The following is a 115,343-nucleotide window of genomic DNA, read 5'->3' as shown; positions in this document are numbered from 1 at the left end:
GGCTGAAAACCGCACCCGACCCAGCTGGTGGTTGTGTGCTGACGTTTGATGACACAACTCGCCTTGTAAACGCGCAGCGGCAGTTGGCTTGGCGCGACGTGGCTCGAAGAATCGCTCACGAAATCCGTAATCCGTTGACACCCATTATGCTATCGACTGAGCGACTTCGGCGCCGGTATGCGAGTTCCATTGATGACACCGATGGTGTGTTCGACAGATGCATCGAGACAATCCTGCGCCAAGTAGGTGATATTGGCCGGATGGTAGAGGAGTTTTCGTCGTTTGCGCGAATGCCAAAACCCAACGCCAACAAGTTCGATATGAAGTCGGTTCTTGAGGCGACGAGTTTCTCACAAGGCATGGTGTCTCCCGATATCAAGGTCGTGTTTGAATCAGAAGCAGAGTCAGTCACGTATCTGGGAGACGAACGACTGATCGGCCAGGCCTTTGGAAACCTTCTCAAGAATGCGGCAGAAGCAATTGAGGGCATGCCGGAAGAAGCTGACGTGCAAGGGCACATTCGGGTGAGCCTGACAGAGTCCGAGAAAGGGCTAGACATCACGATCGAGGACAACGGGCCCGGATTTCCGGAGGATGTCAGGGATCGGCTGCTTGAACCCTATGTGACAACTCGTGAAAAAGGGACTGGTCTAGGCCTGGCGATTGTGAACCGAATTATCGTTGACCATGGCGGGTCGATATCCTTGCAGAACCGTCTGGATGGAATGCGCGGCGCCCGGGTTCGGGTCTGGTTACCGCATGATTCCCTGAAAGTTAGTGAAACGTTTGATGCCCAACACGACGACGAGTTGGACGAATTACCGGCCCCGGCCGGTTTGGTGTAGAGGAGCCCGACAGATGGCATTTGACATTCTAGTGGTAGACGACGAACCTGATATCCGAGAGCTGATTGCTGGCGTTCTCGGAGATGAGGGATATTCCGCCAGAACAGCTGACACGGCTGAACGCGCATTGGAAGAAGTTCGTGCACGAACACCTCGTCTGGTTATCCTCGACGTTTGGCTTCAGGGAAGTGGGATGGACGGTCTGTCGCTGTTGAAGTACCTGAAATCTATCGACCCCATTTTGCCGGTGATCGTTATTAGCGGACACGGCAATATTGAGACAGCGGTCGCAGCTATCCGGCGCGGCGCTTATGATTTCATTGAGAAGCCTTTCAAGACCGATCGGTTGCTTCATATGATCGAGCGGGCGATCGAATCTGCAGCTCTGAAATATGAAAATGCTGCCCTGAAGAACAGGGCGGGGGACAATGAGCAGTGGATAGGTGAAAGCCAGGCAGCCGGGACTTTGCGCGCTTCGATCGACAAGGTGGCACCGACAAACTCACGGGTCATGATAACGGGCCCAGCCGGTTCCGGCAAAGAACTCGCCGCCCGACTGATACACCGAAATTCTCAGAGGTCTGACGGCCCATTCGTAGTTGTGAACGCCGCCACGATTGCGCCGGAGCAAATGGAAGGCGCATTGTTTGGGGAGGAAGATTCTCAAGGCCGCACGACCCGTATTGGTTTGTTCGAGAAAGCTCATAACGGCACACTTCTTCTGGACGAAGTGGCTGACATGCCACTCGGCACACAGAACAAAATTCTGCGCGTTCTGACTGAACAACGTTTTCAGCGAGTAGGGGGCAAATCGGACGTCAGTGTCGATGTGCGCGTCATGTCGGCTTCAACAAAGGATATCCGTCAGGAAATTGCAGAAGGCCGCTTTCGTGAAGACCTGTTCTACAGGTTGAGCGTGGTTCCCTTGCGCGTTCCGTCTCTCGCCGAACGCCGCGATGATATTCGCGACCTGGTGGACTATTTCACCAACCGAATTGCCGATTCATCTGGACTAACACCGAGAGCATTTTCGGATGAAGCCATGGCCGTGCTTCAATCAATGGATTGGCCGGGCAACATCCGGCAGCTTCGAAATGTCGTTGAGCGCATCCTCATCCTTTCTCCGTCAGACGCAAGTCGCCCGGTCAGCGTCGATGAATTGCCGCGTGAGACATCGGTCGTGCCGGGAAATACGGGTAAAAGTGGCTCTGCTGAATTGGTTGGATTGTCGCTAAGAGATGCTCGCGAGCAGTTTGAGCGAGAGTATCTCGCGCTTCAGATCACGCGATTTAACGGAAACATTTCGCGGACGGCTGAATTTATCGGAATGGAACGCTCCGCCTTGCATAGAAAATTAAAGGCTTTAGGCGTTAACTCCAATCTTACTCGTCAGGACGGTTAGGGCCGTCAAAGGGCTGTAGACATGCATGTTCTGATATGCGGCGCGGGGCGCGTGGGGCACGGAATCGCGCGCCGCCTCGCACGCGAAAAGCACGATATTACCATCATTGATGAAAATCCCGACCTCGTCGATCAGGTTTCGACGGATCTGGATGTTCGTGGTGTCACAGGTCATGCGGCTCACCCGGATGTCCTCAAGAAAGCCGGCGCGGCGGACTGCGAAATGATCATCGCAGTGACCCATTTTGACGAGATCAACATGGTCATCTGCCAGATTGCCCACACCCTGTTCTCGGTACCTTACAAGATTGCTCGGGTGCGGGAGCAATCCTACATAGACCCGGCGTGGAAGAACGTATTCTCGCGCGAAGGCCTGCCCATAGACATGGTGATCTCGCCTGAAATGGAAGTTGGTGAGGCCATTCTTCAGCGCTTCAGAACGCCTGGCGCCGTTATGAGCGCGACGTTCGGGAAGGGACGCGTTCGGCTTATCGGTCTTGAGGTTGAGGACAGTAATCCACTTCTGGATACACCGGTCGATCAGCTCCGGGGATTGTTTCCAGACTTGTCCGCCCGAATTGTCGGCATCGGTCGGAAAGATTCTGTCAGGGCCCCCAGATCAAATGACGTGTTGAAGCCAGGAGACCGCGCTTACATTGCGGTGCTGGATGAACATGCCGAGCGGCTTACATCCATCTTCAACCGGGATTCCGAACAGTCTGGGCATGTTGTTATCGTTGGCGGGGGCAATGTCGGTCTCTACGTCGCTACAACGCTGGAACAGGAAGCGAAGAACCGCGTACGCTTGATCGAACACAATGCGAAGCGCGCCAACGACGTTGTCGCGGCAGTGAGGCGGACGATCGTCATTCAGGGGGACGGCCTGAACCCGGACATTCTGGCCGAAGCCGGGGCTCCAAAGGCAGACTTCGTTGTGGCGATCACAAACGACGACAAAGCGAATTTGTTGATATCAAATTTGGCCAAGCGAGCAGGTGCGAAGAGAACTTTGGCGCTTGTAAACGCTACAGAACTCGCCGGTTTGGCAAGAGACCTTCGTGTTGATGCTGTTCTGGACCCAAGGGCGCTGACCGTATCTCAAATCCTTTTGCGGATGCGACGCGGCCGTATCTTGGGGCTTCAGTCGATTGAAGACGGGAAGGCAGAAGTCGCTGAAGGCATTACACTTGAGTCGTCCTCATTGATCGGCAAGCCACTGGGCTATGATGATCTGCCCGAAGGCATGACGGCAGCCGCAATTATTCGTGGCAAGGAGGTTTTGATCGCCGGGCCCGATGTTATTGTTCAGGCAGAGGATCAATTGATAATCTTCTATGAAGAAGAGATGGTCAGGAAGGTTGAGAAGTATTTCCGGGTCAGCCCGGACTTCTTCTAGGTCATGAACTACGCATCGGTCGTTCGGGTTCTGGCGTTACTATTGATTGTCGTTGTGGTTGCAGCGATTCCCGCCATGTTCATGGCAATCGCCGCAAGGGAAACGAGTCAGATCTTTGCCTTTGGTACAATGGCATTGGCAATCATTGTCTTGGCGAGCAGCGTACTGCTTCTAACGCCGAAGCCTGAACGCAAGGCGAGGCCCTCAGATGCACTGGCAACAGTTATCTTGTGGTGGTTCATCACACCCGTTGCTACGTGCTTGCCCTTTATTCTGGGGGTTCAAAACGACAGCGTCATCAGCGCCATTCACGAGGCAACGGCCTGCTTGACCACCACCGGACAATCCGTGATTTCGGTGCAGGATAATCAGTGGCCAATCAGTCTGGTTGTTTGGCGGGGCATGCTGCATTTGTTAGGCGGTTTGGCGACGGTCGTTGCGGCGGCCAGTGTGCTGGCTGCACTTAATCTTGGTGGGCCAGGAATTCACCGAACCGTCTTGTTTACGGTTCCTGAAACAAGCTTTTTTGATGCAGTTCCACGCGTCGTTCGCATGGTTGCCATGCTCATGATTGTTTCGATCCTGCTATTGTTTTCAGGACTCGTTTTCATGGGTGTTCCAGCAGAGCGGGCCTTGGGCGACGCGATTAGCGCTCTGACCACGGGTCTTGTGCATCCTCAGGGAGTTATGCGCGCACCTCTTGATACCGGGCCATCCATTATCTTGGGCGTGGGATTGTTTGCGGGGGCCATGGGCCTCGCCCTGTGGTTACCTTTGCGCGATGGAAAACCCTTCAAAGCCATTTCCGATCCCGAAGTTTCCTTGTTCGTGGGATTGCTCATCGTTTTCATTTGTTTTGCACTGGCCTCAGACCTGAACGTCACGGAAGGGCTCTCCTGGGCGCTGTCCGCGCTATCGACGTCCGGTTTGTCCTTGTCTGACCCGGCCGACTACAATCGCATTCCACTACCAGTCCTGGTCTTGCCAGCGCTGATTGGAGGCTCTGCGCTGTCGGCTGCGGGCGGCGTCAAGCTTGCACGTTTTATCGTGCTGGCAAGGCGAGCAGGACAGGAGTTCAGACAGCTTGGCTACCGTCGATCCATTTTGCGCTTCACATTTCGAGACAGGGAACTCAACGAAAGAAGCGTCATCGGTGTTTGGGTGTACTTGATTGGATACATCTTGGCGATTTTCCTCACCATGGCGGCCTATTCGTTCATGGGCGAGGAATTTGTGCCATCAATTCGCCTCGCCATAGGAAGCCTGACGAACTCTGCGGCTGTCCTTGGGAGCTACCCCATGGATCTGTCTGGACCTGCGCAGGCTTTAACCATTTTTACCATGATTTTAGGGCGTTTGGAGGTTCTGGCCCTGATTCCAGCGCTTTCCCTCAGCTTTTGGCGGGGTTAACAGTTGTTCGCACTTGCACTTGCGCAGTAATCCCGTTAGCGCGACACATAACAAGAACAGGCCAGATTGGATTTCCGTCATGTCCGCCGACAAAAAACAGAACTTGCAAGATACTTTTCTCAACGCCGTCCGCAAATCACGTACGCCTCTGACCGTGTTTCTCGTCAATGGTGTCAAACTGCAGGGTGTTGTGACGTGGTTCGACAATTTCTGTGTGCTTCTGCGCGGTGACGGGCGGCCACCACAACTTGTGTACAAACACGCCATTTCCACAATTGCTCCGAGCGCTCCGGTACAATTGTTCGATGAGGAAATGGATGCGGACTAAACCGCTTTGACTGATAAGATGATCGACCGAACGCCGGCGCCTGAAGTGGCCGGTGCGATCATCCCGTGGTTCACACCTGCCAATAGGCCAACCGAAGACAGGCTGGAGGAGACATCGGGTCTCGTCGAGGCGCTGGGCTGTGATTTGGCATTCCTGCGGGCAGAGCATGTTAGGAAAGTTAACTCGTCTGTACTGCTTTCGGGCGGCATTCTTGAGCGTCTGGCTGACGACCTGAAACAGAATGATTGCACCATTGCGGTGATCGACGGCGACCTCACGCCCGTTCAGCAGCGCAATCTGGAGCGCAAGCTGGAAGTTAAAGTCATCGACCGGACGGGTCTGATCCTTGAAATTTTTGGATTGCGGGCGCGCACCAAAGAAGGGCGCTTGCAGGTCGAATTGGCTCGTCTGCTATACGAGCGGTCAAGACTTGTAAGAACCTGGACGCACCTTGAACGCCAGCGCGGTGGTGGAGGGTTCTTGTCGGGTCCCGGTGAAAGTCAGCTGGAAGCAGACCGCCGAATGCTGGACGACAAGATCTTGCGGCTAAGGCGCGATCTGGATGATGTGAAGCGAACCCGCGCCGTGCAGAGATCTGGACGCAAGAGAAGTGGCAAGCCGGTCATCGCATTGGTGGGGTACACGAATGCCGGCAAGTCGACGCTTTTTAACCGAATTTCGGGTGCCAACGTCTTCGCGCGGGACATGCCTTTCGCGACGCTCGATCCGACTATTCGCAGGTTTGATCTGCCGACTTTGGGGGAGGCGGCGCTGATTGACACGGTCGGATTCATTACTGATCTTCCCACCCATTTGATCGACAGCTTTCAGGCGACACTTGAAGAAGCCATGCAGGCAGATCTTCTGGTTCATGTTCGTGATCGGTCGAGCCCGTCTGATGTCGATCAGGCTGAAGATGTCATGATTGTGCTTGATCAGTTGGAAAAGGAAACAGGGCTGCCTTTGCCTCCCATGATTGAGGTCTGGAACAAGGCAGATCTTTTGACAGACGATAAAGCCGACGCGCTTTCATTCGCTGCGCGGGGGACGGTCGAAACTCCGGCGGTTCTGGTGTCAGCATTGACTGGCCGAGGTGTCGAAGAATTGCTGGATCTGATCGAGGCGGTTCTTCTCAAGGGCGCCTCCGAGATTCAGCTCGTTCTTGGCGCACAGGATGGACGCGCTCGGGCATGGTTGCACCAAAATGGCGAAGTAATATCTGAAAGCGCTCTTGAGACGGGTAATGTCGCCATGTCTGTTCGTCTTGCAAATGACCGACTGGGACAGTTCTACGCGCATTTTCCAGGCCTCAAGCCGGATTAGCGTTCGGCCTTTTTGACACGCTGCCAAAGCGCTTCCTGTTCATCGATCTCGAGGTCGGCGAAGCGCGTGCCTTCTGATTCCGCCAATGCCTCCATCGCCCGGAAACGTCGTTCAAACTTGGCATTTGCGCGCCTCAAGGCCTGCTCTGGATCAACATCGAGGCGTCGGCTCAGATTTGCTGTTACGAACAACAAATCACCAACCTCATCCTCAATCTTGTCCGCATCTCCGATATCGATGGCTTCACGAACCTCGTCTGCCTCTTCATCAAGCTTGTCGAAGATCTGCTGTGCGTCAGTCCAGTCAAAACCTACCCGTGCTGCTCGCTTCTGTAGCTTTTCTGCTCGCAACAGAGAGGGTAGTGCCAGAGCTACTCCGTCGAGCGCGCTGGGCGTGCCCTCCGGCTGAGACTTGCCGGCTCGTTCTTGGGCTTTGATAACCTCCCAGGCAACGACTTGCTGTTCTGCTGAGCGGCCCCCCTCTGGGCCAAACACGTGAGGGTGTCGACGGATCATTTTCGAGTTTATAGCTGCGACGACATCTTCAAATTCGAATTCACCCGTTTCCTGAGCCATCTGGCTATGGAAGACGACTTGAAACAACAAGTCGCCCAATTCTTCTTTGAGATCGCGCATGTCATTTCGATCAATTGCATCAGCTACCTCGTAAGCTTCCTCAATTGTGTAGGGCGCGATGGTGGAAAAGTTCTGTTCGATATCCCAAGGGCATCCGGATTCCGGGTTTCTCAGTTGCGCCATAATTTCCAGTAATCGAAGCATCGCGTCCGCTGGAGATGATTGTGAATTTCCATGATCAGTCATGGTTTCCCAGTAAACGGGTTCACCGCTCAAATCGACCGTTCGATTGACAACACCTCTAAGTCACGCGACGTGAGTTCATGCATGAGAATCTGACGCCCCATTTCGGCCAATGAGCACAGTATGAGTTCTCCCTCGCTCATTGGCGTCTTTGTGGACGGGAATCGCGCACATGCTTGGTCCTACGATGATGTGGGTGAAGTGCAGGCGTACATCGCCGTAGAGGCGCACCTCACGAACGACGCTTTGGACAATGTGTGCCATCTGAAACGGGCCTTGGGCGATTGGCTTATTGCCCAATCTCAAGAGAGCAAGATGGTCGTTTGTGGCGCAATGGGGGGGCGTGTCTCGACGAGCACTCCGCGTGTTCCTTTTGTACTTGACGACATTCGGCGACACCTCGTCAGCAATATGGATGTGTTGCTTGTGCCAAGCCTGATACAGAGTAACCCACCCGGATATGCCGAAGGTCTCGAAAGTCTGCTTTTTGGTATTGAGCAGTCAAATGGTTTGATTTGTGCGCCGCTAGCAATCACGGCTCATTTCACCTTGGAAGCAGGGCGTGTCACCGACGTGTCCTCTGAGCCTACTGCTGACTATTTGTCGGCGCTGTTGCGGAAAGAGCGGGAACAAACGGAGAGGCTACCGCCCCAACTCTTTTCAGAACGTGTTTTTGTTGATTGGGTCGAACGGTCTCTAAATACTGACAACACAGTTTCCACCCTTGCGGCGAGTGCGGCAATCCGAACAGGACAACTTGCCCCGGAACACTTCGAATGCGCGCTGAATGCACTGCTGATAGGCGCAGACATTGCCGCACATTACGACCCAGGCGATGATGTCATCCTCATAGCCGACGAGACGCGCCTGGAAATGTACGGTTTGGCTCTGGACGCATTCGGAGCTGACGTCTTGGAGTATTCAGCGAAAGACTGCATGAGCGACGCGCTGTGGGAAATTGCCGAGATTGCTGATTTGTTGTCAAACGAATCGATTCATCCCTGAATGAACTGATCTATTGTATCGAGGTTGTTCTAGCATGTTCATGACGCCGGAATGTGTTGCGCCAACGGGCTGTACGCTCGGCGAAGGACCGTTGTGGAGCCCCTCTGAAGGATTTCTTTGGTGGGTGGACATCAAAAGGGCAAAACTGCATCGCTACAATCCGCGGACGGGAAACACCCGTCGTTACGATTTGCCCATTCGGGCGAGTACGCTTGCACTCTTCGACGGCAACATTCTGATGGCGGGTGAGCGGGAAATTGGCATCTATGACCCGGCTACCGAAGCCTATGAGCGCCTGCGAACACTTGATGCCGAGCCCATCTCCAATCGAACGAATGATGGCGGTATCGCGCCAGATGGATCTTTCTGGTTCGGAACAATGGACGATGCTCAAAAGGTGGCTCAGGGCAATTACTACAGATACACATCTGATGGGAAACTTGAGCCCCTGAGACTACCCTCAGTGATGATCACCAATACCTTCCAGTTTTCACCTGATGGATCCGTTTTCTACACGTGTGATTCGGTGGAGCAGGAAGTTCTTTCATTCCAGCATGAAATAGGGACCGGGAAGGTCACCGATCGGAAGGTGCTGGCAAACACGTTTGAGTTATCAGGCTATCCTGACGGGTCAGCTGTCGATTCAGAAGGGTGTCTTTGGACGTGTCTATGGGATGCCTCTCGGATTGTTCGCCTAACCCCAGATGGGGAGATTGACCGAACGATCACCTTGGCAGCGCCGCGTCCTACAAGCCTGACGTTTGGTGATGAGGATTTGAAAACGCTTTTCATCACGACAGCACGTGCGGGCATGTCGTTTCCGCAACTTGATTCGCGGCCATTGTCGGGCAGTCTATTCGCCGTTCGAGTGGATGTCCCGGGACTGCCACCCAGAGAATTCGGCAAGGCAAGGGAGTGAGAAGTGCCCACTTGCGGGATTCATAACAGTTCCCACCTACGCTTGACGAAACCTAGAGTGCACTTAACCGTGGACGTGGCGGCCCAAAACCGCTAACTCCCCGCTTTTCAAGAGAGAGTCGGAATGGCCGATAAAGCGAAAAAGAAACGCGTAGGACCCATTACCTTCTTTCGGCAGGTTCGTGCCGAAGGGAACAAGGTGACGTGGACGTCCCGTCAAGAAACCATCCAAGCGACAATTTTCGTCGTGATTATGTCTATTCTGATTGCGCTTTTCCTATTCTTTGCGGATTTCGTCATTAATCTCGTCGTAAAGGCGATCACGGGCCTCTGAGTCAGGCGGTTCGTCAAACAATTACTAAGGAGCGCGCAGGCCTCATGGCTGAAGCCAAATGGTACATCGTCCACGCTTATTCCAACTTCGAGAAGAAGGTCGCATCGACAATTCTCGAGCAGGCTGAGCGGAAGGGACTGGCAGACCTCATTGAAGATATGCAGGTGCCGACCGAAGAAGTCGTTGAAGTCGCTCGCGGCAAAAAGAAAACCGTCGAACGTCGGTACTTCCCTGGATATGTGTTGATGAAGGCTGTGATGACGGATGATGTCTACCACCTCGTCAAAGATACGCCGAAAGTTTCTGGGTTCCTGGGCGCAGAGGGTGGCAAGAAACCGCTTCCAGTGCGCCAAAAGGAAGTTGATCGGATTCTCGGCACGTCCACCGATTCGGCTGCAGAACGTCCTCGCCCACAGATTTCCTTCGAAATTGGTGAGCAGGTTCAGGTCAATGATGGCCCATTCCAAGGCTTTGAAGGCTCGGTCGAAGAGATCGATGAAGAGAATGGTCGTCTGAAAGTTACCGTTTCCATTTTTGGTCGCGGAACACCAGTCGATCTGGAATTCGAACAGGTCGCCAAACTCTGATTTCGAGTTCGAATCATGGGAAGCGCAGTTGGTCTTCCGGGTTTCGCTTGAAACCTAGCAAATTGAGCGGTATTTCCCGCTCATCGTGCCGCCTTAGCTCAGTCGGTTAGAGCGCTAGATTGTGGATCTAGAGGTCCCCCGTTCGAACCGGGGAGGCGGTACCATTTTCCTCCATCCACTGCAGGGCGCGTTGTTATCCCGAGGAAAATTCTCTCAAATATTTGTGACATCCGCGCAATAATATGTTGCAAATGAGCAGCGGTGAATAAAAATGGCGTGATTGAAATGCACGTCGTCCTTAATAGGGCTCGCCGTACAGGCTAAATATGTTTATTCAGGAACCATTCGGGTTTTGACCCGTATGAACCTGCGGCCGAGGACAATCCCGTCATTCGGCACACAAAAGGGGATTGAGTATGAAGAAAACTCTTATGTGCGCGACAGCCGCGGCCGCATTTGCGTCTGCTGGCTTTGTTGCCCACGCTGAGGACGGGTGGTACGCCCGCGCCGACGCGACTTACGGTTTCGATGGTAAGCTTGACCACGATCCTGCTGAACAGGACGTGATCGGCACCATGGGTGGCGAATCCGATCCAGATGACATGATCGGTTTCGACCTGGGTTTGGGTTATGGCTTTGACAACGGCTTCCGCCTCGAAGGCGTGGGCGGTTACGGCGATGCCGAGCTCAGCGTTCCGGCTGCATCTTACAATGGTGCGCCAGCTGGTGCTTTCCCAGCTGCTGCAGGCAACCTGCAGACCATGGAACTGATGTTCAATGGTATTTACGATTTCAACCGTGAGGGTGCGCTCCAGCCATACGTTGGTTTGGGTGTTGGTGTCCTTCGCGCAAACGCCAAGGCGAACAACCTCGTTTTCACAAACGGTACGGATGTTTCCGCTGCGAACGGCTTTGGTGATAGCGACACTGGCTTTGCTTACCAGGGCCTGCTGGGGCTCGGTTACAAAGTTTCCGAAAAGCTGACGCTTGACCTTGGCTACCGCTACAAAGTTGCCGAAGACCTCGAATTCGGTGGCTACAACGGTGGCACGAACTATGACGCTGACTACACAGCTCATCTGGCGACAGTCGGTCTGCGGCTGAACTTCGGTGCGACGCCTCCGCCGCCACCGCCTCCGCCGCCGCCGCCTCCTCCGCCACCTCCGCCACCGCCGCCGCCACCACCACCACCTCCGCCGCCACCTCCAACGACGACGACGGATGCTCCGGAAGTTGTGTGCTCAAGCCTCAACCAGGAATTCGTGGTGTACTTCGAGTGGGATCGCGCGGACCTCACCAGCCAGGCTGCTGCTGTGATTGATCAGGCTGTTGCCAACATCAATGGCGAAGCAGGTTGTGCTCCGAACACGGTATCTATTGCTGGCCACACCGATACTTCCGGTGCGAGTGCCTACAACCAGCGTCTGTCTCAGCGTCGCGCAAACGTCGTTGCCAGCGCTCTTGCATCCCGTGGCATTGATTCCTCAATCATCACCGAGGAAGCAAAAGGTGAAACGGATCTGGCCAAAGCGACACGCGACGGTGTTCGTGAGCCTCTGAACCGCCGTTCGGAAGTTGTGATCACTGTTCAGTAATTGCTGACCATATGCTTGAAGACGGCCCGGCGATATCTGCCGGGCCGTTTTTGTTTGCGAGCGTGTTCAGAGCTCTTGCCCACTCTAGTTTCCTGTGAAACCAAGGGAACTATGGATACAATGAACACTCTTAGCCGAGACGATGAGGCGGCGCGTGAGCGTCTCGCCAGTGTCAGTCAGGACATGATCAATCGCACTTGCGAGTGGTCGGATATCAATACAGGCAGCTGGAACACTGAGGGACTGAAGCAATTTGCTCCGGTTCTCGCAGATGCATTTTCTGAGCTGCAAGCTGACGTCGAATTGATCCAGACGAATGGCTTCGAGGCTGTTACAGATTCCGGCAAAACCGAGATTCAACAGACGGGGCCGGTGATTCTGGTCACTGGACGACCTCGGGCAGCGGTTCAGATTATCCTCTCGGGTCATTATGACACCGTCTTCCCGAAGGGAACTTTTGAGGGTGTGACGGATATCGGCGACGGACGCCTCAACGGTCCTGGGCTTGCTGACATGAAGGGTGGCCTTTGTGTCATGCTCGAGGCGCTGAAGACTTTTGAAGCCGGACCACTTCGGGATCGTCTAGGTTATCAGATTGTCCTTACGCCAGACGAAGAGATAGGGAACTTTGCCAGCGCAGAATATCTGACTCGTGCAGCCCAGTCCGGCGCGATGATCGGAATGACATACGAGCCGGCCATGGAGACAGGTGCAATGTCAGGTGGCCGGAAAGGCTCCGCTGTATTCGACATCGTGCTGCACGGGAAAGCTGCTCATGCCGGGCGAGCCAAGGATGAGGGGCGGAGCGCGATCGAAGCTGCCGCCGAGCTTGTTCTAGGCCTTGAGGCGTTAAACGGTAAGCGGGATGGCGTCACCGTAAATGTTGGCTCAATAGACGGCGGGTCAGCAGTAAACATAGTACCCGATCTGGCAATTGTGAGGTTTGGCGCGCGCGCACCCGACGCTGAAAGCGCTGCTTGGGCCACGGAAGAGATCCGCAAGCTTTACGACCGGGCGGCTTCTCGCGACGGCATCCACGGCCATATGCATGGCGGGTTTTACCGTCCACCCAAGCCACGAAACGCTGCACAGCAGGCATTGTTTGATGCGGTGCACGCAACCGGGCAGGCGATTGGTTTGGATCTGGAATTTGTGGACACGGGCGGCGTATGTGAAGGAAACAATATCTTCGCCGCAGGTGTTCCGAATGTCGACACACTCGGAGTGCGCGGTGGACGGATTCATTCCAATGAAGAATTCGTCATTACAGAAAGCTTTTCGGAGCGTGCCACCCTGTCAGCGTTGCTCCTAAATAGATTGGCGGATGGCCGAATGGACGCCCGCAATATCAAGTCCTTGATGGGGCAATAGAATATGTCCGGCCCTTACATCATGCGACCGTCTCGACTGGATGATTTTCCCGCGTTGATGGAGCTCGCTGAATTATCTGGCGCCGGTTTCACTAGCTTGCCGGTTGATGAAGAAATATTGAGAGAGCGCCTGGAGAAATCGGAAAAGGCGTTTCGCGGTCAACTTGAACGGATCGAGTATGGCAAATACCTGCTTATGATGGAGGACACGTCGACGGGGGAAGTCGTTGGCTGTTCTGCGGTCAAAGCGGGTACGGGGATAGATCACCCATTCTTCAATTATCGTATTATTACATTATCTCAGGCGAGCCACGCTGCTGGCAACATGCGGTTCGACATGGACGCGTTGGTTCTTACCAACGAGTACGTTGGGTACACAGAAGTTGGAACGCTTTTTCTTAAAGCCAACCATCGCGGAGGGGGAGCGGGACGACTTGCCGCCCAATCACGCTATCTTCTTATGGCGACTGATCCGGACCGGTTTGGCGAAAAGGTTTTGGCTGAACTTCGCGGAGTGATTGATCAGAAGGGTGTGTCACCATTTTGGGAGTGCCTTGGTCGCCACTTTTTCCGGATGGACTTTGACGAAGCCGACAAGCTGTCGGCAACAACCGACAATCAGTTTATCTGCGACTTGATGCCGAAGTATCCGATTTACGTTGATCTTCTGCCACCTGAGGCTCGAGAAGTGATCGGACGATGCCATTCTGATGGTGTAGGTGCGTACAAGCTCCTGCAATGGGAAGGGTTCGAGTTCGATAGAACGGTCGACATTTTTGATGGCGGACCACTTGTCGCGGTGCAGAGACGCCACCTTCGCACCATCCGCGAGAGCAAACGCGTAAAACTCCAACTCGTTGATGACGCGTCAAACACCGAGTTTTCGCAAGGACTGATTTCAACCGACGTATTGTCAGATTTCCGGGTGAGCCAGGCGCAAATTCTGTTGAGAGATCAAGATACTGCGATGACAAGCCAGGACGTGTTTGATCGCCTGCAGTTGAAGCCAGGAGCTACCGTCCGCGTATGGGTAAGGAGCTAATTATGAGAGATTCTGTTCTTGTTGACGGACAATGGCGCACCGGCAATGGTTTGCCCTTTCAAAACTATTGCCCAGCGACGGGGGATGTCGTTTGGGACAGTGCGTCTGCTGACAAACAAGACGTAGAGGATGCCGTCGAAAGTGCTCAGGTAGCTTTTGCCGGCTGGTCTCGAGTGCCGCAGAATGAGCGCACCAGAATACTGCAGGCCTACGCCAGCGAACTCGAGACGCGCTCTGACCAGATAGCAGAAGCAATCAGCCGGGATATGGGCAAGGCGCTTTGGGAATCGCGCGCCGAGGCTGCTACAATGGTCGGCAAAGTTGCGGTATCCATAAAGGCTCAGAACGAACGGGCTGGAACCAAAGATCTGGATGCAGCTTTCGGATCAATGCATCTAACACATAGACCTCACGGAGTGATGGCGGTCTACGGTCCATTCAATTTTCCGGGTCATCTTCCGAATGGTCACATTGTTCCTGCGCTGCTGGCAGGAAATGTGTGTGTGTTCAAACCTTCCGAACTGGCTCCCGGCGTAGCCTCTATTATGGCAGATGCCTTCGACGCAGCAGGCTTGCCGCCCGGAGTGATGAACATTGTTCATGGGGGCAGAGATACGGGTGCGGCTCTTCTTCAGTCCAACATAAACGGAGTGTTATTTACCGGTTCTGCCAATACCGGCGTGTTCTTCCACAAGCATTTTGCTGGGCGCCCGGAAGTGATACTTGCGCTGGAAATGGGGGGGAATAATCCCTTGATCATCTGGGAGCCAGCAGATGTGGAGGCGGCTGCTGATATAGCCGCGCAGTCTGCTTTTCTCACGACAGGACAGCGCTGTTCATGCGCGCGCAGGGTAATCTTGCCGGAGGGCAGCTTTGGGGATGCTGTCATTGAGGCTATTGTCGCAAGAGCCAAAGCGCTGAGAATTGGTGCGTGGAATGAAGAAAATATCTTCATGGGGCCGCTTGTTTCGGAGCAAGCGGCAACCAACGCGATCGAGTTTCAAACCATGATTTCAAAACTAGGCGGTAAAAGTTTGCGCCGTCTCAAACGAATGGACCGCGGAGGTGGCTTTGTCACCGCAGGGGTCATGGACGTGACAAATGCATCCGATATACCGGATGAAGAGTTGTTTGGCCCACTGATGCAAATCATCCGCGTTCCTGACTTCAACACCGCCATTCAGAGAGCCAATGCGACACGCTATGGATTGTCGGGGGGGGTGGTGAGTGACGATGACGCGCTTTGGGACAAGGCGCACAATGAAATGCGCGCAGGCATATTGAATCGAAATCGCCCCACCGCTGGTGCCAGTGGCGCCATGCCATTCGGCGGGCCCGGCTTGTCTGGAAACTTTCGGCCTGGAGCATACTATGCTGCCGATTACAGCGCATGGCCGCAGGCCAGCCAGGTAGCTCCGAAAGCAGAGCGAATGACAGCTCAGGGTTTTCCAAAGTAGAACTCAAACTTGGAGTGATGATTGTGGCGCATGAGGTGAACTTTGACGGCCTGATTGGTCCCTCCCATAACTATGGGGGGCTGTCCGATGGGAATTTGGCCAGCGCCGCCAATGCGGGGGATATTGCGAACCCAAGGGAAGCAGCACTGCAGGGACTTGAGAAGATGAGAATGCTGGTCAACAGCGGGCTCATTCAAGGCGTCTTGCCTCCGTTACCAAGACCAAATTTCGACTTGCTTGTTTCCGCGGGGTTTTCAGGTTCTGATTCGAACATCATCGAGCGTGCGGCGAAGACTGCTCCACGCCTTCTGAAGGCAGCTTACTCGGCCTCCAGTATGTGGACCGCGAATGCTGCCACAGTCTCACCATCGCCTGATACGACTGACGGTCGACTTCACTTCACCACTGCAAATTTGTCGACGATGTTACATCGTTCACAGGAGCATCCCGACACGACAGCGACCCTCATTTCCATATTTTCTGATGATGCATATTTTTCCGTGCACGGCGCATTGCCCATGCATGCAGACTTTTCAGATGAAGGCGCAGCAAATCATGTTCGGCTTTGTGCAGATCATGGCGGCGCTGGTGTTGAGCTGTTTGTCTATGGAAGAGAGGCCGGAGAGAGCACTGTGGGCTACCCCGCAAGGCAGACGAGGCTCGCGAGCGAAAGTGTCGCCCGTGCACATACCCTTGATCTCGATCGAACGGTGTTCGCGCGTCAGTCGCGTGCAGCAATTGATGCAGGCGCTTTTCATAATGATGTCGTCTGTGTTGGCGCGCTAGACACACTGTTCTTTCATGAACTCGCTTTTGAAGACACCAACCGAACACTCGAGCAAGTGCGCAAAGCGTCCAATGGACTGTTTGAACTCAAACCAGTCATGGTTCCTTCAGCAGACGTTCCCATAGAGGACGCCATACGCGCCTATCTGTTTAACTCTCAGCTTCTGCAGCTGCCCGGGGAGGATAGGCTTGTTCTGATCGCGCCGACGGAGACCGAGGAAATTGATTCTACTCGCCGGTACTGCGAATCCCTTATCCAAGGAAATGGCCCCATCGGAAAGGTGATGTTCGCGGACGTCAGGCAATCCATGCGTAATGGGGGAGGGCCAGCGTGCCTGAGGCTGCGCGTTGTTATGACGGAAGACGAAATTGATGCGTGTCATCAAGGGGTTCTTCTCGACAACGACACCATTGATGCATTGCAAGCAGTTGTGCGGAAAACCTATCGAGACAGTTTAGCGCCAGGCGATTTGGCGGATCCAAAGTTTGCCGACGAATGCCGTGTGGCAAGAGAGGCATTGCTCGAAGTGTTGGACTTGGAGGCCTTGGCCTGATGATCCGTCTATATGACTACTGGCGTTCCTCGGCCTCTTATCGTGTCCGAATTGCGCTTCACTTGAAAGGTATGGATTTTGAATCGGTGCAAGTTGATATTGCGCCGGGTTCTGATGAACAAATGGGTGAGGTGTACCGCACCAAGAATCCTCAGATGCGCGTTCCGTCGATAGAAATAGACGGTCGCGTTTTCGGGCAATCAATGGCTATAATTGAATGGATCGAAGAAACCTTCTCTGGCCCGTCTTTATTGCCGTCAGATGCGACTGACAGGCTTGAGGCCAGAGCATTCGCCGATACCATCGCATGCGATATACATCCGTTGAACAACCTATCCGTATTGAAAGAGCTCCGTACTCGATTTGGTGCAGATGGGGATGCGATTAAGGCCTGGTATCATGAATGGATTGAAAGAGGCTTTGATGCGTTGGAAAAGTATGCCGCGCAGGAGACTTCCGGCGCCTTTTTGTTCGGGGATGGTCCCACTATAGCGGAAATCGCTCTCGTGCCACAAATTTACAATGCGCGAAGGTATGACATGGATTTGACGGCTTACCCCGCACTGCTGGCAGTCGAAAAGCAGTGTCTGGAATTGGAAGCTTTTCAGAAGGCCAGGCCAAGCAAACCTTCGGCCTAGTTTTCGTCCGCAGCGCTATTCTCCTCAGTTTCGCCCGGGCGCCGGATATCTACGATTTCGACTTCCTCAAAGTCTCCAAGAGGTTCGGCCATCTTTCCTACATTGGCCTCCAGCCATTCAGGAAAGCTGGCAACGATCTCACCACCCGGCACACCTTCGCTTGTGAGAACCCATAATCCTTTTTCCCGGTGCGCTGGCACAACGATCTGGCAGCTTGTCACGTCGTTTAGCCGCTCATTGCAGTAGGGGGTTGGGTCGGAATTCCCTGATTCTGACGCTGATGTACTCAGCGATGGAATTCCATCCTTTGTGTCGGAAATCGACAAAAAGCCTCCAAATCTTCCTCGCAGAGAACTGTCCTGCTCAAGACGGGCGAGAATGGCGTCTGGCACAGGTCGATCATGCGCAATGATTAGGGCTCTTCCGCGATTGTCTCGGCGCAAATAGGTTTCGAAAGCGCGCGTCACGTCGTCGTGAACTGCGGCGTCCCGATAAAGGGGAGCATAAACTTCGCCGATCTTTTCAAAAGACGATTTCAAAGATTGTGCTTGGCGCCGACCTCGCTGCTCCTTCTTTTGAAGCGCCACTTGCGTTGTACCACTCAACGCGGAGTCTTCACTGATTAGGAAAACATCCACGCCCCAGCCGCCTGACCACACAGCCTCTGGCTCCTGAACGGGTAGGGCAGACCAACTTGAATCCTCGGTATATTTCATCGGATCGAGTTCAAGTTGAGGGCGAGGCGAAATGAATGTGTTCCATACCCACGGCCCCGCACCAATCGCGAGCACTGCCGCAAGAGCGATCAATACAGTGAGACGTTTCATCTATGGTTCCTGGCAGGATTTGGAGCGGCATCGCCGCAAGTCAGTCGGACGGCAAACCAGAATAGTTTGGTTGGTCTATAGACAACTGCGCAATTGTGGTCGTTTTGAGGTGCTCGAGCAATCCGGGTGTATCGAGTCCCAATTCGCCTTGCCTCAACAGCTCGCACAACTTCAAATTCAATTCTGATATCGTCATGTTTTGGTCGGCGTTCAAAAGCGATGACAGTCTTTCGCGCTCATCGTTTTCTGCCAGCGGCCGAATTTCAAGTTCCCGCAATACGGTTGCCAGAACATTTGAAGCAACTCGCGCATGAAAAGCTGCGTGGCCTTTGAGGTTGGGCATGGCTGTGTCGTCGATAAAGGCCTTCACGGCAGCGATCATTTCCTTCTGGGATGGCGCGTCATGCATAAGTTCAGGCTCTCGTTTCCAGCAAATTCAGGAGGTCGATTTCAGTTTCCGATACTCGCCGTCCAATAGCGGCGCGTTCCACGCTTGGATCGGAACCTGACCGGAATGCTTCGTACATGATCATGCACATGATGCCCCATTTGAGGCTGCCCAGAATTTCCCACCAATCGATCTGATCTGCTGCGAAATTCTGCCCCCCCGATGCCTCATAGGCATCTAGCAACTCGTTCAGATGACCAAAACCTCCCACGCGATTTTGCGACTGCCCAAACCTCCAGGAATTCACACATAGCCAAGCAATATCCTCTCTAGGGTCGCCGAGATGTGCGAGTTCCCAATCGAGTACTGCAGCCAAGCCATGTTCGTTCACGATAAGATTGCCAAGTCTGAAATCACCATGAACCAGAACTGGATCAACAGGTTGAGGTTGGTTCTTCTTTAGCCAAGCCATTGTCAGCTCGAAAACTGGACGAGGGATGTCAAAGCCGCGATAGATGGTTTCGTACTTGGCCAACTGATCCAGACCCCCACTTTTCGGAAGTGTTGGTAGCCGCTCGATTGGAATTGCGTGAATACCAGAGAGTGCTTTCCCGCACTGGGCGGTTAAACACTGCCGAGCATTCTCATAGACGTCGTCTCGTAGAATTTTTCTGGCGATGGTTTGGCCAGCAATTCTATTCATCAGAAATGCTTCTCCGATCTCGCTGCTCGGATCGAATACCTTAAGCACTTTGGGGGTGGGCACCGTATGTTCAGCACATCCCAGAAGCTTTGCTTCAGTGCCGAGATCTATCGCTTCGGAATTGCGCGCGACGCTCACTCCGCCCGGAACGCGCCTGAGAATCAGTTCGTCCACAATGCCGGAATGCTCGACGTCGAGGCTCCACGTCTCTTGACTGGCACCTCCTGACAGGCGAACCAGCCGCTCAACAGTCGCGCCACTGCCGTAAAATTGCCCGGCCCAGTCCTGTAGGCCCTTTAGAATGTCATCTTGTCTACCCATCTTGTCACAATCGCGCGGAACCCCCATCACGCCAAGGCGTAACGCCAAGTCACCTTGTGGTGTCACACCAGGATTAATTTGATGTCGAAATCGAAGAAGAAAGACTACGGTCTGCTCCCACAAGACAAGCCGCCGCGGCTAAGCTTTTTCGGCTGGCTGCGTGGGCGCTTCTTCGCCGGCATGTTCATCGCCTTGCCGGTCGTTGTTACATTCCTGATCCTTCAATTCCTGATCAGCGAAATCGACAAGCGCGTGGTTCCGCTTTTACCAGCGGCCTTGAAGCCGGAAACCTATCTCAATTACGCGGTTCCAGGCTTTGGCCTGATCGTGCTGATCGTGTTCCTGACAGTACTGGGCGGAATTGCTACCAATCTGATCGGACGGTCGGTGATCGGGCTGGCCGATCGAATTTTGAGCCGAGTTCCGTTTGTCAGGTCGGTTTATTCTGCTTTCAAGCAATTGGTTGAAGTGTTCGCTAGCAACAACACCGAGCAATTCAGCGAATGCGTCCTAATCGAGTATCCCAAAAAAGGAACTTGGTGCCTCGGATTCGTGTCCAGCCCGGCAAAGGGAGAATTGAGAAGCGTCCTTGGACCAGCTTTTATTGGCGTCTTCGTTCCGACGACACCAAATCCAACTTCAGGCTTCCTGATGTATGTGGAGGCATCTGAGGTCGTGCGCCTCGATATGACAGTGGAGGAGGGGGCCAAGATGATCTTGTCCGCAGGATTGGTTGTGCCAGAGCATTTGCCTGTGAAGGATGTCGATACAGCAGACTCGAGCGAGAGCGATTCTGCTAATCAGAAGTTGGAGCCTGAAGCCTAGGAGTGAGCAGCTCCCGAACCAGTCTGAGTGCCCCGCCTCGTGGCCCCGCGAGTTCAGGATCTTTTGATACAATGGATTCAGCGTCCTTCTTTGCGATCTCCAACAAAGTCGAATGGCGGGCCAGATCCAGAATACGATAGTCGGTTGCTCCAGCTTGTTTCAGGCCCAGCATATCACCCGGCCCGCGAAGCTTGAAATCAGCTTCCGCTATCTCGAACCCGTCCTCCGTGCGACGGAGCGTGTCCAGGCGCTCATGCGCCGTTTCTCCCAATGGTGGTCGGTATAGGAGAATGCAGAATGATGGGCGATCTCCACGCCCTACGCGTCCTCTTAGTTGGTGAAGCTGAGCCAGTCCAAACCCCTCAGCGCGCTCGATAACCATGATAGTCGCTTCCGGCACATCAACGCCAACTTCAATCACGGTGGTGGCAACCAGAAGCTTGGTGTGTCCCAAGCGAAAATCTTCAAGAGCAGCGTCTTTCTCTGCGGGCTTCATGCGCCCGTGCACCAAGCCGACTGGAACGTTCAATTGGTCGCATAACGCGGCATGACGGCCAACCGCGGTTGAATCATCGTCATCGATATCAACTTTAGGGCAAACCCAGAATGCACGCTCACCACGCCTGATAGCGCGCCCGATTGCGCCCACCACTTCGTCAAGACGTGTGTCTGGCACGGCGCGCGTTTCCACTGGCACGCGCCCTGCTGGTTTTTCGTCGAGAATGGAAACGTCCAGATCGCCATGTACAGCTTGGGCGAGGGTTCTCGGGATAGGCGTCGCGCTCATGACGAGCATGTGTGGGCTTAGCGCCTTGCCGGCGAGTTTCATCCGGTCTGCGACGCCAAATCTGTGCTGTTCATCTACAATGACGAGACCGAGATTACGGAAACTGACCGACTGCTGGAACAAGGATTGGGTGCCGGACACAACATCAATGCTTCCATCTGCGAGTCCCATGAGTATGCCTTCGCGCGTCCTTGCCTTGTCGCGGCCCGTTAGCGCCGCTACCGAATATCCAAGCGGCGACAATAGACGATCCATCGTCTCGAACTGTTGACGAGCGAGTACTTCGGTAGGTGACATGAAGGCGGTTTGAAATCCAGCACTCGCAGCCTGCACGGCCGCCATAGCACTGACAAGCGTTTTGCCCGCGCCCACATCGCCTTGTAACATTCGCCTCATGGGTGACGTGGAGGCCATGTCTTTGGATATCTGGTCGAACGCTCGGAATTGGGCGCCTGTTGGCTTGTATGGCAATGCCTGAAGCAACTTGGCGTGGGTCTCGCTGTTCACCGGAACCGACGGCGATGCGCGTTTCGCTCTGCTCGCGCGGGCAAGCGCAAATGCCGACTCACGAGCCAATGCCTCGTCATATGCGAGTCGTTGCCGACATAGTTCAAACAACTCCAGATCGTATTCGAGAGGCGCGTGAAGACGAGTGAGCGCTGTCTTGAAGTCCGGCCAGCTCCTCGCCTTTACGAGTTCAGTGTCGGCCCATTCAGGTAAATCATCTGCAATGTAGTCTAAGGCCTGAACCGCGAATCCATGGACCCGCTTGTTCGTCAGGCCAGCTGTGAGTCCATAGATGGGTTCGACAGGAGGTGGCATCTGTCCCTTGGCAGGATCCACTATGTGATCAGGGTGCGTCATCTGGCGTTCGCCCTGAAACTCTTCCACCATGCCTGAGACGACCCGCTCTTTTCCGATTGGAAACTGCCCTTGCAACCAGCGCCCGTCAGCCCGGAAGAATGCCAGGGTAAGAAAGCCGGTGCCATCAAACAGCACGATCTTGTGAGGGGATCGCTCAGAATAGGGGGCGTTGTAGGCATGAACTTCACCGCGCAAAGTCGCCACCTCGCCGATTACCGCGTCATCAATGCTGTCTTTCACCCGGCGGTCCACCCAGCGTTCGGGGAGATGCAGCAACAGATCCCAAACAGTGTCTCCGCCGACGAGTCGCTCAAGCACGGGCTTCAGCTTCGGGCCGACGCCATTGAGGCTATCGAGGCCTTCAAACAGGGAAAAGAGTCGTTCGTCGCGCATCGTCGCCAGATTAGGCGGGCGCAGACGGGTGCACAATCGTCGCTGTTTATTCTGACTGCGTGTTCTATATGGGGATCAACGCATAAGGAGACCGGCATGGACACTCGTCGCCGAAAACTCAAATTCAGGGCTTGGCGGCGCGGATTCCGCGAAATGGACCTGCTCATGGGCTCATTTGCTGATGCTCACATCGGTGAACTTGACGAGGCCGGTCTGGACGAGTTTGAGAAGCTGCTCGGAGTTCCTGACTGGGAAGTCTATGCATGGCTGATCGGACAGACACCTGTGCCTGAATCCCAGCGGGGGCCCGTGCTGGACCAACTGATCGCATTCCGGTACGTCGCGCAGGGCGGTTAACTCCGCGAACACCAAGATCCAGCCGAATACAAGCGTGCCAATGACCCCTGTACAGCTATTGAAATCCCTCAGCGGTCCCGCCGCGCTGTCGGGAGCGCCATTCGGCGCGGATTTGATATCCTTTTGTGCCGCCTTGGAAGCCCGTGGCGGCGTGGGTGTATACATAGCGCGAGACGACAAGACCGCTGCCACAGCTCGCCGCGTTGCACAATTCGCTTCGCCAAGGCTCGAACAGGTCGACTTGCCAAGCTGGGATACGCTTCCATACGACCGTGTCAGCCCAACGGCAGGTGTCGCGGCACGTCGATGCGCTGCACTGGCCCGCCTCTCTAGATACGAGCCAAGTCAAGGGGCGATTCTGATCGTCACCACAGCCTCATCGCTTGTTCAGCGAGTGCCACCGGTCAGCGTGCTGCGTAGATCGTCATTCGCGGTTAGGCTTGGCGAATCTGTGAACCAGAAAGACCTGACAGATTACCTTGCCGTGAATGGCTACCTCCGTTCGAGCACAGTGCGGGAGCAAGGTGAGTTCGCAATTCGGGGTGGTATCATCGACATTTTCCCGCCGACATCCCCTGAGCCTTACAGATTGGACTTCTTTGGCGATACCCTGGAGACGCTGCGCACTTTCGATACCGAGACGCAGCGATCTACCGGTGATGCGAAAAGCGTTGCGTTTGCACCTGTCAGTGAAATCCTCTTTGATGATGACGTGCTCGCACGGTTTCGTGAGAAGTATCTCGCCGTATTTGGTCCGCCATCGGGTGATCCAGCTTACGAAGCGGCCCGGGCGTCGATCCGTCGGCAAGGCGTCGAAGGTTGGTTGCCTCTGTTCCACGACCACATGGAGACGCTCTTTGACTACATTGGAGAAGATCCTCTCATAGGCATGGGCCACCTTGCTGGAGAAGCTGCAGCAGAGCGCTTGTCGCAAGCAGAAGACTATCATGCGGCGCGGCTCGAAGCCGGTGAAGGCGACGTTCGGAAGGCAAAAGTGCTTCCGCCTGAAGAACTTTATCTGACACCGAGAGAATTGGAGGCAGGCTTAGCCTCACGCGCGACCGCACGTTTTTACCCGTCTGAGCCAAGCGCCGAAGCCTTCGATTTGCAAGCCCGTCCCGGGCGGGACTTTGCGCCTGAGCGGCTTCATGCAGATATCAATATCTTTGAAGCCGCTATTGCGCATGCCAAGCGGCTCCAGTCCTCAAACAGACCCGTCGTATTTGCTGCCTGGTCCACTGGGTCAGCAGACCGATTGATCAACGTGATGGCGGATCATGGTTTGACTGACCTAGCGTTGGTTCATTCCTTGGAGGCGGCTCGAAAGACCGATTTTACGGTTGTTGAGATTCCCCTCGAAGCTGGCTTTGAGACACCGGATGTTGCCGTTATTTCTGAGGCAGACATTCTGGGTGACAGGCTTGCTGCGCCTCGGCGGAAACGGAAGACCGCGAATTTCATCTCGGATGCTGCTGCACTCAATCCCGGTGATCTGATTGTTCATATCGATCATGGTGTTGGCCGTTATGTAGGGCTGAAGACACTCGACCTGACCGGCGCCCCGCATGACTGCCTGCATCTTGAGTATGCAGGCGGCGACACGATTTTCCTGCCCGTGGAAAATATCGACCTGATCAGTCGTTACGGGTCGGAGGATGCAGAGAACCAGCTGGATCGGCTCGGCGGAGCTGGCTGGCAGACACGCAAAGCCAAAGCCAAGAAGCGCATTCTTGAGATGGCCGCAGAGCTTATGAACATCGCGGCGGCGCGTGAGCTGAAACGTGCCGAAGCTGTGAACGCCGGGCAGGGACTGTATGAAGAATTCGCTGCGCGTTTCCCGTATGAGGAAACCGACGATCAGCTGAACGCGATCGAAGATGTTATAGGTGATCTGGCGTCAGGCCGCCCTATGGACCGGTTGGTGTGTGGAGATGTTGGTTTTGGGAAGACCGAGGTAGCTCTACGCGGAGCGTTTGTCGCAGCGATGAGCGGCAAGCAGGTAGCTGTTATCGCGCCCACAACACTTCTCGCAAGACAGCACTACAAAACATTTGCCGAGCGCTTTGCAGGATGGCCACTCAAGGTTCGACAACTGTCTCGCCTGGTTGGCGCGAAAGAGGCTGCGGAAACCCGAGACGGTTTAGCTGATGGCAGCGTCGATGTCGTTGTAGGAACACACGCGCTCCTTACCAAGAGCATTGAGTTCAAGCGGCTTGGCTTGTTGATCGTTGACGAAGAGCAGCGCTTTGGCGTTAAGCACAAAGAGCGCCTGAAAGAACTGAAGGCTGACGTACACGTCCTGACCTTGTCAGCGACCCCAATTCCGCGAACCTTGCAAATGGCATTGACGGGGATTCGAGATCTTTCAATCATTGCGACGCCACCAGTAGATCGCTTGTCTGTGCGCACTTACATAACAGAAGAAGATACTGTTACGTTGCGCGAAGCCTTGCTTCGGGAAAAGTATCGCGGTGGCCAGGCATTCTTTGTGGCTCCGCGAATTCAGGATCTTGATAAACTCGAGCGGTTCTTGCGCGATAATGTTCCAGAGGTTTCATTCATCGTTGCACACGGACAAATGGCCGCCGGAGAGCTGGAAGACATCATGACAGCTTTCTACGAAGGCAAGTATGATGTTCTGTTATCGACGACCATCGTGGAGAGTGGGTTGGACATTCCGCGCGCAAATACGCTGATCATCCACCGCGCAGACATGTTTGGTCTGGCCCAGCTGTATCAGTTACGCGGCCGTGTCGGGCGCTCAAAACTTCGTGCCTATGCATATTTCACCACACCGCGCGACAAGGTTATTACCGAAACGGCAGATCGTCGTCTGAAAATCCTCCAATCACTGGACTCCCTAGGAGCCGGGTTCCAACTCGCGAGTCATGATCTCGACATGCGAGGCTCCGGTAATTTGCTTGGCGATCAACAGTCGGGCCACGTGAAGGAAGTTGGGGTAGAGCTTTATCAATCGATGCTTGAAGACGCGGTGAATGCGCTGAAGTCTGGAGCAAAGGACGATGAGGAATTCGCCGATGACTGGTCGCCGCAGATCAATACTGGCGCTGCCGTCCTGATTCCGGAAACATATGTCGAAGACCTGAATATCCGGCTTTCCCTTTATAGACGGCTGTCAGAGATCGCGACTGCGTCTGAGAGAGAATCTTTCGCCGCTGAGCTTATTGATCGGTTCGGCCCAATGCCGGAAGAGACCAAGCAGTTGTTGGAAGTGACTGCAATCAAGGTGCAATGTAAATCCTTGGGCATCTCCAAACTCGATGCGGGCCAGAAGGGCGCGGTGTTTGCTTTCCGTGAAGATACCATTCTTGATCCGGCCCGATTGCTTGATGTTGTGCGCAGTCGCCCGTCACAGATTCGCATCAGACCGGATTCCAAACTGGTTCATTCTGGTCTCGGCGGCACACCGGAAGAACGGCTCGCCGGCATTCGCAAGTTTCTCAAGGAGCTTGAAGCCGCTGCTGGCCTTGTACCTGCTTAGCCCACACGGTTCTGTTGAAAGACACCCGATGTAACTTCAGACAGAAGTACGGGGGCATCATGATAAGCGCGTGCCTCCGCAATCCTCCATCCCAATTGCTGCGCTAGTTTTGGCGACGAACTTGCGAGCGACTGCATAATACGTTCACTGATGAGTACAGCGCCTTTATAGCCGGTTGCCGGCAAGCTTATCACGAAGGCATCCGAACCAAGAAGGCTAGGAAGATCGGATTCTCTCAACGCGCTCAACAAAAGTTGAGCCACTTGCTTGCGCTCATCACTCGTAAGTCCTGCGCCGTTTGGATCAGCAAGTGCAAGCAGACTCAACGTGGTTCCATACTCCTTCGAAAAGGCAATTTGTTTGGAGAGGTGCGTGCGCAGGAATTGTTCCGAGAATAGCTTTGTGTCGCCGTCCAGAAACTCCGGAACATTCGCTGCGTTTTCAGCAGTTGCTCCACATCCCGCATCCCGTCGTCCATACAATTCCACATGCTTGGCCAGCTCCCTGGCGTCTACAGTGTGGTCAAATACGTGGGAGAGACAGCTAATCAAGTCGTGGAAAGTGGGAGATGGAAACAATCCTTCGCCCACGAGACCAAGCAGCGGAACGTCCGAGAAAGTTGAGGCAAGTTTTGAAAGCCAGCCCGCTATCTGGTCGAGATGTTGTGACTCTTGCGTCACATCGATCAGGATTGCTGAGAACTGTTTCTGCTCGGCGTAATCAGCGGCGGTACGAACACTGAATGCCGCCGTTAGTGACATGCCATGCTCCGCGAGATTGGCTTGAAGAGCCAAAAAACGAGCTGATCCGTCTCCAAGGTAGAGAATGTCCGGTACAACTTCGAATGTCGGCAGCGGCAATGCAATTCCAAACGCTGAGGCGGATTCCGTACGAAGCTTGAGTTCAGAAAGACGGTTTGTGCGGCGAGAGATCGCCTCAAGGCGTCCCCGCAGTACAGGCAGATCGCGATCTCGTGGAATGACCACCGCGTTCTCGAAACAACTCGCAACAGAGGCGTCTCCAAGCACCATGACTGGACGCAGAGAAGCGCCTATTTGTGCGATAGCCTCATCGAGGATGTCATTGTCAATGCTTGCCGTGTCGATGAGTAGAGCGTCTGTCGACTGGCAAGATAGAGGCGCATCCGCCTTGAAGGGCCTGACACGCCCTACCTTCAACCGCGACATGATCATCTCCAGTCGGGGGCTGGATGCCAAGACTTCGATTGGTGGGTCTAGATATGCGAGATGATTCATAAAGCTCAAAAGATTGCGGGAGTCGACGTTGCGATACCCCTTCCTTTTGCGACTCGTCGGCTTAATGATCCGCTAAATTGACCTCGAGAGATTAGACAAAGGGTAGGAATATCATGGCTCAAGGACCGCTTAACGGCGTGAAGATTGTGGAATTCGCAGGTATCGGCCCCGGACCATTTTGCGGCATGCTCCTGTCTGATCTTGGCGCTGACGTTATACGTATCGATCGCAAAGGTGATGGCCGGCCAGGGCGAGCTGCCGATGTCATGGGCCGTGGTCGACGCTCAATTGGGTTGAACCTGAAGGATCCGGCTGACGTCGAGACGGCGTTGAAACTGCTAGAGAAAGCTGACGGTCTCATCGAAGGGTTTCGACCTGGCGTGATGGAGCGCAACGGCCTCGGACCAGATGTAGTTCTCGCGCGCAATCCCAAGCTGGTCTACGGGCGGATGACCGGCTGGGGCCAAACCGGGGCCCTGTCGCATTCTGCTGGCCATGACTTGAACTACATTGCCATTACAGGTGCGCTTCACGCGATGGGTGACGGCGATGGTCGACCTCGACCGCCGCTCAATCTGGTTGGCGACTATGGGGGAGGCGCTCTGTATCTCGCCATGGGTCTTCTCGCAGGTTTGATGAACGTAAAGAATGGCGGCGAGGGGCAAGTCGTGGATGTGGCGATGTCGGACGGCGCGGCGTCGCTGGCGACAATGTTCTACGGCATGAAGGCGATGGGCCTCTGGACTGATGACCGTGAGGCGAACCTGTTGGATGGCGGCGCGCATTTCTATGACACGTACGAGTGCGCAGACGGTAAGTGGGTCTCCATCGGCTCTATTGAGCCGCAATTCTACGCTCTGCTTGTCGAGAAGGCCGGCCTTACAGATCCCGAATTCCAGGCACAGATGGATCGATCGAAGTGGCCAAGCCTGAAAGAAAAAATCAAGACTGTCTTCAAGACCAAGACTCGCGACGAGTGGTGCGAGATCATGGAAGGGACGGATATTTGTTTCGCACCGGTGTTGTCCATGTCCGAAGCACCTCATCACCAGCACAATGTCGATCGACAAACTTTCGTTGAGGTTGAGGGCGTGGTCCAGCCAGCGCCAGCGCCACGCTTCTCGGCGACACCGGGCGCCATTCAAGGACGACCAGCCGGCCTGGGCGAACATTCCGACGAAATCCTGCGTGACTGGGGAATTACCTGACTTCAGCTCGCCTGAAAGATGAACACAACACAACCGAAAGCATTCCGATTCATTCAGTTTCGTTCTGCTAACAATCATGGCGTTGAGCACATGTGCCGGCAGTTAGCCGGGATTGCTGCTCAACGTCCTTCTTGCTGACCTTGATCGCCCTGCGGGGCGATCCTTTTTCTTGCGCCGAGGCCCTCGCTCCTTAGTCTGCAAGAAGCAAGTCAGAAACCAGCGAGTTCTTATGAAGAAATTGATCCCATTAATGAGTGCGCTTCTCTTGGCTGCGTGCGGCAGCCCCTCAGCTCCTGAGCGTGATGAGGGGTACGACGTTGCGGAGCAAAATTATCGGGAACTGCACCATGCCTTGCTGGTTATAGATTCTCACCTCGACACCCCTGCAAACCTGTCCAACCCGGACTTTGATGTTCTGGCTGATAACCCCTCCAAGTTGGGGCGCGTGCAGGTAGATCTTCCCAAGATGGAGCGAGGCGGTCTCGATGGCGGCTTTTGGGTGATTTACACTCCACAGGGGCCCCTCAACGTGACCTCATATGAAGCAGCAAAGCTCGCCGCTTTGAAGCGCTCGGATGAAATTCTGCAACTGATCGAAATGCATCCGAACGAATTTGAGCTAGCCACTACCGCGGATGATGCTGAGAGAATCGCAGCCTCCGGCAAGAAAATCGTCTATAAATCCATCGAGAACAGCTACCCACTCGGCACCGACCTGGGAATGATCGAAGAGTTCTACAATCGCGGCGTTCGCCTGATTGGTCCTGTCCACTTTATGGACAACCAATTTGCAGACAGCGCGACCGATCTCAGCGCATCTGATCTCGGAGGACTCACCCCTTTGGGGGAGGAGCTGATTCGGGAAGCGAACCGGCTGGGTATGATGATCGACGCGTCTCACGCAGCTGATTCAGCGCTCGAGGCCATTATGGAAGTCTCCTCAACGCCTGTCGTGCTGTCTCATACGGGAGTGAGCAGTCTGTATGACCATCCGCGAAACATATCAGACGACCTTTTGAGAAAGGTCGCGGCGGATGGTGGCGTTATCCAGATCAATGCTCTTGGTGCATATATAGAAGATCTCGAACCACCAGCGGAGCGGGTTGAGGCAATGGAGGCACTATCAGAGGAGTTTAACGGAATATCCCCGTTCGATCTCAGCTCCAACGAGCGTGAACGCTATTTGGCGCGTCGTCAGGAGATCAATGAGACGTATCCCATGCCTCTGTCATCGTTCGAAGTGTTCATGGATCAGATGCTACACGCACTTGCGATCGTGGGGCCGGACCATGTCGGTATGGGAGCAGATTGGGATGGGGGAGGCGGCGTTGCCGGCATGGAGGACGTTTCCGATCTTCCAAAGGTAACGGAACGACTTCTTGAAGAAGGCTACTCCAAAGAGGATTTGGAGAAAATTTGGGGCGGAAATCTATTGCGCATCATGCGACAAGCCGAAGCTGCCAAACAAAATTGAGCGAATAATGGCGACTGAAGAAAATCATACTGCGATGATGATGTAGTCTTGCATTGGACCGAGGGGATATGTATGAGGCCCCTTTCCAATTCACGCGCAATTTTGCGCCAAACTACCGGATACCTGTTATGGCAGTCCCTAAGAGTAAAGTTTCGAAGTCTCGTCGCGGCATGCGCCGTTCGCACGACCGCCTCGACATGAACACATACATCGAAGACGCAGACTCCGGTGAGCTGCGCCGCCCGCACCACATCGACCTGAAGACCGGTGTATATCGCGGTCGTCAGGTTCTTGAACCACGCGACGACATCTAAACAATCGTCCTGCTGTTGCGCTTTGCGGCGCACAAGCTTAAGGGTTCGAGCGCTTCCTGCCAGAGCAGGGAGCGCTTTTTAGTTTCAGGCGCAAAGGTAAAGCCACACATGAGCGAGATCATCGACATCCATGCCCGCGAAATTCTGGATAGTCGGGGGAATCCGACAGTCGAAGTTGATGTAACTCTTGAAGATGGCTCTGTTGGCCGCGCCGCAGTGCCTTCAGGCGCATCGACCGGCGCCTACGAGGCGCATGAGCAACGCGATGGCGATTCTGAGCGCTATCTCGGTAAAGGCGTCCTGAAAGCAGTAAACGCCGTGAATGGCGAGATTTTCAATGAATTGGCAGGTTTGGACGCCACTGAGCAACGCATGATCGACATGTTGATGATCGATCTCGATGGCACAGAGAACAAATCGCGTCTCGGCGCCAATGCGATTCTGGGGGTCTCCATGGCGCTTGCCAAAGCTGCAGCGGAAAGCTCTGCCATGCCGCTCTATCGCTATGTCGGCGGACCCAATGCCCGCGTATTGCCAACACCTATGATGAACATCATAAATGGCGGTGCGCACGCGGACAATCCGATCGATATTCAGGAATTCATGGTGATGCCCGTCAGCGCGGAGAGCCTCGCTGATTCTGTCCGCATGGGTGCCGAAGTGTTCCACGCTTTGAAGAAGACGCTGAGCGAAGCCAGTCACAACACCAACGTTGGGGATGAGGGCGGATTCGCTCCGAACCTGGCGTCTACCGACGAAGCGATTGGCTTCATCATGAAAGCGGTCGAGAAGGCCGGTTACAAGCCGGGCGAAGACATCGCGCTGGCATTGGACGCCGCTTCGACCGAATTCTATAAGAACGGCAAATATGAGCTGGCAGGCGAAAACAAGTCGCTGGGTTCTGACGAGTTCGCAGCCTATCTGGCCGATCTTTGTGCCCGTTACCCGATCATTTCAATTGAAGACGGCATGGCCGAAGACGATTGGGACGGCTGGGTTTCGCTGACAGAAGCAATTGGCGACAAAGTGCAACTGGTCGGTGACGATCTGTTCGTAACCAATCCCGACCGACTTTCCATTGGTCTCCAAAAAGGCGCGGCCAACTCTATTCTGGTGAAGGTCAACCAAATCGGTACATTGTCCGAGACTTTGGATGCTGTGGAACTAGCCCATTTGCACGGCTACACTGCGGTCATGTCTCACCGTTCCGGAGAAACAGAAGACGCAACAATTGCGGATCTCGCTGTCGCGACAAACTGCGGTCAGATCAAAACGGGTTCCCTGTCCCGCTCTGATCGGATTGCAAAGTACAACCAACTGATTCGAATCGAAGAAGAGTTGGGGCCTGTTGGAATCTTTGCTGGACGATCCCGCATCAACGCAGCCTGATTTGCATCACCTGACACGGCCGATGGCGCTCACTTTCTCTTAACCAAACCGCCTTTAGGTGAGGTCATGAGATCGCGATTCGAGGCTGTCGGCCTGTCACTTCTTGTCCTGTATTTTGCCTACCACGCCTTTGCGGGGGAGAAGGGGCTCGGCCGATGGTCGGATGCCCAGATGGAGCTTGAGGATCGCAAGGCTGTTCTGGCCGATCTTGAGCAGGATCTCGCTCGTCTTGAAACCGATATTCGCCGCCTGACACCGGGATCTGTAGACCCAGATTTCGTAGAAGCCATGGCGCGTGACAAGCTCGCTTTCGTCTATCCGAACGAGATTGTTTTACTTTCTCCGGAACCAAGCTCTGCAAATTGACATAGTTGTTCTGACTTGTCGTTGCGTTATCGCGCATACATAAGTCCACAAAAGGGTTGGAGCGATTTATGGCGACGAAATCTAGAAGTACCAAAAAGGCACCCTCCAAGGGCAATAAAGCGGAGATGCTGAAATACTATCGGGACATGCTCCTGATCCGCCGGTTTGAAGAGAAGGCCGGCCAGCTTTACGGCATGGGAAAGATTGCCGGGTTTTGCCACCTCTATATCGGCCAGGAAGCCGTTGTGACGGGTATGCAGGCCTGCTTGAAGGAAGGTGACCAGATCATCACGGGGTATCGCGATCATGGGCACATGCTGGCCTGTGACATGGATCCGAAAGGCGTGATGGCAGAACTGACAGGACGCATCGGCGGCTACTCCCGAGGGAAGGGCGGCTCAATGCATATGTTCTCCAAAGAAAAGAACTTCTACGGTGGTCATGGAATCGTTGGAGCCCAGGTGCCAATCGGCACGGGCCTCGGATTTGCCAACAAGTATCGCGGCACGGACAACGTTGCCGTAGCCTATTTCGGTGATGGCGCCGCAAACCAGGGCCAAGTTTACGAAGCGTTCAACATGGCTTCGCTATGGGACCTTCCGGTTGTTTATGTCATTGAAAACAACATGTACGCGATGGGTACGAGTGTTGCCCGTCACGCCTCAGAAACTGAGCTCTACAAGCGCGGCATTTCCTTTGAAATTGAAGGAGAAGAGGTAGATGGCATGGACGTCATGGCCGTGCGGGCGGCGGGCGAAAAAGCCGTCAAGTATGTGCGTTCCGGAAAGGGGCCGTACATTCTGGAAATGAAGACCTACCGCTACCGCGGTCACTCAATGTCAGACCCTGCCAAGTACCGCAAACGCGAAGAGGTCGATGACATTCGCTCCCACCATGATCCGATTGAGGGCCTGAAGACACAGCTCCTTGAGCAGGGCCATGCGAGCGAAGATGAGCTCAAAGATATAGACAAGGAAATCAAGGGTATCGTGAAAGAGGCCGCAGACTTTTCCCTTGAAAGCCCTGAACCTGATCCATCGGAACTGTGGACGGACGTTCTCAAAGACGTCGAGGTGGCCTGATGTCTGGCGCCTGTGAAACCCGACAGTCCTTGATCCAGTTTTTCGGAGCACAATAATGTCCGTAGATATTCTCATGCCTGCCCTGTCTCCGACAATGGAGGAAGGCACTCTTTCGAAATGGCTCAAAAAGGAAGGAGATACGGTCTCTTCCGGTGACGTCATTGCGGAAATCGAGACCGACAAGGCCACGATGGAAGTAGAAGCCGTCGATGAAGGCACACTGGCCAAGATCCTGGTGCCTGAAGGGACCGAAGGCGTAAAAGTGAACGCGGTAATCGCGGTGCTTGCGGAAGACGGTGAAGATGCCTCCTCCGTAGAGGCGAAAAACGCTTCAAGCTCTTCGACCGAGTCCAAAGAGGCGGCAGAGCACAATACTTCAAAAGAATCTGACGATGAGAGTGAAGCTGCCGCTGAACCTCAGGCTGCGATTCTTTCTGACCCAACCATTCCAGAAGGCACATCCTTCACGGAAACCACAGTGCGCGATGCCTTGCGTGATGCGATGGCCGAAGAAATGCGCCGTGACGAGTCAGTCTTCGTCATGGGTGAAGAAGTCGCAGAGTACCAGGGCGCATACAAAGTGACGCGTGAACTGCTTCAGGAGTTTGGTGCGAAGCGTGTTGTAGACACGCCGATTACGGAACACGGGTTTGCAGGTCTGGGCGTTGGAGCAGCATTTGCTGGCTTGAAGCCGATCGTCGAATTCATGACGTTCAATTTTGCCATGCAGGCGATTGACCAGATCATCAATTCTGCAGCCAAGACGCTGTACATGTCTGGTGGTCAGATGGGATGTCCAATCGTGTTCCGCGGGCCAAACGGCGCAGCTTCACGTGTCGGCGCTCAGCACAGCCAGGACTATTCTGCTTGGTACGGACAGGTGCCGGGCCTCAAGGTAGTCGCGCCATATGATGCGGCTGATGCCAAAGGTCTTCTCAAGGCAGCTATCCGTGATCCGAACCCGGTCGTTTTCCTGGAGCATGAACTCCTCTACGGCAACAGTTTCCCGGTCCCGGATATTGATGATCACATTTTGCCGCTTGGCAAAGCCAAGGTGAAGCGCGTCGGTAACGACGTAACTCTGGTTGCGCACTCGCGAATGGTGGGATTTGCGCTGCAAGCTGCTGAGACCTTGGCAGAGCAGGGGATAGATGCCGAGGTTATTGACCTGCGCACCATTCGCCCGCTCGATACCGACACGATCATTGAGAGCGTAAAGAAGACCAACCGTATCGTTTGCTGTGAAGAGGGATGGCGGTTCTTCGGTATCGGCGCGGAAATTGCCGCAACCGTGACTGCAGAAGCGTTTGACTATCTTGATGCGCCGCCGGCTCGGGTGCACCAGAAAGATGTACCTCTGCCGTATGCGGCAAATCTGGAGGCCATGAGCCTTCCGAACGCCGATGACATTGTCGAAGCCGCGCGAGGAGTTTGCTATGTCGACTGAGATACGAGAACTCAAATCCCCTCCCTCTATTGAAGGGGCTGATGCCGCGCAGGAAATGATCCGGTTCTGGATTGCCGACAATACCGATCATGTAAGCCTTCGCGTTGGAGACGCAGCTGATCCCGCGACAGAACCAACCATGTGGGGGTTTATCTTGGGTGACATCGCAAAGCATGTCACGGATGCCTTCAAGGATCTTCACCCGGACGGCCCGGAGAAAGAGGATATCATCAAGGAAATCGTGACTGGTTTCCTGAACCGCATACAATTCGGCCCGAAGTCTCCGGGCGACGTTCAGAAGATGGGTGACTGATATGGCTATCGACATCACAATGCCCGCCTTGTCGCCAACCATGGAGGAAGGCACGCTCGCGAAATGGCTCGTGAAAGAAGGCGATACAATTTCGTCCGGTGATGTGATCGCAGAGATCGAAACGGACAAAGCCACGATGGAGGTCGAAGCTGTCGACGAGGGGGTTGTCGCCAAGATTCTCGTTGAGGCGGGCACTGAAGGCGTGAAAGTGAACGCAGTTATTGCGGTCCTCGCGGAAGAGGGCGAGGACGCATCTTCAGTTCAGCCATCGTCCAAGCAAGAGACGCCTAAAGCTGATACGCCTGCAGCATCCGGTGAATCTGACGCTTCGGAAAAATCGGATGTGACGCCGAAATCAGACAAGTCGGTAGAACCAGCACGTCAAGTATCAAAGCCGCCCTTACCACCTGCAAACTCACAGGATGGCCGTATCAAGGCCAGCCCTCTTGCGCGGCGTATCGCAGATATGAAAGGCCTCACTCTCTCAGACCTGAAAGGTACGGGACCTCGCGGACGCATAATCAAGCGCGACGTTGAAAACGCCCAGCCCACACCCGCCAACGCATCTTCGGGGGCAATGGCGCGTCCAGATGGGTTGATCCTGCCTCAAATTCTTGATGATCGAGTATATTCTCCGGATAGCTACGAACTTGTGCCTCTGGACGGTATGCGCAAAACAGTGGCTAAGCGCTTGACGACTAGCTTCATGCAGGTGCCGCATTTCCCGCTGAATATAGATCTGGAGCTTGACCATCTTCTAGCTAGCCGCGCCGCGATCAACGCGGCCGCTCCTGAAGGTGTGAAGGTGTCCGTGAATGACATGCTCATCAAAGCGGCGGCAATGGCGCTTATGGACGAGCCGGATTGCAACGCGTCTTACACAGATAATGGCATCGCCTATCATAAGCACGCGCACGTATCTGTCGCCGTTGCGATTGATGGTGGATTGATTACACCCGTTGTATTCAAGGCTGAGACCAAAGGACTGGCGGAAATATCGGAAGAGATGAAAGATCTTGCCAGTCGCGCACGAGACCGCAAACTGAAGCCGCAAGAATATAGCGGCGGTACCTTCAGCATTTCGAATCTCGGCATGTTTGGCATCAAAAGCTTCGCCTCCATCATCAACCCGCCCGAAGGCATGATCCTCTCGGTGGGAGCTGGTGAAAAGCGTGCCGTGGTAGATAATCAAGGCAATCTCGTTGCGCGCACGGTTATGACCGTCACCCTGACTTGTGATCACCGCGTTATTGGCGGCGCGGAAGGAGCTAAATGGCTGCAAGCCTTCAAGCGATACGTTGAAACGCCTGAAGCGATGTTGCTCTGATGCTTCGCCCCGGGCTGATCGCGATTAGCCTTGTGCTTGCGGCTGCCTGCAGTGACGAGCGCATATCGCCGCCTTTAGAGCAACGTCTGAACGAAGAGGCGATGCGCGACATTGCGAGTGAATTCGCAATACAAAAAGGAATGAACCTTCTCTGCGAGCGTGAAGGCCCGGATCTGTTAGGCAGCTTCATGGAAGACCTTCGATATGAGGGTGTCGACCGGCAGATGCGAGAGAGCATCATGGCCGAAAGCGTAGAGATGATGAACAAGATTTCGGCCGAAGAGCCCGAATATATCTGCACACCTGAAATGTTCGAAAGCGCAAATCTGCGCGTGTCTCAGGCCATGCTGTCTTGGGACGAAATGAGAGGAATAACGCAATGAGCACCCAGTACGACCTCATCGTGATCGGCTCCGGGCCAGGCGGATACGTGTCGGCCATCCGAGCCTCTCAACTTGGTATGAAGACCGCAATTGTTGAGCGTGAGAGCCTCGGCGGAATCTGCCTGAACTGGGGCTGTATACCGACCAAAGCGCTGTTGCGTTCTGCAGAAGTGTTGCACCTTGCCAAACACGCAAAGGATTTCGGCCTCAAAATCGACAAGGCCGATTTTGACCTGGATGCGGTCGTGAAACGTTCCCGCGGCGTGGCCAATCAATTGTCGTCTGGCGTGAAGTTCTTGATGAAGAAAAACAAGATCGACGTCATCGAAGGCACTGCGCGCCTCGAAAAAGGCGAGCCTGCGCCAAAGGTGATCGTGAAAGACAAGGATGGGAAAGTCACTTCCTACCAGGCCAAACACGTCATGCTCGCGACTGGCGCGCGGGCGCGAGATATTCCTCAGGCAGGTCTCGTTGCTGACAAGAAACTGATCTGGACCTATCGCGAAGCCATGACGCCAGACGTCATGCCAAAACGCCTTCTCGTAATTGGTTCTGGCGCAATCGGAATTGAATTTGCGAGCTTCTATCATGAGCTGGGCGCTGACGTGACGGTTGCAGAAGTCATGGACCGCATCTTGCCTGTGGAAGACGAAGAGATATCCAAACTCGCTGAGAAGGACTTCAAGAAACAGGGCCTCAATATCGTAACCGGCGCGAAGGTGGAAAACCTGACCGCAGGCAAGACTACAGTGACAGCCGAGATCACAGACAAATCAGGCCAGAAGCAGAAGCAAGAGTTCGATCGCGCCATTCTCGCTGTCGGTATTGTCGGGAATGTTGAAAACCTCGGTCTCGAGGCGCTCGGTGTGAAAGTCGAGAAGACCCATGTAAAGGTAGATAATTTCGGCCGAACCGGCGTGAAAGGACTGTATGCGATCGGGGACCTTACAGGTCCTCCGTGGCTCGCGCATAAGGCATCGCATGAGGGTGTTGTATGCGTGGAAGGCATCGCGGGCGCCAATCATGCAGAACCGTTCGACCCGTGGAATGTGCCGGGATGTACGTACGCACACCCTCAAGTGGCCAGTGTCGGTCTGACAGAGAAAGCCGCCAAGGAAAAAGGCTACGAAATCAAGGTTGGGCGTTTTCCATTCATCGGTAACGGCAAGGCCATTGCAATGGGTGCTTCTGAAGGACTGGTCAAAACAATCTTTGACAAGAAAACCGGCGAGCTGCTGGGAGCCCACATGATCGGCGCTGAAGTCACCGAACTGATCCAAGGATACGTGATTGCTCGTCAGGGCGAGTTGACGGAACAGGATCTCGCGCACACCATCTTCCCGCATCCGACCATCTCAGAAAGCATGCACGAATCCGTTCTCGATGCTGAAGGTCGCGTGATTCACATATAATTGTCGCCCCGGTGCGGCGACGCCTACACCGGGGAGCATATCATGAAGTTGAGCGTCGGACCTGGAGCGCTGGTAGTAGCCGGCTTCATTGGTCCCGGAACGGTTACCGCCTGTACCGTCGCAGGCGCCAATTTTGGCTTTGCATTGATATGGGCGCTGGCATTCGCGACAGTTTCCACAATTATCCTGCAAGAGATGGCGGCCCGCTTGGGCATAGTGTCGGGCAAAGGGCTAGCCGCCGCTATGACGTCGCCAGAGAACGGCCCAATTGCGCGATGGGCAATCATTAGTCTGGGCGTTGCGGCCTTGGCTGTTGGTAACTCAGCTTATGAGGCAGGAAATCTCACCGGCGGTGCATTGGGCATTGAGGCGCTACTCAATGGTGGGGCCGGGACACATAAGCTTGTCGTCATTTGTCTCAGCGTGATTGCAGCTGTGTTCCTGGCCTTTGGCCATTACAAACACATCGAAAAGTTATTGATTGCACTTGTCGTGATGATGAGCGCGGCCTTCATCGGCAGCGTCGTCATTACCCGCCCGGATCTCAGCGCCTTGGCCCGCGGGTTCATTCCCTCCATTCCGAGTGGTGGATTGCTGACGGCTGTTGCGCTGATCGGTACAACCATTGTGCCGTACAATTTGTTTCTCCACGCTTCCACAGTTCGCGATAAGTGGCCTCATGGAACAACTCAAGCCACGAAAGCGGCAAGAACAGACACTATCACCTCTGTAGGTTTGGGCGGAATTATATCGATCCTGATCTTGTCGACTGCCGCGTCTGCACTTTTCGGATCGGGCATCAGCGTCTCGTCAGCAGCAGACATGGCTATTTCCGTTGAGCCCGCGTTTGGTGTCGCAGCCAAATACCTTGTCGGAATTGGCTTGTTTGGCGCGGGTCTTTCATCTTCGATCACCGCGCCCCTGGCGACGGCATATGCTCTGACCGAGTTTGGGGGGCTTCGCCGGGATGGTTGGCAGTTTCGGATCATAGCACTAACGGTATTGCTGATTGGGACCATTGTTGCGCTGATCGGTGTCAGGCCGGTGGAAGTGATCCTGATTGCGCAGATCGCGAACGGGCTGATCCTACCCATCGTGGCGACTTTCCTGCTGGTCGCCATGAACAGAGCCAAACTGCTTGGGACGTATGTGAACTCGACATTGTCGAACGTTCTGGGCAGTCTTGTCGTTATAATTACTTTTGGTCTCGGCTTGCGTCTGATCCTGAGAGCCTTAAATGTCTGGCCATGAGCCGCACGATTTGCCTGAATTCTGATATTGGCGAATTACCAGGTGAAACTGGTCGTGCGCTTGACCGCGCCATTCTGGACGTCGTTAGCCGCTGCAGCATCGCATGTGGAGGGCACGCAGGCGACGAAGATAGCATGCGCGCCACGCTTAAGGCAGCGAAGGCCCGAGGCGTAGTTGCAGGTGCGCATCCATCCTATCCAGATAAAAAGAACTTTGGACGCATTTCTGTCAGCCTGTCTCCTGAAGATCTTGAGGCGTCACTACGCCAACAAGTCCGCACGCTCTCGAGTCTCGCCAGGCTGCAAGGCGTCGTACTCGACCACCTGAAGCCACATGGTGCTCTTTACAATGACTCTGCGAAGGATGCGGATCTGGCACAAATCGTAGTTCGCATTGCTCATCAAAACCGTATTCGCGCAGTTATCGGACCGCCGAACTCTGTTCTGCGCAAAGTGGCACTCGAAGCAGGTCTCGATTTCGTGGCAGAAGGTTTCGCGGACAGACAGTATAGTTCGGATGGCTCATTGGTCCCACGTGCAGAGCCCGGCTCTGTATTGACATCAGTGCAAGAACAAGTCGCTCAAGTCTTGCACATCTCGGAAGAAGGATGTGTCACGACTCGAGATGGAAGCATGATTTCACTTCCTGTAGAGACCATTTGCTTGCATGGCGACACGGCCGGAGCAATCCAGTCCGCCCTCGGCATAAGGGAGGCGCTGCAGACAAGAAAAATCGAAATCAAAGCGCATCTTCCGCAATGACTGCGCGTGATCTGCAGTTCATTGGTGATGATGCGATACGAATAACAGTGTCACAGCCGGAAGAGCGATTTCAGCTTGCCGACTTTCTGCGCAGATCCGGAAATTGGGCGGAAATTGTCGTTGGCAAACGGAGCGTCACAGTCCAATTTGATCCTCTCATTATCAGTCCAACCGAAGTAGCTCGTAGGCTGAGGGATGTTGAGGTATCAGATCTCGGTTCCGCAAGTGTTGCACACGGAATGAGAACTCTAAAGATCCAGACAAACGACGGCAATGCTCCGGACCTTGCTGAGTGCGCAGAAAGAAATGACTGCTCGATAATCGAGTTTCTGGAACGCATTCAAAGGTCAAATCTGCGTGTGGATATGCTGGGTTTTGCGCCCGGCTTTGCTTATGTAGATGGTGTCGATCCGCAACTCGAGGGCACGCGCCTGGAACATCCTCGCCAACTGGTAAAAGCAGGATCAGTCGGGTTTATAAGCGGACACCTCGGAATATACGCGTTGGATGGTCCAGGCGGTTGGCCAATTATTGGCAGGACGGCCGCGCTTCTTTTCGATGAATCGAAGTCAGACCCATTTCTGATCAAGCCTGGCTTAGGTCTTCAGATAGAATGGGTTTAGAATGGTAATGCGCATTCTTGATCCGGGCCCTCAAGCGTCGCTGCAAGGAGCCCCCAGAGGGGGATTTCGTCAGTTTGGGATGCCGGCTGCCGGAGCGGCAGATCCTTTATCAATGTCTCTTGCAAATCGCCTTGTAGGCAATCGTCCAGATGGAACTTGCATTGAGGTGACTTATGGTCCGTTTGCCGCTGTTTTCGAACGGAACGCCTCAATCGCAATAACCGGCGCCGTGGCTCCGGTCTCGGTAAATGGCTCCCTTCGTCGTTTCCACACCACATTGCCAATCAATGCAGGAGATGTTGTCGAAATCGGTAGGCCGTCCGCAGGCCTCCGATTCTATGTTGCGGTAGCGGGCGAATTTCGTGCGGAAGAGTTTCTCGGAAGTACGTCGACATATATGCCGGCAAAACTAGGAGGACTGTCTGGGCGTGCCTTGCAGAAGGGGGATGTCCTGGAGGTCAAAATTGATGTGCCGGCACCACCGATTTTCGAAACACCGACCAATCTCATTCTCACGCTCGGAAACAGTTACGCGCTGCGGTCAACGGAAGGTCCGGACTATTCCGAAGACTTAAATTCGCTGTGGACCACCCAGTACACCGTTACACGCCGTGCAAGCCGCATAGGCATAGAGCTTGACGGTTACTTTCCAAAACCTGACACACAAGAGAACTTACCAAGTGCCGCTATATTTCCGGGCGCTCTGCAACTACCGCCAAAGGGTAGGGGCTTCCTTCTTCTTCCAGACTGCCAGACGACAGGCGGATATCCGCATGTTCTCCAAGTGAACAAGTCCGACCGTCACCTACTTGGTCAAGTTCGACCAGATGACTCGATAATATTTCTTCGAAGGTCAGCAGAACAGGCGCGCGCAGACCTGGCTCAGAAAAATGCACTGCTTAAAGATTGGGTCGGCGAAGTGAATTGGTAGCTGAGCAGGGGGCGCGAATTCGTAAACAGAGTTCTAATCCAGGATATCAGGACAGATGTACTTATGTACCGCTCGTCCAATGCCGGTGCGGAGACAATCTGAAGTCTCAGGTTCACCGTCGGCAAGAATGCAAACTCGAGTGTTGAGGCGACCGCAGGTTTCGAACTGAAGATCGCATAATCATCATTATGGGAAATTATGTTCATCGATTATCCAATGAATTCAAGGCGCATTCCATCGTAGCCTGGTACCACGCCTTCAGGTAGTTCTTTCAATAGCGTGTGGTAGTCCATTTCCACATGCATATTCGTCAAAACGGTCAATTGCGGCTTAATTTGGTCTACCCATTCGAGCGCCTGATCAAGATTTGCGTGAGATGGGTGTGGCGTGTAGCGCAGAGCGTCCACGACGAACGTATCGACCCCCTGCAGCGCCTCCAGAGTGCTTTCGGGCAAGGCGTTTACATCATTGCAATAGGCGAGATTGCCGAACCGAAATCCCAGGCACCGGATACGACCATGCTCCATATCAACCGGAATGACTTCCACAGAATTGCCGGCACCTGCGATGGTCACTTTCGTTAAAGGCTCAAGGTTCGGTTGCGCCGCTAGAATAGATGGATAGCCTCCCTTCCCCTCGAAACAATACGAAAATCGGTTCATCAAAGTGCGCTTGGACTCTGCACTCATATGTGTCGGAATAGGCTTTCGCTGGCGAATAAAGTACGGGCGCACGTCATCGATACCATGACTTTGGTCCGCATGGTCATGCGTATAAAGAATTGCATCCAGATGCTTCACATTCTGCCGAAGCATCTGTTCACGAAGATCAGGCGACGTATCAATCAGAACGTTGGTGGACAGTCCTGTATCATTGAACGACTGCACGAGTGCCGAACACCTCAGGCGCCGGTTTTTTGGCTCCTTTGGGTCACATGCGCCCCAGTCGCCACCAACACGCGGAACGCCACCAGACGATCCGGTTCCAAGCAGCGTGAACGCGCCATAACCCATCAGTTAGGGACCCTGGAAAAAAGCTTGAGGGCGTTCTGCGTTGTTTCCTCCAGCACACGCTCAAGAGGCAGGCCTTTCAGAGCAGCGAGAGCCTCCGCGACATGAACGAGATAGGAAGGCTCATTTCGGCGGCCGCGCATCGGCACTGGCGCAAGATACGGACAATCGGTCTCAAGGATCAGCCTGTCCATTGGGACATCAGAAATGACCTCCCGAACTTCGCTCGCGCTCTTGAACGACAAGATACCTGACACCGAAACAAATCCGCCTAGGTCCAACCCTCTTCTGGCCAATCGTGCACCGCCCGTGTAGCAATGGAGTAACGGCACGAAGCCGCCTTGAGCGTGCTCTTCCTCCAGAATATCGCCCATCATGTCATCAGCTTCCCGCGTATGCAGGATGAGTGGTAAACCTGTTTCGCGCGCTGCCTGTATATGTGAGCGCAGGCTTTTCACCTGATCGCCCTCGGCGCTGTAACCATAGTGAAAATCCAGGCCGGTCTCACCGATCGCCACAACGCGCTCGTCCTCGGCCCGAGTCACGAGGTCGGAGACGCTGAGGTCGGTAAAATCCTTGCTGTGATGCGGATGAACACCGACAGAGCACCAAATATTCTCATGCGTGTGCGCAATCGAACGCACCGCTTCGAAATTGTCGAGCCTGTCGCAAATGGCAAGCATACGCCCGACACCCGCTGTGCTAGCGCGCTCCAGCACTTCACCCAGGTCATCTTTATATGTTTCGCCGTGGAGATTTACATGAGTGTCAAACATGCCAACGACTTAGTGCGAACGCGCCGCACTATAAAGCCCTGCAATCAGCTTCGAAGCTGTTTGTGCCGGATCCATTTTCAAGGCGCGCGCTTCACCGGCAAGCCTTGAGATGTTGAGCCACGCAGTCGCTGCCGCTGGTTCCTGTTCGGCCTTACTTGCAAGCCACGCCAGGATTTCTTCCTGAAAGGCCTCCATGGCCGTCTCGTCAGCGCTAGCAGATTGCAACGCGTCAGTAACCAGCCCGTCATTGGGTCTCGGCAGACTTCGAACCAGCACTTTGGCTGCATGAGCCGCAGCAAGTCCGGACGGCGTGGAGAGCCGCAGCCCAAGTCCGGGCCGGCCTTTGGACAATGCTAGCGCGTCTGCCGACGCACCCGCAGAGTCCAATGTGCGTTTCGTATCATCCTCACTCAGTGTTGTCAGACGCAGCACTCTGCATCGCGATCTGATCGTTGGCAGGATGGGCGTAGTTCCGTGATTCACCAAAAACAGAATGCTGTTGGCCGGTGGCTCTTCGAGCGTTTTCAGTAGAGCGTTCGCGCCATTTCGATTCAGTTCATCCAGAGAATCAATAATGCCGACGCGCCAGCCACCTTGAGCCGGCTTGAGAGAAAAGAATTGCGACAAATCGCGAATTTGATCGACTGCGATATCCTGACGAAGCTTGCCCTTGTCGTTCAGTTCTCTATGGACCGTCCGTAGATCCGGATGTCCACCCGCAAGGCAAATTCGAGCAACAGGGTCAGTCGTCGCAGCGTGCAACGGCGCATTATCCGGACCGCGCGCGCCCAGCATATAAGCTGCCAATCGGTTGGCCAGAGTGGCTTTTCCGATTCCAGACGGCCCTTCTATCAACCATCCATGGTGAAGCTTTGCTGAGGTTGCAGACGCCAGAAATGACGCTTGCGCAGCCTCGTGCCCGTAGAGTGGCCACGCAATATTCATCGGACCAATTCTCCGAGTTTATACTTGGCGACAATTTGCGACCACGCTGCAACAAATACTTCTGTCTCGCTACACGCGGCGTCAATCAAATGGCATCGCTCCGGCTCTGCTCGCGCAATTGCGACAAATCCTTGCCTGACGGCATTGTGGAATGCGTGGTCTCGCTGCTCGAACGCATCGCTGGGTCCGTTTCGGGCGGAACGCCGGCCGGCCGTAGTCTCCAGAGGTGCATCAAGCACCAAAGTCAGGCCCGGCCGGGTTTCGCCAAGCACTGTTGCTTCCATTGATGAAAGGATGTCGGTTGATACACCGCCCTTCACGCTCTGATACACGCGGGTCGAATCTGCAAACCGGTCACAAATCACCCATTTACCCACCCGTAGCGCTGGGCGAATGAGCTTTTCAAGATGATCGCTTCGCGCCGCATTCATCAGCAACGCCTCACTCATCGCCGACCAACTGTCATTTTCGGGAGGATGCAAGGCTAGCTCGCGCACAGCTTCCGCCAAGGGGGTTCCCCCAGGCTCACGCGTCGTGATGACGTCAAACCCATGACTGTTCAGGCGCTCGGCCAGGGCGCGTTGCAGCGTGGATTTGCCAACGCCTTCGCCGCCCTCAAGCGTAATGAACCTGAGCGGTTCTAGCTCAGCCATCGGAGCCTGCAATTAATTGGCTCAAACCTTCAACCGCCCTGCCAAAGAAACCGAGCTTCTTCACGTTTGCTTCAGCGACAATCGGCGCTTCAATCGGACTCTGTCCTTCAATAGTAACAACGAGCGTTCCGATTGTGTCGCCAGATTTGACCGGAGCTTGCAGTGCGCTGTCCAGCACGATCTCCGTTTTCGCTTTTTCCAGTGCAGCCTTGTGACCAGCTATTGTCATCTTGTCAGCCAGTGAAACCGGGACAGTCTGTTGCTGTCCCAACCAGACTTTGACTGCAGGCAATTCGACGCTTTCTGGCGTGATGACTTTCAAATCATAGCTTTGAAAGGCCATGCGCATCATACGTTCGCCTTCGCGGCCTCGTTCCGCCATGCTGTCCAGACCATTGATAACAATGGTCCTGCGTACACCGTCTCTGACGGCAGACGCTGTCAGGCCATAACCTGATACTTCAAGGTGGCCGGTCTTGAGGCCATCTACGCCCTCAATACTGAGAATCGGGTTGCGATTTGCCTGAGTGTACTCCCGCCATGTGTAGTCGGGCATGTCGTACCAGTCGTAGTATTGCGGGTACTTGTCGATTGTCAGTTTCGCCATCTTGGCAAGGTCTTCAGCGGACACGACGTGGCCGACACCTTCGAGACCAGTCGTATTTACAAAGTTTGCCGAGTTCATTCCAAGTTCGTGGGCAAGGGCAGTCATACGACGCGCGAAAGCTTCTTCAGAACCTGAGATGCCTTGAGCCAGTACGATACACGCATCATTGCCAGACATGATGATAACACCATGCAGCAATTCTTCGACGGTCGGCGTATCACCCGGTGCCAGCCCCATGGTCGACGTTCCTGATGGAAACCCACCACGGCGCCAAGCATCTTCGCTGACGGTGAATTTGTCGGTGAGTGATATCTCGCCACGCTCAATGAGCTCAAACACGAGAAACGCAGTCATCATCTTTGTCATCGAAGCAGGGATCATCGGCTCTGATCCGTTTTTCGAATAAAGAATGGTGCCAGTCTCGTGATCCATGATCACGGCATGGCTCGCAGGCGTATCCATGATCTGGGCCTGAGCAGCACCCGTCGCAAAGACTGCCAATGCGCAGGCTGTCAGAATCTTTGGCGTTCGCAGCATATAAAGCCTCCGGAAGGATTTGATCGGAAGGCCGAAACAAAATCCGGCCCTTTCCCAGCGTATACAGGAAAAAGGGCCGGTTTGTGATGTGCGTCAATGGTGCCTGTGTTGCAGGACTATCAGTTGCGAGCAACCACGCGGCTATTTGCAAGTCCTTGCCGGGCTAAATCATCACGCGTCCGGTCAGCCGCATCACGATTTGAGAATGGACCAACACGTACTCTGAAAAAGTCCGCTCCGTTTACGCGGGCTGGATCAATTTGTGCGCTTACATTCGCCGGCATTTTATCAATCAGGCTTTCTGCATTCCCAATTTGAGAGAACGCACCCACTTGCACGAAGTAATTTCCAACAGAAACCGGCTGATAAGCCTGCGTGTTTCGATTGTCGGAAACATTCGTCGGCTGCACCTGAAATGTTTCTGCGCGAGCGGCATGCGTATTTGTATTATGTGCGAGTTGCGCCGACTGTGGCTTCGGCGTGGCTATCGGAGCAGGGCCAAGATAGCGGACTCGAACATTCAAACGCCCTGCCCCGGCCATTCCGAGTTCGGTCGCAGCACGCTCTGATACCTGAAGCATTGCTCCATCCTCGAACGGTCCGCGGTCGTTTACCCGAACCACAACTTCCGCATTCGTGTCCAAATTCACGACCTGAACCAGGCTCGGCAAAGGCAGGCTCGGATGAGCCGCCATGAGCTCGGATTGGTCGAACAACTCTCCATTAGCAGTAGGCAGGCCCTGGAACTCGTCACCGAAGACAGTCGCTGCACCCGTCTGGTCAAAGACCGGCACGGCATCAGGCGTAATGGTCCGAGGTTCGGCAAGAGGCGGCTGATTCTGAATCCCCTGCTCTTTCGGCTCCGGCGTGCGAGTTTTAGCAAGCGTTGCGAGAGGTGAAACCTCAACTGAGGATGGTTCGCGCTGCGCAGCGACTTCTCGTGCCGCTGCACGCGGATCAAAAGCCTTTAGAGCAGCCACCTCCGCAACTACGGGAGCAGCAGACGATGGAATAGGCATGCTGATACTGGCGTATTCGCGAACTGGATGTGGACTATCGCCCGATGTGGGCTCAACCGCTTGATTGGCCTGTGGTGGAGCGTTCGATCCGGGATAGCTAAATTGAACTCTCGCCCGCGCCTTGTCGGCATTGGGGCGGGCCTGATCCGGCGTGATAAACACGGTCTGACGTTCGGCGGCGACACGACCACTGTCAGATACGGATTTGTAGACGATCGGAGCAGCGTCCGCCAATGCGGGCGACGCGCTCGCGGCAGCGGCAATCATACTTGCAAAAAGGGCGGGAAGGCGGTCTTGAACCTTGGTCTTTGGCACGCGCATTCGCGATGTCACCTCATTCTGAGTTTCGTGTCGGCGCTTTGCGCCTGAACGTCCGGCTTTTCTGCCGTACCTGATCCGTTTACCACGCTAAGGTGGACACAGCATGAACTCGCTCAGCGATTTCTCATCATGATATTAGGTGGTCGTTTACAATTTGCCCAGAGTAGCCATTCGCAGATCGGGGCTTGCAAAATCGAAGCGCGTAGTGGAAACACCGGGACGCTGGAGGAATGGCAGAGTGGTTGAATGCGGCGGTCTTGAAAACCGTTGAGCCTTCGCGGGCTCCGGGGGTTCGAATCCCTCTTCCTCCGCCACTCCAATCTGTCAAAACCCGACGAACCGCCATCAGGTGACCTTTCGTAAGGCTGGTCATTCGTCACAGCATCCTGCAAGAGTCTCGAAAATTAGAAGCTCTGGAGGAAACATGCTCGAAGGAATCAAAGTCGTTGAATATGCCACCTATATGGCGGCACCGGGCGCAGGCTCGATCCTCAGCGACTGGGGCGCGGATGTTGTCAAAATCGAGCCCCCCGGCGGCGACCCTATCCGCTTGTTCTTTAAAACTATCGGCACAGACATTGCGGACAATCCAGTTTTTGATTTCGACAATCGCGGCAAAAAATCCATCGTTGTCGACACGTCGAAGCCTAAAGGTCAGGAACTCGTCCGAAAGCTCGTTGCAGACGCAGACGTTTTTCTGACCAACGTACGGCCTGGCGGTCTGGAACGGTCTGGCCTCGACTATGACAGTTTGAAAGAGATCAATCCGAAACTCGTTTACTGCTCCCTGACTGGGTATGGCCTGCAGGGGCCAGATGCCAATCGCCCTGGCTTTGACATTGCCAGCTTCTGGAGCCGCACAGGCGTAGCGCGGCTGACCGTCCCCAAGGGCGAGGATCTTTTTGCGCTTCGCACCGCTTTCGGAGATCACACAACGTCCATGTCCGCCGCCGCAGGTATTTGCGCCGCGCTCGTTGAAGCTGGCAGAACCGGCAAGGGAAGATTGGTCGAAGCTTCTCTCTTTCGCGCTGGTTTGTATGCTCTGGGATCTGATTTCGCGATCCAGCTATTCTTTGATCGTGTTGCATCGACCAAGACTCGTCATGAGCAAAACGTGCCGATCACCAACTTCTTCGAGACAAAAGATGGAAGTTGGATCTGCCTTGTGTCTCGTCAGGGAGAAGTCGATTGGGGGCCCATATGTCGCGCCATTGGCCGGGAAGAATTGATAGAAGATGAGCGCTTCACATCTGCCAAAGCACGCCGAAAGAACAAAGCCGAAGTCGTAGATATTCTGGACGAAGGATTCGGGAAGTTCGACAAAGCAGAAATGGCGAAACGCCTAGACGCGGAGTCGCTTGCTTGGGCACCGGTACAAACACTCGCGGAAGTCGCAAAAGATCCACAAGCCATCGCGGCAGGCGCTATTGTTCAGACTCCCAGTGCGAAGGGCGACGGCTCAACATATGCGTCGCCTGCGTCTCCAGTTCGCTTCCCTGGCGCTGACGACGGCCCCAAGGGCCCCTCACCTGCGCTTGGCCAGCACACAGCGGATGTGCTTGGCGGCCTCGGCCTGTCGGCCGAGACCATCAAGTCTCTCTACTCCGATGGAATTGTTTACTAGCGACCTTTGAATTCCGGGCTGCGTTTTTCGAGAATCGCGTCGACACCCTCCATATGGTCCTCTGTCTTGTGCATGAGGGCCTGAGAGGCAGCCGACATCTCCATAATCGTCTCGTAGGAAGAATTCGTGCCATGGCGCATCAGTGTCTTGGCAAGGCGCAGGGCTTGCGGCGGCTGAGCGGCAATCTGTTCGGCCAGCGCGATCGCCTCATCCATCAGGCTGTCGCCAGGCACAACCTTCGACACGAGCCCCCACTCCTCTGCTGTAGCGGCGTCAATGACCTTCCCAGTAAACAGAAGCTCAGCGGCACGTGATGAACCGATCAAGCGTGGCAGCAACCAAGCACCACCATCGCCGGGAATGAGACCTAATTTGAGGAACGTTACGCCCATTTTCGCGCGATCAGATGCGATCCGAATGTCCGCCATGCAAGCGACGTCGCACCCAAGCCCAATAGCTGGTCCGTTGACTGCGGCAATCATCGGGACTTCAAGATTATAAAGAGACTTCACAATCAGGTGGATATTTCGGCGATACCCTTCACGGATGTCATGCGGCGCGCCACCGAACGCCCCTGTTCCTTCTTTCATAGCCTTAACATCCCCGCCCGCAGAGAATGCCCGGCCTGCGCCTGTCAGGATCACACATCGGATGCTCGGGTCCGCCACAATGTCGTTGCAGGCGGCTGCAATCGCGGTTCCGTCGCCTTCGGCGCCAAGCGCGTTCAAGCTATCCGGGCGATTTAGCGTCAGGATCATGATGGATCCGCGCTTCTCTGTTGTCACAATAGACATGTCTGGAAATCCTCCGCGTTTTCTACAGCCCTAGCTGGCAGGAGACGCAGGATATGTCCATCGGCCAATCGGCCGTTTTCCGCGCGGTGACGCACTGTCGATTTGGAAAAGTGGTGCGGATGAGAGGACTCGAACCTCCACGCCTTGCAGCGCTGGAACCTAAATCCAGTGCGTCTACCAATTCCGCCACATCCGCATGACGCGTGTTCCTACGCGAGCTCTCCCAACGCTTCAACTCCCATAAGGCCAATATGCTGCGAAATTAGAGATGTTCGCCGTGGAGGCTGCTAAGAATATCGGGAAGTTCTGCCTCCAGATCCTCTGCGATCAAGCCAGCTCCGATACGCCTTCCCGCCTCACCGTGAAGCCAGCTTGCCATGGCGGCTGCTGTGAACGTATCAACACCCTGAGCAATCAGACCGCCCGCGATACCGGCAAGAACATCGCCCGATCCCGCAGTGGCAAGCCAGCGCGTCGCATGAGTGTTAACGATTGCAGGTCCGTCTGGGCGGGCAATCACCGTATCCGGCCCTTTCAAAAGAACGACGCACCCCGCAAGTTGCGCAGCCTTTCTTGTGGCTTCGACTTTATTCGGCTCCGTTTCCAAGAGGTCGCCAAACAGTCTGTTGAATTCACCGATATGGGGCGTGATCAAATCATCTGGTCGAAGTTGTTTGAAGAACGCTCCAGGATCATCAGAAAAAACTGTCAAAGCATCTGCATCCAGCACGGCTCTGCAATTTGACGAGAGCAAGCATTCCACATTTTCCCTGGTTGAGGTGTTGATGCCAGCAGCAGGCCCCAAAATCACGACACTCGCCGACTCGATGGCTGCGCGCAATTGCTCAGCATCTGCGACTTCCTTCAGCATGACCGCCGTCAAATGGCTGGCATTTACAGCGATAGCGTCGGGCGGGGATAACATTGTGACGAGGCCCGCGCCTGCGCGAAGACCAGCGCGACCTGCGAGGCGCGCGGCGCCTGTGGAGATAATGTTGCCACTCACGACTGCCAGATGCCCGCGCGCGTGCTTGTGGCTGCCCTGCCCCGGTTGAGGAAGCCTACGTCCCCACAACAAAGGGGAGTTCTCCAAAAGACTGGTTTGGACCGGCACTCCAATATCTGCCACGAACACGCCGCCACAATACGCGGCACTCGGCATCAACACATGTGCTGGGCGGAGTGCTGCGAAGGTGATCGTGCCTTCGGCGCGGAAACACGCACCCAAAGGCTTTGCCAACTCGCCATGAATTCCCGAAGGCACATCTATCGAAATGACTCGCCCGCCGCGCGCTGCCAGTTTTTCAGCTGCTCCTTCCAGTGGTCGGGAAAGCCCACCTCCGAAGAGGGCATCCAGGACGATGTCATGTGGCGCATCCAATGCAGCTTCAAGCGGCTTGATCTCATCGCCCCATTCAGCAGCTGCTTTAGCGGAGTCTCCTTCAAGCTTTTCGGCTGGCACAAGACAATAAACGTCGACATCTCGCCAGAGTTTGGCGAGCGCGGCTGCAGCCACAAATCCGTCTCCGCCATTTCCGCCGGGACCACAAAGAACCTGTATCCTCCCCTCGGGCCAATTTGCATGCACGAATTCTGCAACGGCATTGCCTGCCTGCTGCATCAACTTGAAGCTGTCCACGCCGGTCGAAAAGAGCTTCTCTTCAGCGGCCCGCATTTCCTGCGGTGTAAGTATAGGTCTGCCCATAAGACTGGCTCATAGCACGCGAGTTTCAGATTCGCTCCCTAATCGCTGTACTTCCAGTTGATCCCCGACGCGCTTCAGCACAGTGACGGAGCAATATGTAGGACTGAAAACGCGCGCCTCCGGCCTGTTCTGCAATTTGCTCACGACCGCATTAATGGCGACGAAGTGGCTGAACACCGCTGTATTATCTGGAATGATAAGTAGTTTGCGAACGATCGCATCACGCCACTCAACATGCGATTTTGCTTCAGAGGCCCACGTCCCGCCCATGAAATCACGAAGCCAGGCTACGCGATCCTCAATTCCCGGGGGTGTCAGTATCTCTGAAACTTCGTTTACGACTTCTGCGTCAATATCTAGTCGCTCTTCCAGAGGACGTGCCGTTTGTCGGCACCTTTTCATTGGGCTTGATATGATGTGCTGGATGCCAAACGCCTCGAGTTCGTGAGCTACGGCATCCGCTTGACGACGTCCAAGGTCGCTAAGGTCAGGGTCGGGGTGATTCCCCCAGCCGGCCGCAGCTTCGCCGTGTCGGATCAAATACAGCATATTTCCCCCTTCTGATCGCAGATCGATTCTTTTTGCCCAATGATAGCGTGCTCGCCAGACTCTGGGCCTTCCCAGATGCTTTGCTTGGCCCATCGGGAGACTGATTTCAAACCGATATCGGCTTACTACCGAGTATCTGCGCAATTATCAGGCTTGAAGGCGGTTCCCAACCGAGCTTGTTTCTTCAACACTTCCGGGGCATGCGCCTATAAAATGCGCAATTTCGATGCAGTGAAGTCCAAAATCTGATCACGCAAACGCAACGTGATGCTAAGTGTCCCTATGGGTCTCGCTTCAATCAAAGAAGGCGCATACCCGTTGCTTACACAAACCAACCGGCTGGGAGACACGGGCCATGAAAAAAATCGAGGCGATCATCAAACCTTTCAAACTGGATGATGTGAAAGAAGCGCTGCAGGAAATTGGCTTGCAAGGCATGACCGTTGTTGAAGCAAAAGGCTTTGGTCGTCAGCGCGGACACACTGAATTGTATCGCGGCGCAGAATACGTGGTCGACTTCCTTCCGAAGCTGAAAATCGAGATCGTTTTGGCTGACTCTGCAGTCGAAGGTGCCGTGGATGCGATCAAGAAAGCCGCCCACACCGATAAGATTGGCGACGGCAAGATCTTCATCTCTGACATCACCGATGCGGTCAGAATCCGCACCGGCGAAACAGGCGACGCAGCCCTGTAAAAAGGCTGCGCGTTTAATTACGAATACCCATACGAAAAAGAGCTGTTTACTGGAGGGCAAATTCCAATGGCCGAAAATCTGCTTAAACTCATGAAGGATGAAGACGTTCAGTACGTCGACCTTCGCTTTACGGACCCGCGCGGCAAGATGCAGCACGTGTCTTTCCATAAGGACATGGTCGAAGATGACTTCTTCACCGAGGGCCAAATGTTCGACGGATCATCTGTTGCTGGCTGGAAAGCCATCAACGAGTCCGACATGGTTCTCATGCCTGACACCAGCAGTGCGATCATTGACCCGTTCTTCCAGCAGACAACGCTGGCAGTGATGTGCGATATTCTCGATCCGATCTCCGGACAGGCATACAATCGCGACCCGCGCACGACCGCCAAGAAGGCAGAAGCCTATGTAAAGTCGAGCGGCGTTGGCGACACCGTGTTCTTCGGCCCAGAAGCGGAATTCTTTGTTTTTGACGATGTCCGTTGGTCCACCGATCCACACAAGACAGGATACAGCTTCGACTCGACCGAGCTGCCGGCAAATACGGATAAAGAATACCCAATGGGCAACATGGGTCACCGCCCGGGTCCGAAGGGTGGATATTTCCCGGTACCGCCAGTCGACTCTGAGCAGGACATGCGTTCAGAAATGCTGTCCGTTATGGGTGACATTGGCCTACACCCAGAGAAGCATCACCATGAGGTGGCTCCGGCACAGCATGAGCTTGGTCTGAAGTTCTCAACCCTTACAACGATGGCTGACCGCCTTCAGCTGTACAAATATGTCATCCACAACGTGGCGGCTTCGTACGGCAAGACAGCGACATTCATGCCGAAGCCAATGTTTGCCGACAATGGCTCTGGTATGCACGTTCATCAGTCCATCTGGTCCGGCGGCAAGCCATTGTTCGCGGGCGACCAGTATGCCGGCCTTTCTGAGACCTGCCTTTATTACATCGGCGGCATCATCAAGCACGCTCGCGCGCTGAATGCTCTGACCAACCCTTCAACGAACAGCTACAAGCGCCTGGTTCCAGGTTATGAAGCTCCGGTTATGCTTGCCTATTCGGCTCGCAACCGTTCTGCTTCCATCCGGATCCCATTCGGTTCCAATCCGAAAGCAAAGCGTATCGAAACGCGCTTCCCGGACCCGACCGCGAACCCGTATCTCGCTTTCGCTGCCCTGCTCATGGCTGGCCTCGATGGCATCGAGAACAAGATCCATCCTGGCGACGCGATGGACAAAGACCTCTATGATCTGCCGCCTGAAGAGGCGAAGTCGATCCCGCAAGTGTGCGGCTCACTGCGAGAAGCGCTTGCAGCGCTCGATGCAGACCGTACATTCCTTACCAAGGGCGGCGTGTTCGATGACGACCAGATCGATGCTTATATTGAGCTCAAGATGGAAGAGAACATGCGCTATGAACTCCACCCGCATCCGGTGGAATTCGACATGTACTACAAGGTCTAGGGGCCTGTTCTCTCTCCTCTAACCCTTGTAGAGGCCGGTATCGCAAGATACCGGCCTCTTCTTTATCAGATATTCGAGAAAAGACGGGCTCTAAGCTCAACAGGCCCGTATACAAGAAAACGCCCCGATCAATCGATCAGGGCGTTTTCAACGTTACAAAAATCGTTGAGAGGTCAGCCTGCTTCAGGTTGGCTCTTCTTGGCGTGCACGTAGAGCGGCTCTGAATTCCCCTCTACCACTTCGCCATTGATCACGACCTCTTCTACACCGCGCAGATTTGGCAGCTCAAACATCGTATCAAGCAAAATACCTTCCATGATGGAGCGTAGTCCCCGAGCGCCGGTTTTACGAGCGATCGCCCGACGGGCGACTGCCGTGAGCGCTTCGGGTGTGAAGGTAAGCTCAACATTCTCCATATCGAACAGCTTCTGATACTGTTTCAGGAGAGCATTCTTCGGCTCTGTTAGGATTTTGATAAGCGCCTTCTCATCCAGGTCTTCGAGCGTTGCGATCACAGGCAAACGCCCGATGAACTCCGGAATGAGCCCGAAGCGCTGAAGGTCTTCCGGCTCGGTATTGCGAAGAATTTCACCAACACCGCGCTCTTCCGAATCTTTTATGGATGCGCCAAATCCGATGGAGGCTCCCTCACCGCGTGAGGAAATGATTTTGTCGAGCCCGGCAAATGCGCCGCCGCAAATGAAAAGAATGTTCGTCGTGTCGACCTGCAGGAATTCCTGCTGTGGGTGCTTGCGACCACCCTGTGGCGGAACAGCGGCAACAGTGCCTTCCATAATCTTAAGAAGCGCTTGCTGGACACCCTCGCCAGACACATCGCGCGTTATCGACGGATTGTCGGACTTACGGGAAATCTTGTCGATCTCATCAATATAAACGATGCCACGTTGCGCACGCTCGACGTTGTAGTCAGCGGCCTGCAACAGCTTGAGAACGATGTTTTCAACGTCCTCACCAACATACCCAGCCTCGGTAAGCGTGGTCGCATCCGCCATGGTGAATGGTACGTCCAGAATGCGCGCAAGCGTTTGTGCAAGCAGCGTCTTGCCGCAACCGGTTGGTCCTACCAACAAAATGTTGGACTTGGAGAGCTCAACCCCGTCGGTCTTCCCAGCGTGAGACAGGCGCTTGTAATGGTTGTGAACCGCAACGGACAGAATACGTTTTGCGTGCGTCTGCCCGATGACATAGTCATCCAGCACGTCGCAGATCTCTTGCGGCGTAGGCACGCCTTCACGAGAGCGGACCATTGAGGTCTTGTTCTCTTCGCGAATGATGTCCATGCACAGTTCAACGCATTCATCGCAGATGAACACGGTCGGGCCGGCAATCAGCTTCTTTACTTCATGCTGGCTTTTTCCACAGAACGAACAGTAGAGCGTGTTCTTGGAATCGCCTGAGCCATTTTGTTTTGTCATGCCGTCCTCAATGCCGGATAAGGCTTAATTTCGTCTTTAAGACGCCGTGTTCGGTCGATTGTTGAAACAATAGGCGTCTGGGCCCGCCCTGCAAGAGCCAGGCCGCACTGATCGTGGATGAGTCGACTATTTATCATCCTCGGCCGTTCGGCGTTCAAATACTTTGTCAACAATGCCAAATTCCCGGGCCTCTTCTGCCGTCAGGAAGGTATCGCGGTCCAGTTTCTTTTCGATCACATCATAGTCTTGGCCAGTATGGCGAACATAGATGTTGTTCAGCCGCCGCTTAAGTTCGATAATTTCCTCAGCGTGGCGTTCAATATCAGTTGCGACGCCTTGGTAGCCGCCAGATGGCTGGTGCAGCATTACGCGCGCATTAGGCAAAGCGATACGCATGTCTTTTTCCCCTGCCGCCAGAAGCAAAGAGCCCATAGAGGCAGCCTGACCGATGCAAACTGTCGAAATGGGGCAACGAATGTACTGCATGGTGTCGTAGATCGCGAGGCCAGACGAAACGTATCCGCCGGGGCTGTTGATATACATCGCAATATCTTTCTTCGGGTTTTCGGATTCGAGGAACAGGAGCTGGGACGTAATTAGCGCCGCCATCCCGTCATCGATTCCACCGGTCACAAAGATGATGCGCTCTTTCAAAAGACGCGAGAAGATATCAAAGGCCCGCTCGCCGCGGCTCGTTTGCTCCACAACCATTGGAACAAGATTGAGCGCTGTCTGGAAGGAAGTCGTCATGAATCAGGCCTTGATGTTTTCACAAAGGAATCTTTACCGCACAGAAGTGGCAGAGAGACGTATATTTGTCTACGCATCCAACACTGCAAGAGGCATTCCGCTGTGGAAACAGTTACCGGAAGGGCCATTCTGGTGAACCACTTGGTAACTGGCCACCCGGATCCTTTATGAACGCCAGGTAGTCCTCATGCACGCGTTCGGACTGCAGGTCTCTCAGCAACATATGATACCCGGCTTCATAGTATACTGTGCGCACATGTTCGGGCAGAACTTTCGCAGTTCGTTTTACCCCCTCTTCCGGTACAACATAATCGTTGGCGCCGTACGACATGAGCGTGGGAATATCTTGAGGGATCCTCGCTGCTCTCTTATGCGCGGTCTCCATCAACGCAACGACGCCGTATACCTGATCAATTCTGTTCTGGCGCAGCATCAGGGGGTTCGCCCATATCTCCCTAAGCATTTCGATATTATCGCTCGGTTCGATTCGCACGAAACGAGCTGGAGGCCGCACAATCCAACCAGGGTTTGTGTGCGCTGACATCCATAGACTGGCCTTGTATATTGGATTCATGGCTCCCCAGCCTCTAAGGCCTGGTCCGGACGCGATAAGAAGATCGGCATCAGGCGGGTCGTCAGAGCCAAATGCGGATATGGCAACAGCTGCTCCCATCGAGATTCCAATCACCGCAACTCTTGCTTCAGGGTGCTCATGCCGCGCAATAGAAACTGCGGTACGAAGATCTTTCCGCAAAAGCTCTTCATCCGGCCAGAGTCCCCTGCCAGGCGATCGCCCAAAGCCACGTTGGTCATAGGCGTACGTTGTTACGCCTCTCTCCGCCCAATATGGCGCCGCCATAAAGAACGCGTTTGCGAAGTCATTCATGCCATGAACCCCGACAACAACGTATTCGGGATCGTCGATCCCTTCCGCGGGCCAGACGGTCAGCCCCAATTCAGCACCATCATGCGATACAAAGACTTCGCGATCCGGCTGAAAACCAGGCTCTGCGAAATAAGTTGCCGACCGCTCTACGGCACCGATTGTGACGGGGCTCACGCACCCAGACAGCAAGAAAAGCGCGTACGCGATGACAATAGTCATGCCGCTCCACCCGCAAACTTTGGATATCCGCCTGAAGAGGTCGCTGCTGTCATGATTTGATGGGGTTCTCATTTGACGTACGCTCTGCAACTGATTGTGATCATTTGATCACTACAACCCTATTCAACCTAAGCTGTCTAGACAAACGCTCGAAGTTGCTGCGCAATGATCGGCACAGTTTGAAATGCGATCGACTGATAAGTGAAAGCAAAGAAAGAGGCATCTTCCAGTGGCAATTGAGAACCTCATTCCCCCCAGAACCCACAACCTTGGTGGCGATTTTGTCGTAAGGCGCATTCTGCCTTATCGCGCTCGAAGATCAGTCGGCCCTTTTGTCTTCTTTGATCATTTCGGCCCAACAACGTATGCACCGGGAAACAGCTTCGATGTTCGGCCTCACCCGCATATCGGACTATCAACTGTCACGTACTTGTTTGAAGGTGCCATTCGGCATCGCGACTCGCTCGGCACAGATCTGGTTGTAGAACCCGGCGCCGTGAACTGGATGACGGCCGGTCACGGGATAGTCCACTCCGAGCGCACGCCCGATTTGCAGCAACGCGCTGGACAGCGCCTTCATGGGATACAAACTTGGGTAGCGCTGCCCGTGGAAGAAGAAGACTGCGCTCCACAATTCGTTCATCATCCAGCCGAAAGTCTTCCACTGTTTGATCTCAGCGATGCGAGTATCAAACTATTGGCAGGCGCGGCTTGGGGACATTCGTCTCCCGTGAGCTTCCCAAGCGATATCCTCTATTTGACGATAACAGCGCATCAAGACTGCGCCATTTCACTGCCGTCTGACTTGGCAACAGAGCGCGCGCTCTATCTCGTCAGTGGCTCAGCATTTGTCGACGACACTCAGTTACAAGCGCAAGACATGGCCGTGCTCGAAAGTGGTTTGGACGTCAGCGTGAACTTGGAAAAGGATTCCATTGCAATTCTGTGCGGGGGCGCTCCTCTTGATGCCCCTCGCAAAATGGACTGGAATTTCGTCTCGTCTGATGCAGCCAAGATCACCACGGCAAGAGAAGACTGGACAACCGCCATCAGGGACGGAGGGACGCACAGATTTCCCGCTGTCCCCGGCGACCAAAGTGAGTGGATTCCACTTCCCCATTGATAAGAGGCATAATATTCTGAACAGGCGCTTCCTTGCCGATTGATAAACCGCATGCCAGACAACTCTCAAACATTGCCTGCGACGAGGACAGATTCATGAAGCGACTGCTTATCTCCGTATCAATTGCCGCCCTTTCTGCCTGCGGTGCTCAAGACAATTCGAACGACATCGAACCAGATACAGTTTCGGCGGATGAAACCGAACTATTGTTGCCCCTTCCCGAACAGACGAGCCCCGCTATTGTTTCTGAGGATCTGGCAATTCGGATCAAGACGTTGGCCGACGATACGTTTGAAGGGCGTGGCCCTGGAACCGAAGCTGGCGAAGCTTCGGCAGACTGGATTGCCGCTGAGATGGCTCGAATTGGTCTATCTCCAGCCGGAGAGGATGAAACCTTCTTCCAAACTGTCAAAATGGTGAACCAGACCGTCGATACGGAGAACTCCCACTTCCAACTTACGAAGCCAGACGGAACGGCCCTGCCACTCACGCCAAAGGAAAACGTTGTCTTCTGGACCAAGCATCAAGACAAGAACGAGCTTTCATTCGATGCGACCGATGTTGTCTTTGTAGGATATGGTTCAGTCGCCCCTGAATATGAATGGGACGACTACGCCGGCGCAGACTTCTCAGGCAAAACTGTCATCATGCTGGTAAACGATCCAGGTTTTGCAACTGGTGACCCAGAGCTCTTCAAAGGTAAGGCAATGACCTATTATGGTCGCTGGACCTACAAGTTTGAAGAGGCCGCTCGGCAAGGTGCAACCGCCGCGATCATTATCCACGAAACGGAGCCTGCCTCCTATGGGTGGGATGTTGTCTCCAATTCGTGGAGCGGCGCCCAATCCGACCTCGTACGTTCCGACGGCGGAGCGGACCGCGCGATGCTTGAAGGATGGATCACTCGAGATTCAGCAGAAGAATTGTTTGCGAGTGCTGGGCTCGACCTGGAAGCCCTCAAGCAGCAGGCAAAATCAAACAGTTTCACGCCGGTGCCTCTCGAAGGTGTAAAAGCAAGCGGCAAAATCTCACAGTCAATTGACCAATTGGAAAGCCGTAATGTTGTCGGAAAGCTGACTGGGAAAGTCACTCCCGATGAATACGTGCTGTATACGGCGCATTGGGATCATCTCGGCAAGAAGTCCGAAGAAAAAACAGGCGCTCCAGGGGAAGACTTTTATCAAGATCAGATCTTCAACGGCGCTGTCGACAACGCCACCGGTTCCGCTGCCTTGCTCGAAATTGCTGAGGCAATGGCCGCTGACGATCTCGAACGGTCAGCCTTGTTCCTTTCTGTGACGCTTGAAGAATCAGGATTGTTGGGCTCGGCCTTCTACGCCGAAAACCCTTTGATCCCTCACAGCCAAGTCGTAGCAGGCATCAATATGGATGGCGCACTTCCGATAGGTCGCACGAAGGATATGGTGGTCGTCGGATACGGAGCGTCCGAACTGGAAGATATCTTGCGAGACGTCCTCGTGGAACAGGACCGAGTGATAAAGCCCGACTCAAAGCCAGAAGCAGGCCATTTTTATCGCTCAGATCATATTTCTCTCGCCAAGAAAGGCGTTCCCATGCTGTACGCTGATGGTGGTCAGGACAAACTGGATGGTGGCGTCGCAGCAGGCAAAGCAGCGGCAGCAGTGTACACTGCAGAGCGCTATCACAAGCCCATGGACGAATATTCGGATGGCTGGGATCTTTCCGGATTTGAAGAAGACATTCAGGCTCTCTATCAAGTCGGGCTCCGCATCGCTCAGTCTGATGACTGGCCCACTTGGTATGAAGGCAACGAATTTGAGGCAATTCGTAAGCAGAGCTTGGAAGAATAGTCGTTTGCTGGTCCCTGCCCAGTCTGGCGGGGACTAGCAAACTGTTGAAGGTGTCAATCTATGCTCTCATATCAACATGGCTTTCATGCAGGAAACAGAGCAGATGTCCTTAAACATGCCGTTCTGCATGCGACCCTGAAAGCGCTTGCCGATTCCGGCGAGCCGCTACTGTATGTGGAAACCCATTCAGGACGTGGCCGATACGATCTGGAAGGCGCACAAGCACGAAAAGGAAATGAAGCTGGAGATGGCATAATCTCTATGCTGAATGGCCGTGGCCCAAAACCTTTGAGGCCATGGGTAGAGTTCGTCGAACAATCGGGTATTCGCTCTTACCCGGGTTCACCTGCTCACGCACAAACGCTGCTGCCGCCTGATACACGCTTCATCTTGTTCGAAAGGCATCCCGCCGAACACAAGGCCCTTTCCGACGCATTGGGTTCAGATGATCGAATTCAGATCAAGAAAGTGGATGGCTATGCAAGCGCCCTCAAACTGTCGCCGAGAAGCCGTGAACGGCTCGTATGTTTGGTTGATCCAAGCTACGAAACAGCACGCGATATTGATGCTCTGGCGCTGTGGACACCAAAGGCACTGAAACGTTGGCCGAAAAGCCTACTCATGCTTTGGCTCCCCCTCTTTCGCGACGGAAGAGAAACTGAGTTTGGCGAGTACCTGACAACTCTAGGCGATTGCCGAGTCTATGGCGCAAGATGGCCAGTTGACGCTCAGAAAGAAACCGCCCTCGAAGGATCAGCCATGGTAGTCTTCAATGGTCCGAAATCTTCAGATTCCGAATGCCTTGCGATTTCGTCCGCGCTGCAATCCTGGTGGTCAGACAAGCCACTGGGTAAGTAACGAAAAGTGACGATACGACTGCTTTTAATCGGCGGCGGACACGCGCACATAATGGCTTTGCGCTCGCTCACGAAGCGTCGCTATCCTCCGGCGTCTATCACATTGATCGATCCCGATACGTCGTCTGTCTATAGCGGCATGGTGCCGGGGTTTGTTGCCGGCCATTTCAAACAAAATGAAATCGAAGTGGATCTAAAGCGCTTATGCTCCAATGCTGGCGTCCAATTTCTACAAGATGAAATCTGCGCTCTGAATTTAAAGCGGAAGCAGTTCGAAGGACGTTCAGGAGCGGCCTACGACTTCGATGTTACTTCAATCAATATTGGCGTCACATCAATTCCACCAGATACATGTGCTTCGCCAAGTTCCACACCAGTGAAGCCTATGCGCAAATTTGTGGACCAATGGCTGGAAGTGAGACACGACCTATCCAAAGGAATGGCTATAATTGGTGGTGGATTGGGCGGTGTAGAGCTTTGTCTTGCAATACGACATTACGCACGCACTTCCGGCATTCCTGACGATGTACCAATTACTGTCATCGATCGTTCTGAGATTTTGGGGTCTGCAGCCTCCAGTTTGAAAAAATCGCTGGCGCGGAAACTATCCGAATTCCGCATTGGTGTTCATGAAAATACGTCCGCTCACGTAATTACACCAAATGGAGTGCGTGTTAGTTCCGGCGAAACAGTAAAAGCTGGCCAAATAGTATGGGCGACTGGCGCGCACGCAGCAAACTGGCTCGAAGAGTCAGGCCTGGCGACCGACAATGGGTTTCCGATGGTCTTGCCTACATTGCAGTCGGTCTCACATGAAAGCGTATTCTTCGCAGGCGACACGGCACATTTTATGGGCGAAAGCATTCCCAAGGCAGGCGTATACGCAGTTCGACAAGGCCAACTTCTGATGAGCAATCTGATCGCATATATGTCCGGTAACTCGCTGCGTAGCTTCCAACCACAAACGGACTATCTCAAGCTTGTCAGCCTGGGTGGAAAGTCAGCGATCGCAGAAAAATGGGGTCACACACTCAAGGCTCCGGGTCTGTGGAGCCTGAAGAAACTCATTGATCAATCATTTGTACGGGGCTGATCTGATATCGCTCAGGAACGTCGCAAATGGGCTTCTTCAAGAATAACACTCGCCGCAATTTCACTCGCGTCTCGTTCGCCCTCTTTCATTTTTTCCAGCGCCACCCGCTGACGAGCCAACTGTGAAGCTAGCAACTTCGGATCACGCAACCATTGCTGCGCCAAAGATGCGATCAGCTCTGGCTTCTGCCGCGTTTGAACAAACTCTGGAATAATCTCCTGATCATCGCTCACAATATTGAGAAGCGAGATGTGGGTCTTTTTGTAGAGCAATCCCCGGGCTAACGCCCATGTGATCCAGCCTGTACGATACGCAACGATCATTGGTGTATCCTGCATAGCCAGTTCGGTCGTCACCGTCCCGGAACACGCGAGCGCCAAGTCCGCTGCCGCCATCGCATCGTATCGCGATTCAGCATCGTCAGATATTAGAGCCCAATCTCCGACATCGGAGTAAGAAGACTTAAAATACTTGGAGACGTTCTCTGCCGGCATAAATACAAGCGACAATTCTGGATTATCACGCTTCAAGTGCTGTGCAGCATTCACAAGTGCCGGCGCCACTCTCTTGATTTCACTTGGTCGACTGCCCGGCAACACAAGAACAAGTTGGCGATCCCCAGGAATGCCGTTGGCTTCCCGAAACCTCTGACCATTTCCCTCCACGTGTCGAGAAATTGCGGGATTGCCTATGACCGTCGTCTTCAGGCCAAAAGGCTCGTAAAAAGGAACTTCCAGATCGTGGATGCACAGAAGGTGATCAACAGTAGACGCAAGTGTCTTTGCCCGCCCTGACCGCGTTGCCCAAACTTGCGGCCCTACCAGTTTAACAAGGCGAATATCTGGAGCTTGCGCGCGAACTCTCTGAGCGACCCGTAGCATAAATCCCCAAGAGTCGACTAAAACAACAACGTCAGGAGTATCCTTTATGATCTCGGCCGCGGCCTCATCCGCTAGTCGAACAACATCACCATAGGCCTTGATGCCCTCAAAAAAGCCGAGGATCGATAACGGAGACACGTCGACCGGTGAGTCAATCCCCACGCTCTTGAGTTCTCGTCCACCAATTCCGGAAATGTGCGCCTCTGGACTATCTAGGCGAATTTTCTGTACGACTTCCTTGGCAAGAAGGTCGCCAGACGGTTCTGCGGCAACCATGTAGATGCGGGGCTTGCTCACGCTTCATCCTCTGGAGCGAAGCCATAAATGAAGACCCCAAGCTCTTCGGCCCGCTCAACCATTCTCCGGCGATCGAGCAACAGCGCACCGCCAGCCTCAACTGCTAATCCTGCAAGCCCCGCTGCGGCCACTTTTTCTACCGTCGAGACGCCAGTGGTTGGCAGATCAATTCTCAGTTCCTGCCCCGGCTTCGGACGCTTTACCAATACGCCCTTTCGCGCGAACTCTGTGCCCCGGATCTCTTCCGGCAAGGTTCGACACCGCTCAAGCATAGAGTCGGTTCCCTCCTGCGCCTCAACTGCCAAGACCAAGCCCTCACAAACGACTGCCCCTTGGCCGATATCAAGCGCGCCGGTTGCCGATGCCACACGCGCTCCATGCAGAATATCTTCCATCTGTTCTGAGGTTGGCTTTGCACCAGCAATTACACCTTCCGGAGCGAGTAGCTTGGCATGAACTTCGTGGCTACCCAGAACCTTGAAGCCCTGTTTTTCGAACTCGCGCACCAACACGCGCAGCAAAGCATCGTCGCCCTTTTTCGCGGCTGAAAGAACCTTCGGCAAAAGGGTGACGCCTTTGACATCAAGCTTGAGATCGCCAAAATCCGGCCGCTTAACAATCCCCGCAAAGACTACTTCTTCACATCCTGCAGACTTCAGTTTTTTGAGAATTCCACCAACTTCTCCAATTCCCACGAGATCTCCAGGAAACTTTGCAAGTCCAGGGTCGTCGAAACCTTTCAGTCGGAGAACGTACGCACCCTGCCCGCTCTCGACTGCATGCTCCGCAATAGCAACGGGGAGATCTCCAAGTCCAGCGATGATACCAAGTGGCGCCATGTGCTTTTAGCCCGGTTTGCAAATTGGGCGTTCACTTTCGCGGATGAAAGCGATGATTTCCATGGCGAGCTCGTTGTTCGCGAAGTCTTTTTTGGCTTGGTCCAATCGATCCTTGAACAAACCTTCGCCAAGGAAGATGGCCTTGTACGCTGCGCGAATACCCTGAATTTGTGCTTTGGAAAAACCTCGACGTTTCAAACCGACCATGTTGAGGCCAGAAAGTTTAGCGTGGTTGCCAACGACTGATCCGAATGGGATGACATCTTCTACCACAATTGCGCCGCCCCCGATAAAAGCGTTGCGCCCAATCCTCGAAAATTGATGCACTGCGGCTAAACCACCAAACCAAACATTATCTCCAACGGTAATATGCCCTGCCAGGGAGACGTTGTTTGCCATGACCACATTGTCGCCAATCTGATTATCATGCGCCACATGGGCGCCGATCATTACGAAACAATTGTCGCCAATCGTCGTCAGCCCGCCGAACTTGGGCATTCCAGAATGCGCAGTTGCGTATTCACGGAAGACGCAATTGCTGCCGACAACCAGTCTGGACTCCGGGGTCTCTTCAAATCCGATAACTTGCGGCAGGCCACCGATGACAGCGTGTGGATGCAGTACGCAGCCTGCTCCCACCTCGGTGTGACCAGTAACGACCGAATGAGATTTAAGAACAACGCCAGAGCCTAGCGTTACGTGGGGTCCAACGTGGCAGAATGGTCCGATCTGGACTCCGTCGCCCAGGATGGCTCCATCCTCTACATAAGCCGTCGAATGAATGTGTGCGGACATGTTATCCCAAACGAGTTGAAACGGCCAGAATGCCGTCTAACCCTTTTTCTTCGGATTTGAGTTTTTCTGCAACCATGCCACTTCCCGCATCCACTGACGGATCGGTTTGGCCGGTGTTCCTCCCCACGTCTGACCGTCCTCTACGTCTCGGAAGAGACCAGCAGATGCGGCGAGCGACACCCCCTCACCCACCACGACATGATCAGCAATCCCAACGCGCCCACCGAGCATCGAGCCATCACCCACTTTCACGGAACCGGAAATTCCGCCAAAGGCCGCAACAAGAACTGAACGCCCGAGAACCACATTATGTGCTATTTGGCAGAGATTATCGATACGAGTCCGCTCTCCAACGATCGTGTCATCGAAGGCGCCGCGATCGATGCATGAGTTCGCGCCAACGGTGACGTGATCCTGCAAGATAACGCGCCCGTAGTGGGGCGCATCTTCTGGACCATTTGGGCCAGGCATTACCCCGAAACCAGCTTCACCAATGCGCACGCCAGCAAGCAACTTAACATGATCACCAATCAGAGCGCATTGGATGCTGGAACCCGGACCGATCTGGCAATTCTGGCCTATTTGAACACCAGGCCCAATGACGGCATTCGCGCCAATGAAAGTCCCCGCTCCGATGACTGCACCGGGTGCCACCACAACGCCGGGGGCTAGTTTTGCAGACTCATCAATAACGGAATCAGGTGAAACCAACTCCTCACCGCCCCAGTCCAGCTGTCGGGCCCGGAATAGAATTCCGGCAGCCACACTGTGAACGTGCCGTGGGAAGGCAGACACCAGAAAAGGTATGCCATCCGGCACATTTATTCGGTTTGCTTCATTTACGACTAGTGCGGAGATATCGGAGCTGATCGAACCAGTCGACTTTCCATCTCCATCGAGAAACCCGAGATCTCCCCGCCGACCGTTCTCGGCGGAGGAGATCCCGGTTATCTCCAAATCCTCTTTGCCGCTTAACGCCGAACCAGTTTTGATAGCCAGTTCACCGAGCGACAAAGCACCTACAGGCGCATAAAAACGTACGTCTACAGGCACGGGGACACTCTCAATTATTGAGCGGGTTGCTCAGGAATACGCTTGCGAACAACTGAAATGGTAGGCGTTGCAGCGTCGAGCTTGCTGATAACGAGTGCTGTCGCGTCTACTGCATCCACACCGTAGATGACCGAGCTTTTTGAAAGGACGATTTGAGCGTTCTTTTCGCTGACGACCTGCAAGAGAACCGGTTCAAGCGCTTTGTTAAAGTCCACCAGCGCCTGACGCTCAGTTAGAGCAAGTTCGTTCGAAGCTTTCTGACGAGAATTTGCGAAATCGCTCGCCTTCTTCTCATAAGTGTTCAACTTCGTAACAAGAGCAGCATCGCCTGCAATTTGCTCTCGAGTCTTGCCTTGAAGCTCGGCGTTGATCGACTGGCCCTCTGTTTCAAGAGACGTCTTTGTCGGAGAAAGCTCCGTGTTGATCTGATTTTCGATGTTCTTGAGTTTTGCCTGAATATCCTGACCAGCCTTGCTGTCACGGAGAATCTTAGCTTCATCAATGGTGATTACGGTGGTTCCCTGCGCCATAGCGGCAGGTGAGATAAAACCAATTGCTGCGACTGACATCGCAATTGCGAGGAAGAAATTCTTGATGCGGGACATTCTAGTCTCCTGTCTTTCGGCTTGGAATTTAGAATCTTGTTGATGTTGAGAACCGGAACGTTTCAGTCCGGTCATAATCTTCACGCCTGAGGATCTGCGAGAAGTCGAAGCGAATTGGCCCAAATGGCGAGTCCCAGAAAACACTCAATCCGGCAGATGCCCTGAGCGACGCGGCGGTTTTCGTCAGACGTACTGCAGGCAGCCCAGTTGTTGTGTCGGTAAAGTAAATGGTTGGCCCCACATCCGGACCGCGCAGCGATCCCAATGCACCCGCCTCAGCAAACAGCGCGCTCCGAATGCCATATTCTTCCGGCAGGAAGTTGGGCAAACTCAATTCCGCTGTGCCTTGATAATAGACGTTGCCCCCTTGCGAATTCAGGCGCCGCGTTTGAACAACTTCGCCCGTCTCAGGATCCACAACCCTGACAATCTCGCGAGGTCCAATACCAGCAACATCAAATCCACGGAACGTGCTGCCACCCCGGAAGAAGCGATTGTTGATCCGAACGCCTTGATTGTCTTCCAATGGGAAAACGTATCCGCCTGAGAGGCGAACACTCGCGATCATATCGCGCCAAATACCCCGATATGCCGTGGCGCTGGATTCCGTTCGCAAATATTTAACATCGCCGCCCAGACCGGCCAAATCCTGACTGAAGCGGAAGTCAAAACCACGAGATGGGCGGATAGGATCATTCGTTCGATCCCAGAAGAAGTTGTACCCGATGATACTAGAGATATCGCTTCGCTCTGCACGACAAATCGGATCTCTCAGAACATAGTCGCGAGAGCACTGGTCCACGACGCGCTGTCCCGCACCAGCATCGCCTTCTTCGACCAAGCGGTACCGGTCATCAGAAATATCGTCCGGCGTATCCTGCCCGGCGGTCTGAATTCGATCTGTGATGAAGAAGCCGTTCTCATCGATAATATAATTGCGGTCGAGTACGTTCACTTCATCCGCCTGCAGACGGTAGCTCAAGCCAAGCTGCATTCGCTCCGTCAGAGGGAAGCCCAAACGCACGCCCGCGCCAATCGTTTCGCTGCTGAAGCCAGAATAGTCTTCGTAATCCTGGCGCGTCGCAAATGCATCAATACCGCCCGAAAGGTTTCGATCGAACAATCGCGGCTCTGTAAACCGGAAATCCAGGATCTGTTGCCGACTCGAAGCAGAAACACGTGCGACCACAGACTGCCCGCGCCCACGCAGATTTCGTTGGGACGCACTGACATCCAGCAGATACGCATCAACGGATGAAAAACCGGCCGCGAAGGACAATTCGCCAGTCGGCTGTTCTTCAACCTTGATATCAACAATGGTTCTATCTGGCTGATCGGAAGGCGTCTCAATGACCTCGACTTCCTTGAAGTAACCAAGCGCCCGCACGCGGTTCTTTGAACGGTCGAGCAAAATACGGTTGAACGCGTCACCTTCTGCAATTCGAAGTTCCCGCCGAATGACCCGGTCCAGAGTTTGCGTATTTCCGACAATATTGATGCGATCAATATAGACGCGAGGCCCCTCGTCGACAGCAAAGGTCACGTCAATCAGGCCGGTTTCCGGGTTCACATCAATCTGAGGACGGATGTCAACGAAAGCGTATCCCGCAATACCCGCCGCATAAGTCAGCGCATCGATCGTATCTTCAATTGAATCTCCCCGGAATAGAGAGTCAGTCTGGATCGGAACAGCGCGGCGCAACGCATTGGCGTCAAGCTTTTCAAGCGCCGTTTCGACCTTCACTTCGCCGAAGTAATACTGACGCCCCTCGTCCACCGTCATGGTGATGTAGAAGTCTTTCTGGTCGGGCGTCAGCTCCGCGACAGCAGACGTTACGCGGAAATCGTAATAGCCATTGTTCTGGTAGAATTGGCGAAGAAGATCCCGGTCGTATTCAAGGCGCCCTGGATCGTAATTGTCGTTCGAGCTGAAGAAACGCCACAGGCGCGACTGACGTGTGACGATCTCGCTGCGCAGGCGCGAGTCCGAATATGCTTCGTTCCCGATGAAGTTGATCGCTCGAACGCCGGTGACCGGGCCTTCTGTAATCTCGAATATCAGATCAACCCGGTTCTGCTCAAGCGGCTTGTACTGCGGCTCGACTTTGGCAGCAAAACGACCTGATTGGCGATAAAGCTCCAAAATGCGCTGAACATCTGATTGGACACGAGCCGCGGTAAAAATACCGCGAGGCGCAGCTTGGATATCTTCTCGAAGTTTATCGTCGTCAAGCGCGCTGTTGCCCTCAAACACCACACGGTTGATGATCGGGTTTTCCACCACGCGCACGACGAGATTGTCATCTACCCGGTCAATTGAAACGTCCGCGAACAGGTTTGTTGCAAACAGCGTCTTAAGGGAAAGATCGATACGGTCAGGGTCAAATGCGTCGCCCGGTTCCACCAGCAGATAAGACTGTACCGTTCTCGCTTCGATTCGCTGATTGCCCTCAACGATGATCGATCGGATCGTGCCGCCATATCGACTATCTTCCTGAGCATCAGCAGTTCCCATGGGAACCAGAGCCGTGTTCACAGCCAGAACACTGCTCGCCATCATGGTTGCTGCAAGGAACTTACGCATCGTCGATATACTCTCTGGTTAATTTCGGCGGGCGGGTCAGCCGCCTCTTGTTCCGAACAAGCCGGCTTCGATGAGGTCACCCCAAGTGATCACAACGACCATCCCCAATAACAGGATCAATCCGAATGTCAGGGCCATTTCCTGCACTTTCTGCGGCATTTCCTTGCCTGCAATCGCTTCATAGGCGTTAAAAACAAGATGTCCACCATCGAGAACTGGCAGTGGAAGCAGGTTGAAAAAACCAACTCCGACTGAAATTGCGGCGCAGATACTGGCTAACATCCAAAATAGCTGCTCTATCTTCTGACCGGTTGAAACCTGTTCCTGTTCCCAAACACGGTTAACAGCGCGTCGCGATATGTCACCAATGCCAACTGGACCTGTCATGGCGTGCATGGACATCTTACCCGTCACGATACGGGTCAACATCGTAATGGTTCTATCTATTGTGGCACCCGTTTCGATCACTCCCTGACCCAGCGCCTGTACGGGATTGTAGGTGATGTGTTCTCCATAGGACACAGGCGCAATAGCCACTCCGATCGTCGCCTGCGGCACTTTCTGGCCAAAATCATTCTCTCGAATGACTTCTTCGGGGGTGATAGTCAGCAACTCTTCCGAATCATCGCGCTGCACCCGAAAGTTCATCGCCTCATTTGGGTTGAGAACAATCTGAATCAGAACGTCTGATGAATTGCTGATTTCCTTACCGTTTACCGCGAGAATCACGTCCCCAGCCTGCATACCGCCCGCAGCGGCCGCACCTGTTGGGCTTACATCTGCCACGCCTACTTTCATGTTTGGCCGGCCATGCGCGCCCAAAATCAATGCAAATATCAGCGTCGACAGCACAAAATTGGCGAATGGCCCAGCAAGGCTGACAAGCGACCGCTGCCCTACCCCCAATTCCGGGTACGCTTTGCCCACGGGCCCTGTCTCTAACTTGCCAACGTCTCCGGCCAATTGGCTTTCACCGACAAATTTCACAAAGCCCCCGAGCGGAATCCAATTCACGCGCCAACGCGTGCCATATTTGTCCTTCCGTTCAAACATGGGCTTACCGAAGCCAACGGAGAACGATTCCACCGCCGCACCAAACCAACGGCCAACAAGATAGTGGCCGAGTTCGTGTACGATTACCACGATGCCCATCATGAAGATGAGGCACACAAGAAACAGTGGTCCCTGGCTGATCACATCACCCAAAGCGTTCATCCTCCCATGCGACGCAGGTCACTCCCCAGAATGTCCCGCGTCATTTCACGCGTCATGCGATCAAGAAACGCTATCTCTTCAAGCGTCTCGCACGCAATCCCTTGCATGCTTCCCTCCAAATACCGGCTTAGCGCCTGTTCCACGAGCCAGCTTATGTCCAGAAACCCGCATTGACCCGCGATAAAAGCAGAAACGGCGACTTCATTAGCACAATTTAATACCGTGGTAGCCGCTGCGCCGTGCTGATAGGCGCACCGAGCCAACCTGATTGCCGGGAATCGGTCTTCATCTACCGACTCAAAATCAAGAGAACCCAACTTGGCCAAATCGAGCCTGTCGACGTTTGTGGCAGTCCTGTCCGGCCAAGCAAGCGCGTATGATATCGGCGTTTTCATATCCGGTGCGCCCAATTGCGCGATCACGGAACCGTCAGAAAAATGGGCCATTCCATGAATAATGGACTGAGGGTGAACCACCACGTCCAATTGATCTTCTCCCACGTCGAACAGGAAACCTGCCTCGATAAACTCCAGCGCTTTGTTCATGAGTGTGGCGCTATCAATCGAGTTCTTGACGCCCATACTCCAGTTCGGGTGAGCCGCGGCTTGTTGAGGTGACGCGCTGCGCATCTCTTCGAGGCTAGCCTTTCTAAACGGCCCCCCTGAAGCTGTAATGGTCATTTTCTCTAGCGAACGACCGTCACCAATGCATTGAAAAATGGCGGAATGTTCGGAATCCACAGGCAAGATCTTCACGCCCCGTCGAGCGGCCTCCCTCAGAATCAATTTGCCCCCGCAAACGACGCTCTCTTTATTGGCAATCGCAACATCATTGCCCGCGCGCACAGCGGCTATGGTGGATTCAAGGCCGGCGGACCCGACAATCGCTGCAAGCAAACGGTCCACGGGCCGGCTGGCGGCTTCAACAACAGCGCTTAATCCCGCATCGACGGTGACGTTTGTTCCGGCCAGTCGACTTCGAAGCTCATCAATCTTGGTTTCATCCGCAATGACGGCGACATCCGCATCAAATTCGCGAGCCTGCGCCGCCAACCCTTCAGCGTCACTCCCGGCAGCCAAGGCCACAATCTTGAACTTCTGATCGCCACACGCATTGGCATGTCGGACCACATCCAATGCTGATTTTCCGATCGACCCCGTCGACCCCATTATGCTGATGTGATGCGGCCGCGTCATGAAAGCCCCAGCGCGCCCGGCAGATCGGGCACAAGAAGAAGTGCAATGGAACCCAAGATTCCCACAGCTCCCAAGCCATCCACCCGATCCAGTACGCCTCCATGACCGGGCAGCAGATTACTTGAATCTTTTACCTTGAACCGCCGCTTCAAACCACTTTCAAACAAATCGCCGAATTGCGCTGTCGCCGAGAGCGCAAATCCAGTCGCGATCCACCATACTGAATTCACTTCGAGTATGTCCGCAGCAGCAAAACCGCAAACAGCCGTGAACAGCAGAGCGCCAATTGCGCCGCTCCAAGTTTTGTTCGGGCTCTCTTGAGGCAACAAACGGGGCCCACCGAGGCCACGCCCCACGAAATACGCCGCAGCATCCGAGGCCCACACGAAGGACATGAAGTATAGCGCGACAGCACGTCCATCCCACGGACCTTCCCGAAGCACCCAGAGCCCGGCGGCCATGCCAGTAACATATACCCAGCCCAACACTGAGACGGAACGTATCCGTACGTTGCCCGCTCGCGAAGCGAACGTGAGTGCCAGGCCAAACACAGCAATTGAAATCAGGACGGCTGGCATCTTGAGTGGCAGGGCCAAGCAAAACAGACTGGTGGCCAGCCCTATCAGTCCCCCACGCGGATGACCGCTCATCCCTGCCCATTCCCAAGCCATGATCGCCCCAAAAAAAGCGCATGCGGCGGCTAGCCACCAACCACCATTCCACACGACGAATAGGCCCGTGGGTATGAGAACTGCGGCTGTCAGTAGCCTTTGGCCAAGTTGAGAAAAACGCCGTTCGGGCGATGTCCAGTCGCCCATTAGTTATCCTCCGGCGTCACGCCGCCGAAGCGACGCTCCCTCTCGCGAAACATTTCTACAGCTTTCATAAGCCAGACCTGATCGAAGTCAGGCCACAAAACATCGAAGAAGACGAGTTCGCTATACGCTGCCTGCCACAGTAAAAAATTGCTGAGGCGATACTCTCCACTTGTTCGGATGAGCAGGTCCGGATCTGGCATACCCGCAGTATCAAGGTAGCTCGCAACCAAGTCTTCAGTAACATCAGATGAAGCGTGAACGCCGCTCCCAACGTCTGCTGCCAACCGCTTTACAGCTCGGGCAATCTCTTCCCTGCCACCATAATTGAAGGCTATGTTTAGAAAGAAAGTGTCGTTCTCGGCAGTTTCGAACTCTGCCTTGTCAACCAGCTCGGAAATATCTTTGGGAAGGCCTTCCCGGCGCCCAATAACCCGAATTTTGACACCCTCTCGCTTCAAACGGCTCAAGTCTTTCTGAATGAAAAGCTTGAGCAGCCCGAAAAGGGCATTCACTTCAGAAGCAGGCCTACGCCAGTTCTCCGTCGAGAACGAGTAAACCGTCAAATATCGGATACCAATATCCGCGGCGCCCTCTACCGTGCGCCTGAGGGCCTCAACCCCGCGCTCATGGCCGGAGGCTCGTGGTAATCCGCGAGCCTTCGCCCAGCGGCCATTACCATCCATGATAATAGCAATATGTTTCGGAACGTCAGAACGGACCGTGTCAATCGCAGATGTCACAGAGGCATCTTCATTCGACATCAGACCTGCATGATCTCCGCTTCTTTGCCTTTGAGTGCTTCGTCGACTTTGGCGACATATTGATCAGTCAGTTTTTGAACCTCGTCAGACAAAGAATGAAGACGATCTTCACTGATTTCTCCATCCTTTTCCATCTTCTTCAGAGCATCCATTCCGTCGCGGCGAATGTTACGAATGGCAACACGCGTAGCTTCAGCGTACTTGCCGGCGACTTTTTGCAACTCTATGCGACGCTCTTCATTCAGCGGTGGAATCGGAATGCGGAGATTCTGTCCATCTGTTACGGGGTTAAGCCCCAAGCCCGAATCCCGGATAGCGCGGTCGGTGGCGCCGACAACTGATTTATCCCACACATTTACAGACAACATGCGGTTATCAGACACCGTCACGGAAGCCACCTGGTTGAGCGGCACGGTAGATCCGTAAGCTGGCACCATGACAGAATCCAGCAAGTTCACCGATGCACGTCCCGTCCGGAGTCCGCTAAATTCGGTCGAGAGAGACGCCAGTGCGCCCTCCATGCGCCGTTCAAGATCCTTTTTATTGTAGCTCATGACACTTACGCTCCATGATTTGTGATTGTTGTGGATGTGCCTTTACCATGCAGAACTTTAAGCAGCGAACCTTCCTCTTTCAGAGAAAAGACTACGATTGGAATGTTGTTGTCACGCATGAGACTTACCGCTGACGGGTCCATCACGCGAAGATCCTTGGCCAAGAGCTCCTGATACCCAACTTCATCGTATCGCGTGGCATTAGCGTCGATCTTGGGATCGGCCGTGTAGACGCCGTCTACCTGCGTCCCCTTCAGCAGGGCGTCGCAATTCATCTCAATCGCTCGGAGAGCTGCGCCGGTATCAGTTGTAAAGAACGGATTTCCGATACCCGCCGCAAATATCACCACGCGACCCTTTTCCATGTGGCGTTGAGCACGCCGCCGTATATATGGCTCGCAAATCGATTCCATCCGAATTGCAGACTGAACGCGCGTCGGAACACCGATGCTCTCCAAGACGCTTTGCATCGCCAAAGCGTTCATGATGGTCGCGAGCATACCCATGGAGTCTGCTTGTGCTCGCTCCATACCTTTCGCCGCCCCAGCAACACCGCGGAATATGTTCCCTCCGCCAATAACAAGGCAGATTTCAGAGCCAGAATCCTGAGCCGCCTTGATCGCGTGAGCAAATTTTTCGCAGGTAGGAATATCAATGCCAAATTGCCCAGGCCCCATGAGTGCCTCGCCGGAGAGCTTCAGCAACACCCTCTTGTATTTCAACGGGTTGGAGTCGGACTCTTCAGCTTGCATGAGGGGGTTCTCCGGATATGGCGGCCTTGTATAGGCTCCTAAAAGATTCCCGGCCGCCTGTCATGGGCGACCGGGATGTTCAAAGCCCTTTGCGGGCAGAAAGGCAAGCTAGATCAGCTGCCTTTTGTCATTGAAGCAACTTCATCCGCGAAGTTGTCTTCTTCTTTCTCGACACCTTCGCCCAGCTTGAAGTGCACGAAGCCTTTCAGAGTGGCGCCTTGTTCCTCAAGGAACTTGCCGACAGTCTGGTCTGGATTCATCACAAAAGGCTGCTCTACGAGGACTACTTCCTTGTAGAATTTCTGCATGCGGCCAACAATCATCTTCTCAATGACATTGTCTGGCTTGCCGCTTTCACGTGCCTGCTCGGTCAAAACACGCTTCTCGGCTTCAACGATTGCCGGATCCAGCTCATCGGTCGTTGCAGCGGCTGGCGACGTGGCAGCAATGTGCATCGCAACCTTGCGACCGATGTCTTCCAGATCACCAGATCCGTCCAGAGCAACCAGAACGCCCACTTTACCCATGCCCGCAGTTTCAGCATTGTGGATGTAGGAAGCCACTTTGCCGTCAGCAGTCAGTTTCGCGCTACGGCGGAGAGTCATGTTTTCGCCGATTGTCGCGATGAGGCGCTTGATCAGATCGTCAACAGTGCCTTCGCCATCCGGCGAACCGGCAGACGACAACGCCTCAACCGATCCATCGGTATCGAGCGCAGCTTTGGTGATCCCGGCGAGCGCAGTCTGGAACTTTTCGTTCCGCGCCACAAAGTCGGTTTCTGCGTTCAGCTCAACAATGGCGCCTGTTTTGCCGTCTTCAGAGACTTGAACAGACACAAGACCGTCTGCCGCAGTCCGACCGGACTTCTTCGCGGCTTTCGAGAGGCCTTTTGCGCGCAACCAATCCACGGCTGCAGCTTCGTCACCATTGTTTTCAACGAGCGCCTTTTTGGCATCCATCATGCCTGCGCCAGTCTTCTCGCGCAGTGCTTTAACAAGCGCAGCGGTAATCTCAGCCATTGCTGTATTCCTTCAGTTTGGTCTTCAGGTCAGACGCCCTGTCTTAGGCGCCTGTTGCGTCTTCAGCGGTTTCACCCTCAGCGGCAACAGCCGCATCAGCTTCAGCCATGGCGTCTACATCTTCCAGCTCACCAAGGTCTACGCCAAGGCCTGCGGTAGATTCGGCAAGGCCGTCCAGCACAGCGTCCGCAAACAGGTTGCAGTAGAGAGAAATAGCGCGAGCCGCATCGTCGTTTCCGGCAAAGCCGTAATCCGCATCGGCCGGATCGCAATTCGTGTCGAGCACAGCCACAACCGGGATGCCCAGCTTGCGAGCTTCCTGAACGGCGATCGCCTCTTTGTTGGTATCGATCACGATCATTGCAGCCGGGAGACCGCCCATGTCGGCGATACCGCCGAGGGACATCTGCAGCTTGTCGCGGCGACGCTCCAGATCGAGCAGCTCTTTCTTGGTCAAGCCTTGGCCGCTGCCGCTTTCAAACATCGAATTCAGCTCTTTGAGCTGTTTGATGGAATTGGACACAGTTGACCAGTTGGTCAGCGTGCCGCCGAGCCAACGGTGGTTCATGTAGTACTGGGCACAGCGCTGTGCAGCTTCTGCAACTGGGTCTGCTGCCTGACGCTTCGTACCAACAAACAGGACACGACCGCCTTTTGCGACTGTATCGCGCACGAAAACGAGCGCCTGATGCAGTGCAGGAACTGTCTGGGAAAGGTCCATGATGTGGATGCCGGAACGCTCGCCGTAGATGTACGGCTTCATGCGTGGGTTCCAGCGGTGAGTTTGGTGACCGAAGTGAACGCCAGCTTCGAGCAACTGACGCATGTTGAAGTCAGGTAGGGCCATAGATTGTCTCCATCCGGTTGGCCGTCACGGGTGGAACTTTGGACCACCATGGCCCTTCGCACCGGATGCACCCGTGAACTGGTTTCTGATGGGGCGGCTTATACAGATATTGCCCATGGCTGCAAGGCTTTCAGCTTGGGTTTTGTCAGGCCGCTTTGAGCGGTTCTACACGCTCAACGCCTGGCGCCTCTTTAAGCGCTCGCTGCGCGCTGAGGCCAATCGTGTAAGTAGATGGAAGTTTCATGGTCACAACTCGACCATCCTCAAGTGGCATTTCTATAAGAAGCTCTCCTTTTTCAAGGTCTTGAAGCTTCGTCAGATGCTCGACAACACCCGCAAGATCTCCGACGAAGGCACCAACGGCCAGCCTAATCTTCAAAGCCCCCATTGCCTTAGACAGGCGTGCAGCCTCTAGCTTGAGAACCCGCTCGGCGTTCAGCTTTATCTCCTCCGCATTCCGTTTAACACCGACTGTAATCGCGACGGCATTGCCAACCTGCAAGAGATCGTAATTTTGAGAGAGCGTTTCCGGAAACACCATCATCTCGACTTCGCCGGAAGGGTCAGACAGCGTCAAGAAGGCGAACTTGCCGCCATTCCGAGCTGGCTTGTCGCTGCGCGCGCGTACAACGCCAATCATTTCGAGTGGTTTACCATCAGCCGCTCGATCCTGAACTTCCATGGCCAGTGTGACCCGCTCGCGGTCCAAGCCCTCAAGGACGTCATCGAGCGGGTGCCCCGAAAAGTAAAATCCGATGGATTTAAACTCCTGATCCAGCTTCTGCTGACCATTCCATGCTTTCGCCTTCGGCAAGACGGGGCGGAGAGCTGGTTCTGCTTCACCGAAAAGACCACCCTGCCCCCCTTGCCGGTCTTGGGCGGCACTCACCGCCATATTCGCCAACAAGGGCGCTGACTCGAGCATCTTCGCACGGTTCGGCTCAAACGAATCGAAGGCGCCGGCCTTCGACAGGGATTCAAAAGCCTTCTTGTTCACATGCTTTGGATCCACACGCTCGGCAAAGTCGTACAAGTCTTCGAAACGACCATCGCGCTCGCGAATTTCAACGACGTGCTTCATGGCTTCAAGTCCGACGCCTTTAAGCGCGCCGAGGGCGTAGACAACCGCGCCATCCTTCACGTCGAAATCAGCCGTCGATGAATTCACGTCAGGAGCAAGAACCGGAATTTTGAGACGTTTGGCTTCCTGAAAGAACGCCGCCAGCTTGTCCGTGTTGCCAATATCGAGGCTCATCGATGCGGCCAGGAATTCAACCGGGAAATGCCGTTTAAGGTATCCGGTATGATAGCCGATCAGAGCATATGCGGCCGCATGTGATTTATTGAAACCATAGCCAGCGAACTTTTCCATCGTATCAAAGATGTCGTTCGCCAGTTTCTCTTCCATCCCTTTCAATTCGGCCGCGCCTTCGACAAAGCGCTTCCGCTGGGCAATCATCTCCTCAACTTTCTTCTTACCCATGGCACGACGCAACAAGTCAGCTTCACCGAGGGAGTAACCGGCAATCTCCTGCGCCATCCGCATGACCTGTTCCTGGTAAACGGGAACACCATAGGTCGCTTCAAGAACGGGTTTCAAATCTGGATGTTGGTAGACAACCGACGACGGGTCCTCCTTACCCTGAACGTAAACCGGAATATTCTCCATAGGCCCGGGGCGATAAAGGGATATAATGGCGATGACGTCTTCCAGGTTGTGCGGACGCACCTTTTTCAGCGTGTCCCGCATGCCTGCACCTTCAAGCTGGAACACGCCAAGGGTTTCGCCACTAGCCATAAGATCATAAGTGGCCTGATCATCCAGGCTTTGCCATTCCGGCCCGACATCGCGCCCGTCACGGCGAATAAGCTTGAGCGCGCGGTCGATGACCGTCAGCGTCTTCAGACCGAGAAAGTCGAACTTCACCAGCCCGGCCGTTTCGGCATATTTCATATTGAACTGCGTCGCAGGCAAATCAGCACGCGGATCGTTGTAAAGCGGGACCAACTCCACCAGAGGCCGATCACCGATCACCACGCCAGCGGCGTGAGTGCCTGCGTTTCGGTATTTGCCCTCCAGCGACAAGGCTATCTCTAGCAACTCCCCGACACGCTCGTCCGCGTCTATTTCGTCTTGAAATTTCGGTTCGTCGTCGATTGCGTCCTGAAGCTTGGGGGGATTCGCCGGGTTGAACGGAATGAGTTTCGCAAGCCGGTCAACCTGACCATATGGCATCTGCATGACCCGGCCTACATCGCGCACCACAGCCTTGGCCTGCAACGTACCGAAGGTAATGATCATCGCCACCGAATCGGCGCCATATTTATCGCGGACATAGCGAATTACCTCTCCACGTCGCTCCTGACAGAAGTCGACGTCGAAGTCGGGCATCGACACACGTTCCGGGTTCAGGAAGCGCTCGAACAGCAGGTCAAACCTGAGCGGATCAAGGTCTGTGATCAACAACACCCAAGCGACAAGAGACCCCGCACCAGACCCCCGGCCTGGACCCACCGGAATTCCGTTTTCCTTGGCCCATTTGATAAAGTCGGAAACGATCAGGAAGTAACCGGGGAACCCCATGCGTTCGATGATCGAAAGCTCGTAATCAAGACGTTCGAAATAGGTGTCACGGTCCGCATAAAGTTTGTCAGCGGCGGACAGTCTGAATTCCAATCCCTCAACAGCCTGTTTCCGTAATTCCTCTGACTCGGAACGACCTTCCTTGGAGAAGTTCGGCAGAATAGGCTTATGCGTTTCGGCCTTTACCGCGCAACGTCGTGCGATCTCAGACGTGTTGGCAATCGCTTCGGGCAGGTCCTCAAACAAGGAGACCATCTCGCCGGCGGTTTTGAGATACTGCGAAGGGTCTACGCGTTTGCGATCATCCTGGCCGAGATACTGGCCGTTGGAGATGCACATCATGGCGTCGTGCGCCTTCGCGTCCGCTGACTTCATGAACCGGGCATCGTGCGTGGCCACGAGCGGAAGACTGAGCTCGTATGCCAGATCCACAAGCCCCTCTTCCGTTGCATACTCATCTTCGGTGCCGTGCCGGGTAATCTCGACATAGCAGCGACCGGGATAAGCTGCAGCCAATGTAGATAGCTCTGTGCGTGCGTCCGCTACTCGGCCTTTCAACAGATGTTTGGCCACCTGCCCCTCAGCCCCTCCGGTCAGCAGGATCAGACCTTCTGTGTTGTCGAGTAGCAAATCGCGATGTAACTTGGGCACGCCATCAGCAGCGTCCAGGTACGCTCGCGAAGACAAAAGCATCAAACGCTTGTAACCCACATCATTCTGAGCGTAGAGCGAAATACGGCTGGGTTCGCTTTTTGGGAGGCCGTCCGTGACGTCAAAACAGCAGGCCATGATTGGCTGAATGCCCGCATCCGTCAGCGTCAGCGAGATCTCCAGCGCGCCAAATAGGTTGTTGCGGTCAGTTATCGCAATCGCAGGCATGCCCTGCTCAGCACACCACGCCTTCAGGCCTTTCGGCGTGATCATGCTTTCGAGCAGGGAATAACTCGAACGAACGGCGAGGTGGATAAAGGTCGACTCAGTCACGGGGCGGCTCCTGTTCACAGGATACAGTGCCGTGAAGCCCTCTTCCAGACCAGACGCTGTCAGCCGCGTTTCACAACTTAATCCGGCTGATAATCAACCAGTTTTCCGTCCGACAACGTCAAAACGCGATCCATGTGCTTGATCAGGGAGAGATTGTGCGTCGCCACCAACACGGCTGCGCCTTCGTCTCGCACCATTTTAATGAGTGTCGCAAATACACGCTCTGTCGTGGCCGGGTCCAGATTGCCCGTTGGCTCGTCAGCAATGACCAACCGGGGGTCATTCGCCAAGGCCCTGGCAATGGCCACACGCTGTTGTTCACCACCAGACATCTGCGCAGGCTGGTGGTGCCCCCGATCCTTCAAACCCATTTCGGCGAGAAGCGCCGCCGCTTTCTCGCGCGCAAGTTTCTGTTTTACGCCCGCGATCATCAACGGCATCGCGATATTGTCCGCGGCGTTGAACTCCGGAAGAAGGTGGTGAAACTGGTATACAAACCCGATTTTTGCTCGGCGGATTGCGGTTCGGCCTTTGTCGTCAAGAGCGAGGCAATCAATGCCATCCAACAACACCTTGCCGGACTCCGGGCGCTCGAGCAGGCCGGCTGTATGCAATAGAGTTGATTTGCCCGAGCCGGAGGGACCCACAAGCCCAACCAACTCTCCGGCGTTCAGCTGGAGATTGGTTCCGCTCAACACATGCAGTTCGCCTGCCGCCGTCTTGTAGAAACGGTCGATATCGCGAAGCTCGAGTACTGGCTGGCTCATTACTCGAACCTCAACGCACTGACCGGATCTTGACGGGATGCCCACCAGGCCGGAATGATTGACACCAGCATTGACATGCCTAGTGCATAGAGCCCAGTTCGGATCACTTCTCCCCAGTCCAGGATCGCCGGAAGGCCCTCAAGGCCATAGACTTCGGCATCAAAAACCTCGCCCGGAACAAACAGGTTTATGAACGCCTCGACCGCATCAATGTTTGTGACGACGAGAATGCCAACTGCCATACCGAGTACTGCACCCAACGTTCCAAGAATGGTGCCAACAAGCAGAAATACGCGCAACACCCCACCTCGTCCCAAACCAATCGTCCGCAAGATAGCGATGTCGCGGGTCTTGTTTTTAACCAGCATGACAACACCAACAATGATGTTCAGAGTTGCGATCCCCATAATCACCATCACAAGCAAGCGAACCATGGTGCGTTCAACTTGCAGTGCATTCAGGTAACCGGCCCGCTGGCTCTTCCAATCGAACGTGTAGAGCGCATTGCCTGTCGCGTCGGCGATGGCTGCCATTGCCTCGGTGGTCTTGTTGGGATCGTCCAGCCGGATGTCCAGCATTTGATAACGGTCCTTGGACTGGAACAGGATCTGTGCCTGCTCCATCGGCATGAACATATAGAGCCGATCCAACTCCACACTTCCTGTCTTAAACACGTCGCCAACTGTGTAGGCTTTGCTGCGCGGCGTCGACCCCAACGGCCCTGAATTCGTTTGAGATGTGATTATCTCCACCTTGTCGCCGGGCCTGACCCCAAGACCTTCGCGGCCTGCAGCCAGGAACGCCCCCATCATGATGACATTGCCGCCATTCTTGCCTTCGCCGAAGCCTGACGCGATGGCTGCCTCTCCACCATCTTTCAGAAACGGCATCGTCGCCAAATCCTCCTGACGGATCGCGCGGACAGCAGCGCCAGTTTTGCGCCCATTCGCTGTCACCAGCACGTATTCTTCGATGTAAGGCGCAACACTTGATACGCCATCTATCAGACTGATCGTCTCGGCAATTTGTTCGGCTTCTTCCTCAGTGTACGACGCGACAACGCCGTAGACGTGCGGCTGGCCACCCAACAAGGCGTCAAGCAATGTTGCGCGAAAGCCGCTCATGATTGACATGGTGATGATCAAAGCTGCGACTGCGAAGAAAATGCCGACAAACGAGATGATGGAAATCAAACTCGCACCGCCATGTTCACGCTTGGCGCGTAGATACCGCCACGCAAGCGTCCGCTCGAGTTTCCCAAAGGGAGATGCAGCTGCGGGCAAGTCACTCATTCAGGGCGCACCTTTGCCAATGCATCGGCGAGTGGCAGCTCTTCCTTCTCACCGGTCTTGCGATTTTTGACTTCGACCACACCGTTCTTCAGGCCACGCGGCCCGATAACGATCTGCCACGGTAGACCGATCAGATCCATCCGCGCGAATTTGCCGCCGGCACGGTCTTCGGTATCGTCATAGAGCGCATCAATCCCAGCCAGTTCCAATGCTTGATAAGCCTGTTCACACGCTGCATCGCACTCTTCGTCACCAGCCCGCATATTGATGATGCCAACATGGAACGGCGCAACGCCATCAGGCCATACGATACCGTTCTCGTCATGGCAGGCCTCAATGATTCCGCCGACCAGACGCGATACGCCGATACCGTAACTTCCCATTTCCACCGGGACCATCTGACCATCAGGTCCCTGAACAACTGCATTCATAGGTTCGGAATACTTTGTGCCGAAATAGAAGATGTGACCAACTTCGATGCCACGTGCAGAGACCCTCCGGTCTTCCGGCAGCGCCTCGAAAGCGGCCTCGTCGTGCATTTCCTCGGTTGCAGCGTAGTATTGCGTGCGTTTCTCCACTTCGGCGCTCAAATCCGCAGAGAAATCGAGATCAATGCCCGGCGCGGGCATATCCAGAAGCGTCTTGTCACAGAAGACTGCGCTCTCGCCTGTGTCTGCCAAAATGATGAACTCATGGCTCAATTCGCCGCCAATCGGTCCAGTATCCGCACGCATGGGCACAGCCGTCAGTCCCAAACGGGAAAACGTGTTTAGATAGGCGCAGAACATCCGGTTATAAGAATGCCGCGCGTCTTCAGCGGTTAGATCGAAGGAATAGGCATCCTTCATCATGAACTCGCGACCACGCATCACACCAAACCGCGGACGGATCTCGTCCCGGAACTTCCATTGCTGGTGATACAGATTCAATGGCAGTTGTTTGTAGCTTTTCACGTAGGAGCGGAACACGTCTGTGACCAGTTCCTCATTCGTCGGCCCGAAAAGCATATCGCGATCATGCCGGTCTGTGATGCGAAGCATTTCCTTGCCATACGCTTCGTAGCGACCAGATTCGCGCCACAAATCGGCCTGTTGAAGGGTTGGCATCAGGATCTCAACAGCACCCGCGCGGTTCATTTCTTCCCGCACGATCTGTTCGATCTTCTTCAGTACGCGCAGGCCAAGCGGCAACCACGTGTATATGCCCGCGCCATTCTGGCGAACCATGCCGGTGCGTAGCATAAGCTGGTGCGAAACAATGGCCGCATCCGAAGGGGCTTCTTTGGAAACAGGCAGAAAATACTTCGACAGACGCATGGAATCTCCGTGATCGCGCACTAAACGAAGGCCAACTAGCCGCAGCGCCCCCTATTGCGCAAGCAAACGTGGCACGATGATGGCTGTTAATGTGGTCAGGACAATCGCGCCGCCCGTCGCCCATATCGCTTTTTTACGAAGCATCGGGTTCTTCGGAGCGGCCTCTTCGGTGCCAGGCGTCGTTGAATCGTCTTCCCATTGTCCCGCAACGCCAATCGGCAAGACGACAAAAAACGACAACCACCAAGCAATGGTGAAAACAACACCGGCACCGAAAAGAGTCATCAGTGAGCTTCCTTAGGCGTTTCCATCAGCTCGATGAGTACGCCGTTCGAGTTTTTTGGATGAACGAAAATGATCAGCGTGCCGTGTGCGCCGATGCGCGGTTTACCCAGCACCGTCGCGCCACGCTTCTCCATCTCATCAACGGCCTGATTGATGTCGTTCACTTCAAAGCAAACATGGTGCTGGCCGCCCTTAGGATTCTTTGTAATAAAGTTCGCAATCGGGGACTCGGCGTTCAAAGGCTCAATTAATTCGATCTGGCTATTCGGCAAATTCACAAAACAGACCTTCACGCCCTGCTCAGGCATATCGAATGGCGTCGTGATATCTGTCGCGCCATACAGCGTTCGATAGGTTTCACATGCTGCCGCCAAATCAGGGACAGCAACGCCAACATGATTCAGTGGACCAATTTTAAACTCTGACACGGGTTTCAACTCCTCAGCACGATCACTTCTATTATTGGGCGGTGACCAAACGTATTCAAACAGGCTTTACGAAGTGCGCGGCCAACAGCGCGCTCCACCGCATCATCATCCATGCGATCTCGTTTCTTCATGCGACCAATCGCGTCTTCCGCCGCGATCTCTAGTGGCTCGATACTTTCGTCAGCAATACGCCCGTCGCTTTCTGAAAGACCTTTTGCGATCACCACTGGCCCGTCGAGCACGTCGCCGGAATCATCGAGGGTCATCGTCGCGAAAAGGATGCCCGAAAAAGACAATTTGCGACGCTCATCAATGCCCTGAGCTCCCTCCGGAACCAAACGGTCCCCATCCAGAAACAATCGTCCTGATGGCACCAAATTAGTGATTTCAGCTTTACCTGGAGCCAATCGCACCAAGCTGCCATTCCGAGGCGTGACGGCATTCGGCACCTGTAGGGACTTCGCAAATGTCGCATGCTCCATGATATGCCGTCGCTCACCATGAACCGGAACCGATACTTTCGGACGAACCCAGCCATACATTCGGCGCAACTCATCGCGACACGGGTGTCCGGACACGTGGATCGGATATGGCACCATGCGCGGTGTAATCACGCGCACTCCTTGCCCGGCGAGCGCATTCTGCAGCTCGAAAATACCCTTCTCATTTCCCGGGATCTGCCTGGACGAGAATATGACCGTGTCGCCCTCGTGAAAGGTAACGTTTCGATGATCGCGGCGCGCAATGCGCGTCAGTGCTGCGCGGGCCTCACCCTGACTCCCAGTGCAAAGGTAGAGAATGTGTTCCGCCGGAATCTGGCTAGCGTCCGACTCGTCGACGAACTCCATTGTGTTTGGCAGGATTCCAACCGATTTGGCCGCGTCGGTGATACGATGCATGCTGCGCCCAACTAAACACACGGCCCGACCGGCCGCTTCCGCAGCCTCCACAATGGACTTCACACGCGCGACGTTCGACGCGAATGTCGTAACGGCGACGGCTTGTTTTTGCTCCGAGATAAGGTCGATCAGTCCCTGTTTGACTGATTCTTCTGACCCGGACTCACCTTCCTCGAACACGTTCGTGGAGTCGCATACCATTGCGAGAACACCTTCATCGCCAAGGGCTGTGAGGCCTTCCACATCAGTGGTTTCACCAATCTGAGGGTCGGGATCAATCTTCCAATCTCCGGTATGGAGTACGGTTCCCAACGGCGTCTTGATTGCAAGCGCGTTCGGCTCCGGGATAGAGTGGGTCAACGTAACATACGTCACCTCAAACGGTCCTGCCGTCACGGTCCCGCCAAGTGCGACGGGTTTCAACCAGCTCGGATCCACGCCTCGTTCGACCATTTTCGACCGCACAAGCTCAGCCGTGAAGGGCGTTGCATAGATCGGCGCGTTGGTTTGCAAACGTGGGTAAAGCAGACCCACGGCGCCGATATGATCTTCGTGCGCATGCGTCAGGAATATTGCATCGATCTGCTCGCCAATAAGGTATTCCGGATCAGCGCAGATCAGATCAACACCAGGCGTTTCAAGCGATCCGAACGTCACCCCCAGATCTGCGATAATCCAGCGGCGGTCATGAGCAGGCCCATATCCATAGGCATTCAGATTCATGCCGATTTCATCACATCCCCCCAGGGGAAGGAATACCAGCTCATCCTCAACGCCAATCGTGTCCGCCATTCTTATCAACTATTCCGTCTGTAAATTTCGAGCAGACCCCGTATGGTAATATCCTGATCATAATAATCTATAGTCTGGCTGGCACCTTCGAACAGTGACGCAACGCCACCCGTGGCCACCACCTTCATCGGCTTGCCATATTCCGCTTTGATACGTGTGACCAATCCGTCGATCAGATCAATATAACCCCAGAACACACCTGATTGCATGGCGCTGACAGTGTCCTGCCCGATAACGCGAGAAGGCCTTTGTATCGCAATGCGCGGTAGTTGCGCGGCAGCGTCGTGCAGCGCCCGCATGGACAGGTTTATGCCGGGGGAAATGATCCCACCTTCAAAACCGCCATCCTCGGCGACGACGTCGAACGTCGTCGCCGTTCCACTATCGATTACGACCAGATTACCCTCATAGGTCTTGTGCGCCCCGAGCGCGCTGACAATCCGGTCGGCGCCAACCTGCTCTGGCCTATGAATGCGGACCTCGACCCCAGTTTTCAAATTGGGATCGCCAATGAACATCGGCTCGATTTCAAGGTAGCGCCGGGCCAAATTCCGGAAATTGAATTGCGCTTGCGGTACCACCGTCGAAATGACGCAGCCTTTGATACGCTTCAGATCGACCCCATACATGTCTGCCAGGCGCCAGAGCCAGGCGGCGTGATCATCAGCCGTCTTGGTCGGGTCCGTTGCACTTCGCCACTGATTGATCCAGCTTTCACCATCGTGAATGCCAAACACCGTATTTGTATTGCCTACGTCAATTGCCAGCAGCATTGCCTATTCGCTCCCTATCAGGCTGACATCGCCGGCCCGTACGATTTCGCGGCGACCATCAGGCAGCCGCAGTACAAGCGACCCATCTTCTGCCATATCCTCCAGAATGCCTACCAGTGGATCTCCGTTTCGAGACACCGAGACGGTCTGACCGAGGCCCTCAGCCACTTTCAGCCAGTCCTGACGTAACCCCTCGAATCCTTGGCGCGCCTGCGTGAGTCTGTTGGAAAAAGCCTCGCGCAATGCAGAGAGAACGTCTGCTGGCGTCAATGCGGTGTCACCTCGAAGGGCATGAAGACTCGTCGCAGACTGGCCGGCGCCTTCGGGTGCCTCTGCGACATTGATGCCAATGCCAGACGCGACCCAGAAATCATCGCCCTGCCCACCGGTCTCGACAAGGATGCCGGATATTTTCGCGCCATTCACCCGGGCATCATTCGGCCATTTCAGCCTGACCGGCGCCTCAGGTGCTACAATTGCAGCAACGTCAGACACCGCAAGAGCCGATGCAAACGGAATGCGCGCCGCAACCTGAATGCCGCCGGGCTCTTTGAACAGCGCCGTCGAAAACAGATTTCCGGTCGGAGAAATCCAGGGACGTTGAAGTCGCCCCCGGCCGGCGGTCTGCGCTTCTGCGACCAGCCAGCAATCCTCAAATCGCCCCTCTTTCGCCCGGCGTCTGGCTTCAGAGTTTGTGCTGTCGATTACGCCAAGGTGATGGACCGGCCAGGATAAACTCAACCTGCGAGCCCCAGCGCGGCTGACCCTGCCCATCCCGACAACGCGTTGATGAAGAACAGGAACAGAATACCGGCCACAAGAGCAGCGAGCAGAACGGTCATTGTGACAGAACCATCGATCGTCTCGAACTTTTCGGTCGGCTCATCGAACCACATGATCTTGATCAGACGCAGATAATAGCCGAGCGAGACCACCGATGCGAGGACAAGAATGATCACCACGGGCATCAATCCAGCGTCGACACCAGCCGTCAGAACTTCCCATTTCCCAAAGAACCCGCCAAATGGCGGCAGACCAGCCATCGAGAAGATCAGGATTGACAAAGCGATGGTGAGAACCGGACGTTTGCGCATCAGGCCGCCAAGTTCGTTGATCCCTTCGACCATTCCGCCCTTCCGGCGCATAGCCAGCACCCCCATGAACAGGCCGAGTGAGGCAATTACATAGAGCGTCATGAAGACGAGTAACGGGCCAGCGCCGAGTTCCTTACCCGCTGCAACAGCAACGAGCGCATAGCCCATGTTCGCGATCGAAGAATATCCCAGCAGACGCTTGATATTTGTTTGGGTCAGAGCGCCCAGTGACCCGATGATCATGGACAGGCCGGCAATGATGCACAGGATGATTTGCCATTGGTCAATCACGTCTCCGAACACTGTGAACATGACGTTTGCGAAAACGACCATGCTGGCCATTTTTGGCGCTGATGCGAAGAACGCGACAACAGGAGTGGGCGCCCCCTCATAAACGTCTGGCGTCCAGATGTGCATTGGCGCAGCAGACACTTTGAAGGCCAGCCCCACAATCATGAGGACCATACCGAACATCATTCCGATGGATGGTTCCGCCGCGGCGATCAACGCATATTCTGTTGATCCGGAGAAGCCATACACCAGGGACGCACCATAGAGCAGCATTCCCGAAGCAAGCGCGCCCAGCACGAAATACTTCAGGCCCGCTTCTGCCGCCTTTGTGGAGTCCCGATGGAAAGCGGCGAGCACGTATGATGACAGGCTGAGGGTTTCTACCCCCATGTAAAGTGTCATCAAATCGGCCGCCGACAGGATGATCCCCATCCCGAAGGATGCGAGCAGGATAAGCAGCGAATACTCATAACGGATAGTGCCGTGGCGCTTCAGGAAACCTTCCGAAGCTATCAGAGCGAACCCTGCGAGAACGTAACTGACAAACTTGGCGAAATTGACAAATGTGTTTGTCCGCACGAGCCCGCCGAAGGCTTCACCACCTTCGTAGTTCATCAGCGAGATGGCTGCGGCCGCAAACAATGCAATCGCACCAAACTTGATGGATACGCTGTTGAAGCGATCCTTGAACGTGGCGCCAATGAGGACACCAGCCAGAGCGATTGCGACGAGCCAAAGTTCCGGGCCAATCGTCAGGATCATGGCAGTGAAATCAATCATCTGATCAGCCTCCCGCCATAAGGTTCAGAATGCGCAAGGCAGAACCCTCTGTAATGTTGAATATCAAATTAGGCGCGACACCGAACAGGATCGTCAGGAACGCCAATGGCGCAATGCAGACCCATTCGATCAAGTTCATATCCCTGATCGAATTGAGATCTGGATTGGTCATCTGTCCGAACACGGTGCGGCGATAAAGCGTAAGCATATAGACAGCTGAGAAAATCACGCCCAGCGCTGCACCGGCCGCTGCCCAGGTGGAGGCCTGGAAACCACCAACCATAGTTAGAATTTCACCAATGAAGCCTGATGTGCCAGGCAAGCCGACATTAGCCATCGTGAACAGCATGAAGAAGGTCGCGTAGACCGGCATCCGATGCACGAGGCCGCCATAGGCAGCAATCTCTCTCGTGTGCATGCGATCATATACAACGCCCACGATCAGAAATAGTGCGCCAGAAATCAGGCCGTGGCTAAGCATCTGGAAGATCGCGCCTTGGACGCCTGCTTCATTAAACGCAAACACACCCAGCGTGACAAAGCCCATGTGTGCGACCGAAGAATAAGCGATCAGCTTTTTCATATCCGTCTGACGCCAAGCGACGAGAGATGTATATACGATAGCGATGACTGCCAGCGCGAACATGACAGGCTGGAAGAGTTGGCTCGCATCCGGGAACATTGGAAGCGAGAACCGCAAGAACCCATAGCCCCCCATTTTGAGCAGCACGCCTGCCAGGACGACAGAGCCAGCTGTAGGTGCCTGAACGTGAGCATCTGGCAACCAAGTGTGGACGGGCCACATCGGAAGCTTGACCGCAAAGGAAGCTACAAATGCCAACCAGAGCCATGTTTGAACGCCCGGATCGAATGCATACTTTTCCAGGACCTCAAAGTCCGTGCTTCCGGCCGCCTGGTACATGTAGACAACTGCCACCAGCATCAGGAGGGATCCGATGAGCGTGTACAAGAAAAATTTGAAAGCGGCGTATATCTTGTCCTTGCCACCCCAGATACCGATCACGAGGAACATGGGGATCAACCCCGCCTCGAAGAAAATGTAAAACAGCACCAGGTCCATCGCGGTGAAAACCCCGATGATAAATGTTTCCAGCACAAGGAACGCGACAACATATTCCGTCACGCGATTATGGATCGAATTCCAGCTCGCCAACAGACAAATTGGAATAAGGAACGTGGTCAGCAGGATCAGTGAGATGGAGAGTCCATCGACGCCCATCTTATAGCTGATGTTGCGATACCAGGAATACTGCTCCACGAGCTGATACCCAGACTGGCTGGCATCAAACCCTGCAAACGCGGCAAGCGACGCAATGAAAGTGGCGCCTGAAATGATCAGGCCAGCCATTAGGGCAGTACGCCCTTCCTTGTCGCTTGATGTCGCTTCACGGCTGCCAGCTGTTGCGGCACGCACAAGCATGATGATGAGCGCGCCTGCCAGTGGCAGGAAAGTCATCGCCGAAAGAATGGGGAAACCGCCCATCAGTTAGCTCCTCCAGCGCGCAGCCACAGTATTGCACCGAATACGAGTGCAGCGCCGATAATCACGAAAGCGTAGTGGTAGAGATATCCGGTATGCATCTTGGACAGACGCCCTGCTGATGACTTGGTCACCGCTGCAATACCGTCAGGTCCAATCCCGTCGATGATCTTCTTGTCTGCTTTCCAGAAGACATTGCCCAAGAAGGCAGATCCTTTGACGAAGGTCGCCTGATAGATCTCATCGAAATACCATTTGTTGTAGAACAATGAGTGAAGCGGTCCGCCACTATCTGCGACGCGTTTCCCTACACCTCTGTTGAAGTAGTAAGTGAGCGTGGCCACGACGAAGCCTGTAATCGTCACAATGAGCGGCGCAAACAGAACCCATTCCGGCACATTGTGGCGATCATGGAGGACGTGGTTCTCCGCAGCGCGATAAATCGTGCCGGCCCAGAACGCTTCATTGTTGTGATCAACGAACGCATCATAGAAATATACGCCCGCAAAAATTGCGCCGAGACTGAGTAGCGCCAACGGAACCAACATCACGAGCGGGCTTTCATGCGGCGTGTGATCATGGCCATGCCCGTGATTGTCCTCTGCCCCATGCGCATCCGCGTGAGCATGATCATCAACATGACCATGAGATTCCCAAGTCTTGGGCCCGTGGAATGTCATGTAAATCAGGCGCCACGAGTAGAAGCTTGTGAGGAAAGCCGCGATCAGGCCAAACCAGAAGGCCATTTGACCGAACACAACTTCTGCCTGTCCCGCCGCGAACGCACTTTCAAGAATTGCGTCCTTGGAGAAGAATCCTGCAAAGCCGATCTTCGTGTGCGGTATACCGAGACCGATGATTGCAATCGTGCCGATCATCATCGCCGCATAGGTTAGCGGCATGAATCTGGCGAGGCCGCCCATGCGGCGCATGTCCTGTTCATGGTGCATCCCGTGAATGACAGAGCCAGCGCCAAGGAACAGAAGTGCCTTGAAGAACGCGTGCGTGAACAAGTGGAACATGGCAGCTTCATAAGCGCCCACACCGGCCACAAAGAACATATAGCCGAGCTGAGAACACGTTGAGTAAGCAATGACGCGCTTGATATCGTTCTGCGCCATGCCGACTGTCGCTGCGTATAGCGCGGTGACAGCACCAACGATGGTAATCATGCCGGCGGCGTAGAATGTATACTCGTAGATCGGCGACAAAAGGCAAACGAGGTAGACACCTGCGGTCACCATAGTCGCCGCGTGGATGAGCGCTGACACAGGCGTCGGACCTTCCATGGCGTCTGGCAGCCAGACATGCAGGAAGAATTGGGCGGACTTGCCCATCGCACCGATGAAGAGCAGCACGCCGATAACTTCCAGAGCACTGAAATTCCAGTTCAGGAATGGAATGACCAGCTCGCGCACATGGTAGGCCTCTGTAAAGCCAACCGGAACAACTTCAATATTGTTCCGAACCGCTTCGAGCACGGGTCCGAACTCCACGGAACGGAACACGAAAAACACAGCCATGATACCAAGCGCGAGCCCGAAATCGCCCACGCGATTTGTCACGAACGCTTTGATCGAGGCGTCATTCGGTGCCTTGTTCTGATACCAGAAACCGATCAGAAGGTAGGAAGCCAGGCCGACGCCCTCCCAGCCGAAGAACAGCTGGATGAAGTTATCAGCTGTCACCAGCATGAGCATCATGAAGGTAAAAAGCGAGAGGTAGCTGAAGAAGCGCGCCTTGTGCGGCTCTTCACTCATGTAGCCCCAGGAGTAGAGGTGAACGAGACCGGAGACACCGGTGATCACGGCCATCATGACAATCGACAGCGTGTCTACTCGGATGGCCCAATTTGCCTGAAACTCACCCACATGAATCCAGGGCATCAAGGTGATGATGTGTTGCTTTAATTCATAGCTGGTCGCAGCGGCGACCAAGCTGGCATGATGCTCTTCTCCGCCGGAGTGACCACCTATGCCGGCCGCATAGGCGAACAATTGGATCAAGGACAAGATGCCCGCCGACAAGACAACCGCGGTCGTCAGACCCATAACCAGCTTGTCGCCAATCTGTTTATGAACCAGTCCGGTCAACGCCACGAGCCCCGGAGCGAGGACGATGTAGAGGATCAGGAAATCTGGAAGCATCATCCTACCCCTTCATCATGTCGACATTCTCAACCGAGATGTCGCCGCGGTTGCGGAAATAAACAACAAGGATAGCGAGCCCGACCGCAGCCTCAGCAGCGGCAACGGTCAGAACCAACATCGCGAAAATCTGTCCCGCAATCGTTCCGCTGAACACGGAAAATGCAATCAGATTGAGATTCACGGAAAGAAGGATCAGTTCGATCGCCATAAGAATGACGATGATATTCTTGCGGTTCACGAATATGCCTACGACACCAATCGTGAACAGGGCCGCAGAAACGGCGAGATAATGAGAAAGTCCGAGGTCCATAATCCTAGATCCCCTGCCCCGGTTTGGGGTCCTTCAATTCATAGGCATCGCTACGGCGGCGAGACGTCTGCTTGGCAATGTTCTGACGCTTGGTCTCCGGACGGTGGCGAAGCGTCAGGACGATCGCCCCAACCATTGCCACCAGCAGAATTACGCCGGCCATCTGGAACAGCAGAAGGTACTGGGTGTACATCACCTGGCCGATCGCCTCAGCGTTCGTCTCTGCACCGGGCGACGCGTCGAAATTCGTGGTCATTTCCGACGTACCGACGACAGAGGCGAGAACAATCTCGGCAGCAAACACGATGCCGACCAGAACGGCGAATGGCCAATACCGCAGCGTGCCGCGTTTTAGCTCAACAAAATCAACATCGAGCATCATTACGACAAACAGGAACAACACCGCCACGGCGCCAACATAGACAACGACGAGCAGCATCGCGAGGAACTCGGCGCCAATCAGCACCAACAGCCCCGCCGATGAAAAGAAAGCGAGAATGAGCCACAACACCGAATGCACGGGGTTGCGTGCCATGATCACGGACAGCGCCGAGACGAGCACGACGGCCGCAATCAGATAGAAAGCGAAGACTGCCACAGCCCTACAAGGCCCCTTTCTTGGCGGAGCCTACGCCCCGCGAGTTAAAAATACCGGCGCCTAACGGTAAGGCGCGTCGAGTTCCAGATTCTTGGCGATCAGCCGTTCCCAGCGATCTCCGTTCGCCAGCAGGCGGTCCTTGTCATAGAACAGCTCTTCGCGCGTCTCGGTCGCAAATTCGAAGTTCGGTCCCTCGACAATCGCATCGACCGGACACGCTTCCTGACAGAAGCCACAATAAATGCACTTCACCATGTCAATGTCGTAGCGCGTCGTGCGGCGAGCGCCATCCGCGCGCGGCTCAGCCTCAATCGTAATTGCCTGGGCCGGACAGATTGCCTCACACAGCTTGCATGCAATGCAGCGCTCTTCGCCGCTGGGATAGCGACGAAGCGCGTGCTCACCACGAAAACGAGGAGACAGCGGATTCTTTTCAAAAGGATAGTTCACAGTTGCTTTGCGCGAGAACATCTCCCGCACAGCGACAACAAGCGCACCGAGAAAGTCTGTGAGAAGCGCGCCGCGAATGGTTTGAGCCAGACTCATCACTGAACTCCCAAGTAGACGACGTAACCCGACACGATCAGGACGGCGACAAGCGAAGTGGGCAAGAAAATCTTCCAACCAAGGCGCATCAACTGATCGTAGCGGTACCGCGGAACAATTGCTTTCACCAATGCGAAGAGGATGAACAGGATCAGAATCTTGAACATGAACCAGAACAGGCCCGAAAACGCATTGATGAATGGGTGATCGCGTACAAACTCTTCGCCGAGCGAGAATGGACCATGCCAGCCGCCAAGGAACAGGATCGTCATCAGCGCGCACATCAGAACAATGTTTAGATACTCGCCGAGCATAAACAGCAGGTACGGGGTAGATCCGTACTCAACCTGATAGCCGGCCACTAGTTCGGACTCAGCCTCTGGAAGGTCGAATGGTGGACGGTTTGTCTCAGCAAGCGCGGATACAAAGAAGATCACGAACATCGGGAACATAACGACAATCAGCGGGAAATGCTGAAAGCTGAAGGCATGCCATGTCCAAATGCCACCTTCCTGAGCGTTGACGATATCCGTCAGGTTCATGGAACCGACAAGCAGGATAACTGTCACAATTACAAATCCGATGGACACCTCATAGGATACCATCTGAGCTGCAGACCGCAGGGCACCGAGAAACGGATACTTCGAGTTAGACGCCCAACCGCCCATGATGATGCCGTAGACACCCAACGAACTGATCGCAAACAAATACAATACACCGACATTGAGGTTTGAGATCACCCAGCTGGTACCGCTGACTGTGCCCGGCGCAACCGGAATCGCCGCCCATGCGGCAAACGCCAAAGTACATGTAAGAATTGGCGCGATCAGGAATACCGTCTTGTTCGCGCCGGCCGGTATGACGATCTCCTTGAGGAGGAACTTTCCGAAGTCGGCGAAAGACTGCATCAGGCCAAACGGCCCGACCACGTTGGGGCCCTTCCGCATCATCACGCCCGCCCAGACCTTTCGGTCCAGCAGTAGCAAGAAGGCGATCGACAAAAGCAATACAAGCGTAAACAGGCCGATCTGGCCAAGGACCATCAGCGGCCCCCAAAGTTGCCCAAGAGATTCGACGTAGTTACTCATGGCGCCGCCCTACTCCGCTGCTACCGGAGTGTCTAGCGCTGAGGCCAGCGCTGAACATTCGGCCATCGTCTTGGACGCCCGTGCAATCGGGTTCGTCAGGTAAAAATCGTCAAACACCGGACGGAATGTCGCGGTAGAAAGCGAACCTTCCACACCCTCCACGGGTGCCTTGAGGGCCTCAGCGCCCATCGCCCCGGGCGCAAATCCCAAGCCAGAGAAAACTGTACTTTCGCCTTCTGGACCGCGAAGCACATCTCTCAATGCCTCAGCGGTATCGTAAGGAAGGGTCTTGCCCATCACATCCGACAGGGCACGGAAAATCGCCCATCCTTCGCGAGCCTCGCCCTTTGGCTGCACGGCCCGGGAAGTCATTTGAACACGGCCTTCGGTGTTCACATAGGTCGCGGTCATCTCCGTGTAGGCTGCACTCGGCAAGATGATGTCCGCCCGAGCCGCTCCGGCATCGCCATGCGAGCCAACATAAATAACCGTCGAGCCGTCCAAACCGGACAAATTCACTTCGTCCGCGCCGAGCAACACGACCGTGTCCTTGCTTCCGGACAGGATCTCACCGGTAGCAGCCCCGCCGTCACCCGGCACGAAGCCTACATCCAGCGCACCCACTCGGCCCGCAGCAGTGTGGAGCACACCAAAGCCTGCCCATCCGTCCTGCACTGCGCCGATCTCATTTGCGAGTTTCAGTGCCTCCGCAAGAACGGCCCGCCCGCCCTCGCCACAAAGCGCCCCCTCACCCACAACGATCATCGGACGCTTGGCACCGGCCAGAACTTTTCCGAAATCAGTGTTGCGGATATCTGCAAGCGCCGAAGCACCGTCGCCGAGCCAGCTATGGTCATAGGTCAGGTCTGCAGCTTCGCCGATACGACCGATTTTCAAGTCAGCCCACAGCCAGGTCTTGCGGATGCGAGCGTTCCAGACTGCGGCTTCAACACGTGGGTTCGTCCCAATCAAAAGGAGCGCATCCGCGTCTTCAACGCCCGCGAGCGTCCCGTTGAGAATGTAACGCTCGCGCACGCCGTCTACACCATATTGTGCCCCCACTGGACGGCAATCTGTGCTCGCTACGCCGAGGCTACGGAACAGGTCGAGCGCCGCTTTTGCTTGTTCGACTTCGATCAGGTCACCTGCGACCACGCCAATCTTCTCAGCCGGAACCGAGAGAGCTGCTTTGACGGCCCCAAACGCTTCGCCCCAAGTGGCCGGCCGCAGCTTGCCATTCTCGCGAATGTAAGGCCTGTCGAGCCGCTGACGCGCGAGACCATCCCAGACAAAGCGCGACTTGTCGGAGAGCCACTCTTCATTGATGCCTTCGCTCACCTCAGGCAGGATGCGCATCACGCCATCGCCCTTCGCATCGACTCGGATGGCAGCGCCCATAGCGTCCATTACATCGATAGAGGACGTCTTGCGCAATTCCCACGGACGCGCATTGAACGCATATGGCTTGGAGGTGAGCGCGCCGACGGGGCAAAGGTCGATCACATTGCCCGAAAGTTCAGACGTGAGGCTTTTCTCAAGATAGGTTGTGATCTCTGCATTCTCGCCACGCGAAATCATGCCGAGTTCTTCAACGCCCGCTACCTCAGCCGCAAACCGAACACAGCGCGTACACTGAATACAGCGCGTCATGATCGTCTTGACCAGAGGCCCCATATTCTTGTCTTCAACCGCGCGCTTATTCTCATCATAGCGGCTGCCGGAGCGCCCATAGGCCATAGCCTGGTCCTGAAGGTCGCATTCACCACCCTGGTCGCAGATTGGGCAATCCAGCGGATGATTGATCAGCAGGAATTCCATCACACCATTGCGAGCCTTCTCCACATACGCACCCTTGGTGCGGATGTTCGGTGCAGACCCATCGCGATTAGGACGCATGTCGCCAACAGTCTGAGCGCAGGATGCAATCGGCTTCGGCGCACCTTCCCATTCGACGAGACACATACGGCAGTTACCGGCCACAGACAGGCGCTCGTGATAGCAGAAGCGCGGAATTTCGGCACCGGCCTCTTCGCACGCTTGCATCAACGTATACGAACGCGGGACCTCAATGTCATTGCCATCCACGTTCAGCTTGAAAAGATCGTCAGACATAATCTCTACTCCGCTGCCACAACTGCGCCCTGCACCATGGCGCGCGGCAGCCTGTATTGGTTGATGCGATCTTCGATTTCATGTCGGAAGTGGCGGATCAGCCCCTGAATCGGCCACGCCGCAGCGTCGCCCAGCGCACAGATCGTATGACCTTCCACTTGCTTCGTTACGTCGAGCAGAGTCTCGATCTCATCGTGCTCCGCCTCGCCCTTCACCATGCGCTCCATAACACGCCACATCCAGCCGGTGCCTTCCCGGCACGGCGTACATTGGCCGCATGATTCGTGCTTGTAGAAGTATGCCAGACGCGCGATCGCCTTGATCAGGTCTGTATCCTTGTCCATCACGATCACCGCTGCAGTGCCGAGACCGGATTTCAAGTCCCGCAGCGTATCGAAATCCATGTAGGCATCCATGATCTGTTCGGCGGGCACCATCGGCACCGACGAGCCACCAGGGATGACGGCCTTCAAATTGTCCCATCCACCCCGGATGCCACCACAATGATTGTCGATCAGCTCACGGAAGGTGACCGACATTTCTTCCTCGACATTGCACGGCTTGTTCACATGACCGGAGATGCAAAAGAGTTTTGTGCCGGTATTGTTCGGACGACCGAAGCCCGCAAACCATTCAGCGCCGCGGCGCAGAATAGTCGGCGCAACCGCAATCGACTCGACATTGTTCACCGTCGTTGGGCAGCCATAAAGTCCAGCATTGGCCGGGAATGGTGGCTTCAGGCGTGGCTGTCCCTTCTTGCCTTCGAGGCTCTCCAACAATGCCGTCTCTTCACCGCAAATATACGCGCCTGCACCGTGATGAACGTAGAGATCGAAGTCCCAACCGTTCACGTTATCCTTGCCAATCAACTTGGCTTCGTATGCCTCTTTGACCGCCTTCTCCAAGGCGTGGCGTTCATTGATGTATTCTCCGCGCAAGTACACATAGCATTTGTGTGCACGCATTGCGCGGCTAGCCACCATGCACCCTTCGATCAACAAGTGCGGATCGTGACGCATGATTTCACGGTCCTTGCACGTGCCTGGCTCGGATTCATCCGCATTGACCACGAGATAATGCGGACGGTCGCGCACTTCCTTGGGCATGAAGGTCCACTTCAGACCTGTCGGGAATCCCGCACCACCACGGCCGCGCAAACCCGATGCCTTGATCTGATCACAGATCCAATCCGGCCCTTGGTCCAGCATCTCCTTGGTCAGATGCCACGCACCACGCTTTTTCGCCGACTCAAGATCAGGCGAGTGCAAACCATAGAGGTTCGTGAAGATACGATCCTTGTCCTGCAGCATGCCCTATTCCTCGTCATCCTTGCTGGATTCAACTTCGCCAGCGTCGACACGCTTTGAAAAATCCGTCTCGCCTCCGGAGGCCAGTAGTTTTGCCTGACCAATCCAATCTTCGCGCTCGATCCGACCAGGGAAGCTCATATAGTCTTCCACCCAGTCGACATTTGCCGGTGTCCAGTCGGCGATCTGCTGGAATGTGAAGATACCAAGCGCGTTGAGCGCGTCTTCATTCTTCGGGCCGATCCCGCTGATCCGCTTGAGATCGTCACGCTGATCCGTCGGCACTTCGACCGCAGCAGGCTTTTCAGCACTTGCCGCATTCTGACCTTCTGAAGCCTTCTCGGTCTTGGAGATCAGCGTCGTCTTGCCAGCATTCTCCTTTTGCGGAACTTCGCGCTGCGTGTTTGTCGGCGCGCCTTCCTCGGGATTACCGGCTGCGGTCGCTTCGGGCTCTGGCTCAGCCGTTGGCAAGTTTGGCAAGAAGGCGACTTCGTTGCGCGAACCGTTAAACAGGTCTGGATCGGTCAAGATCGCCGTGCCGCCTTCAGGCGCACTATTGATCCGGTCTACTTGCGGTCCGGCGTGCGTCTCCACGCCATTCTTCAGCTTGTTGAGAATGACGGCGAGCGACTCTGGCGTCAGATCCTCATAGTAGTCATCATTGACCTGAACCATCGGCGCATTCACGCACGCACCCAAACATTCAACTTCTTCCCAGGAAAGGCGGCCGTCATCCGTGACGTACATTTGCTTGCCAATTTCTGTCTGGCAAACTTCCTTGAGTTTTTCGGCACCACGCAACTGACATGGCGTCGTCCCGCAAAGCTGGATATGGTATTTTCCGACCGGCTGCAGACGGAACATCGTGTAGAAGGTCGCGACCTCATACACGCGAATGTATGGCATTTCCAGACGATCCGCGACTTCGCGCATCGCAGGTTCGGACAGCCAGCCATTGTTGTCCTTCTGCGCAAGCCACAGCAGCGGAATTACAGCCGAGCGCTGTTTGTCGGACGGATATTTATTCCGCCAGAACGAGATCTTTTCCTCGGTCTCAGGCTTGAATGCGAATGTATCGCCACCAGCCTCAATATCAAAACGGCGCAGTGCCACTACTCGCCCCTTCTCGAAACAGTCGCGCCAACATTCCGCTTAGCGGAGGCGCGCAAAAATTTTGCCCAGATCGTGATCACCGGTCGATCTCCCCGAACACGATGTCCAGCGTACCTAGGATCGCCGATACATCCGCCAGCATATGCCCCTTGCAAAGATGATCCATCGCCTGCAGGTGCGGATAGCCCGGCGCACGTATCTTCGCGCGGTATGGCCGATTGGTTCCGTCAGAAACCAGATACACGCCGAACTCGCCCTTCGGGGCCTCGACCGCCGCGTAGCACTCGCCTTCGGGAACGTGAAACCCTTCCGTGTACAGCTTGAAGTGGTGGATTAGCGCTTCCATCGAATTCTTCATCTCGGCGCGGCGCGGTGGCGCCATTTTCGACCCCGCCAGCAGGACCGGGCCCGGCCCTTCTTTGGACATCAAATCGATGCACTGCTGCATGATCTTCACCGACTCGCGCATCTCCTCCATGCGGCAGACATAGCGATCATAGTTATCGCCATTGCGGCCAACCGGAATCTTGAAGTCGAGCTCCGAGTAGCACTCGTATGGCTGGGACCGACGCAGATCCCAGGCAAACCCGGATCCGCGCACCATCACACCGGAAAAGCCCCAGTCCATGATGGTTTTCTCATCAACGACGCCGATGTCGACATTGCGCTGCTTGAAGATACGGTTTTCGGTGACGAGGCTCTCAATCTGATCGAGCAGACGAGGAAAATGCTCACACCATTCTGCAATATCGTCGATCAGGTTCTGAGGTAGGTCCTGATGAACGCCCCCTGGACGGAAATAGGCTGCGTGCATCCGGCTGCCTGACGCTCGCTCGTAGAACACGCACAGTTTCTCACGCTCTTCGAAACACCAGGTAATCGGGGTCAGCGCACCGACATCCATCACCCCTGTCCCAACGTTCAACAGGTGTGACATGATCCGGCCAAGCTCGGAATAAAGCACACGAATCAAGCTCGCACGGCGCGGAACCTCAACGCCCAGAAGTTTCTCGATCGCCAGACACCAGGCATGCTCCTGGTTCATGGGTGAGCAGTAATCCAGCCGGTCGAAGTATGGCATACCTTGCAGGTAGGTCTTGTACTCCAGCAGCTTTTCAGTGCCACGGTGAAGCAAGCCAATGTGGCTGTCGACACGGGTAACGATCTCGCCATCGAGATCAAGGATCATGCGAAGCACGCCGTGCGCAGCAGGATGCTGCGGACCAAAGTTCAAAGTGAACTTGCGGTCTTCCATTTCAGAGATGTGCGCAGTGTCAGCCATTATTCGGTCGGCTCCTCGGCCTTCTCGTCACCGGGAATATGACCCGTCATACCTTCCCATGGTGAGAGGAAATCGAAATTGCGATACTCTTGCGGCAGCTCTACAGGCTCATACACGACGCGCTTTTCAAGATCGTCGTAACGCACCTCGTAGTGCCCTGTCAGCGGGAAGTCCTTGCGGAGCGGGAACCCTTCGAAGCCGTAATCAGTCAGAATTCGGCGCAAATCCGGATGGTCTGCGAACTGGATGCCGTACATATCGAAGGCTTCACGCTCGAACCAGTCAGCACATGGCCAGAGACTCGTAATGCTTGCAACCGGTGTATCTTCATCCGTGCTCACGCGCACGCGGATGCGATGATTCATGCGCATGGACAGAAGATGATAAACAACTTCAAAGCGTTCTGCATTCTCCGGATAATCAACACCGCAGATATCAATCAACGTCTCGAAGTTGCACTGCTGGTCATCCCGCAGAAAACGCAGCAGACCCAAGACATGATCGCGTTCGGCCATAATGGTAAGCTCGCCAACGTTAACATCGGCGGACTTCACAGCATCAGGCTGTCGGCCTGCGATATGCGCGCCCAATTCGGTAAGGGCTTCGATTGCTTCACTCGTCATCATGTCAGCCTCTAGCGCTCCAGGGAGCCTTCGCGGCGAATTTTCTTTTGCAACTGGAGGAAACCATAGACCAGCGCCTCCGCTGTCGGCGGGCAGCCCGGAATATAGATATCTACCGGCACGATGCGGTCGCATCCCCGCACAACACTGTAGCTGTAGTGGTAATAGCCACCACCATTCGCGCAGCTGCCCATCGAGATTACATAGCGCGGTTCCGGCATCTGGTCGTAAACCTTCCGCAACGCTGGAGCCATCTTGTTGGTCAGCGTTCCGGCGACGATCATGACGTCCGACTGGCGCGGCGAGCCACGCGGTGCCATCCCAAAACGCTCAAGGTCGTAGCGTGGGTTGCCCGCGTGCATCATCTCTACTGCGCAACATGCCAAGCCGAAGGTCATCCACATTAGTGACCCCGTGCGCGCCCAAGTGATCAGATCATCCGCCGCAGCGGTAAAATAGCCCTTATCGGCCAACTGGTCGGACAATCCGGTATAAAATGGATCATCATTTCCGGGCGCGAAGCCGCCCTCAACGCCAGTGCGGGCGCCGCCAAGAGCATAGGTCTTGAAATCGTCTGCCATTATTCCCACTCCAGCGCGCCGCGGCGCCATTCGTAAACAAACCCAATGGTCAGAACGCCGAGGAAACCAACCATCGACCAAAAACCAACGAGGCCGATTGTTCCGAGGCTAACGGCCCATGGAAACAGGAAAGCCACTTCGAGGTCGAAGATGATGAAAAGGATCGCGACGAGATAGAATCGCACGTCGAACTTCATCCGCGCATCATCGAATGCCGGGAATCCACATTCATAGGCTGAGTTCTTCTCCGGATCAGGATCGCTGGGCGCCAGTAGCGCAGAACCTGCAATGAACAGGCCCGAAATCACGGCGCCGATAACCAGGAAAATTATCACCGGCAAATAATCGAGCGCCAAGCGTTCAATTTCTGACATGTCACCTATTCTCCTGCCCCAAGGGTGGCTTGATCTGGCGCCGGATTAGGACGGTTTCGCTTATGGCGCAACAGACAGACGCAATATATCGCAGCGACTAAGTCTAGCTCGAATAATTGCCTAATTCACGGGCATGTTTCTGCGGCGGTGCGTCACGCCGAAAAGTTCCGCCAGATCAACAGCTAGCCTGCCAATTCCATGAATTTTCAAGCATTTTTGAGATTCATTCTCAAAATAATTACTGCGTCAACTGGACGCCGAGCATGTTGAGCGACTCAAACGTGACACGCCCCTCGGCCAGCCCGTTCTTACGCTGATACTCGCTCAACGAATTCAGGGTTGTCGGTCCCAGAACTCCGTCAATTTCAAGCTGGAATCCGGCCGTAGCCAAGGCCGCTTGAATGCGCCGGATGTCGCCAACGGAGAGCTGATCCTCGCATGGCGCATCTCGCCAGGAAAGAACGGCTTCACTGGCGGCGACCTTTTTTTCAATCGTGCGATAGGTAGCAGGAACGGACACAAACTCCTCTCGAGCCGGAGCCACTAACTCTTCTACTTGAACAATTTCGTATTCAGCAGGCTTGTGCACTTCCTCAATACGCGACGGCTCCACCACAACTCGCTTCACCAGCGTCTGATATTGCGCAGGAATAATGCGTGTTTCAGATCGCTCCGGCGTAACAATCCGCGTTCTCGTCACCGACTGGTACTCGGCGGGAACATCCACAGCCTCGAAGTAATCCTTCAAATCTGTCGAGCTACGCTCATCCAGCCCCAACGCCTCACCCAGATATTGCGGCTTTAACCGCCAAACCGTATGCGCTGGCTGAACGAGTATCTGCTCGGTGTAAGACTCATATTCTGCTGGAATTACAACGGTTTCAGTACGCTCAGGCTTGATCTGAACCTGTTCAGTGACCGTCTCATAGATTGCCGGCACTATATTATACTGAATTGTCGGAGCCTGGACCTGGAATTGCCTTTCCACAGATTCGTATTTAGGGGGCACGGTCTGGATTTCGGTGCGTTCCGGCTGGTCCAGTATCTGCTCTGTCACAATCTCGAACGTTGCTGGCACAACAACTGGAGCCTTGCATATGCGGGCATTTTCTTCGGCACGCATTTCTAGCGCCAGGAAGGAAATCGCCCCAATCACCAGCATAGACCTCACTGTCATCGCCGAACTCCTCGCGAAACCACGCCTGACTCGCCAAGAAATGCACCTATTTCGGCGACGAACCAAGTCATCGACGCCGCTGCGCAGCAATTGTCAAAGCAATTAGGCCTGCGATCCCTTGGAACAGGCACTGGTTTTATCTGGCTCAATCAGTATTAGAGGGCCGAACTCCCAGCGCCGAGGTAAAACATGATCCCCAGATACACCCGCCCCGAAATGGCAGCCATTTGGTCGCCCGAGTCGAAATTCGGCATCTGGCTGGAGATTGAGACGCTCGCCGCCGAAGCGATGGAGCAGAAAGGCCTTATCCCCGCAGGCGTCACCGCCGCTGTACGAGAGCGCGCCGGTTTCGATGTGGATCGTATTGATGAAATCGAACGTGAAGTAAAACACGACGTCATCGCCTTCCTCACCAATGTCGCCGAACATGTCGGCGAGGAAGCGCGCTTTCTCCACAAAGGCATGACATCTTCAGACGTTCTGGACACGTGTTTCAACGTCCAGCTCGTCCGCGCAACTGATCTGCTTCTGACGGGAGTGGATCGCGTCCTGGCTGCGTTGGAAAAGCGCGCATTCGAGCACAAACTCACGCCGACCATCGGTCGCAGCCACGGCATCCATGCCGAGCCGACGACATTTGGCGTCAAGCTCGCGACATTCCACGCAGAGTTCCAACGTGCCCGTAAACGCCTGGAGCTGGCACGGGAAGAAGTCGCGACCTGCGCCATATCAGGAGCGGTCGGGACGTTTGCCAACATCGACCCGGCCATTGAAGCACACGTTGCCAAAAAGCTGGGCCTGCAGGTAGAGCCCGTTTCCACGCAGATTATCCCACGCGATCGCCACGCAATGTTCTTCTCCGTGTTGGGCGTCATCGCATCCTCCATTGAGCGCCTGGCTACTGAGGTTCGCCACCTGCAGCGCACAGAAGTGCTTGAAGCCGAAGAATTTTTCTCGGCTGGCCAAAAAGGCTCCTCTGCGATGCCTCACAAGAGAAACCCGGTCCTTACAGAAAACCTTACCGGTCTCGCCCGGCTCGTTCGCTCGTCGGTTACGCCAGCGATGGAGAATGTCGCTCTTTGGCATGAACGTGACATTTCCCACTCATCCGTTGAACGCGGCATCGGCCCTGACGCAACCGTGCACCTTGATTTCGCGCTTCATCGCCTGGGCGGTGTTGTTGAGAATCTCGTGATTTATCCCGACGCCATGATCGGTACGATCAACAGCATGGGCGGGCTGCACAATTCCCAGCGGATTCTGCTCGCGCTCGTAGAAAAGGGCATCAGCCGAGAAGACAGCTATCGCCTCGTGCAACGCAATGCGATGCGCACCTGGAACAAGGAAGGTGATCTTCTTGACCTTCTTAAACAGGACGAAGAAGTCTCGTCTCGCCTGTCAGATGCCGAACTCGAAGACCTGTTCGATCTCGACTACCACTTCAAACAAGTCGATACGATCTTCGAACGGGTTTTCGGGCGCGCCTGATAGCGCCGTCTCAGGAAAATTGGCAGACGGCGCTCAGATTTTGCTGAGCGCCGTTTTTGCTTTGCTCGTCACGTCTGCCCACGCGCCGGATGAGACGTCTTTCTCCGTTGCGATCCATGACCCGCCAACTGCGACGACATTCGGCAACGCCAGATACTCTCCAGCATTGTCGGCACTCACTCCACCGGTTGGCATGAATTGCAAATGTGGCAGCGGCCCGGAAAGCGCCTTCAAGGCTGCCACGCCACCGGCAATCGCGGCGGGAAACAGCTTCAGCATGCCGAAGCCTTCCTCGTAGCGCGTCATCGCCTCACTCGCCGTCGCAACGCCCGGAATGGTGACATCCTTGTGATCGCCGAGCGCATCCAGCAGGCGCGGCGACATGCCCGGAGAAACCAGGAAGTCTGCCCCAGCAGCCAGCGAGTTCCTGACGTCTTCCCCTGTCAGAACCGTGCCCGCACCAACGATGAGTTCAGGACACGCTTTTTTCATTTCCTCAATGACCTTCAGACCGCTTGGTGTGCGCAACGTCACTTCCGCCGTCGTCAGGCCGCCCTCGACGAGCGCGTTGGCCAAGGGCGCAGCTGCCGCGACGTCAGGAACAACCAAAACCGGTACAATGGGCGCTTTGCTGGCGGCGGCCTTCAGGCCATCGAGCGAAGAATTCATGTCTGCATCTCCTGAGCATAATAGGCTGCCGCACCAATCAGTGGCGCTTCGGGATCGTGCATAAGGCGTACTGGACAATTCGCAAGGTAACCAGACATGGGGCCCCGTTCCCTGAATCGCGCTATCGCCTCCGGTCGCCGGAGATAATCGACAATTCTCTCCGTCACGCCGCCAGCAAGCACAATGCCTCCAAGCGCGCCGTTCGCCAGGGCCAAGTCTCCTACTGCACCCATCACAGCTTTGGCGCGCATTGCTATGAGTTGGTCGAACATTTCATCCCCGGCATCCGCTCGCTTTCGCATGTCTTCCGGGGACACGTCTTCCATGTCGCGTCCGAACACTTCGCAGAACGCACTATGGACGTATTCGAGCCCCATGCCTGAAGCGACCAGTTCATTTGACACGTAGCCCTGATCACGCATCAGCACGCTCGCAACGTCGAATTCGAGCGTGTCTCGGGGAGCGTAGGCGATGTGACCACCCTCGCCCGTCAAGACACGCCAAGCGTCATCACCAAGCGGAAATAGTGTGGCCACGCCAAACCCAGTCCCTGGCCCAGCGACGATTACCGGCAGATCGGGCTTCTCTTCGCCGGTCAGCACTTCCTCGAAATAGTCAGGGGAGTGTTCCGGCACAGAACGTGCCATTGCTGTGAAATCATTGATGATCTGAACATCATCAAATTCAAATCGGTCGCACAGGCGTTTTGCGGACACCTGCCAGTTCCGGTTGGTAAGCTCCACTTCTCCGCCCTGCACTGGCCCCGCCATTGCAAAGCACGCCTGCTTCGGGGTTAGACCGGTATCGTCGAAATATTGCTGCAGCGCGGCGTCGAAAGTATCGAAATTGTCGCCGGCCAATTTCGCAAACTCTTCTATTTCAATCTTTCCGTCGGCCCGTTTGGCGAGCGCGAACCTGACATTGGTTCCCCCAACATCCCCGACCAATACCCGGTCACCCATACGTCAGTCTCCCCGGCCGGAAAATTTGAAGTGACTCGCACCATTGGCTGCAGGCCCGGCCAATTCCCGGAAGTATGTGAACATCTCTCTCCCCAGGCCCATGCCGCTATCGTTCGGGCGATACTCGTCAGCAGAGCGCGCCTCGAATTCAACCGGATCAACCTTGATATCCAATACGCCCCGTTCCGCATCGAAGACGATCACGTCTCCGTCGCGCACTTTCGCGATTGGCCCACCGCGAGAGCCTTCGGGGCTGACATGAATTGCAGATGGCACCTTGCCGCTTGCGCCAGACATTCGGCCATCGGTGACAAGCGCGACCTTGAACCCACGGTCTTGCAGCACAGCAAGAGGCGGTGTCAGCGTGTGCAGCTCTGGCATTCCATTTGCCGCGGGCCCCTGAAAGCGAACGATTGCGATAAAATCACGCTCAAGCTGTCCCGCATCAAACGCGGCCTTCAAGGCTTCCTGGGAATCAAAGACGATTGCGGGCGCCTCGACAACGCGATGCTCTGGCTTGACGGCTGACACCTTGCTGACGCCCAGACCAATCGGCCCGTCCATCATGCGCAGCCCGCCATCCTTCGAGAAAGGATCTGATACCGGACGAAGTATATCGGTATTCGCACTTTCTTCAGGTGCCAGCCTCCAGGAAAGTACGCCATCGTTCAAGTATGGCTCAACCCCGTATTCCGAGATCGGCCCCGCGACGCCCATTGCACTGCCGTCCATAAGACCTGCTGCCAGCAACTCGCGCACCAGAAAGCCCATGCCGCCTGCAGCGTGAAAATGGTTCACGTCTGCCGGTCCATTCGGGTAGACACGCGCCAACAGAGGTGTCACCGCGCTGATGTCGGCAAAATCCTCAAGCGTCAGAATAATGCCCGCCGCCGCTGCCATAGCAGGAAGGTGAAGAGCGTGATTGGTGGATCCACCCGTAGCCATCAGCCCCACCACAGCATTCACAACCGAGCGCTCGTCTACCATCTCGCCAGCGGGAAGGTACGCGTCACCTTGCGCGTGAAGCATCGCAATTCTTTGTGTTGCTGCGCGTGTCAGCGCTTCGCGAACTGGCGTACCTGGATTTGCAAACGCCGCGCCCGGCAGATGGAAGCCCATCACTTCCATGAGCATCTGATTTGAGTTCGCGGTTCCGTAGAACGTGCAAGTGCCCTGGGTGTGGTAACTTTCAGACTCCGCCTTCAAAAGCGCGTCACGACCGACCTTGCCTTCCGCAAAGAGTTGCCGGACACGTTGCTTCTCCGGATTGGGAAGACCGGATGGCATCGGGCCGGCCGGCACGAAAATGGAAGGAATCCACCCAAACCGCAACGCAGCAATCACCAGACCCGGAACAATCTTGTCGCACACGCCCAAATGCATCGCGCCATCGAACACATCATGGCTAAGCCCGATTGCCGATGCCATCGCGATAACATCTCGGGAGAACAACGAAAGCTCCATACCCGTGAAGCCTTGTGTAACCCCGTCACACATCGCGGGCACGCCACCCGCAACCTGCGCAATGGCGTTCACCTCTCGCGCAGCATTTCGAATGATCTCGGGATAGTCCTGATACGGCGCATGAGCTGACAACATGTCGTTGTACGCAGTAATAATGCCGATATTGGGCCAGCCTGCACCCAGTATCTGGGTTTTTTCAATGACAGCGCACCCAGCAGATGCATGCGCAAGACTGCTTTCAGACATACGGCGACGGGCAAAATCTGATGGTCGTCGACCACGGATCATTTCCAGGTAAGCTTGCCGCGAATCCCGAGACCGCTCCCGGATACGTTCTGTTATTTCAACTATGCGTGGATTCATTTTTGTCATCATGCTGCCCATACGACCGTCAGGCGCGGCCCTAGCTTGTCGATTGCGTGCCGAACCGGCATTTCCTCTACCGGTGAAGACAAGGCTTTATCGTACACATCTTTTTTTGAAGCGCCGAAAATCAGAAGGATAGCGGATGCCGCTTCCGTTACTGCGCGACCAGTGAGGGTCATGCGCTGCGTATGATTGCCCGCGACCGGGCACCCCTCCGCATTGATCGCGGCGATCACCGCACTGCTTTCAAGTGCTTCTGCCACTCCACCAGAGTTTGGAAACCAACTGGCTGTGTGTCCGTCCTCTCCCATCCCCAGAAGTACGACGTCCGCAGGCTCACAATGAGGGCCATATGCGCGATGTCTATCCTCCACGGCAGTTTGCGGTGCGTCACCCAGTGTTTTCATCGGAAGGAAGCCGGCCGCGCCTGCCTGACCCTTTAACAGCCGATTTCTGACCAGACGCTCATTCGACGCTTCGTCCTCCGGGTTCACCCACCGCTCGTCCACCAGACCGACAATCACGCGCGACCAATCCAGCCCGGTTTCGGTCAGCGCATCAAACACACCGCCAGGTGTCGATCCGCCAGATACCATGAGAGAAGCAGTCGCCTTGGATTCAAGCGCTTTTGTAAGCCCACCCTGAATAAAACGCGTTGCAAATTGCGTCGCCTCTTCACGGCTATTGAACGACAGGAACTCATGCGAGAGACTCATCACGATCCCTCCCACCAAGCCCGCCCATCGCGGTCCATCATCATTGCCGCCGCGAGTGGACCGTCCGATCCTGCAGAATAGTTCTCAGGCCTGTCACCCGATTGCTCCCAGGCTTCGATCAATCCATCGACCCAGGTCCAAGCCGCCTCGACTTCATCCTTTCGCATGAACAAAGACAGGTTGCCGCGAACCACATCCATCAGAAGCCGCTCATACGCATCCGGATACCGGACGGTAAAACTCTCAGCATACGACAAGTTGAGGGGAAGAGACTTTACCCGCAGGCCACCTGGGCCCGGCTCCTTGATCTGCACGAACAGTCTGACACCCTCATCAGGTTGAAGACGAATGACCAGGCGGTTGGCGCTTTCATAGCCCTCCCCAAAGATCGAATGCGGGGTCGGCTTGAACTGAATGACGATGTCCGAATGCCGGTGGGACATGCGTTTGCCTGTGCGCAGGTAAAACGGCACACCAGACCAGCGCCAATTATCAATGCTTGCCTTGATAGCCACAAAAGTCTCAGTCGCGCTGTCAGCATCCGAGCTGAGTTCATCAAGATAGCCTTTCACTGGCTTTCCGTCTTTTACACCAGCCTTGTACTGCCCCCGCACCGTCAGCTTTTTGGCAGAATCTCCGGAGATCGGCACAAGCGCGCTTAGTACCTTGATCTTCTCGGTACGCACATCATCATCTTCGAGCTTGTTGGGCGGCTCCATGGCGGTGAGGCATAACAGCTGCAGCATATGGTTTTGCACCATGTCACGCAGTGCGCCGGACTTGTCATAATAGTCCGCGCGCCCTTCAAGCCCCAAATCTTCCGCAACTGTGATCTGGACGTGATCAACATAGTTGCGCGACCAGATCGGCTCGAACAGCATATTGGCAAATCGGAGAACCATCAGGTTCTGCACCGTCTCCTTGCCAAGATAATGGTCGATACGGAACACCTGCCGTTCTGCGTAAACCTTGGCGACGCCATCATTAATCGCCTTGGCGGATTCAAGATCTGTCCCGATGGGTTTTTCGAGAACGACACGCATGTTTTCCTCGGCCAGCCCGGCCTTGCCCAACGCCTCACAAATCTGGACATACAGGCGGGGCGATGTGGCGAGATAGAAAACACACGGACGCGCGTCATCCAGAGTGAGGAACGATTTCAGCGTCGCCCAGTCCGCATCTTCCTGAGTTGCATCGATTGAAACATAGTGGATCAGCTTCTCGAACCTGGCCCACTCCTTAGAATCCCAATTATCTCCTGATGCCGCCTCGCACGCCTCTTTCGCCATCTGGCGATAGGCCTTTGTATCCATCTCGCTACGCGCGGTTCCGACGATGCAGCTGGTTTCAGGAATCTGACCATCAAGCCAGCGATGAAACAGCGCCGGCAACAATTTGCGCCGAGACAAATCTCCTGTTCCACCAAAAATAACGATGTCGAATGGATCGACGGGTATGAACTTTGCCATCAGGCAGTCTCCACAATAGTCGGAAAAAATGCGGGGCGGGCTAGCGTCATCTACGTACAGTTCGCGAGAAGTTTCCAGTATCCCCGGCCTTCTTTACGGCCCAGCGAGCCATATGCGTGAATTGGCGAACAGATTTGACAGTCATTTGTCCATGCCTCCCCGGCAGATACCATTCACTGCAAAATTTGCAGCGTTCGCAACCACAGGTATGGACGATACACCATAACTTGTGACAACGTTGTTTTACGGGGTTCATAAGCGGAGGAAGCATAGGATGTCCAGCTCTAGAACGCGGTTGGAAGATTTGGCCGCCATTGCGGGCGTCTCAATCGCAACGGTATCGCGCGCACTGAACAACAGTCCAGCCGTGAATGATGAGACAAAGCGCCGGGTCTGGAAGATTGCTCGCGATCACAATTACAATTTCCGGCCATCCATGCCCGCCCTCATGTCAGGCGCTGCTGCGACCATTGCAGTTGTCGTCCCAACGCTTGCCGGTCGCCAGACCGAAGTGTCGGATCCGTTCTTTCAGGAACTGATTGGTGGCTTGAGCGAGGCGGGCCGCTCAGCAGGATGCGACGTGTTGATCTCTTACCTGACACCAAAAAACCAGGATGATCTTGCTTCAATCATGACGGCCAATCGCGCGGAGGGAGTCATTTTCCTGGGGCAAAGCTTCCTGCACGAGCGCTTCAATCGACTCGCCGAAACTGAAAAACGTTTCATCGTCTGGGGCGCGGAGATTCCAGGACAAAAGTACTGTTCGATCGGTTCAGACAATATTGGCGGCGGGAACAAGGCGACGACTCACCTAATTAATCTCGGTCGACGGCGCCTTGCATTTGTCGGCGACACATCAAACACGGAAATCAATCAACGCTACGAAGGATACGTTGCCGCGCATCGTCGTGCCGATCTTGAAGTGGACCCCGACCTCACTCTCCAGGCAGGATTTGACGTGGAGTCATCAGAGGCCGCGATCACCAGTCTGCTCGAACGCGGCATTCCCTTCGACGCGGTCGTCGCCGGTAATGATCTGATTGCGATGGCGGCCATTCGCTGCCTGACCCGAGAGGGACTCAAGGTTCCGTCTGACGTTTCAGTTGTCGGATACGACGACCTGCAACTGTCAGCCTATGGACACCCGTCGCTAACGACAATTTCACAGGATCCGACACGCGCGGGACGGGTCATGGTCGCAAAGCTGATCGCCACCGGCGAAAACGGCGCCATGAGGTCCGAACGGCTACCGACCGACCTGATCGTGAGGGAATCCTGCGGACTCAACTAGATTCGAGACACACGACACGAAAACGGCGGCAAGCCCCCTAGGCTTGAACCCTGCATTCCGACAGCGAACAAAACGTCTTCCGGTTCAGCGAGTGAGACAGAACTGTCCTGCTCAGCGGGCCCCAGATTAAACACGCATTCTACGGTCTCACTTTCGATGCTCCGCCGGAAAACCAGAATATCGCCTTCGGCCACATCGATTCGAATATCGCCGATGCGCAACGCTGGCGACTCTGAACGAACCTTTGCCAGCATGCGCGTGAAGTTGAGCACAGAATCGGCCTGCGCTTCCTGGACGGCCACCGCACGTTCACCATGCCCTTGCCCGATGGGCAGCCATGGCTTCGAGCTGCTGAACCCGCAATTCGCGGAATCACCATTCCACGGCATTGGCGTACGCGCGCCATCACGTCCCAGGGTTCGAGGCCAGTTCGCAATCGCTTCAGGGTCTTGCAGGTCTTCAAAGGCTATAACAGCCTGCGGCAGCCCCAACTCTTCTCCCTGATACAGAATTGGATTGCCCCGCATGCAATAAAGGAGCGCGTTGGTAAGCTTTGCGCGGACATTGATATCCGCCTCGCTCAGCCAGCGACTGATGCAGCGCGGTGCGTCATGATTTGAGAAAGCCCAGGACGGCCAGCCTTCCCCTGCACTGCCCAGCCAATTGCGCTGTGAACGCGCGAATATCTCTGCCGTCAGATTTCCAGCGTAGAGGAAATCGAAATTGTAGGCGGAATGCAAATGCGCCTCTCCAGCCGTGTAGGCCCGCATCTCTTCCAGCGGATCCGTTCCAGGAACTTCTGCCACAGAAAAGATGTCGCCATACTCATCCATCAATGACCGCAAGCGGCGCAGGAATGCGGGCAAGTCGGGATGGGATTGGTTGTATATGTGCTCCTGCAGATCGAAGGGACGCGATATCACATCGGGTCTGCGCTGTTTCGGTGGATTATCTCGAAACTCTGGATCAAACAGCGCGAAATTAAGGGCGTCCAGCCTGAATCCATCAACCCCGCGATCAAGCCAGAACCGCATCACTTCCAGCAACGCCCCCTGAACGCTCGCATTGTGCAGATTGAGCTGCGGCTGGCTCGGCAGGAAATTGTGCATGTAATATTGCTGTCGACGCGCATCCCAGGTCCATGAAGGCCCGCCAAACACCGCCTGCCAATTGTTGGGCGGACTACCATCAGGCTTTGGGTCTCGCCACACATACCAGTCCGATCGGTCATTTGATCGGTCCTGCCTGCTTTCCGCGAACCACGCGTGCGCGTCCGACGTGTGGGCGTATACCTGATCTATGATGACCTTGAGGCCTAATCGGTGCGCCTTGTCCAAAAGGCGATCGAAATCGGCAAGGGAGCCGAAGACAGGATCGATGTTGCAATAATCGGCGACATCGTACCCAAAATCCTTCATCGGCGATGTGAAGAAGGGCGATATCCAGATCCCATCCACGCCAAGGGACGCAACATGTTCCAACCGGCTGGTAATGCCGGACAGGTCACCAACCCCGTTTCCGGTCGTATCCTGATACGAACGCGGATAAATTTGATAGAGAACGGCACCCTTCCACCAAGGCTGATCGAAAGATCTCGGTGATCGCTGTGTCATGTTCCCGTCCAAATCATGCATTGCCCATCAACAATCGCATGGCATCAAAAATAAGCAATCAGCGCCCGCTTGTGGACGACCAATCATGACGGTGAACTGGAAGACGCCTGGCAGGGGCAGCAGGACTCGAACCCGCGACCCTCGGTTTTGGAGACCGATGCTCTACCAACTGAGCTATACCCCTTCAGGCGAAACAGCGGTTTGCCTCAATTGAAGACATGCCGCAAGACTAGAGGTTCAGCCTCAGGAGAAAAACTGTGACCCGCATTCCCTATCCCGAAGCCGAAGCGCTCCCGGAAGACACAAAATTGCAGTTGGAGAAGCTTGCGCCGCTCAATATCTTCCGAATGTTGTCGCATGCTCCTCACCTGTTGAAGCCCTTCGTCGGCATGGGCACAGCTTTTCTTCAGAATGGCAAACTGGATCCGGTGACGCGCGAATGCGTAATTCTTCGGGTCGGTTATCTCTCTCATGCGAAGTACGAAACCACTCAGCACGAAGCGATCGGGCTTGCCGTTGGCATGGACGCAGATTTGATCGAGGCCGTCAAAGCGGGCCCATCCTCCGAGGGCCTCAGCCACGAACAGAAGCTCGCCCTGACCTTCACTGACCATCTCGTTACCCATCCACATCCCTCCGATGGAGCACTGAAACCGGTCCTCAAACATTTCGGAGCCGAGCTACTGGAAGAACTCGTCTTGCTGATCGGATACTACATGATGGTCTGCCGTTTCCTCGAGACATTTGGGGTCGAAGTCGAAGAGGGCGGCCCCAAAGGCACGGAAATCAAACTGGACTAACGCCCCCCAAGAAAAAAGGCCGCCCCGGATG

106 protein-coding genes, 4 tRNA genes and 1 pseudogene (1 of these 111 running past the window's edge) are annotated in these 115,343 nt (G+C 54.8%); 47 read left to right on the top strand and 64 right to left on the bottom strand.

Annotated elements, in window-relative coordinates; all coding sequences use genetic code 11:
• The 6 genes from HY36_RS16505 to hflX form a co-directional block, all read left to right on the top strand.
• On the top strand, nucleotides 1-845 hold the 3' end of the coding sequence (locus HY36_RS16505) for a sensor histidine kinase (protein ID WP_162176022.1). The gene continues 1,411 nt to the left of window position 1, outside the view; 845 of the gene's 2,256 nt are visible here — the last part of the coding sequence; its start codon lies off the left edge, out of view; it ends in the stop codon at nucleotides 843-845.
• A 13-nt stretch (nucleotides 846-858) separates the two neighbouring features.
• Nucleotides 859-2,247 (top strand): sigma-54-dependent transcriptional regulator, encoded by a 1,389-nt coding sequence (locus HY36_RS16500; RefSeq protein ID WP_035555197.1) that lies wholly within the window; start codon nucleotides 859-861, stop codon nucleotides 2,245-2,247.
• Nucleotides 2,248-2,268: 21 nt separating this feature from the next.
• On the top strand, nucleotides 2,269-3,642 hold the full coding sequence (trkA, locus tag HY36_RS16495) for a Trk system potassium transporter TrkA (RefSeq protein ID WP_035555194.1): 1,374 nt from the start codon (nucleotides 2,269-2,271) through the stop codon (nucleotides 3,640-3,642).
• A 3-nt stretch (nucleotides 3,643-3,645) separates the two neighbouring features.
• Nucleotides 3,646-5,052 carry a potassium transporter TrkG gene (locus tag HY36_RS16490; RefSeq protein WP_035555191.1) on the top strand — a complete coding sequence of 469 codons (1,407 nt, stop codon included), beginning with the start codon at nucleotides 3,646-3,648 and terminating at the stop codon, nucleotides 5,050-5,052.
• A gap of 79 nt (nucleotides 5,053-5,131) precedes the next feature.
• Nucleotides 5,132-5,380, top strand: coding sequence for an RNA chaperone Hfq (hfq, locus tag HY36_RS16485; protein WP_034812840.1), 249 nt, complete (start codon nucleotides 5,132-5,134; stop codon nucleotides 5,378-5,380).
• Between the two features lie 18 nt (nucleotides 5,381-5,398).
• Nucleotides 5,399-6,703, top strand: coding sequence for a GTPase HflX (gene hflX, locus HY36_RS16480; RefSeq protein ID WP_035555188.1), 1,305 nt, complete (start codon nucleotides 5,399-5,401; stop codon nucleotides 6,701-6,703).
• On the opposite strand, the gene mazG is transcribed toward hflX, so the two are convergent.
• Nucleotides 6,700-7,482 (bottom strand): nucleoside triphosphate pyrophosphohydrolase, encoded by a 783-nt coding sequence (gene mazG, locus HY36_RS16475; RefSeq protein WP_273279336.1) that lies wholly within the window; start codon nucleotides 7,480-7,482, stop codon nucleotides 6,700-6,702. The genes hflX and mazG overlap by 4 nt on opposite strands.
• A 231-nt stretch (nucleotides 7,483-7,713) precedes the next feature.
• Here mazG and HY36_RS16470 point away from each other — a divergent pair, with 231 nt between their 5' ends.
• The 11 genes from HY36_RS16470 (at nucleotide 7,714) to maiA (ending at nucleotide 17,807) form a co-directional block, all read left to right on the top strand.
• Nucleotides 7,714-8,526 (top strand): 2-dehydro-3-deoxygalactonokinase, encoded by an 813-nt coding sequence (locus tag HY36_RS16470; protein ID WP_162176021.1) that lies wholly within the window; start codon nucleotides 7,714-7,716, stop codon nucleotides 8,524-8,526.
• A gap of 34 nt (nucleotides 8,527-8,560) precedes the next feature.
• Nucleotides 8,561-9,445, top strand: a complete 885-nt coding sequence (locus HY36_RS16465) for an SMP-30/gluconolactonase/LRE family protein (protein WP_051602902.1) — start codon at nucleotides 8,561-8,563, stop codon at nucleotides 9,443-9,445.
• 123 nt (nucleotides 9,446-9,568) lie between these two features.
• The gene (secE, locus tag HY36_RS16460) at nucleotides 9,569-9,778 is read left to right on the top strand and encodes a preprotein translocase subunit SecE (RefSeq protein ID WP_035555179.1); all 210 of its coding nucleotides are present in this window, start codon (nucleotides 9,569-9,571) and stop codon (nucleotides 9,776-9,778) included.
• 44 nt (nucleotides 9,779-9,822) lie between these two features.
• Nucleotides 9,823-10,365 carry a transcription termination/antitermination protein NusG gene (nusG, locus tag HY36_RS16455; protein WP_035555176.1) on the top strand — a complete coding sequence of 181 codons (543 nt, stop codon included), beginning with the start codon at nucleotides 9,823-9,825 and terminating at the stop codon, nucleotides 10,363-10,365.
• Between the two features lie 87 nt (nucleotides 10,366-10,452).
• Nucleotides 10,453-10,529: transfer RNA gene (locus tag HY36_RS16450), tRNA-His, on the top strand.
• A 252-nt stretch (nucleotides 10,530-10,781) separates the two neighbouring features.
• Nucleotides 10,782-11,960, top strand: a complete 1,179-nt coding sequence (locus tag HY36_RS16445; RefSeq protein WP_035555173.1) for an OmpA family protein — start codon at nucleotides 10,782-10,784, stop codon at nucleotides 11,958-11,960.
• Nucleotides 11,961-12,080: 120 nt separating this feature from the next.
• The gene (locus HY36_RS16440; protein WP_035555384.1) at nucleotides 12,081-13,331 is read left to right on the top strand and encodes a hydrolase; all 1,251 of its coding nucleotides are present in this window, start codon (nucleotides 12,081-12,083) and stop codon (nucleotides 13,329-13,331) included.
• A gap of 57 nt (nucleotides 13,332-13,388) precedes the next feature.
• A complete protein-coding gene (locus HY36_RS16435) occupies nucleotides 13,389-14,372 on the top strand; it encodes an arginine N-succinyltransferase (RefSeq protein WP_241764250.1) in 984 nt (327 codons plus the stop codon).
• A gap of 2 nt (nucleotides 14,373-14,374) precedes the next feature.
• Nucleotides 14,375-15,829, top strand: coding sequence for a succinylglutamate-semialdehyde dehydrogenase (gene astD / locus HY36_RS16430; RefSeq protein WP_035555168.1), 1,455 nt, complete (start codon nucleotides 14,375-14,377; stop codon nucleotides 15,827-15,829).
• 17 nt (nucleotides 15,830-15,846) lie between these two features.
• The gene (locus HY36_RS16425; RefSeq protein WP_035555165.1) at nucleotides 15,847-17,169 is read left to right on the top strand and encodes an N-succinylarginine dihydrolase; all 1,323 of its coding nucleotides are present in this window, start codon (nucleotides 15,847-15,849) and stop codon (nucleotides 17,167-17,169) included.
• The gene (maiA, locus tag HY36_RS16420) at nucleotides 17,169-17,807 is read left to right on the top strand and encodes a maleylacetoacetate isomerase (RefSeq protein ID WP_035555164.1); all 639 of its coding nucleotides are present in this window, start codon (nucleotides 17,169-17,171) and stop codon (nucleotides 17,805-17,807) included. The genes HY36_RS16425 and maiA overlap by 1 nt, the downstream gene beginning before the upstream one ends.
• Here the strand turns inward: maiA and HY36_RS16415 are convergent.
• The 3 genes from HY36_RS16415 to HY36_RS16405 are packed head-to-tail and all read right to left on the bottom strand — an operon-like array spanning nucleotide 17,804 to nucleotide 20,046.
• Nucleotides 17,804-18,634: a DUF3089 domain-containing protein gene (locus tag HY36_RS16415; RefSeq protein WP_035555163.1), complete on the bottom strand. Its 831-nt coding sequence runs from the start codon at nucleotides 18,632-18,634 to the stop codon at nucleotides 17,804-17,806. The genes maiA and HY36_RS16415 overlap by 4 nt on opposite strands.
• A gap of 40 nt (nucleotides 18,635-18,674) precedes the next feature.
• A complete protein-coding gene (locus HY36_RS16410; protein ID WP_206741223.1) occupies nucleotides 18,675-19,016 on the bottom strand; it encodes a DUF6285 domain-containing protein in 342 nt (113 codons plus the stop codon).
• Between the two features lie 31 nt (nucleotides 19,017-19,047).
• Nucleotides 19,048-20,046, bottom strand: coding sequence for a phosphotransferase family protein (locus HY36_RS16405; protein ID WP_081806258.1), 999 nt, complete (start codon nucleotides 20,044-20,046; stop codon nucleotides 19,048-19,050).
• Nucleotides 20,047-20,127: 81 nt separating this feature from the next.
• Between HY36_RS16405 and HY36_RS16400 the strand changes: the two genes are divergently transcribed.
• On the top strand, nucleotides 20,128-20,871 hold the full coding sequence (locus HY36_RS16400; RefSeq protein ID WP_081806250.1) for a DUF502 domain-containing protein: 744 nt from the start codon (nucleotides 20,128-20,130) through the stop codon (nucleotides 20,869-20,871).
• Here the strand turns inward: HY36_RS16400 and recG are convergent.
• A complete protein-coding gene (gene recG / locus HY36_RS16395; protein WP_035555374.1) occupies nucleotides 20,843-22,915 on the bottom strand; it encodes an ATP-dependent DNA helicase RecG in 2,073 nt (690 codons plus the stop codon). The genes HY36_RS16400 and recG overlap by 29 nt on opposite strands.
• A gap of 96 nt (nucleotides 22,916-23,011) precedes the next feature.
• Here recG and HY36_RS16390 point away from each other — a divergent pair, with 96 nt between their 5' ends.
• Entirely contained in the window at nucleotides 23,012-23,272 is a 261-nt protein-coding gene (locus HY36_RS16390; protein WP_051602900.1) for a succinate dehydrogenase assembly factor 2, read from the top strand.
• A 40-nt stretch (nucleotides 23,273-23,312) separates the two neighbouring features.
• Nucleotides 23,313-26,774, top strand: coding sequence for a transcription-repair coupling factor (mfd, locus tag HY36_RS16385; RefSeq protein WP_035555161.1), 3,462 nt, complete (start codon nucleotides 23,313-23,315; stop codon nucleotides 26,772-26,774).
• Here mfd and HY36_RS16380 read toward each other — a convergent pair.
• On the bottom strand, nucleotides 26,771-27,961 hold the full coding sequence (locus HY36_RS16380; RefSeq protein ID WP_206741222.1) for a hypothetical protein: 1,191 nt from the start codon (nucleotides 27,959-27,961) through the stop codon (nucleotides 26,771-26,773). The two genes, mfd and HY36_RS16380, sit on opposite strands and share 4 nt — an antisense overlap.
• 182 nt (nucleotides 27,962-28,143) lie before the next feature.
• Here HY36_RS16380 and HY36_RS16375 point away from each other — a divergent pair, with 182 nt between their 5' ends.
• The 15 genes from HY36_RS16375 (at nucleotide 28,144) to HY36_RS16305 (ending at nucleotide 42,311) form a co-directional block, all read left to right on the top strand.
• Complete coding sequence (locus HY36_RS16375; RefSeq protein WP_035555159.1) at nucleotides 28,144-29,238, top strand: CaiB/BaiF CoA transferase family protein; 1,095 nt, start codon at nucleotides 28,144-28,146, stop codon at nucleotides 29,236-29,238.
• 229 nt (nucleotides 29,239-29,467) lie between these two features.
• Nucleotides 29,468-30,712, top strand: a complete 1,245-nt coding sequence (locus HY36_RS16370; RefSeq protein ID WP_241764246.1) for a dipeptidase — start codon at nucleotides 29,468-29,470, stop codon at nucleotides 30,710-30,712.
• 128 nt (nucleotides 30,713-30,840) lie between these two features.
• Nucleotides 30,841-31,026 (top strand): 50S ribosomal protein L32, encoded by a 186-nt coding sequence (gene rpmF, locus HY36_RS16365; RefSeq protein ID WP_035555369.1) that lies wholly within the window; start codon nucleotides 30,841-30,843, stop codon nucleotides 31,024-31,026.
• Nucleotides 31,027-31,134: 108 nt separating this feature from the next.
• Nucleotides 31,135-32,415, top strand: coding sequence for a phosphopyruvate hydratase (gene eno / locus HY36_RS16360; protein ID WP_035555156.1), 1,281 nt, complete (start codon nucleotides 31,135-31,137; stop codon nucleotides 32,413-32,415).
• A 66-nt stretch (nucleotides 32,416-32,481) separates the two neighbouring features.
• Entirely contained in the window at nucleotides 32,482-32,781 is a 300-nt protein-coding gene (locus HY36_RS16355) for an FtsB family cell division protein (RefSeq protein WP_035555154.1), read from the top strand.
• Nucleotides 32,782-32,849: 68 nt separating this feature from the next.
• The gene (gene pdhA / locus HY36_RS16350; protein ID WP_035555151.1) at nucleotides 32,850-33,863 is read left to right on the top strand and encodes a pyruvate dehydrogenase (acetyl-transferring) E1 component subunit alpha; all 1,014 of its coding nucleotides are present in this window, start codon (nucleotides 32,850-32,852) and stop codon (nucleotides 33,861-33,863) included.
• 55 nt (nucleotides 33,864-33,918) lie between these two features.
• Nucleotides 33,919-35,310, top strand: a complete 1,392-nt coding sequence (locus tag HY36_RS16345) for a pyruvate dehydrogenase complex E1 component subunit beta (RefSeq protein WP_035555148.1) — start codon at nucleotides 33,919-33,921, stop codon at nucleotides 35,308-35,310.
• Entirely contained in the window at nucleotides 35,300-35,623 is a 324-nt protein-coding gene (locus HY36_RS16340; RefSeq protein WP_162176020.1) for a DUF5076 domain-containing protein, read from the top strand. The genes HY36_RS16345 and HY36_RS16340 overlap by 11 nt, the downstream gene beginning before the upstream one ends.
• A gap of 1 nt (nucleotide 35,624) precedes the next feature.
• A complete protein-coding gene (locus tag HY36_RS16335; RefSeq protein WP_035555144.1) occupies nucleotides 35,625-36,950 on the top strand; it encodes a pyruvate dehydrogenase complex dihydrolipoamide acetyltransferase in 1,326 nt (441 codons plus the stop codon).
• A 140-nt stretch (nucleotides 36,951-37,090) separates the two neighbouring features.
• Nucleotides 37,091-37,333: a hypothetical protein gene (locus tag HY36_RS18475; protein WP_155842007.1), complete on the top strand. Its 243-nt coding sequence runs from the start codon at nucleotides 37,091-37,093 to the stop codon at nucleotides 37,331-37,333.
• Nucleotides 37,330-38,745 carry a dihydrolipoyl dehydrogenase gene (lpdA, locus tag HY36_RS16325; protein ID WP_035555138.1) on the top strand — a complete coding sequence of 472 codons (1,416 nt, stop codon included), beginning with the start codon at nucleotides 37,330-37,332 and terminating at the stop codon, nucleotides 38,743-38,745. Before HY36_RS18475 ends, lpdA begins: the two co-directional genes overlap by 4 nt.
• Before the next feature lie 42 nt (nucleotides 38,746-38,787).
• Nucleotides 38,788-39,996, top strand: coding sequence for an Nramp family divalent metal transporter (locus HY36_RS16320; protein ID WP_035555367.1), 1,209 nt, complete (start codon nucleotides 38,788-38,790; stop codon nucleotides 39,994-39,996).
• Nucleotides 39,993-40,757: a 5-oxoprolinase subunit PxpA gene (gene pxpA / locus HY36_RS16315; protein ID WP_035555135.1), complete on the top strand. Its 765-nt coding sequence runs from the start codon at nucleotides 39,993-39,995 to the stop codon at nucleotides 40,755-40,757. The genes HY36_RS16320 and pxpA overlap by 4 nt, the downstream gene beginning before the upstream one ends.
• Entirely contained in the window at nucleotides 40,754-41,380 is a 627-nt protein-coding gene (locus HY36_RS16310; RefSeq protein ID WP_051602899.1) for a 5-oxoprolinase subunit B family protein, read from the top strand. Before pxpA ends, HY36_RS16310 begins: the two co-directional genes overlap by 4 nt.
• Nucleotides 41,381-41,387: 7 nt before the next feature.
• Nucleotides 41,388-42,311, top strand: a complete 924-nt coding sequence (locus HY36_RS16305; RefSeq protein ID WP_162176019.1) for a biotin-dependent carboxyltransferase family protein — start codon at nucleotides 41,388-41,390, stop codon at nucleotides 42,309-42,311.
• Between the two features lie 209 nt (nucleotides 42,312-42,520).
• Here HY36_RS16305 and HY36_RS16300 read toward each other — a convergent pair whose 3' ends face one another.
• The 6 genes from HY36_RS16300 to HY36_RS16275 form a co-directional block, all read right to left on the bottom strand.
• On the bottom strand, nucleotides 42,521-43,324 hold the full coding sequence (locus HY36_RS16300) for an MBL fold metallo-hydrolase (protein ID WP_035555130.1): 804 nt from the start codon (nucleotides 43,322-43,324) through the stop codon (nucleotides 42,521-42,523).
• Nucleotides 43,324-44,097, bottom strand: a complete 774-nt coding sequence (locus HY36_RS16295) for a TatD family hydrolase (RefSeq protein WP_035555126.1) — start codon at nucleotides 44,095-44,097, stop codon at nucleotides 43,324-43,326. Before HY36_RS16295 ends, HY36_RS16300 begins: the two co-directional genes overlap by 1 nt.
• 9 nt (nucleotides 44,098-44,106) lie before the next feature.
• Entirely contained in the window at nucleotides 44,107-45,042 is a 936-nt protein-coding gene (locus HY36_RS16290) for a DNA polymerase III subunit delta' (RefSeq protein ID WP_051602897.1), read from the bottom strand.
• Nucleotides 45,039-45,695, bottom strand: a complete 657-nt coding sequence (gene tmk, locus HY36_RS16285; protein ID WP_051602896.1) for a dTMP kinase — start codon at nucleotides 45,693-45,695, stop codon at nucleotides 45,039-45,041. The genes HY36_RS16290 and tmk overlap by 4 nt, the downstream gene beginning before the upstream one ends.
• Nucleotides 45,688-46,839, bottom strand: coding sequence for a D-alanyl-D-alanine carboxypeptidase family protein (locus HY36_RS16280; RefSeq protein ID WP_035555123.1), 1,152 nt, complete (start codon nucleotides 46,837-46,839; stop codon nucleotides 45,688-45,690). Before HY36_RS16280 ends, tmk begins: the two co-directional genes overlap by 8 nt.
• A gap of 119 nt (nucleotides 46,840-46,958) precedes the next feature.
• On the bottom strand, nucleotides 46,959-48,125 hold the full coding sequence (locus HY36_RS16275; protein ID WP_162176018.1) for a septal ring lytic transglycosylase RlpA family protein: 1,167 nt from the start codon (nucleotides 48,123-48,125) through the stop codon (nucleotides 46,959-46,961).
• A gap of 278 nt (nucleotides 48,126-48,403) precedes the next feature.
• On the opposite strand from HY36_RS16275, the gene HY36_RS16270 reads away from it, so the two are divergent.
• Nucleotides 48,404-48,493, top strand: a tRNA-Ser gene (locus tag HY36_RS16270).
• A gap of 110 nt (nucleotides 48,494-48,603) precedes the next feature.
• Nucleotides 48,604-49,803, top strand: a complete 1,200-nt coding sequence (locus HY36_RS16265) for a CaiB/BaiF CoA transferase family protein (protein ID WP_035555118.1) — start codon at nucleotides 48,604-48,606, stop codon at nucleotides 49,801-49,803.
• Here HY36_RS16265 and HY36_RS16260 read toward each other — a convergent pair.
• The 4 genes from HY36_RS16260 to HY36_RS16245 form a co-directional block, all read right to left on the bottom strand.
• Nucleotides 49,800-50,597, bottom strand: coding sequence for a crotonase/enoyl-CoA hydratase family protein (locus tag HY36_RS16260; protein ID WP_035555115.1), 798 nt, complete (start codon nucleotides 50,595-50,597; stop codon nucleotides 49,800-49,802). The genes HY36_RS16265 and HY36_RS16260 overlap by 4 nt on opposite strands.
• A 111-nt stretch (nucleotides 50,598-50,708) precedes the next feature.
• Nucleotides 50,709-50,793: transfer RNA gene (locus HY36_RS16255), tRNA-Leu, on the bottom strand.
• A gap of 66 nt (nucleotides 50,794-50,859) precedes the next feature.
• Nucleotides 50,860-52,302, bottom strand: a complete 1,443-nt coding sequence (locus HY36_RS16250; protein ID WP_035555112.1) for an NAD(P)H-hydrate dehydratase — start codon at nucleotides 52,300-52,302, stop codon at nucleotides 50,860-50,862.
• 9 nt (nucleotides 52,303-52,311) lie between these two features.
• Nucleotides 52,312-52,851 carry a histidine phosphatase family protein gene (locus HY36_RS16245; protein ID WP_035555110.1) on the bottom strand — a complete coding sequence of 180 codons (540 nt, stop codon included), beginning with the start codon at nucleotides 52,849-52,851 and terminating at the stop codon, nucleotides 52,312-52,314.
• 355 nt (nucleotides 52,852-53,206) lie between these two features.
• Here HY36_RS16245 and HY36_RS16240 point away from each other — a divergent pair, with 355 nt between their 5' ends.
• Together HY36_RS16240 and glnA are read left to right on the top strand one after the other, a co-directional pair.
• Nucleotides 53,207-53,545: a P-II family nitrogen regulator gene (locus tag HY36_RS16240; RefSeq protein WP_027837435.1), complete on the top strand. Its 339-nt coding sequence runs from the start codon at nucleotides 53,207-53,209 to the stop codon at nucleotides 53,543-53,545.
• Nucleotides 53,546-53,605: 60 nt separating this feature from the next.
• Nucleotides 53,606-55,015 carry a type I glutamate--ammonia ligase gene (glnA, locus tag HY36_RS16235; protein WP_370171250.1) on the top strand — a complete coding sequence of 470 codons (1,410 nt, stop codon included), beginning with the start codon at nucleotides 53,606-53,608 and terminating at the stop codon, nucleotides 55,013-55,015.
• Nucleotides 55,016-55,188: 173 nt separating this feature from the next.
• Here glnA and clpX read toward each other — a convergent pair whose 3' ends face one another.
• From clpX to HY36_RS16220, 3 genes are all read right to left on the bottom strand, one after another.
• Nucleotides 55,189-56,451 (bottom strand): ATP-dependent Clp protease ATP-binding subunit ClpX, encoded by a 1,263-nt coding sequence (gene clpX / locus HY36_RS16230; protein ID WP_035555104.1) that lies wholly within the window; start codon nucleotides 56,449-56,451, stop codon nucleotides 55,189-55,191.
• A 126-nt stretch (nucleotides 56,452-56,577) separates the two neighbouring features.
• Nucleotides 56,578-57,201: an ATP-dependent Clp protease proteolytic subunit gene (locus tag HY36_RS16225; protein ID WP_035555101.1), complete on the bottom strand. Its 624-nt coding sequence runs from the start codon at nucleotides 57,199-57,201 to the stop codon at nucleotides 56,578-56,580.
• A 112-nt stretch (nucleotides 57,202-57,313) separates the two neighbouring features.
• Nucleotides 57,314-58,306: an alpha/beta fold hydrolase gene (locus HY36_RS16220; protein WP_035555098.1), complete on the bottom strand. Its 993-nt coding sequence runs from the start codon at nucleotides 58,304-58,306 to the stop codon at nucleotides 57,314-57,316.
• A gap of 229 nt (nucleotides 58,307-58,535) precedes the next feature.
• Between HY36_RS16220 and HY36_RS18920 the strand changes: the two are divergent.
• The 5 genes and pseudogenes from HY36_RS18920 to HY36_RS16200 all read left to right on the top strand — a co-directional run.
• Nucleotides 58,536-58,844, top strand: a pseudogene (locus HY36_RS18920) (pirin family protein); the annotation flags it as partial.
• Between the two features lie 69 nt (nucleotides 58,845-58,913).
• Nucleotides 58,914-59,429, top strand: a complete 516-nt coding sequence (locus HY36_RS18775; RefSeq protein ID WP_241764244.1) for a pirin family protein — start codon at nucleotides 58,914-58,916, stop codon at nucleotides 59,427-59,429.
• A gap of 95 nt (nucleotides 59,430-59,524) precedes the next feature.
• Nucleotides 59,525-61,261 (top strand): M28 family metallopeptidase, encoded by a 1,737-nt coding sequence (locus HY36_RS16210; protein ID WP_035555355.1) that lies wholly within the window; start codon nucleotides 59,525-59,527, stop codon nucleotides 61,259-61,261.
• Nucleotides 61,262-61,321: 60 nt separating this feature from the next.
• Entirely contained in the window at nucleotides 61,322-62,119 is a 798-nt protein-coding gene (gene rlmJ / locus HY36_RS17975; protein ID WP_051602893.1) for a 23S rRNA (adenine(2030)-N(6))-methyltransferase RlmJ, read from the top strand.
• Nucleotides 62,120-62,125: 6 nt separating this feature from the next.
• A complete protein-coding gene (locus tag HY36_RS16200) occupies nucleotides 62,126-63,211 on the top strand; it encodes an FAD-dependent oxidoreductase (protein ID WP_206741221.1) in 1,086 nt (361 codons plus the stop codon).
• Between the two features lie 11 nt (nucleotides 63,212-63,222).
• Here HY36_RS16200 and lpxB read toward each other — a convergent pair whose 3' ends face one another.
• From lpxB to HY36_RS16010, 38 genes are all read right to left on the bottom strand, one after another.
• Nucleotides 63,223-64,389: a lipid-A-disaccharide synthase gene (lpxB, locus tag HY36_RS16195; protein WP_035555090.1), complete on the bottom strand. Its 1,167-nt coding sequence runs from the start codon at nucleotides 64,387-64,389 to the stop codon at nucleotides 63,223-63,225.
• Nucleotides 64,386-65,228, bottom strand: coding sequence for an LpxI family protein (locus HY36_RS16190; RefSeq protein ID WP_035555085.1), 843 nt, complete (start codon nucleotides 65,226-65,228; stop codon nucleotides 64,386-64,388). Before HY36_RS16190 ends, lpxB begins: the two co-directional genes overlap by 4 nt.
• A 6-nt stretch (nucleotides 65,229-65,234) precedes the next feature.
• On the bottom strand, nucleotides 65,235-66,023 hold the full coding sequence (gene lpxA / locus HY36_RS16185; RefSeq protein WP_035555082.1) for an acyl-ACP--UDP-N-acetylglucosamine O-acyltransferase: 789 nt from the start codon (nucleotides 66,021-66,023) through the stop codon (nucleotides 65,235-65,237).
• 36 nt (nucleotides 66,024-66,059) lie between these two features.
• Nucleotides 66,060-67,037, bottom strand: coding sequence for a UDP-3-O-(3-hydroxymyristoyl)glucosamine N-acyltransferase (gene lpxD, locus HY36_RS16180; RefSeq protein ID WP_241764243.1), 978 nt, complete (start codon nucleotides 67,035-67,037; stop codon nucleotides 66,060-66,062).
• Nucleotides 67,038-67,090: 53 nt separating this feature from the next.
• Nucleotides 67,091-67,681 (bottom strand): OmpH family outer membrane protein, encoded by a 591-nt coding sequence (locus HY36_RS16175; protein WP_035555075.1) that lies wholly within the window; start codon nucleotides 67,679-67,681, stop codon nucleotides 67,091-67,093.
• A gap of 28 nt (nucleotides 67,682-67,709) precedes the next feature.
• The gene (gene bamA, locus HY36_RS16170; protein WP_035555073.1) at nucleotides 67,710-70,265 is read right to left on the bottom strand and encodes an outer membrane protein assembly factor BamA; all 2,556 of its coding nucleotides are present in this window, start codon (nucleotides 70,263-70,265) and stop codon (nucleotides 67,710-67,712) included.
• Between the two features lie 36 nt (nucleotides 70,266-70,301).
• A complete protein-coding gene (locus HY36_RS16165; protein ID WP_241764256.1) occupies nucleotides 70,302-71,462 on the bottom strand; it encodes a M50 family metallopeptidase in 1,161 nt (386 codons plus the stop codon).
• Between the two features lie 14 nt (nucleotides 71,463-71,476).
• Complete coding sequence (dxr, locus tag HY36_RS16160; protein WP_241764255.1) at nucleotides 71,477-72,649, bottom strand: 1-deoxy-D-xylulose-5-phosphate reductoisomerase; 1,173 nt, start codon at nucleotides 72,647-72,649, stop codon at nucleotides 71,477-71,479.
• Nucleotides 72,650-72,672: 23 nt separating this feature from the next.
• On the bottom strand, nucleotides 72,673-73,494 hold the full coding sequence (locus HY36_RS16155; protein WP_035555063.1) for a phosphatidate cytidylyltransferase: 822 nt from the start codon (nucleotides 73,492-73,494) through the stop codon (nucleotides 72,673-72,675).
• Nucleotides 73,494-74,255, bottom strand: coding sequence for an isoprenyl transferase (locus HY36_RS16150; protein ID WP_035555060.1), 762 nt, complete (start codon nucleotides 74,253-74,255; stop codon nucleotides 73,494-73,496). The genes HY36_RS16155 and HY36_RS16150 overlap by 1 nt, the downstream gene beginning before the upstream one ends.
• Nucleotides 74,255-74,809, bottom strand: coding sequence for a ribosome recycling factor (frr, locus tag HY36_RS16145; protein WP_035555056.1), 555 nt, complete (start codon nucleotides 74,807-74,809; stop codon nucleotides 74,255-74,257). Before frr ends, HY36_RS16150 begins: the two co-directional genes overlap by 1 nt.
• Nucleotides 74,810-74,814: 5 nt before the next feature.
• Nucleotides 74,815-75,561, bottom strand: a complete 747-nt coding sequence (gene pyrH / locus HY36_RS16140) for a UMP kinase (RefSeq protein ID WP_035555053.1) — start codon at nucleotides 75,559-75,561, stop codon at nucleotides 74,815-74,817.
• A gap of 113 nt (nucleotides 75,562-75,674) precedes the next feature.
• The gene (tsf, locus tag HY36_RS16135; protein WP_035555049.1) at nucleotides 75,675-76,580 is read right to left on the bottom strand and encodes a translation elongation factor Ts; all 906 of its coding nucleotides are present in this window, start codon (nucleotides 76,578-76,580) and stop codon (nucleotides 75,675-75,677) included.
• Nucleotides 76,581-76,623: 43 nt separating this feature from the next.
• The gene (rpsB, locus tag HY36_RS16130) at nucleotides 76,624-77,427 is read right to left on the bottom strand and encodes a 30S ribosomal protein S2 (RefSeq protein WP_035555046.1); all 804 of its coding nucleotides are present in this window, start codon (nucleotides 77,425-77,427) and stop codon (nucleotides 76,624-76,626) included.
• Between the two features lie 145 nt (nucleotides 77,428-77,572).
• A complete protein-coding gene (gene dnaE / locus HY36_RS16125; RefSeq protein WP_035555043.1) occupies nucleotides 77,573-80,995 on the bottom strand; it encodes a DNA polymerase III subunit alpha in 3,423 nt (1,140 codons plus the stop codon).
• A gap of 77 nt (nucleotides 80,996-81,072) precedes the next feature.
• Nucleotides 81,073-81,762, bottom strand: a complete 690-nt coding sequence (locus HY36_RS16120) for an ABC transporter ATP-binding protein (protein ID WP_035555040.1) — start codon at nucleotides 81,760-81,762, stop codon at nucleotides 81,073-81,075.
• Entirely contained in the window at nucleotides 81,762-83,054 is a 1,293-nt protein-coding gene (locus HY36_RS16115) for an ABC transporter permease (protein ID WP_035555037.1), read from the bottom strand. Before HY36_RS16115 ends, HY36_RS16120 begins: the two co-directional genes overlap by 1 nt.
• A complete protein-coding gene (proS, locus tag HY36_RS16110) occupies nucleotides 83,051-84,370 on the bottom strand; it encodes a proline--tRNA ligase (protein ID WP_035555035.1) in 1,320 nt (439 codons plus the stop codon). The genes HY36_RS16115 and proS overlap by 4 nt, the downstream gene beginning before the upstream one ends.
• Nucleotides 84,371-84,421: 51 nt before the next feature.
• The gene (locus HY36_RS16105; RefSeq protein WP_035555032.1) at nucleotides 84,422-84,655 is read right to left on the bottom strand and encodes a DUF1467 family protein; all 234 of its coding nucleotides are present in this window, start codon (nucleotides 84,653-84,655) and stop codon (nucleotides 84,422-84,424) included.
• Nucleotides 84,655-85,083: a methylmalonyl-CoA epimerase gene (gene mce / locus HY36_RS16100; RefSeq protein WP_035555029.1), complete on the bottom strand. Its 429-nt coding sequence runs from the start codon at nucleotides 85,081-85,083 to the stop codon at nucleotides 84,655-84,657. Before mce ends, HY36_RS16105 begins: the two co-directional genes overlap by 1 nt.
• Before the next feature lie 5 nt (nucleotides 85,084-85,088).
• Nucleotides 85,089-86,774, bottom strand: coding sequence for a ribonuclease J (locus HY36_RS16095; RefSeq protein WP_155842006.1), 1,686 nt, complete (start codon nucleotides 86,772-86,774; stop codon nucleotides 85,089-85,091).
• A 5-nt stretch (nucleotides 86,775-86,779) separates the two neighbouring features.
• A complete protein-coding gene (locus tag HY36_RS16090) occupies nucleotides 86,780-87,547 on the bottom strand; it encodes a type III pantothenate kinase (RefSeq protein ID WP_035555027.1) in 768 nt (255 codons plus the stop codon).
• Nucleotides 87,548-87,550: 3 nt separating this feature from the next.
• Nucleotides 87,551-88,288, bottom strand: a complete 738-nt coding sequence (locus tag HY36_RS16085; protein WP_035555024.1) for a biotin--[acetyl-CoA-carboxylase] ligase — start codon at nucleotides 88,286-88,288, stop codon at nucleotides 87,551-87,553.
• Complete coding sequence (nuoN, locus tag HY36_RS16080; RefSeq protein WP_051602892.1) at nucleotides 88,285-89,712, bottom strand: NADH-quinone oxidoreductase subunit NuoN; 1,428 nt, start codon at nucleotides 89,710-89,712, stop codon at nucleotides 88,285-88,287. Before nuoN ends, HY36_RS16085 begins: the two co-directional genes overlap by 4 nt.
• Nucleotides 89,713-89,716: 4 nt before the next feature.
• On the bottom strand, nucleotides 89,717-91,216 hold the full coding sequence (locus HY36_RS16075) for an NADH-quinone oxidoreductase subunit M (RefSeq protein ID WP_035555022.1): 1,500 nt from the start codon (nucleotides 91,214-91,216) through the stop codon (nucleotides 89,717-89,719).
• Nucleotides 91,216-93,360 (bottom strand): NADH-quinone oxidoreductase subunit L, encoded by a 2,145-nt coding sequence (gene nuoL / locus HY36_RS16070; RefSeq protein WP_035555344.1) that lies wholly within the window; start codon nucleotides 93,358-93,360, stop codon nucleotides 91,216-91,218. Before nuoL ends, HY36_RS16075 begins: the two co-directional genes overlap by 1 nt.
• Nucleotides 93,361-93,364: 4 nt before the next feature.
• Nucleotides 93,365-93,673, bottom strand: coding sequence for an NADH-quinone oxidoreductase subunit NuoK (nuoK, locus tag HY36_RS16065; protein ID WP_035555019.1), 309 nt, complete (start codon nucleotides 93,671-93,673; stop codon nucleotides 93,365-93,367).
• A 4-nt stretch (nucleotides 93,674-93,677) separates the two neighbouring features.
• Nucleotides 93,678-94,271, bottom strand: a complete 594-nt coding sequence (locus HY36_RS16060) for an NADH-quinone oxidoreductase subunit J (protein WP_035555015.1) — start codon at nucleotides 94,269-94,271, stop codon at nucleotides 93,678-93,680.
• Between the two features lie 60 nt (nucleotides 94,272-94,331).
• Nucleotides 94,332-94,817 carry an NADH-quinone oxidoreductase subunit NuoI gene (gene nuoI, locus HY36_RS16055; RefSeq protein ID WP_035555012.1) on the bottom strand — a complete coding sequence of 162 codons (486 nt, stop codon included), beginning with the start codon at nucleotides 94,815-94,817 and terminating at the stop codon, nucleotides 94,332-94,334.
• Nucleotides 94,817-95,905: an NADH-quinone oxidoreductase subunit NuoH gene (gene nuoH / locus HY36_RS16050; protein ID WP_035555009.1), complete on the bottom strand. Its 1,089-nt coding sequence runs from the start codon at nucleotides 95,903-95,905 to the stop codon at nucleotides 94,817-94,819. Before nuoH ends, nuoI begins: the two co-directional genes overlap by 1 nt.
• Before the next feature lie 9 nt (nucleotides 95,906-95,914).
• Nucleotides 95,915-98,017, bottom strand: coding sequence for an NADH-quinone oxidoreductase subunit NuoG (nuoG, locus tag HY36_RS16045; protein WP_035555006.1), 2,103 nt, complete (start codon nucleotides 98,015-98,017; stop codon nucleotides 95,915-95,917).
• Between the two features lie 5 nt (nucleotides 98,018-98,022).
• Nucleotides 98,023-99,327, bottom strand: coding sequence for an NADH-quinone oxidoreductase subunit NuoF (nuoF, locus tag HY36_RS16040; RefSeq protein ID WP_035555003.1), 1,305 nt, complete (start codon nucleotides 99,325-99,327; stop codon nucleotides 98,023-98,025).
• 3 nt (nucleotides 99,328-99,330) lie between these two features.
• Nucleotides 99,331-100,437, bottom strand: coding sequence for an NADH-quinone oxidoreductase subunit NuoE (nuoE, locus tag HY36_RS16035; protein WP_035555001.1), 1,107 nt, complete (start codon nucleotides 100,435-100,437; stop codon nucleotides 99,331-99,333).
• 76 nt (nucleotides 100,438-100,513) lie between these two features.
• The gene (locus tag HY36_RS16030; RefSeq protein WP_035554998.1) at nucleotides 100,514-101,719 is read right to left on the bottom strand and encodes an NADH-quinone oxidoreductase subunit D; all 1,206 of its coding nucleotides are present in this window, start codon (nucleotides 101,717-101,719) and stop codon (nucleotides 100,514-100,516) included.
• Nucleotides 101,719-102,345: an NADH-quinone oxidoreductase subunit C gene (locus HY36_RS16025; RefSeq protein ID WP_241764241.1), complete on the bottom strand. Its 627-nt coding sequence runs from the start codon at nucleotides 102,343-102,345 to the stop codon at nucleotides 101,719-101,721. Before HY36_RS16025 ends, HY36_RS16030 begins: the two co-directional genes overlap by 1 nt.
• 8 nt (nucleotides 102,346-102,353) lie before the next feature.
• On the bottom strand, nucleotides 102,354-102,923 hold the full coding sequence (locus HY36_RS16020) for a NuoB/complex I 20 kDa subunit family protein (protein ID WP_035554996.1): 570 nt from the start codon (nucleotides 102,921-102,923) through the stop codon (nucleotides 102,354-102,356).
• A complete protein-coding gene (locus HY36_RS16015; protein WP_035554994.1) occupies nucleotides 102,923-103,297 on the bottom strand; it encodes an NADH-quinone oxidoreductase subunit A in 375 nt (124 codons plus the stop codon). Before HY36_RS16015 ends, HY36_RS16020 begins: the two co-directional genes overlap by 1 nt.
• A 238-nt stretch (nucleotides 103,298-103,535) precedes the next feature.
• Complete coding sequence (locus HY36_RS16010; protein WP_051602891.1) at nucleotides 103,536-104,459, bottom strand: peptidoglycan-binding domain-containing protein; 924 nt, start codon at nucleotides 104,457-104,459, stop codon at nucleotides 103,536-103,538.
• Nucleotides 104,460-104,663: 204 nt separating this feature from the next.
• On the opposite strand from HY36_RS16010, the gene purB reads away from it, so the two are divergent.
• Complete coding sequence (gene purB / locus HY36_RS16005; protein WP_035554991.1) at nucleotides 104,664-105,962, top strand: adenylosuccinate lyase; 1,299 nt, start codon at nucleotides 104,664-104,666, stop codon at nucleotides 105,960-105,962.
• Nucleotides 105,963-105,995: 33 nt separating this feature from the next.
• Here purB and HY36_RS16000 read toward each other — a convergent pair whose 3' ends face one another.
• The 5 genes from HY36_RS16000 to zwf are packed head-to-tail and all read right to left on the bottom strand — an operon-like array spanning nucleotide 105,996 to nucleotide 111,608.
• Nucleotides 105,996-106,631 (bottom strand): bifunctional 4-hydroxy-2-oxoglutarate aldolase/2-dehydro-3-deoxy-phosphogluconate aldolase, encoded by a 636-nt coding sequence (locus tag HY36_RS16000; RefSeq protein WP_035554988.1) that lies wholly within the window; start codon nucleotides 106,629-106,631, stop codon nucleotides 105,996-105,998.
• On the bottom strand, nucleotides 106,628-107,593 hold the full coding sequence (locus tag HY36_RS15995) for a glucokinase (protein WP_035554985.1): 966 nt from the start codon (nucleotides 107,591-107,593) through the stop codon (nucleotides 106,628-106,630). Before HY36_RS15995 ends, HY36_RS16000 begins: the two co-directional genes overlap by 4 nt.
• 3 nt (nucleotides 107,594-107,596) lie before the next feature.
• Nucleotides 107,597-109,429, bottom strand: a complete 1,833-nt coding sequence (gene edd, locus HY36_RS15990; RefSeq protein WP_035555334.1) for a phosphogluconate dehydratase — start codon at nucleotides 109,427-109,429, stop codon at nucleotides 107,597-107,599.
• A complete protein-coding gene (pgl, locus tag HY36_RS15985) occupies nucleotides 109,429-110,139 on the bottom strand; it encodes a 6-phosphogluconolactonase (protein WP_035554982.1) in 711 nt (236 codons plus the stop codon). Before pgl ends, edd begins: the two co-directional genes overlap by 1 nt.
• Nucleotides 110,139-111,608 (bottom strand): glucose-6-phosphate dehydrogenase, encoded by a 1,470-nt coding sequence (gene zwf, locus HY36_RS15980; RefSeq protein ID WP_035554978.1) that lies wholly within the window; start codon nucleotides 111,606-111,608, stop codon nucleotides 110,139-110,141. Before zwf ends, pgl begins: the two co-directional genes overlap by 1 nt.
• A 274-nt stretch (nucleotides 111,609-111,882) precedes the next feature.
• On the opposite strand from zwf, the gene HY36_RS15975 reads away from it, so the two are divergent.
• Nucleotides 111,883-112,899, top strand: a complete 1,017-nt coding sequence (locus HY36_RS15975) for a LacI family DNA-binding transcriptional regulator (RefSeq protein ID WP_035554975.1) — start codon at nucleotides 111,883-111,885, stop codon at nucleotides 112,897-112,899.
• Here HY36_RS15975 and HY36_RS15970 read toward each other — a convergent pair.
• Entirely contained in the window at nucleotides 112,896-114,512 is a 1,617-nt protein-coding gene (locus HY36_RS15970; protein WP_035555333.1) for an alpha-glucosidase, read from the bottom strand. The genes HY36_RS15975 and HY36_RS15970 overlap by 4 nt on opposite strands.
• Before the next feature lie 108 nt (nucleotides 114,513-114,620).
• Nucleotides 114,621-114,696, bottom strand: a tRNA-Trp gene (locus HY36_RS15965).
• A gap of 73 nt (nucleotides 114,697-114,769) precedes the next feature.
• On the opposite strand from HY36_RS15965, the gene HY36_RS15960 reads away from it, so the two are divergent.
• Complete coding sequence (locus HY36_RS15960; RefSeq protein ID WP_051602890.1) at nucleotides 114,770-115,312, top strand: carboxymuconolactone decarboxylase family protein; 543 nt, start codon at nucleotides 114,770-114,772, stop codon at nucleotides 115,310-115,312.
• Nucleotides 115,313-115,343: the final 31 nt, after the last annotated feature.

Origin of the sequence: Hyphomonas atlantica corrig., from assembly GCF_000682715.1 — a bacterium.
GTDB lineage: Bacteria > Pseudomonadota > Alphaproteobacteria > Caulobacterales > Hyphomonadaceae > Hyphomonas > Hyphomonas atlantica.
This window is presented reverse-complemented; position numbering and strand designations above follow the sequence as displayed.

Bases quoted from the DNA above. Each gene is read 5' to 3' on its own strand.
- HY36_RS16345 (WP_035555148.1), top strand. From the start codon at position 33,919: ATGTCCGTAGATATTCTCATGCCTGCCCTGTCTCCGACAATGGAGGAA.
- mfd (WP_035555161.1), top strand. From the start codon at position 23,313: ATGACCCCTGTACAGCTATTGAAATCCCTCAGCGGTCCCGCCGCGCTG.
- HY36_RS16500 (WP_035555197.1), top strand. From the start codon at position 859: ATGGCATTTGACATTCTAGTGGTAGACGACGAACCTGATATCCGAGAG.
- HY36_RS16425 (WP_035555165.1), top strand. From the start codon at position 15,847: ATGATTGTGGCGCATGAGGTGAACTTTGACGGCCTGATTGGTCCCTCC.
- HY36_RS16310 (WP_051602899.1), top strand. From the start codon at position 40,754: ATGACTGCGCGTGATCTGCAGTTCATTGGTGATGATGCGATACGAATA.
- HY36_RS18475 (WP_155842007.1), top strand. From the start codon at position 37,091: ATGAACCTTCTCTGCGAGCGTGAAGGCCCGGATCTGTTAGGCAGCTTC.
- HY36_RS16435 (WP_241764250.1), top strand. From the start codon at position 13,389: ATGGAGCTCGCTGAATTATCTGGCGCCGGTTTCACTAGCTTGCCGGTT.
- HY36_RS16150 (WP_035555060.1), bottom strand. From the start codon at position 74,255: ATGTCGAATGAAGATGCCTCTGTGACATCTGCGATTGACACGGTCCGT.
- rlmJ (WP_051602893.1), top strand. From the start codon at position 61,322: ATGCTCTCATATCAACATGGCTTTCATGCAGGAAACAGAGCAGATGTC.
- HY36_RS16190 (WP_035555085.1), bottom strand. From the start codon at position 65,228: ATGGCGCCACTTGGTATCATCGCTGGACTTGGAGATCTCCCCGTTGCT.
- maiA (WP_035555164.1), top strand. From the start codon at position 17,169: ATGATCCGTCTATATGACTACTGGCGTTCCTCGGCCTCTTATCGTGTC.
- secE (WP_035555179.1), top strand. From the start codon at position 9,569: ATGGCCGATAAAGCGAAAAAGAAACGCGTAGGACCCATTACCTTCTTT.
- HY36_RS16375 (WP_035555159.1), top strand. From the start codon at position 28,144: ATGGCTCAAGGACCGCTTAACGGCGTGAAGATTGTGGAATTCGCAGGT.
- HY36_RS16210 (WP_035555355.1), top strand. From the start codon at position 59,525: ATGAAGCGACTGCTTATCTCCGTATCAATTGCCGCCCTTTCTGCCTGC.
- nusG (WP_035555176.1), top strand. From the start codon at position 9,823: ATGGCTGAAGCCAAATGGTACATCGTCCACGCTTATTCCAACTTCGAG.
- HY36_RS16440 (WP_035555384.1), top strand. From the start codon at position 12,081: ATGAACACTCTTAGCCGAGACGATGAGGCGGCGCGTGAGCGTCTCGCC.
- pyrH (WP_035555053.1), bottom strand. From the start codon at position 75,561: ATGCAAGCTGAAGAGTCCGACTCCAACCCGTTGAAATACAAGAGGGTG.
- HY36_RS16405 (WP_081806258.1), bottom strand. From the start codon at position 20,046: ATGGGTAGACAAGATGACATTCTAAAGGGCCTACAGGACTGGGCCGGG.
- HY36_RS16090 (WP_035555027.1), bottom strand. From the start codon at position 87,547: ATGCTGCTGGCAATTGACGTAGGCAATACAAATACGGTGTTTGGCATT.
- HY36_RS16305 (WP_162176019.1), top strand. From the start codon at position 41,388: ATGCGCATTCTTGATCCGGGCCCTCAAGCGTCGCTGCAAGGAGCCCCC.
- HY36_RS16240 (WP_027837435.1), top strand. From the start codon at position 53,207: ATGAAAAAAATCGAGGCGATCATCAAACCTTTCAAACTGGATGATGTG.
- HY36_RS16010 (WP_051602891.1), bottom strand. From the start codon at position 104,459: ATGCTGGTGATTGGGGCGATTTCCTTCCTGGCGCTAGAAATGCGTGCC.
- HY36_RS16265 (WP_035555118.1), top strand. From the start codon at position 48,604: ATGCTCGAAGGAATCAAAGTCGTTGAATATGCCACCTATATGGCGGCA.
- HY36_RS16280 (WP_035555123.1), bottom strand. From the start codon at position 46,839: ATGCTGCGAACGCCAAAGATTCTGACAGCCTGCGCATTGGCAGTCTTT.
- HY36_RS16445 (WP_035555173.1), top strand. From the start codon at position 10,782: ATGAAGAAAACTCTTATGTGCGCGACAGCCGCGGCCGCATTTGCGTCT.
- HY36_RS16105 (WP_035555032.1), bottom strand. From the start codon at position 84,655: ATGACTCTTTTCGGTGCCGGTGTTGTTTTCACCATTGCTTGGTGGTTG.
- HY36_RS16155 (WP_035555063.1), bottom strand. From the start codon at position 73,494: ATGGGCGACTGGACATCGCCCGAACGGCGTTTTTCTCAACTTGGCCAA.
- HY36_RS16340 (WP_162176020.1), top strand. From the start codon at position 35,300: ATGTCGACTGAGATACGAGAACTCAAATCCCCTCCCTCTATTGAAGGG.
- nuoK (WP_035555019.1), bottom strand. From the start codon at position 93,673: ATGGACCTCGGACTTTCTCATTATCTCGCCGTTTCTGCGGCCCTGTTC.
- nuoL (WP_035555344.1), bottom strand. From the start codon at position 93,360: ATGCTTCCAGATTTCCTGATCCTCTACATCGTCCTCGCTCCGGGGCTC.
- hfq (WP_034812840.1), top strand. From the start codon at position 5,132: ATGTCCGCCGACAAAAAACAGAACTTGCAAGATACTTTTCTCAACGCC.
- eno (WP_035555156.1), top strand. From the start codon at position 31,135: ATGAGCGAGATCATCGACATCCATGCCCGCGAAATTCTGGATAGTCGG.
- HY36_RS16025 (WP_241764241.1), bottom strand. From the start codon at position 102,345: ATGATGACGAGTGAAGCAATCGAAGCCCTTACCGAATTGGGCGCGCAT.
- lpxA (WP_035555082.1), bottom strand. From the start codon at position 66,023: ATGTCCGCACACATTCATTCGACGGCTTATGTAGAGGATGGAGCCATC.
- HY36_RS16075 (WP_035555022.1), bottom strand. From the start codon at position 91,216: ATGGGCGGTTTCCCCATTCTTTCGGCGATGACTTTCCTGCCACTGGCA.
- HY36_RS16260 (WP_035555115.1), bottom strand. From the start codon at position 50,597: ATGTCTATTGTGACAACAGAGAAGCGCGGATCCATCATGATCCTGACG.
- HY36_RS16015 (WP_035554994.1), bottom strand. From the start codon at position 103,297: ATGTCAGAAATTGAACGCTTGGCGCTCGATTATTTGCCGGTGATAATT.
- rpmF (WP_035555369.1), top strand. From the start codon at position 30,841: ATGGCAGTCCCTAAGAGTAAAGTTTCGAAGTCTCGTCGCGGCATGCGC.
- pxpA (WP_035555135.1), top strand. From the start codon at position 39,993: ATGAGCCGCACGATTTGCCTGAATTCTGATATTGGCGAATTACCAGGT.
- HY36_RS16400 (WP_081806250.1), top strand. From the start codon at position 20,128: ATGTCGAAATCGAAGAAGAAAGACTACGGTCTGCTCCCACAAGACAAG.
- nuoH (WP_035555009.1), bottom strand. From the start codon at position 95,905: ATGAGTAACTACGTCGAATCTCTTGGGCAACTTTGGGGGCCGCTGATG.
- nuoG (WP_035555006.1), bottom strand. From the start codon at position 98,017: ATGTCTGACGATCTTTTCAAGCTGAACGTGGATGGCAATGACATTGAG.
- tsf (WP_035555049.1), bottom strand. From the start codon at position 76,580: ATGGCTGAGATTACCGCTGCGCTTGTTAAAGCACTGCGCGAGAAGACT.
- frr (WP_035555056.1), bottom strand. From the start codon at position 74,809: ATGAGCTACAATAAAAAGGATCTTGAACGGCGCATGGAGGGCGCACTG.
- HY36_RS16115 (WP_035555037.1), bottom strand. From the start codon at position 83,054: ATGAGTGACTTGCCCGCAGCTGCATCTCCCTTTGGGAAACTCGAGCGG.
- HY36_RS16355 (WP_035555154.1), top strand. From the start codon at position 32,482: ATGAGATCGCGATTCGAGGCTGTCGGCCTGTCACTTCTTGTCCTGTAT.
- HY36_RS15970 (WP_035555333.1), bottom strand. From the start codon at position 114,512: ATGACACAGCGATCACCGAGATCTTTCGATCAGCCTTGGTGGAAGGGT.
- pgl (WP_035554982.1), bottom strand. From the start codon at position 110,139: ATGAGTCTCTCGCATGAGTTCCTGTCGTTCAATAGCCGTGAAGAGGCG.
- rpsB (WP_035555046.1), bottom strand. From the start codon at position 77,427: ATGGCCCTACCTGACTTCAACATGCGTCAGTTGCTCGAAGCTGGCGTT.
- HY36_RS16320 (WP_035555367.1), top strand. From the start codon at position 38,788: ATGAAGTTGAGCGTCGGACCTGGAGCGCTGGTAGTAGCCGGCTTCATT.
- HY36_RS16175 (WP_035555075.1), bottom strand. From the start codon at position 67,681: ATGTCCCGCATCAAGAATTTCTTCCTCGCAATTGCGATGTCAGTCGCA.
- HY36_RS16120 (WP_035555040.1), bottom strand. From the start codon at position 81,762: ATGAGCCAGCCAGTACTCGAGCTTCGCGATATCGACCGTTTCTACAAG.
- proS (WP_035555035.1), bottom strand. From the start codon at position 84,370: ATGCGTCTGTCGAAGTATTTTCTGCCTGTTTCCAAAGAAGCCCCTTCG.
- HY36_RS16220 (WP_035555098.1), bottom strand. From the start codon at position 58,306: ATGACTATTGTCATCGCGTACGCGCTTTTCTTGCTGTCTGGGTGCGTG.
- clpX (WP_035555104.1), bottom strand. From the start codon at position 56,451: ATGACAAAACAAAATGGCTCAGGCGATTCCAAGAACACGCTCTACTGT.
- nuoN (WP_051602892.1), bottom strand. From the start codon at position 89,712: ATGATTGATTTCACTGCCATGATCCTGACGATTGGCCCGGAACTTTGG.
- HY36_RS15975 (WP_035554975.1), top strand. From the start codon at position 111,883: ATGTCCAGCTCTAGAACGCGGTTGGAAGATTTGGCCGCCATTGCGGGC.
- HY36_RS15995 (WP_035554985.1), bottom strand. From the start codon at position 107,593: ATGGGTGACCGGGTATTGGTCGGGGATGTTGGGGGAACCAATGTCAGG.
- astD (WP_035555168.1), top strand. From the start codon at position 14,375: ATGAGAGATTCTGTTCTTGTTGACGGACAATGGCGCACCGGCAATGGT.
- HY36_RS16335 (WP_035555144.1), top strand. From the start codon at position 35,625: ATGGCTATCGACATCACAATGCCCGCCTTGTCGCCAACCATGGAGGAA.
- HY36_RS16245 (WP_035555110.1), bottom strand. From the start codon at position 52,851: ATGCTGTATTTGATCCGACACGGCGAAGCTGCGGCCGGCTGGGGGAAT.
- HY36_RS16465 (WP_051602902.1), top strand. From the start codon at position 8,561: ATGTTCATGACGCCGGAATGTGTTGCGCCAACGGGCTGTACGCTCGGC.
- HY36_RS16275 (WP_162176018.1), bottom strand. From the start codon at position 48,125: ATGATTGCCGCTGCCGCGAGCGCGTCGCCCGCATTGGCGGACGCTGCT.
- bamA (WP_035555073.1), bottom strand. From the start codon at position 70,265: ATGCGTAAGTTCCTTGCAGCAACCATGATGGCGAGCAGTGTTCTGGCT.
- HY36_RS16295 (WP_035555126.1), bottom strand. From the start codon at position 44,097: ATGTTTGACACTCATGTAAATCTCCACGGCGAAACATATAAAGATGAC.
- HY36_RS16225 (WP_035555101.1), bottom strand. From the start codon at position 57,201: ATGACGACTTCCTTCCAGACAGCGCTCAATCTTGTTCCAATGGTTGTG.
- recG (WP_035555374.1), bottom strand. From the start codon at position 22,915: ATGCGCGACGAACGACTCTTTTCCCTGTTTGAAGGCCTCGATAGCCTC.
- HY36_RS16410 (WP_206741223.1), bottom strand. From the start codon at position 19,016: ATGATCGCTGCCGTGAAGGCCTTTATCGACGACACAGCCATGCCCAAC.
- pdhA (WP_035555151.1), top strand. From the start codon at position 32,850: ATGGCGACGAAATCTAGAAGTACCAAAAAGGCACCCTCCAAGGGCAAT.
- HY36_RS16300 (WP_035555130.1), bottom strand. From the start codon at position 43,324: ATGGGTTATGGCGCGTTCACGCTGCTTGGAACCGGATCGTCTGGTGGC.
- HY36_RS16250 (WP_035555112.1), bottom strand. From the start codon at position 52,302: ATGGGCAGACCTATACTTACACCGCAGGAAATGCGGGCCGCTGAAGAG.
- HY36_RS16020 (WP_035554996.1), bottom strand. From the start codon at position 102,923: ATGGCAGACGATTTCAAGACCTATGCTCTTGGCGGCGCCCGCACTGGC.
- HY36_RS16415 (WP_035555163.1), bottom strand. From the start codon at position 18,634: ATGAAACGTCTCACTGTATTGATCGCTCTTGCGGCAGTGCTCGCGATT.
- nuoI (WP_035555012.1), bottom strand. From the start codon at position 94,817: ATGAGTCTGGCTCAAACCATTCGCGGCGCGCTTCTCACAGACTTTCTC.
- HY36_RS16095 (WP_155842006.1), bottom strand. From the start codon at position 86,774: ATGGCGGACACGATTGGCGTTGAGGATGAGCTGGTATTCCTTCCCCTG.
- nuoF (WP_035555003.1), bottom strand. From the start codon at position 99,327: ATGCTGCAGGACAAGGATCGTATCTTCACGAACCTCTATGGTTTGCAC.
- zwf (WP_035554978.1), bottom strand. From the start codon at position 111,608: ATGGCAAAGTTCATACCCGTCGATCCATTCGACATCGTTATTTTTGGT.
- trkA (WP_035555194.1), top strand. From the start codon at position 2,269: ATGCATGTTCTGATATGCGGCGCGGGGCGCGTGGGGCACGGAATCGCG.
- HY36_RS16030 (WP_035554998.1), bottom strand. From the start codon at position 101,719: ATGGCTGACACTGCGCACATCTCTGAAATGGAAGACCGCAAGTTCACT.
- dxr (WP_241764255.1), bottom strand. From the start codon at position 72,649: ATGGGGTCGACGGGGTCGATCGGAAAATCAGCATTGGATGTGGTCCGA.
- lpdA (WP_035555138.1), top strand. From the start codon at position 37,330: ATGAGCACCCAGTACGACCTCATCGTGATCGGCTCCGGGCCAGGCGGA.
- tmk (WP_051602896.1), bottom strand. From the start codon at position 45,695: ATGGCTGAGCTAGAACCGCTCAGGTTCATTACGCTTGAGGGCGGCGAA.
- purB (WP_035554991.1), top strand. From the start codon at position 104,664: ATGATCCCCAGATACACCCGCCCCGAAATGGCAGCCATTTGGTCGCCC.
- HY36_RS16000 (WP_035554988.1), bottom strand. From the start codon at position 106,631: ATGAATTCTTCGCTCGATGGCCTGAAGGCCGCCGCCAGCAAAGCGCCC.
- HY36_RS16390 (WP_051602900.1), top strand. From the start codon at position 23,012: ATGGACACTCGTCGCCGAAAACTCAAATTCAGGGCTTGGCGGCGCGGA.
- HY36_RS16380 (WP_206741222.1), bottom strand. From the start codon at position 27,961: ATGTCGCGGTTGAAGGTAGGGCGTGTCAGGCCCTTCAAGGCGGATGCG.
- HY36_RS16290 (WP_051602897.1), bottom strand. From the start codon at position 45,042: ATGAATATTGCGTGGCCACTCTACGGGCACGAGGCTGCGCAAGCGTCA.
- mazG (WP_273279336.1), bottom strand. From the start codon at position 7,482: ATGCTTCGATTACTGGAAATTATGGCGCAACTGAGAAACCCGGAATCC.
- HY36_RS16490 (WP_035555191.1), top strand. From the start codon at position 3,646: ATGAACTACGCATCGGTCGTTCGGGTTCTGGCGTTACTATTGATTGTC.
- HY36_RS16370 (WP_241764246.1), top strand. From the start codon at position 29,468: ATGAAGAAATTGATCCCATTAATGAGTGCGCTTCTCTTGGCTGCGTGC.
- hflX (WP_035555188.1), top strand. From the start codon at position 5,399: ATGATCGACCGAACGCCGGCGCCTGAAGTGGCCGGTGCGATCATCCCG.
- edd (WP_035555334.1), bottom strand. From the start codon at position 109,429: ATGACAAAAATGAATCCACGCATAGTTGAAATAACAGAACGTATCCGG.